The sequence below is a fragment of the Cellulophaga fucicola genome, from assembly GCF_900119145.1.
GTDB lineage: Bacteria > Bacteroidota > Bacteroidia > Flavobacteriales > Flavobacteriaceae > Cellulophaga > Cellulophaga fucicola.
This window is the reverse complement of sequence record NZ_FPIY01000007.1, coordinates 1-107,621: the sequence shown is the minus strand read 5'-3', so window position 1 is coordinate 107,621 and position 107,621 is coordinate 1. Positions and strand designations below refer to the sequence as shown.

Genomic DNA, 107,621 nt, shown 5'->3' with positions numbered 1-107,621 from the left:
GGTGCAACTGGAGATAAAGGAGCAAGAGGTAACAAAGGATTAGATGGAGATAAAGGAGAGACAGGTGATAAAGGAGCAACTGGTGACCAAGGACCTGTTGGTCCACAAGGAGCACCAGGTGACCCAACAACAGATGATCAAACTTTAAGTTTATCTGGTACTGACTTAACCATTTCAGATGGTAATACTATAGATATTAGTAGTATTGATACTGATAACCAAAGCATACGTAATTTAGGTTTCTCTGGAACAACATTAACTGTAGGTATAGAAGATGGTTCTTCACAAACAGTTAGTTTAGCAGCATTAGCAGATAATCAAAGTATACGTAATTTAGGTTTGTCTGGCACAACATTAACTGTAGGTATAGAAGATGGTTCTTCTCAAACAGTTAGTTTAGCTTCATTAGCAAATACAGATGACCAGTTTGATGATGAAGTAGAATTACGTACACCAATTGATGTAGATGAGGGTGGTGAATCTTCACCTACAGCAGAAACTAATGTACAAGAAGTAATACAAGCAATTGCACCTATTACATCTAAAGCAGCACGTATTTTTTATCCTCCATCTATAGAAGTAGATGTAGCGACAAATGGTACTAAAACTGTAGATTTATATGACGAGTATATTAAGCAGTATGGTACGCCAACAGTTGGTAGTGCTGGTGCGCCTTCAGCTTTACCAACATATACTAGAGCAGAATTGTATTATTATGTAACGTATGCAGATCCTACAGTATTTAATACTGGGTCAATGACTATTAATGCAAACGGAGTGTTAACTTATACAGTAACCAATCAACCTACAGACTATAACACGTTAATTAACGTTGTATTTGTAGTAAAGTAAGCTAAAGCGAATAAAAACTTATCCTAGAAATTTGAGATCAATTAAAACATATAAATTTTTATTCGCTGTACTAGTAGCCTTGTTCTGTGCTAACGTAGTTAGTGCTCAATTTTTATTGCAGGCACCAAATAGTACAGACGAAAACAATTATAAATGGTATAATGCAGCAGACACAAGTACTGTTCTAGGTACGGACTTCTTCTATGAGGTGAGTCAGCCCGGAGTATACTTTGCTACATACGATGGTACTTTATGTGGTAAAAACGCAAGTACATATTTTATATTAACTGACTGTAATACTCCAGATAACGAGGTAACATTAGATGTTTCTGCTAATGTACCACCTGGAGCAACCGTGAGTTGGTCACCAGTTTTAACAGGGGATCAAACAGCACCGCAAGTTATAGCAACAAAAGATGTTATAAAATATGTAGCAACATTGCTTAAAGCAGGAAACTCTGTTCAACTACCAAGTTTTAAGGTAGTTTGTATGAGTGAAGCTAGTGATCTAGAAGACGATATTGTTACGTTAGATGAAGACACTTCAATAATTGTAGATGTATTTGCTAACGATAATGGATTGCCAAATCCAGGAACATTAACAGCATCAGACCCAGTAAACGGAACCGTAACAATAGACGATAACGGAACACCAAACATTCCGTCTGATGATATTATTACGTATGTTCCAGATGCAGATTATAATGGTCCAGATTCTTTTACATATACTATATGTAATAGTTATGGAGATTGTAGTACAGCAACAGTAGATGTAACAGTAGTTCCAATTTTAGATACTAATGATGATGTTGTTGCAACTAACGAAGACGAAACAATTGTTATAGATAATTGGGATTTAAATGATAACGATTTACCAACAAACGGTACGTTTACAACAACAGATCCTACAAACGGTACAATAGTAGTAGATACTAATGGTACACCAAACGATCCGTCTGATGATATAATTACATATACACCTAACCCAGGTTATATAGGTCAAGATACCTTTACATACACAATTTGCGATACCCTAAGTAATTGTAGTACATCTACTATTACGGTTATTGTGAATGAAGCTGCAATGACAGATTTAGATGCAGATAACGATGGTATACTAGATAGTTTTGAAGATCTTAATTTAGATGGTGATAACGATCCAGCAACAGATGCAACAGATACAGACAACGATGGTATTCCAGATTATTTAGATATAGATTCAGATGATGATGGTATTCCAGATAACGTAGAAGCACAAACAACGGCGGGTTATATACAACCAAGTGGTTTAGATGAAAACGGTAATGGTTTAGATGATGCTTATGAAACTGATGGTAATTTAGGAATATTCCCTGTAGACACAGATGGCGATAGTTTACCAGATTATTTAGATGAAGATAGTGATAATGATGGTGTTTCTGATGCTATAGAAGCTAACGATACAGATAGTAATGGTATCCCGGATAATACATTTGTTGGATCTGATAAAGATAATGATGGTTTAGACGATGGTTTTGAAGGAGCAACTTCTATTGATGATGATAAGAATGATGAAATAGATGATCCTTTAAATGATTTACCTAACTCGGATGGTGATGCCGAATCTGATTATAGAGATACAGATGATGATGGTGATGGTATACCAACTATAGATGAAGATATAAACCAAGATGGCGATTTTGCTAATGATGATGCAGATGGCGATGGTATTCCAGATTACTTAGATTTCCCAGACTCTGAAGAAGATGGTATAGAAATTTTTAATGTAGTAACACCAAACGGTGATGGTATACATGATGTTCTTAAAATTACAGGACTAGAAAGGTTCCCTAATAATACTATTAGAATTTATAATAGATGGGGTGTTCAGGTATTTGTAACTAAGTCTTACGATACACAAAGCAATTATTTTGATGGTACATCTCACGGTAGAGTTACTGTTAATGCAGATAAGAAACTTCCAGTAGGTACGTATTTCTATGTATTAGATTACACAACGCCAGCAGGAAAAACAAAACAGCTTAGCGGCTATATTTATTTAAACAAATAGCATAATTAAGTTTATGATTATATTAAAAAAACATTTTAGACTACTAGTAGTGTCAATGCTGTTATTTGCATTTGGTACAGTATCAGTATGGTCTCAGCAAGATGCTCAGTATACGCAGTATATGTACAATACCATAAGTATTAACCCTGCTTATGCCGGTTCTCGTGGTAATTTAAGTGTTGGTTTATTACATAGATCGCAATGGGTAGGTTTAGATGGTGCGCCAAAAACGCAAACATTTAATTTTCATACGCCAGTAGGATATAGAGGTGTAGGTGTTGGTTTTTCTGTTGTTAACGATGTTATTGGTCCAACTTCAGAAACATATTTTGATGCCGATTTTTCATACACAATACATACCTCTTTAGAAGGTAAATTATCATTTGGACTAAAAGCAAGTGTTCATTTATTAGATATTAGATTTTCAGAGTTAAACCAAGATACTAGTGGTGGTTTAGATCCTACATTGCAAACAGATGTAGATAATAGGTTTTCACCTAATATAGGTGCGGGAGTTTATTATCACACAGAAAAATTCTATGCAGGTTTGTCTGCTCCAAGAATTTTAGAGACCAAACATTTTGAAGAAGGAGCAAACCCAACTGTAGCAAACGAACAAATGCATTTGTACTTAATGACTGGTTATGTTTTTGATTTAAACGAATCATTAAAATTTAAACCAACCATTTTAACTAAAGCAGTAAAAGGAGCACCATTACAAGTAGATTTATCTGCAAACTTTATGCTTAATGATAAGTTTATTATAGGTGGGGCTTACCGTTGGAGTGCCGCATTTAGTGGTATGTTCGGGTTTCAAGTGTCCGAAGATTTGTTAATTGGTTTGGCTTACGATAAAGAAACAACAGAGTTAGGCAATACTTCTTTTAACGACGGTTCTTTTGAGGTTATGTTGCGATATGACTTTATTAAAACTAAGAAAAACTTAAAATCGCCTAGATTCTTTTAAAACATATAATCTTAATTTTATATACACTGAAAACACTTTTACTTGTAAAGGTGTTTTTTCTTTTTATAGTGCTCAGATATAACATAAAGGTCTTATTTTTGTAAGACTATGATTGAAGAACAGGTAATATTAGTTAACGAGCAAGACCAACAAATTGGCACAATGGCAAAAATGGAAGCACATGAAAAAGCACTTTTACATAGAGCATTTTCTGTTTTTGTAATGAATGATAAAGGAGAAACAATGTTGCAACAACGTGCAGCGGGTAAATATCATTCGCCTTTATTGTGGACAAATACCTGTTGTAGTCATCAAAGAGTAGGTGAGTCTAATATAGAGGCTGGTAAAAGAAGATTACATGAAGAAATGGGGTTTGTTACAGAGCTTACAGAACTGTTTTCTTTTATTTATAAAGCTCCTTTTGATAATGGTTTAACAGAACATGAACTAGATCATGTAATGATTGGTAAGTATAACGAGTTGCCAGCTATAAACAAAGAAGAAGTAGAAGACTGGAAATGGGTAGCTTTAGAGGATATAAAAGCAGACATTACAGATAATCCGCAGAATTATACAGAGTGGTTTAAAATTATTTTTGACCGTTTTCACAACTATACACTACAAAACCAATACTAGTATGAAGGTTAAAGTAAGTAGAAAAGCACATTTTAATGCAGCGCATAGATTGCATAATAAAAGCTGGGATGCAGAAAAAAATAAGGCTGTTTTTGGTTTGTGTAGCAATCCAAATTACCACGGACACAATTATGAGCTTATAGTTAGTGTTGCCGGAGAAATAGATCCAGAGACTGGTTTTGTTATGGATATGAAGGTTTTAAAAGATCTTATTAAAGAAAAAGTAGAGAATGCTTTAGATCATAAAAACTTAAATATAGAAGTGCCAGAATTTAAAGAACTTAACCCTACTGCAGAGAATATTGCTGTTGTAATCTGGAATAAATTAAGATCAGAAATTGATGCTTCAAAAGAATTAGAAATTGTATTGTACGAGACACCACGTAATTATGTTACGTACTCGGGACAATAACACTAAAAATATCAAACTAAAACAACATATATGTATCCGTTAAAATTTAACCCTATTTTAAAAGAAAGACTTTGGGGAGGCACTAAGTTAAGAGATGTTTTACACAAACCTATAGAAACAGATATTACTGGAGAAAGTTGGGAGTTGTCTACTGTAAAAGGAGATGTTTCTGTTGTGTCTAATGGTGATTTAGCTGGTACATCTTTACAAGATTTAATTAATACGCAGACAAACGACCTTTTAGGAAAAAGTGTTGCAGAGCGTTTTGGAAAAGAATTTCCTATTTTAATTAAGTTTATAGATGCCAAACAAGACTTATCTATACAACTGCACCCTAATGACGAGCTTGCAAAAAAAAGACATAACTCTTTTGGTAAAACAGAGATGTGGTATGTTATGGATGCTGACCAAGATGCAGAACTTATTGTAGGCTTTAATAAGGACGTTGCAAAAGAAGAATATGCAGCTAGTATAGAAAACGATACATTATTAGATTTATTAAACTACGAAAAGGTAAAAGAAGGCGATACTTTTTTTATAAATACAGGTAAAATACACGCAATTGGCGCAGGTGTTTTATTAGCTGAAATTCAGCAAACGTCTGATGTTACATACAGAGTTTTTGATTTTAATCGAAAAGATAAAAACGGAAATTTACGAGAGTTGCATACAGAGCAGGCTTTAGATGCTATAGATTATACTAAGAAAGACGATTTTAAAGTAGATTATAATACGCAAGACAATACCGTAAATACAATGGTAGACTGTCCTTATTTTAAGACTAACTTTATAGAGCTTACGCAAAATTTACAACAAGATATTAGTGGTAGAGATTCTTTTACTATTTATATGTGCGTTGGAGGTTCTGCTACTATAAAAAATGAATTTGGAGAAGCAAGTATTGTAAAAGGAGAAACCATTCTTGTTCCTGCTTTATCTAAATCGCTAACTATAGAGTCTAATGGAGCAAAGTTATTAGAGGTAACTATATAACTTTTTGCTGGCTTTAAGTAATTTATTAGAGGTAAGAATCCTCTTTGTATGAGTTAAATATGTATTTTTGCAAAAAAAATAATACAGATGGCAAGCATAAAAGATTTAAAAAAGGATATCAATTTTGTTTTAGGAGATATTATTGAAGCAGTATACTTTTGGGAAGCAACTTCTAAATCAAAAGATTCTAACGAAGGTTCTAAAATTATAGATTCTGCAATTGCTACTTTTGATGATTTAATCGCAAAAGTAAACAAGAAAGATGTAGAAAGTAGAAGTAAGCACTTAGCAGCTGTTCGTAAAGAGTTAGAAACTAAAGCTACAGAATTAATAGCAGACGTTAACAAATTAGGTTAATTTTTACTATTTATACAAAATAAAAACATCCACCATTGGTGGATGTTTTTTTATGTCTATTTGTTAGCAGCTTTTACTTTGCTAATATGTAACTTTAGTTCTTTTCCGTATTTAGAAGTAGATATACTATCTGGTAAAGAATTATAGATAGAGTCTAAATATTTTACATTAACATCTGGTACTTCTGTTAATGCTAAATAAGGAGCTACGTAAGACTCTTTATGGTTTAAAGAATAATTTAGTGCGTATAAATAGCTACGTAAATTATTTTTAGATAATAGTTTATTTAAAGAGTCTATAGCTTGCTCGTTACCTTGTATTCCTGGTAATTGTGCAGTTTGTGCTATTCTTAATGCTTCTGCATTAAATCTAGATGAATTTTTTCTAAATTCTTCAAGCTTTGTTTGTGCATTAGAACCATCAATTTTAGCATTTAGCGCAAAAGTATTCCAAGCGGTGTTTATAGTAATATTTCCTGGTACACCAAAAAATGTAATTCTATCGTTAAACTCAGAATTATCAGACTTGTCTAAGTACAAATAAAATATCTCTGGACTCTCTAATTCGGCAGAAAGGTTAAAATGACCATCACCATCAATTTTTAAAGAATCAACTGTAACTAAAACAGTATCGTTTACCTTTTGTAGGTATAATGTTCCTTTCTTTAAGCCTTTTACATTACCAGAAACAACCATAGTATTTTCTGTTGTAGAATTACAAGCAATAATGCTTAAGCCAAGAAGAAATAAAAGAAAAAATCTATTCATTTTGTATTTTTTTAAGTGCAACAAATATCATTAATTTTTCTTAAAGAATCGTTAAAGCTTTTTGTTTTGTGTATAACTTTTTAATTATAAACTAGAGGCAACCTCCATAAGGTACGCACATAGTAATGCACCTCCGGTACCTACTACATAACCAAAAACAGCTAATAACACACCCACAGATGTTAAAGAAGGATGAAACTCAGCTGCTACAATAGGAGCAGAAGCAGCACCACCAACATTAGCTTGGCTACCCACGGCTAAAAAGAAATAAGGTGCTTTTATAAGTTTTGCTACAACTATTAATAAACCAGCATGTATGGCAATCCAAATAAGGCCTATAATAATTAAACCAGGGTTTTCAAAAACCTTAAGTAAGTCCATTTTCATACCAATAGTAGCTACTAATATGTAGATAAAAACACCGCCTATTTTGCTGGCGCCAGCACCTTCGTAATTTTTAGCTTTAGTAAAAGATAATGATATGCCAACAGCCGTAGCTATAACTACCATCCAGAAAAAGCTAGATCCTAAAAACGATAAAAAGCTTTTTTTATCTGCTACAGCAGCAACATTATCTTTTAAATAAGTACTAATATTTTCTCCTAAAAAGTGAGCTAAACCAACAGCAGTAAAAGCAAAGAAAAGCAACATCATATAATCTTGCGTTGTTGGTGTTCTTGTAATTTTATCTGTAAACGCCGTAACTTTTGCCTTTAAAGTTTCTATAGCAGAAGCATCTGCATTTAACCATTTATCAATTTTAGTTGTTTTACCTACACCATATAGGATTACGGCCATCCAAATATTGGCAACCACAACATCTATAAGTACCATACCACCATATTTTTCTGGGTTATATTGAAAAATTTCTAGCATAGCAGCTTGGTTTGCTCCACCACCTATCCAACTACCAGCAATAGTAGACAATCCTCTCCATATGGCATCAAAATCGTTACCACCAACTGTTTCAGGAGAAAATATAGATACAATAAGTATTGCAATTGGTCCGCCAATAATAATACCAACAGAACCAGTTAAAAACATAATTAATGCTTTAGATCCTAAACTTTTTATAGCCTTTAAATCTATACTTAAAGTCATTAAAACCAATGCGGCAGGTAGCAAATACCTACTAGCCATATAATACAAATTAGATTCGTGTTCTGTAACAACACCAGCTTTGTCTGTGGTTTCCCAAACTTCTGCAATAACACCAGTAGAAGTTAAAATTGCTGGTAATAAATAACAAAGTAAAATACTAGGAACAAATGTGTAGAATTTTTTCCAAAATCCTGTTCCTTTTGCTGAGGTGTAAAATACAAAACCTAGACAAAGGGTTAATAATCCAAAAACAACTTTATCGTCTGTAATTAAAGGTTCTATCATAGAATAGTGATACTAAAATGTGAGTTTCCTCAAATATACTTAAATTAAGATGTTTTGCTTAATAAAATGTGCAACTCCGTTTTCTGTGTTTTTTAAGGTGGTGTGTTTGGCAATTTTTTTAACCTCATCTCGTCCATTACCAACAGCAACTCCACAACCAACATTTGCAAGCATTTCCATATCGTTGTAATTATCGCCAAAAGCAATTACATCTTCTAAAGTTTCGTCTTTTAAAAGTAGTTCTATGGCAGATAGTTTAGATATGGTTTTAGGAGCAACCTCTATAAGTGTATCATTAGATCTATAAAAATGAAGAGTATCTCCTAATAAGTTAGTTAGTTCTGTAAAAATAGCATCTGTAGTTTCTTTAGTACCCATTAGCATTATTTTATGAGCGCCAACGTCTCTCTCTTCCCAGTTGGTTAAAGTTGTTTGCGTGTCTTCAAAAATAGGTTCTGCTTTAGTGTGGTGTATTTCTTTTTGTACACGTTCAGAATCTTGCGGCACATACCATTCATCTTTAAAATACAAGCCTAGTTTTACAGTATGTTGTTCAGCAATTGTGTGTATGGTTTGCAATTCCTTGCTGCCAATATAAGTAGAAAACAATTCTTTGTCATTATCTAAAACCAAAGCACCATTATAACAGATAATAGGCAAGTTTTCTATACCTAATCTTTCTTGTAAATAGCGCATAGATTTTGGCATTCTAGCAGAAACTAAAATTACTTTAAGGTGTTTTTTTATTCTATTTATTTCTGATATAGTAACCTCAGAAACATCATTCTTTGTAGTTAATAAGGTTCCATCTAGATCAGAACACAAAATTTTATACGTCATTTTTATAGTAAACTAAATTATTCTTCTTTCTTTTTTGGCTCTCTTTTAGCTTCTTTTAAGCTTTTCATCAACATCCATTCTATTTGCCCATTGGTACTACGAAATTCGTCAGAAGCCCATTTTTCAATAGCCTTTAACATATCTTCATTTAGCCGTAGTGCAAATGCCTTTTTTTTACTCATTTTTTAGTGTCTAATAAAATCTTCAATTACGTTTAAAAGTTCTTTAGAGATATTAAAGTTTGATGAAGTATATGATTCTTGATTTTCAGTAACTGAATTTACAACTTTTAAAACGTGATTCATTTTAGGGATAATTTTTAAAGTAGCTTTTGGATAAGCATCTTTTAATAATTGTGCATCGTCTGTAGTAACTTGAAGATCTGCATCTCCGTTTAAAATTAAAGCAGGAATTTGTAATTTTTTAATCTCTGAAGCAGGATTTACTTGTGCCCATTGTTTTATAAACTTTTGATAAACAGGCTGAAAAATATTTATTAAAAGCGGGTTAACCTCTTTAATTGTATCTGTAGCCATAAGTTCTGTAAACTGTTCTTTAGCCATTTTACCTAAGCCTGGATTTTGACTAGTTAACTGTTCTACTATTGTTTTATCTATAGTTTTGCCAGCGCCAGCAATAGAAATAAAAGAAGATATTGCATTGTCTTTTCTATTGTTAATAGCTAACATACCAACCAATGAACCTTGACTGTGTCCTATTAAATGGATGCTACTAAAGCGTTTGTCTTCTTTAAAGTTATCTATGGCAACATTTGCATCATCTGTGAAACTAGCAAATGTAATTTTTGTTAATTGATCAAGGTTACTTAATGTGGCAGACCTTTTATCGTAACTATAGAAAGAGAAACCTTTTGCATTTAAGCTGTCTCTTAATGTTTTTATATAACCAATTTGTATCATAGTACCAGCTTGGTTTCCGTTACGATCTGGATTTCCGGAGCCTTGAACAAAAATTATAAGAGGTGTTTTCTTTTTTGCAGCAGGTATGGTTAAAGTTCCAGGTAAACTAATGTCTCCATTTTTTAAATGTAACTCTTCAGTTTTTACTTCTTGAGCAAAAATTAGAGTAGGGAGTAACATACATAGTATGAGAAGTTTTTTCATAATTACCTGTTTTTATCGCGTTCTAAAATTATTTTAAAGTAGCTAGAACCATTTATAGCAACAGAAGATTTTACAATCCACCCCTCTCTTGCATAAGAGTTTAACTGGTCTTCAAAATCACCATCTGAATTTCTTAGCTTGGCTTTTTGTTTTATAATTTTGTATTCTTTCATTTTCTTAGTGATTTAAAGTTCCGGCATTAACAACAGGAGAAGCATCTTTATCTGAGCACAAAACAACCATTAAATTACTTACCATAGCAGCTTTGCGTTCGTCATCTAAATCTACAATGTTTTTTTTACCTAGTTGGTCTATGGCCATTTCTACCATACTAACAGCACCTTCTACAATTTTATGTCTTGCAGCAACAATAGCTGTGGCTTGTTGCCTTTTAAGCATTGCATTAGCAATTTCTTGTGCATAGGCTAAATAACCAATACGAGCTTCTAAGACTTCAATACCAGCCATAGAGAGTCTTTCTTGTACTTCTTTTTCTAAGGCAACACTAACCTCGTTTACACTAGATCTAAGAGTTATATCTTCTGTGTGTCCTTCGTCTGCAAAATTATCATAAGGATACATACTAGCAAGTTTACGTACTGCAGCATCAGTCTGTACGCGAACAAAATTTTTGTAATCATCTACCTCAAAAGCAGCCATAAAAGTATCGGTAACTCGCCATACTAAAATAGTGCTAATCATTATTGGGTTGCCTAATTTATCGTTTACTTTTAATCGTTCACTATCAAAATTACTAGCCCTTAAAGAAATAGATTTTTTAGTATAGAAAGGTAATACCCAGTAAAAACCATTTTCTTTAATTGTGCCTACATATTTGCCAAATAGTAATAAAACTTTAGAACTATTAGGATTTACTAGTACAAATCCAGGAAATAAAGCTACGGCTATAATAATACCTAATACATAAATAGGACTATCTTTAGTAATAAGCATATAAAGACTTATTAAGGTTAAAGCAAGAAATATAATTAAGACTATATAGCCGCTTAGTGGTGTGGTAGTTTTTTCTTTTGACATGATGTTTGATGTATTTATGATATTAAAATGATATCATAAATATATCAATTTTATTTTAATTGCTTTTAAAATCTTTAGTTTTTTTCTTGTTAGGGTTTTTAAATAGACGTTTAAAAAAGCCGTCTTTTTTAGAAGGTTCACAGTCTAGCGAGCTTAAAACAACATCTGTAGGTTTTTTAAATTTAGCTTTTGTGATGTAATCAAAATCCGAATTTTTATTCATTTTTTGTAATAAAAGAGCAAATGCGGGTAGTGCAGCATTGGCACCTTGACCAAGAGCTGTATTTTTAAAGCCTATTTCGTGGTTGTCTAAACCAACCCAAGTAACACTAACTAGTTTAGGTGTTACACCAACAAACCACGCATCTTTATTATTTTGCGTTGTTCCTGTTTTGCCAGCAATATCGTTAGTTAATTTATAAGAGTTTCTTATTCTGGCTGCAGTTCCTGTATTAATAGTAGCTTTCATTAGCTCTATCATAATCATATTAGTTTCTGGTGAAAAAGCAGGTTCTTTAGAAATAATAGGTTTAAAAGATTCTATAATAGAGTCTTTGCTATTGGTTATGTGTTTAATAAGTATTGGCGCGCTGTGTTTACCGCTGTTTACATAGCTGGTGTAAGCTGTAGCTAATTCGCTTATTTTTACTTCTGCAGTACCTAAAGCTAAAGAGGGTAAGTTGGGAAGATCTGCTGTAATTCCCATTTTTTTAGCTTGTTCAATAGTATTAGGTATACCTGCTTTTTCTAATACTTTTACAGCAACTGTGTTTACAGAATTGCTTAGCGCTTCTTTCATAGAATAATTAAGATAGGTTTCATTCTTAGAACCAGTATTAGATGGGCTCCACTGCTTTAGGTTTTTGTACTCTACTTCTTCAGCAGAGAAATATGTACAAGGACCAATACCTTGTTCTATAGCTGTAGTATATACTATAGGTTTAAAAGTAGAGCCAACCTGTCTTTTACTCTGCGATATATGGTCGTACTTATATTGTTTAAAATCAATACCACCAATCCATACTTTTACTTCTCCGTTTTCTGGATCTAAAGCCAATGAGCCAATGTTTAAAAATTTACTATAGTGCTTAATACTATCTATGGTACTAGCTTGTAAAGTGGAATCTTTATCCCAGTTAGACAATGTCATTGTCTTTTTTTTATTTAAAGAATCTAGTATTTGAGCTTCTGCTAAACCCGTTTCCTTTAGTTTTTTATAAGGTAAAGATTGTTTTATAGCTTTATTAATAATGTTTTTGTTTGTTAACCAAGGAGCATTTTTGCCATAACTTTTTTCAAAATTAGATTGTAAACTTTTCATATGCTCCTGCATAGCTTCTTCAGCTAAAACTTGCATTTTATAATCTAGCGTGGTGTATATTTTTAATCCAGAGGTATAAATGTTTAAATCGTTACCAGCATTATTTTTATCTTTTACCCATTTTAAAAGCTGTTTTCTAACTTCTTCTCTAAAATAAGGGGCAACACCATCGTTATAATTAAAATCTCTATATTCTAATTTTAAAGATGTTTTAATTAGGCTGTCTTTTAGTTTTTCATCTATATAATTGTTTGTATACATAGCTTGCATAACTAGGTTTCTTCTCCCTTTACTTTTTTCAGGAAACACTCTTGGGTTATAACCATAGGTTGCTTTTAACATACCTACTAGAGTTGCAGCCTCTGGTATGCTTAAATCTTTAGTGTGTTTATTAAAGAATTTTAAGGATGCACTTTCTATACCAAAAGTATTATCGCCAAAAGAAACCTGATTTAAATAATAAGAAAGAATTTCTTCCTTATTGTAAATGCTTTCTAACTTACGAGCAATAAACATTTCTTTAATTTTAGAAACAGCTAAATTTAATTTACCGCTTTTAGTTCTTGGATAGAGGTTTTTAGCCAGTTGCTGACTAATAGTACTACCACCACCAGAAGATTTATCTCGTAATAAAATGCTTTTAAAAGCAACTCTAAGCATACTTTTATAGTCTATACCACTATGGTCGTAAAAGCGCTCGTCTTCAATGGCTACTAGTGCTTCTGTTAAGTGTTTAGGAAATTCTTCATATGCTATAGGTTGTCTATCTAATAAATAGTACTTGCCTATTAAAACACTATCTGCAGAGTAGACTTCTGATGCTTGTTGGTATTTAAGAGATGTTAACTCTTCTTTACTAGGTAATTTTCCCCAGAGACCAATGTATACACTAGTAATAAATAGTATAATTAGGCAAATAAAACCAAGTAGAGCAATGGCACTATATCTTAAATACGGATTCTTTATTTTCTTTAAAATCAAAATAGTCTGTTTTAGGGTATAAGGATAAGTTAAAAAAATAAAACCAACTAAAAAATAACAATAGTTTAAAATACTATTTTCTATTTTTGTTAAAAAAATAACGAGAATGAAAAACATATGTATACTGCTTTTTTTAGCAGTTCAGGTTTCTTTTGCTAACAATGTATTTTGGGGTAAAACAGGGCATAGAACAGTTGGTGAAGTTGCACAAAAAGAATTAAGCAGAAAAGCTAAAAAGGCAATTAAAGAATTGTTAGATGGCCAAGATTTAGCTTTTGCATCTAACCACGCAGATGATATAAAATCTGACAGAACTTTTAAGGCGTATTCTCCTTGGCATTATGTAAACTTTCCGGCAGATAAAAAATATACAGACATAACACCACCGCCAGAAGGAGATTTAATGGTTGGTATAGAAAAATGTTTATCTGTCTTAAAAGATAAGAACAGTTCTAAAAAAGAGAAATCTTTTCATTTAAAGATGCTAATTCACCTAATTGGAGATATGCACCAGCCATTACACGCAGGCCACGCAGAAGACAAAGGTGGTAACGACATACAAGTACGTTGGTTTAATGACGGAACTAACTTGCACCGTGTTTGGGATTCTGATATGATAAATTCTTATGGTATGAGTTATACTGAATTAGCAGGTGCTTTGCCTAAGCTTGATAAAAAAGAGGTTGCTAAAATACAAGGCGGTACTGTTTATGATTGGATTGAAGAATCTCAGGACCTAGCAGAAGAAGTTTATAAGTCTGCTGAGGTTGGAGAAAAATTAGGTTATAGATACAGTTACCTTTATATGGATACACTGCGTAACCAATTATTAAAAGGAGGTTTGCGTTTGGCTAAAGTTTTAAATGATCTGTATAAATAATTTTAACGATTATATTGAAGCTATGCCTAACTTATTTTGGTTTTTGGCATAATTATTGAAAATTACTTAGTGTAGTTGTGTATGAGGACATTAGTGAGCCAAATCCAAACTTATTAAAGGCAGTATGTAACTCGCAATGAAACTAGGATAACAAAAAAAAGGTCTTTATATACTAAAGACCTTTTTTTTTTTGCTCTAACTTTAAATTAGAAATAGCCCAATTATTTAGGCTACAATAGTTTTAAGTTCGTTTCTATATTCAGATGGATTTTGCCCAGTAAATTTTTTAAACGATTTATTAAAGTGAGAAAAATTATTAAATCCACACTCAAAACAAACCTCTGTAATACTCATTTTTTGCTCTGCCAATAATTTAGACGCGTGTACCAATCTATATTCATTGGTAAACTGAATAAAGGTTTTGTTGGTTATTTTTTTAAAGTACCTACAAAAAGAAGGTACAGTCATATTAACTAAAGACGCAATACTGTCTAATGTAATCTCCTCTCTAAAGTTAGTTTTTACATAATTAAAGATAACGTTAATACGGTCGTTGTCTTTAACTTCAGTTTTCATAGAAAAGCCTTCTGCATTTAATAAGGTGTATTCTTTAGATTTACCAAGTTCGTTAAATATGTTTAGAATTGATATTAAACGTTGAAAATCGGTTTGGTACTCTAATACTTCAATTTTATCTCCAATCTTTAACTTGGTGTTACCGTGAAAAGCAATGCCACCTTTACAGGTTTCTAATAAAGATTTAATATTTCTTAGTTCTGGCAGGTTAAAAAAATTAGCCCCTAAAAAATCGGGTAACATTTGTACAACCGTTTCACTTTTGTTTTTTGTTAGTACATCTGTAAGTCCACAATGAGGTAAATTACCATCTATTAAAATTAAATCGCCATCTGTGTAATAAGATATGTGACTCCCTATTTGTCTTTTTCCAGAGCCACCATTAACATATACCAGTTCTATCTCTGGATGATAATGCCAGGTGTTGTTTTTGTTATTTGTAGCTTCATCAAACTTCTGATATGTAAACGAATGACCAAAGTCTGGTGCAATAGCTTCAAAAATGGGTTTTTGGTTCGACATTATAAATAGATTTAAATACAAAAATAGAACAACTAAATGTTTTTAAAAACATTTTAAGGCTCATTTTGTATGTTAAATTAACATTAAGTGAGTGTTGTTGTAGTATTGTGGTTAATATAGCATATATATTGGAAAATATAGAGGTAAAATTAACCGAATACCCCACATATATTTGCAGTGTAATTATTTACCAATCAAAACAAAAAGAATAATCCTAAAAAAGTAAACCTATGAAAACAATTTTTAAATTCTCGACCCTAGTTCTGTTTTTGTTTGTGTCAACAGCAAGTTTTGCAGATGAATCTTCACTAGAATTAGTGACTAAAAAAGACTCTAAAGATTTAGTCTTCAAATTTGAAGCAAAAAATCTTCAAACAGTAATAAAATTCGAAGATCAATATTCTGGTGTATTTTATTCTGAAGAAATAGTAAATGAAGCAGTTTATTCTAAAAAATTCAATGTTATGAATTTAGAAGATGGGCATTATTTTTTAAACGTAGAAAATATGTTGAAGAAGGTTTCTTATGCAATACATATTAAAAACGGTAGTGTTGTTGTAGATGAAAAAACAGAAGAAGCAAAGCCTATTTTTCAGAAAAAAGGAGACTTAGTATTAATGAGTTTCTTAAATAAAAAGAAAGGTAAAGTTGTTGTTTCAGTTTACGATTTAGAAGGAAATGAAGTATACGAAGAAACTTTTAATAACAAATTAAGAGTAGAGAAAGCCTTTAGGTTTACAAACTTTACAGAAGACGAATTTAGGTTTGTTGTAGAAGTAAACAAGGCTAGATACAATAAATTAGTAAGTTTAGACTAGTTATAATTGAGTATTGTTGATAAAAAGGAGGCTATTTATAGCCTCCTTTTTTTGTTTTCAAAACTGCAAATACCAATACGCCCAATACATTAGGGTAAACTGTAAAGGTATACGTAAAACTAAGATGTAAAAGGGTATGCCAGCCGCTGCTTTTTTGCTAGAGAGCATATAAAAATGGACTAATAAAAAAACAGTAAGCATAGCTATTAGAGCGTAAATAGCATAGTCTTTGGATGAAGTAAAACATAAGCCAAAACCTATAAAAATTTCCATTAAACCGCTAATATATACTAACGATAAGTGTTTTGGTAAATATCTAGGCATAATGCGCATATACATTTTAGGTTTTATAAAATGCATAAAACCAGCAAAAATATAAAGTAAAGCCATTAGGTATAAATGCCAAGGGTAGATCATATTTTTATAAATATTTAGCTAAACGTTCTCTTTTTTTCTCTGGCAAAGCAGTATTGTTAACCGCTAATTTTATGTGTTCTAAATTCTTTTTTTTAGAATATAGAAGTTTGTAAAAGTCTTGTGTGGTAAGTGAGTTGCTAGACTGTTCTATTAAAGTTAGAGAATCTCCGATTTGCACATTGCCTTCTTCTAAAATTTGTACATAAGTCCCAGGACGATTGTGAGCTATAAACTGTCTTAATATTTCTTGGTCTCCAAAGCGTATGCCTAGTTTATAGCAAGGTTCCCTAGGTTGTGATATTTGCACAAGAGCAGAACCAATTTTATAAATATCTCCAATTCTAAGTGTAGCTTCATCTAAACCTTCTACGGTTAAGTTTTCTCCAAACATTCCCCAATCCCATTCTAAGTTAGGATATAATTTTTTCCAATAGTCATACACATCAGCAGAAAATAAATAACAAGCTTTATATATACCACCGTGGTGTTTACGGTCTATTACAGTATCATTTGCAACATCTGTACTTTTTAAATATAAAGGTGTTGTTGTGGGGTATTTGTAAATTCCGGTTACTTCTTCCTTACCGTTCCATAGTATTGTGGTTGGCTTTCCAAGGTTTGTTGCTACTATTTTCATTCTATAAAGATAAAAAACCATTGCATATAAATACAATGGTTTCTATTAAGTAGTTTAGGTTAAGGTGTAACTATAGCTCTTCTTTGTCCATTTTTTTTACCATAAAAAAGCCAATTAATAAAGCCGTACCAGCGGTAATAAAAGTTGTACCTACAGCAACAGCCTCGTCTAGGCCCATATTTATAAATATGTTTCCTAGTAGTATACCTAAGCCAATACCTATAACTAATAAAGAAAAGTTTAGTGTTAGTATTTTCCAAATTGGTGCTGCTTTATCTTGTTTGCCCTTGACAAATATACCTGCGTCTAGACCTTTTTCTATTAAAGCTAAGCGCTCTTTATTGCGTGTAGAAAAGAATAAGTAAAATACGCCAAAGATAGATGCAAATATTAATGCTACAATTAGTACTTCTGGTCCCATAGTTATGTAATTTAAATTGATTAATTTTATTTTGTTCTTATGGTAAGACGATAGTTTTTTATTTATGGTTACAAGTTTATCAAAAAAATATTTTTTAACTACTTTGGTAACCAAACCAATTAATAGGTCGTCTAACCTACAAATGACTAATACAAACGACCAATATTATATAACCAAAATACTTGCCGGTGACGCGCAAGCCTATACATTTCTTGTAAATAAATATAAGGATATGGTTTTTACGTTAGCTGTTAGAATGTTGCGTAATAAAGAAGAAGCAGAAGAGGTTGCACAAGATGCTTTTGTAAAAGCGTATATAAAATTAGACAAGTTTAAAGGAGATGCTAAATTTTCTACTTGGCTATATAAGGTGGTTTATAACACAAGTTTAGATAAACTAAAAAAACTAAAGAAAAATGCTTTGGTTGTACCTATAGAAAATGTAACAGAAAGAAATTTGCATACAATAGATAATGCTTTAGAGCAAATGCAAGACAAAGAGCGTACAGCTGCAATACAAGAATGCATAGCGCTATTAGCAGCAGATGAAAGTGCTTTACTAACCTTGTTTTATTTTGAAGAGCTATCGCTAAAAGAAATAGCCAAAATAACAGCAATACCAGTAAATAATTTAAAGGTTAAATTGTTTAGAAGTAGAAAAAAATTAGCAGCAATAATAGAAACTAAGATCTCTCCAGAAATAATAAATATATATGGATAAGGAACAAAAAAATATAGACGAGTTTATAGGTAAAACCATGCGGTCTTTACCAATAGAGAAAACATCTGTAGATTTTACAGACCTAATTATGTCTAAAGTAGCAGTTGAAAAATCGTCTACTGTAACAACCTATACATCTTTAATATCTAAGCCAGTTTGGGCATTTATTTTTGTTTTATTAGGTGGCTTATGCGTGTATTTATCATTCTTTGGAACAGAGGAAAACCCAAATTGGTTGCCAAATACAAATTATAATGTACTAACATCACTATTTAAAAATATACATTTAAATAATAGTTTACTATATGGTATAGTGGCTTTGGCTGTAATGACTTTGATACAGGTGCCTATTTATAAAAATTATTACAAAAATAAATTTCAGGTATAAATACCTTAAAACTTACTTATTTTTAAGCCATCACTAAAATTTAGTGATGGCTTTTTTTGTTAAAAATGAAACCCTTTAAAAAGACAATCGTTTTTAAGATAGAATATTTACACACATTTATGCAACAAACCACCAACCAAATAATTGAAGGCTGTAAAAAGGGAGATAAAAAATCTCAGGTGCAGTTGTATACAAATTATTGCGATGCAATGTTTGCAATTGCTTGTAGGTATAAAAAAATCCGCATCAAGTAATTGATGCGGATTTTATATTTTAAAGCTTGTAGGAACTTATTACTTTACCATTTCGTAACTTCTTTTAATAAAGTTAGTAAGCTCTTCACCTTTTAATAAGCCTTTAGATAAGCGTGCTAAATCTAAAGATTGGTTTATTAAACGTTGTTTAGTTTCTGGAGCATCTGCATTTAGAATTTCAGAAACCAAAGCGTGGTTTGTGTTAACAATTAGGTTGTACATTTCTGGCATATTACCCATACCAAACATACCACCACCGCCACCGGTTTGTTGCATCTCTTTCATTCTACGCATAAACTCTGGCTCTGTAATTGTAAAAGGAGAAGCAGCACTATCCATAGCTTCTAATTGTACAGTAAAGCTTTTGTTTGTAATTGTTTCTTCTAGTTCTTTTTTAAGAGCTTCTTTTTCTTCTTCAGAAAGTTTAGATATTTGCTCTTCATCTTTCTTAATAAGATTATCTATGTGGTCTGCATCTACTCTTGCAAAAGAAATATTCTCTTTAGAAGTTTCTAATTTTTGCATTAAGTGACTAATAATAGGAGAATCTAGTAATAGAACCTCGTATCCTTTAGCTTTTGCAGCTTCAATATAACTGTGTTGTGCTTCTTTATCAGACGCATATAAAAGAACTAATTTATTATCCTTATCAGTCTGCGTAGCTTTTAATTTTTCCTGTAATTCTTCAAACGTATAGAAAGCACCGTCTACAGTTGGGTATAATGCAAATTTGTCAGCCTTGTCAAAGAATTTATCATCAGAAAGCATTCCGTATTCAATAACAATTTTAATGTCATTCCACTTAGCTTCAAAATCTTCTCTGTTATTCTTGTATAAAGAAGCTAATTTATCAGCTACTTTTTTAGAGATGTAAGATGATATTTTTTTAACAGCACCATCTGCTTGTAAGTAAGATCTAGATACATTTAATGGTATATCTGGAGAATCTATAACACCACGCAACATAGTTAAAAACTCTGGTACAATACCTTCTACATTATCTGTAACAAATACTTGGTTTTGGTACAATTGTATACGGTCTTTTTGTACGTTTAAATCGTTTGTTAACTTAGGGAAATATAAAATACCAGTTAAGTTAAAAGGGTAGTCTACATTAAGGTGTATGTTAAACAAAGGCTCCTCAAACTGCATTGGGTATAACTCTCTGTAAAAACCTTTATAGTCTTCTTCTTTTAAATCTGCAGGAGCTTTTGTCCAAGCAGGGTTAGGGTTATTTATAATATTGTCTACCTCTTGTGTAGGTGCAGGATCTTCTTCCTTAGCATCTTCTGGCTTAGGTAAAGTTTCTGTACGCATACCAAATTTAATTGGTACAGGCATAAATTTGTTGTACTTGTTTAAAAGTTCACTTATTTTACCTTCTTCTAAAAACTCAGTAGAGTCTTCTGCAACGTGTAAAATAATTTCGGTACCACGATCTGTCTTGTCAGCTGCTTCTAATGTAAAATTAGGAGAACCATCACAAGTCCAATGTGCTGCTGGCTCGTCTTTAAAGCTTTTTGTAATAATTTCTACTTTTTCTGCAACCATAAAGGCAGAGTAAAAACCAAGACCAAAATGACCAATAATACCAGAATCTTTAGCAGAATCTTTGTACTTGTCTAAAAATTCTTCAGCACCAGAAAAAGCAACTTGGTTAATGTATTTTTCAACCTCGTCTGCAGTCATACCTAGACCTTGATCTATAATATGTATTTTTTTTCCTTCTTTATCTACTTTTATTTCGATAACTGGATTACCATATTCTACTTTAGCTTCACCTATAGAAGTTAAATGCTTTAATTTTAATGTTGCATCTGTAGCATTAGATATTAATTCGCGTAAAAATATCTCGTGATCACTATAAAGGAACTTCTTTATAAGTGGAAAAATATTCTCTACGGATACATTAATCTTACCTGTCGCCATAATTAAATTGTATTTTTTTTAATCCCTAAGAGGGAAACTGATTATTATTTTTAATTCTGTAATTACTATGGCAAATAAAATACCAATTAAGGTTACTATGACAAACTGGCACACCTTGCGTTAATTATCAGTTTTTTTGGTTATCTTCAATCTATTGCAAATAAAAATTATCATTATTTATATATTGCAACCTTAAATAGGGTTTTGACCTAAAGAAATAAGATTTTAAAGTAGAAAATATGTATAATTCAAAAATAACAGGGTTAGGTCATTATGTGCCAGAAAACGTGGTTACAAACGATGATTTGTCTAAGGTGATGGATACCAATGACGCTTGGATACAAGAACGTACAGGTATTAAAGAAAGAAGACACGTAGTAAAAGGTGATGGCGATACAACTACTACAATGGGCGTTAAAGCTGCCAAAATTGCTATAGAGCGTGCTGGTATAGATAAGGATGATATTGACTTTATTGTTTTTGCTACACTAAGTCCAGATTATTATTTTCCAGGACCAGGGGTTTTAGTACAAAGAGATTTAGGCATAAAAACTGTTGGTGCTTTAGATGTTAGAAACCAGTGTTCTGGTTTTGTTTATGCTATTTCTGTGGCAGACCAATATATAAAAAGCGGAATGTATAAAAATGTTCTAGTAATAGGATCTGAATTACATTCTCACGGATTAGATATGTCTACACGCGGTAGAGGTGTCTCGGTAATTTTTGGTGATGGTGCAGGAGCAGCAATATTAAGTAGGGCAGAAGATACAGATACTGGTATTTTATCTACGCATTTACATTCTGAAGGGCAACACGCAGAAGAATTATCTTTAATTGCTCCAGGTATGGGTAAGCGTTGGGTTACAGATATTATAGAAGAGAACGATCCTAATGACGAGTCTTATTTTCCGTATATGAATGGACAATTTGTATTTAAAAATGCAGTAGTTCGTTTTAGTGAGGTTATTATGGAAGGGTTACAGGCTAATAATTTAGAAGTATCTGATATTGATATGCTAGTACCACACCAGGCAAACCTTAGAATTTCTCAGTTTATACAGAAGAAGTTTAAGTTAAATGATGATCAGGTTTTTAATAATATTATGAAATATGGTAATACAACAGCAGCATCTATACCAATAGCATTAACAGAGGCTTGGGAACAAGGTAAAGTTAAAAAGGGCGACTTAGTCGTTTTAGCAGCCTTTGGTAGTGGCTTTACTTGGGGGAGTGTGGTAATTAAATGGTAACCAGAACCTAACCTTTATAAAAACACAAAGCCCAGAGTTATAAAACTCTGGGCTTCTTTGTCATCGATAGGCTATACTAAACACTAACCATTAACTATAAAAATACAGCGTTATCAATGACCTTATCTTAAATGTCTTTAATAATAACTAGTTAGCTATTAGACGTTTATTTTACAATAAAGTTACATTAGTTAACAAAATTTAACATTAAATTTTCAAAAAATGTCTAAAACCCTTGTTTTTGGTGCTTCGTTGAATCCGAATCGATATAGTTATCTTGCTGTAAAGAAACTATTAGAAAAGAAAATAACAACAGTAGCGTTTGGTAAAAATTTAGGGACTATTTTACAGCTCCAAATTAAAGATAATTTAACGGATTTTCAAAATATAAATACAGTTACTTTGTATTTAAACCCATCTAGGCAGGTAGAATATTACAATTCTATAGTAAAATTACAACCAAAACGAGTAATATTTAATCCCGGAACAGAAAATCCTGAATTTTATAAAATCCTGAAAAAGAATAATATAGAGGTTTTGGAGGCTTGTACTTTAGTTTTATTAGCTACAAATCAATATTAAATTTAAAAATATATTGCGAGTTAAAAAATATTACAAATAATAAATATTTAACTTTTTGTTAAGATTTTTAAAATTGATTTTATTCTTTTTCACGTATCAACCAAAGACCAAAAAAGGTAAGTAAACCGTTAATTGGTAGCAATTCATATCCAACAATATAGCCTCCAAGTTTTTCAGCTGGTATATTAGAAATTAACAAAATAAGAAAAACGGGTAATATTGCAACTAGCCAAGACCATTTGTCCTTTATTTTATGTTTTGTAAAAATACCAAATGCAAATAAGCCAAGTAGAGGTCCGTATGTATAGGTAGCAACAGTAAGTAAGCTGTCTATAACGTTGCGGTCTAGGATGTTTTTAAATATTATAATAACAATAATAAGTAAAACACTCATACCTATATGAGTAAGTTTACGCAGTTTCTTTTGTTCTTTCTCTGGCTTTTTTTCAATTCCTAAGAAATCTACACAAAAAGAAGTTGTTAAAGATGTAAGTGCACTATCTGCACTACTGTATGCTGCAGCTATTAAACCCAGCATAAATGTTATGGCTATTGTAATTCCTAATCCGCTATTTAAGGCAATTTCAGGAAAAAGTAAATCTGTTTTAGGTTCGCCTACGCCTCCAAGAGAAGGTGTAGTAATATTAAATTTATTAGCATAGATAAATAAAAGAGCTCCTAATAATAAAAAGATAAAGTTAACAACTACCAATACTAAGCTAAAAGAAACCATATTTTTCTGTGCATCTTTTAATGTTTTGCAACTTAGGTTTTTTTGCATCATATCTTGGTCTAAGCCTGTCATACAAATAGCAATAAACATACCTCCAAAAAATGATTTTATAAAATGGTTTTTAGCAAGGAAGCTATCGGTATAAAATATCTTGTTGTATTGTTTAAGTTCATCAGATGCTAACAACTCTCCTAAGCCAAGCTCTAACTTATCTGTTATAAAGTAAATAGATAAGCCAACTGAGATAAGCATAAACAATGTTTGTAGTGTATCTGTCCAGACAATAGTTTTTATTCCGCCTTTAAAAGTATAGATCCATATAAGTAATATAGATAGGGTTACAGTAATTTCAAACGGAATGTTTAAGTCGTCAAAAACAAATTGCTGTAACACTAAAGCAACTAAAAACAATCTAAAAGAGGCACCTAACACCCTAGATATAAAGAAAAAGAAAGCTCCTGTTTTGTAACTAACAATACCAAAACGCTCTTTTAAATACTCGTAAATAGAGGTTACGTTAAGTTTATAGTAAATAGGCATTAGTAGGTATGCTATAACAAAGTAACCTACCAAATAACCAAAAACAACTTGCATATAGCTAAACTGTGATCCTTGTACCCAGCCAGGAACAGATATAAATGTAACGCCAGATAAAGACGCCCCAACCATACCAAAAGCTACAATGTACCATGGAGATTGTTTTCCGGCTTTAAAAAAATCTTCGTTCGAATCGTTTTTTCCGGTTAAGTAAGATATTAGTAGTAATACCAAAAAGTAACAACCTATAAGAATTAGGATATGTGTAGATGTCATAATGCGTAAATTACGGGTGCAAAGTACAAAAAGAAAAAATATCATCATAGGTATTAATCCTTCATAAATAACAAGAATATATTGTAAATTTGTATAGAAAAATAATTGAATGGAATTCTCTTCTAAGTTGTTAGAAAATGCAGTGTATGAAATTTCTCAGTTGCCAGGAATTGGCAAGCGAACAGCTTTGCGTTTAGCATTACATTTATTAAAGCAACCCAAAGATCAAACTACCGCATTGTCTACTAGTTTGTTAAAGCTAAGAGAAGAAATTAAGTTTTGTTCTAACTGCCATAATATATCAGACGTTGCCTTGTGCGAAATTTGTGCAAATCCTAAAAGAGATGAGTCTTTGGTTTGTGTGGTAGAAGATATTAGAGATGTAATGGCAATAGAAAACACAGGGCAATACAGAGGGTTATATCACGTTTTAGGAGGTAGAATATCTCCAATGGAAGGTGTAGGTCCGCAGAACTTAACTATAAATTCTTTGGTTAATAAATCAAAAGAAGGTATTATAAAAGAACTTATTTTTGCTTTAAGTTCTACAATGGAAGGTGATACAACTAACTTTTATATTTATAAACAGATAGAAAGTTTAGACTTAAAAACATCTACTATAGCGCGTGGTATAGCAGTTGGTGATGAGCTAGAATATGCAGATGAGGTTACATTGGGTAGGAGTATTTTAAACAGGGTTCCTTTTGAGAATTCTTTAAAATTGTAATGGTTTAAATTAAAATAAATGCACTAAATACAGTTAAATGGTGTTTTAATTGTTATTTTTGTAAAATTAAGTATATAATTTGCTTTTAAAATAGTGATATGTCAAAGTTTGAATTAAAATTACCTCAGATGGGTGAAAGTGTTGCAGAAGCAACATTAACTACTTGGTTAAAGCAGGTAGGAGATACCATTGAGATGGATGAGGCTGTTTTTGAAATTGCCACAGATAAAGTAGATTCTGAAGTACCTTCTGAAGTAGAAGGTGTATTGGTTGAAATGCTTTTTGATGTTGATGATGTAGTACAAGTTGGCCAGACTGTTGCTATAATAGAAGTTTCTGGAGATGCAGGAACTACTGTTGCGACAGATGCTAATAATACTAAGGTTGAAGATAAAGTTGATACAACACCAGAAGTTGCTGCTATAGAGAGCTCTATTGCGGTAGCTAAAGAGACTGTTGCTGCGCCACAAGATTTTAGTGATACAGAAAAATTTTACTCTCCTTTAGTTAAAAACATAGCTAAAGAAGAAGGTATTTCTGTTGCAGAATTAGACGCAATAGTTGGTACAGGTAAAGAAGGCAGAGTAACAAAGAAAGACATATTAGATTATGTAGAAAATAGAACAGCACCTAGTAATAATGGTAGTGTTGCTGCTGCACAAGCGGCTCCAGCATCAGTTGCGCCAAAAGCACAAGCTCCTAAAGCAGCGCCAGTTGTTGCATCAGCAGGAGATGAGGTTGTTCCGTTATCTCGTATGGGTAAGTTAATTGCCCAACATATGACGTCTAGTATATCTACATCTGCGCACGTACAGAGTTTTATAGAAGTAGATGTTACTAATCTTGTAAACTGGAGAAATAAAACTAAAGATGCTTTTCAAAAAAGAGAAGGAGAAAAACTAACGTTTACTCCAATTTTTATGGAAGCTGTAGCATTTGCTATTAAAAAGTTCCCGTTAATCAATATTTCTTTTGATGGCGATTCTGTAATAAAAAAGAAAAATATAAATATAGGTATGGCAGCAGCTTTACCAGACGGTAATTTAATTGTGCCTGTAATTAAAAATGCAGATCAGTTAAACTTAGTTGGTATGGCAAAAGTTGTAAACGATTTGGCAAACAGATCTAGAAACAATGCTTTAAAGCCAGATGATATTCAAGGTGGTACATATACAGTAACAAATGTTGGCACATTTGGTAGTGTGTTTGGTACGCCAATTATTAACCAGCCACAAGTTGCTATTTTAGCATTAGGAGCAATACGTAAAGTACCTTCTGTTATAGAGACACCAGAGGGAGATTTTATAGGTATACGTTCTAAAATGTTCTTATCGCATAGTTATGATCACCGTGTTGTAAATGGTGCTTTAGGTGGTATGTTTATTAAAGCTGTAGCAGATTATCTAGAGGCTTGGGATGTAAATAGAGAGATTTAAAAAGCGTATAATTGCTTTAATAGTATAGAAATGCTCTGTTTTTTACAGAGCATTTTTTTTTATACTTATTTTCCTTTTCGTAAAAGTAGCTATTCATCTATATTTGTGATAAAATAGAAATAAAATGGATTTAAAGTTAACACGACCAATATGTTTTTTCGATTTAGAAACAACAGGAATAAACGTGGCTAAAGATAGAGTGGTAGAGATTTCCATTTTAAAAGTATATCCTAACGGAAATAAAGAAAGCAAAACGTGGTTGGTAAATCCAGAAATGCAAATTCCAGAAGAGGTAATAGCAGTACATGGTATTACAAACGAGAAAGTTGCTAATGAGCCAACTTTTGCAGCATTGTCTAAAGAAATTTATGCAATGATTAAAGATTGCGATTTAGGAGGGTACAATTCAGATAGGTTTGATATTCCACTTCTAGCAGAAGAAATGTTACGTGCAGATGTAGATTTTGATATGAAAAACACAGTTTCTGTAGATGTACAGACTATTTTTCATAAAATGGAGAAAAGAACATTAGAGGCTGCTTATAAATTCTATTGCGATAAAGATTTAACCAATGCACATAGTGCTGCTGCAGATACTAATGCAACATACGAGGTTTTAAAATCTCAGTTAGATCGTTACCCAGAATTAGAAAACGATATTAAAAAATTATCAGAATTTACTACGCGTAGAAAATTTGTAGATTTTGCTGGTTTTATTATAATAGATAAAGATGGCGATGCTGCTTTTTCTTTTGGTAAGCACAAAGGAAAAAAAGTAGATGCTGTTTTAGAAAAAGAACCTGGTTATTTTGGGTGGATTTTAAATGCCGATTTTCCTCTTTACACTAAAAAAGTACTAACGCAAATTAAGCTTAGTAAGTTAAATAATAAGTTAGGTTAAAAAAATGAGATTTTTTTTATTGTTCTTTTTCTTTGTGTTTACTATAACTGCGCAGGAGGTTTTAATAGATGGTACTATTTATGACTCTAAAACTCAAGAGTCAATACCTTATGTAAGTGTCAGCTTTTTAAATACATTAAAAGGGGCATCTACAGATGAAAAGGGTTATTTTTTTATAGACGTTCCATCTGCCTTTTTAGAAAAAAAAGTACACTTGTCTTCTTTGGGGTATAAAGATACTATTGTAGCAGTTAAACAAATTGTTACAGATAAAAAGTTCTATATGGAGCAAGAGTCTTTTGAGTTAGATGAGGTTGTTGTAGCTAAATCTTTAGGAGATTCTTACGTCTTAAACCCTGTTGCTAGTTATGATTTAAAAAGCGGATTTGCATCTTCTTCTACGCCTTGGGTTTTAGCAACGTATTATCCAAACATAGGAGCTCAGAAAAAATACATTAATAAGGTTACGGTGTTTTTTCAGAAAGATGATAGTTTTAAAAGAAAGGCATCTAAATTCAGGATTCGTGTATACAGTGTAAATCCTGAAACAAAAAAGCCAGAAGCAGATTTACTTCGTAAAAGTATAATTTTAGAGGCATTTGCAGAGAACGATTTTGTGTCAATAGACTTATCTGCATTTAATATAAAAATGCCAAGAGAAGGTGTTTATATTGGGTTAGAGTGGTTATTTATACCTTACAATTGGTATGCGCTAAAAGGCAAAGACCCTATTAGTAATGAGTTAACTTTAGAAGATAGGTTTGCACCTACATTTGGAGGTATTTACAATAAAAACCAAAACTTTAAAGTTATGGTTTATGGTATGGGTGAGTGGACAGATTTTAAAGTGAAGTCTAAAGACAATACAAAACATCTAATACCTGCAGTAAGCTTAAAGCTATCAAAAGAAAAGCAATAAAATATATAGTTTGATATGAAAATAATTTGCATTGGTCGTAATTATACAGATCATATTAAAGAATTAGATAACGAGCGTCCAACAGATCCAGTAGTTTTTATTAAGCCAGACTCTGCTGTTTTGCCAAAAGAACAAGATTTTTATATTCCAGAATTTTCTGAAGATATACACTACGAGGTTGAAGTTTTGGTTAAAATAAAGAAGGTTGGTAAGCATATTGATAGAAATTTTGCAGCTAATTATTATGATGAAATTGGGCTGGGAATAGACTTTACGGCACGTGATCTTCAATCTAAATTGAAAGAAAAAGGATTACCTTGGGAGAAAGCTAAAGGTTTTGATGGTGCAGCTGTTATTGGTAAGTGGTTGCCTAAGAGTAAGTTTCAATCTGTAGACAATATTAATTTTTCATTATTAAAAAATGAAGAAATTGTACAAAAAGGGAATACAAACCTAATGTTATGGAAAATAGACGAGCTTATCTCGTATGTTTCTCAATATTTTACGTTAAAAAAAGGAGATATAATATTTACGGGAACACCAGCAGGTGTAGGAAGAGTAGATGTTAATGATTACCTTTGCGGTACGTTGGAAGATGAACAAATGTTTACATTAAATATTAAATAAATGATATAATGATATATAGTCTTGATAAATTAAATGAAATGGCTGAGGGTGATACGGAATTTATCAATTCGGTTGTATCTGTTTTTTTAGAGGAAGTGCCAGAGGATTTAGACTTGCTAGAAAAAGCAATTGAAAGTAAAGATTATGAACCTACATATCAATTGGCACACAAAATTAAGCCAAATGTAGATTTGTTAGGTATGGAGCAAACAAGAGCTGCTGCATTTGAAATAGAAACTCTAGGAAAAGAAAAAGGAGATTTTGTTAAGATTGAAGAGACTTTTAAATTGTTGAAAATAGATGTACAACAAGTAGTTTCAGAATTAAAGAACGATTTTAACCTGTAATGTTTGCAGAAATAATAACCATAGGAGACGAGTTGCTTATTGGGCAAGTTGTAGATACTAACTCAGCTTTTATTGGTAAGGAATTAAATAAAATTGGGGTATCTGTTTATCAAATAACATCTGTACAAGATAATAAACAGCATATCCTTTCTGCTTTAAAAGAAGCAGCGAAAAGAGTAGATGTTGTTTTAATTACTGGTGGTTTAGGACCAACTAAAGACGATATTACTAAACACACTTTATGCGAGTATTTTAATGATACTTTGGTGCAGAATGATGAGGTGTTGCTACACGTAAAAGAGTTATTTAAAAGATACTCAGACAATCCAATATCAGATATAAATAAACAACAAGCACTAGTTTTGTCTAAAGCTACTGTTTTGCATAATATAAAGGGTACGGCTCCAGGAATGTGGATTAAAGATACTAACACAGTCTTTGTTTCTATGCCAGGTGTCCCTTTTGAAATGCGTTACTTAATTACAGAAGAAGTTGTGCCGCGTATAATTAGAGAGTTCAATAGACCTCATATTATACATAAAACATTTGTGACTTATGGTATAGGAGAAAGTGCATTGGCAGAGCTAATAGGGCAATGGGAAGATAAGTTACCTGGTAATTTAAATTTAGCATATTTACCAAGTTTAGGTTCTGTACGTTTGCGTTTGTCTGGTAAAAGTGAGCATAAAGAAGAGTTAGAAGATGTTATAAAAGTAGAGAGTGCTAAATTATTACAAATAATAGGCGATCTAATTTACGGTGAAGAAGGAGAAGATAACTTAGAGGTTGTTGTTGCTAGGCTGTTAACAGAAAAGTCTAAAACATTAGCTACAGCAGAAAGCTTTACGGGAGGTAAAATAGCAGAAATGTTAACATCTAAACCTGGAGCATCTCAATATTTTAAAGGTAGTGTAGTTAGTTATGCTACAGAGGTAAAAATTAATGTATTAAACGTACCAGAGAAAATTATTAAAGAGTATTCTGTAGTTAGTGAGCAAGTGGCAATGGCAATGGCTAAAAATGTTCAAAAACTGCTTAAAACAGATTTTGCAATTTCAACAACTGGAAATGCAGGACCTACAAAGGGTGATTCTGATGCAGATGTTGGTACTGTTTTTATTGGTATAGCAACGCCGACTAAAATTTTTGCAATAAAAGAACAATTAGGAGGGCAGCGAGAAAGAATAGTTAATAGGTCCGTAAATAGGGCTCTTGAGCTATTGTATAAAGAAATTTTAGAGAGTTAATAGGCTTCTTTTTGTCAAGGATTAAAATAAAATGAAAAAATTGACGAAAAGAATTTTGTCTACCCAAAAAAAAGACATAAATTTGCAGCCTGTTTAAAATAACACAAAATCTAGCATAATGTCAAAAGTTTGTGAAATCACTGGGAAGAAAGCAATGTTTGGGAACAACGTGTCTTTCTCTATTAATAAGACAAGAAGAAGGTTTGATGTAAACCTATCTAAGAAACGTTTTTACATTCCAGAGGAAGATCGTTGGATTACTTTGAAAGTATCTACAAGAGCTCTTAAGAGTATCAATAAAAAAGGAATCTCTGAAGTATTAAAAGAGGCTAAAGCACAAGGGATAATTAAATAATCTCTTCTAAAAAGAATTAAGATGGCAAAGAAAGGTAACAGAATACAAGTTATTTTAGAGTGTACAGAGCACAAAGAGTCAGGGCAACCAGGTACTTCTAGGTACATTACCACTAAAAATAAGAAGAACACTCCAGATAGAATTGAGTTAAAGAAATTTAACCCAATTTTAAAGAAGATGACTGTTCATAAAGAAATAAAATAATTTATATTTCCTTTAGTAAGGAAATTGTTAAACTAACAAGTTATGGCAAAGAAAACAGTAGCAAGTTTACAGACCAGCTCAAAGAGATTAACTAAAGCCATTAAGATGGTAAAATCTCCTAAATCAGGAGCTTACACATTTGTGGAATCAGTTATGGCTCCAGAATTAGTAAGCGAGTGGTTAGCTAAAAAATAATATCAATATATAGTATTGATTATAAAAGCTACTTTCATTAGAAAGTGGCTTTTTTTATTTTTATATCTTTGGTAAAATTACAGGATAAAAAATGAGTTTATTTAAAAATATTTTTTCTTCTAAAAAGAAGGAAACCCTAGATAAAGGGCTAGAGAAAAGTAAAACAAGCTTTTTTTCTAAATTAAGTAAAGCTGTAGCTGGTAAAGCAAAGGTAGACGAGGATGTGCTAGATAACTTGGAAGAGATTTTAGTAACTTCTGATGTTGGTGTAGAAACAACCTTAAAAATTATTAATCGTATAGAAGCTCGTGTTTCTAAAGATAAGTATTTAGGTACGGACGAACTTAATGTTATTTTACGTGAGGAAATAGCCGGACTTTTATCTGAAACCAATACTGGTAACGCTACAGAATTTACAATTCCTAAAGGTGTAAAGCCTTATGTAATTATGGTTGTTGGTGTTAATGGTGTAGGTAAAACTACAACTATTGGTAAAATGGCTTATCAGTTTAAAAAAGAAGGATTAAAAGTTGTTTTAGGTGCTGCTGATACTTTTAGAGCAGCTGCAATAGATCAATTGCAAGTTTGGGCAGATCGTGTGGATATACCTATTGTAAAGCAAAAAATGGGTAGTGATCCTGCTTCTGTTGCTTTTGATACGTTGAGTTCTGCGGTTACTCAAGGTGCAGATGTTGTAATTATAGATACAGCAGGTCGTTTGCATAATAAAATAAATTTAATGAACGAGCTTACCAAGGTAAAGCGAGTTATGCATAAAGTAGTAGAAAACACACCACACGAAGTAATGTTGGTGCTAGATGGTTCTACTGGTCAAAATGCTTTTGAGCAGGCTAAAGAATTTACAAAGGCTACTGAGGTAACATCTTTAGCGGTTACTAAATTAGATGGTACAGCAAAAGGAGGGGTTGTAATTGGTATATCAGATCAATTTAAGATCCCTGTAAAATATATAGGAGTAGGAGAGGGTATTGAGGACTTGCAAGTTTTTAATAAGTTTGAGTTTGTAGATTCTTTCTTCAATTTAAAAAAGTAATATAAAAACCTCCATTAGGAGGTTTTTTTGGTTTTAAGCTATTTGGTTATGAAAAAAATATTTTTAGTTACATTGATGTTGCTTGGTTTTGCTTGTAAAAATAAAGAAGCAACACCTAAAGAAGAAGTTGTATTGTGGACGCCTTATAATGATTCTTTAGATGTTGAAAAGAATAAAACGCATAAAAACTCTAGAATGCGTTACAAACTTTTGCAATCTAAAGTAATAGATAAAAATGAAATTTTTCTTCCTTTATATCCAGAGGTTCAAAAATTATCAGAAAAAGAATATGTAGCATTAAAGCCTCTTATTTTAGAGCAAAATATTTATGCATTACGTAAGCAATTAGATGAAGGTGTATTAACTTATGAGAAATTGGTTCTTTTTTATTTGTACAGAATTTATAAGTATGAGTTAGATAATACCACAACCTTAAATACAGTAATAGCTTTAAATAAAGATGTGGTTAAGCAAGCTCGTAAATTAGATGAGCTTAAAAATAGGGGTAATGAGCCTGCTGGTAAACACCCCATATATGGTATGCCTATATTGTTAAAAGACAATATTAACACTAAAAATATGGTAACCACTGCTGGTGCAATAGCATTAAAAAATAACAGTACAGATGATGCTTTTATAGTAAAGCAACTAAAGGAAAATGGCGCCTTAATTTTAGGAAAAGTTAATTTAAGTGAATGGGCTTATTTTTTATGTACTGGTTGTCCTGTTGGGTATAGTGCGGTAGGCGGACAAACATTAAACCCTTACGGTAGAACAGTTTTTGAAACAGGAGGATCTAGTGCCGGTAGTGGTACAGCTATTGCAGCAAATTATGCGGTAGCTGCTGTAGGTACAGAAACATCGGGTTCTATATTGTCTCCTTCTAGTCAAAACTCGGTAGTTGGCTTAAAACCAACAATTGGTTTGTTAAGTAGAACGGGTATTGTACCAATTTCTAGTACATTAGATACTCCTGGTCCAATGGCTAAAAACGTAGTTGATGCTGCTATTTTGTTAGATGCAATGAAGGGTGAAGATGCTGCAGATAACAAATCTGTAGAAAAACAATTAGGAATACTTTCTGCACCTTTAACAGATAATAACTTAAAAGGAAAGCGTTTTGGGGTGATTAAAAATTTGTTAGAGACAGATTCTATTTACAAAACAACAATAGATAAATTAAGAGAGCATGGAGGTGTTATTGTAGAAATTACACCTCCAGAAGTTTCAATGAGTGGTTTTTTAAGTTTTTTAAATATTGATATGAAGCACGATTTGCCAACCTACATAAAAAATCAAACTAAAAATAAACTGACAATAAACGATATAAAATCTGCAGTAGCGTTTAATGATAAAGACTCTGTTACAAGAATACCTTATGGGCAAGCCTTATTTAGAGGAATTTTAGCAGATACCACTACAGTTGAAGAATTGGCTGTCATTGTTAATAATTTAGAACAAAACGGAAGGCGTTATTTTAATGAGGCTATGGATGCTCATAATTTAAATGCAATTTTATCTATTAATAATTACCACGCTGGTTATGCCGCAGTAGCTAAATATCCTGCAATTACAGTACCAATGGGATATAAAAAAACAGGAGAGCCAATTAGTTTAACTTTTATAGCTAAACAATTTAAAGAGGCAGAATTGTTGCGTTATGCAGCGGGTTTTGAGTCTGTTTTTAAAGCAAGGCAAATACCAAAAAATTACAACTAGTTAATTAAGTTATTTATTTTCTCCCAAAGTAGGTTGTCAAAACTAGACGGACCAAGTAATTCATCATTAGCAGCATCACCTAAACGTACAACAACTAAGTTTTTGCTAGGTGAAATGTATAGTTTTTGGTCATCCTTGCCTAAGGCGGCTATTAAATCGTTTGGTGCATTAGGTATTAGTTTTCCAGTGTAATTAAGTTCAGAAGCAGGTAGTTTATATGATGCTTTTCCGTTTAGCCACCAAAAATAACCATATGCATAATTTAAGTTTTGAGACGTGCTTGTCATTTCGTTAAAATATGTTTCTGATTCTAACACCGGAATTCCATCCCAATTTCCTTTATTTAGATTTAAAATTCCATACCTGGCCATACTTCTGGCGTTGCTGTAATACAATTTAAAATAACCAAAAGGTACCCAAGAGCCTTGCATACCAATTACATTTTTTAGTTTATCATTAAAATAAGTATTAAAATTTTGCTGTGTGGCTCCTTCTATAATACTATGCATAATAGTGTATGCTCCATTATGGTAGTACCAAAATGTTCCTGGTGAATTTTTAAAAGAGAAACACTCTGGGTCTGTACAGCTGTTGTTAGTTACAGTATAATCTAAACCAGTAGTCATAGTTAAATGGTTTTTAACTGTAATGCTTTGTTCTTGAACAGTGGTTAAAGAAGACCAATCTGTGCCCAAATAATTGCTAGATGGCAAATTGATATCTAAAAAACCTTCGTCAATAGCAATTCCGGCAGTAAAAGATACTAATGTTTTTGCAGCAGAATTCCAGGGTAAATTAGAGGTCGCATTAGCATTATTACCATACCATTCAACTACAATTTTTCCGTTTTCAAGTATTAAAAAAGCTTTTGTTTTGTTGGCTTCAACAAAACTTAAAAGTGGTTGTAAAGCATCTTCATTCCAGTCTAAATCTTCAACTGTATTAGTTTTCCATTGATCAGAGTTTATTGGCGGAAAATACATTTCATCAGAATCTGTATCGTTTATGCTATTTTCTTTATCTGTAGAACAGCTGCAAATTATACAAAGTACTAATGTTAAAAAAGAGTATCTGTAACTTTTCATCTTGTATATTTTTAAGTTTAGATAATATTATAGGTTAATGGTTTAACGTAAAACTCATAAAATTAGTTCTATATAGGTGTCATTCCTTAAGCAAGTTGTATTTTTGCAGCCAATTTTAAAAGATTATGCGCACAAAATCACTTAAAACAAATAAAATTAATGTAGTTACTTTAGGTTGCTCTAAAAATGTGTACGATTCAGAAGTACTTATGGGGCAGTTAAAAGCTAATGGCAAAGATGTAGCTCATGAAGAAGAGGGTAATATCGTTGTTATAAACACATGCGGTTTTATTGCTAATGCAAAAGAGGAAAGTATAAATACTATTTTAGATTTTGTACAGAAGAAAGAAGCTGGTGAGGTAGATAAAGTTTTTGTTACAGGATGTTTAAGTGAACGCTATAAGCCAGACTTGCTAAAAGAAATTCCTAATGTAGATGAGTATTTTGGTACTAGTCAGCTACCTAGTTTGTTAAAAGCTTTAGAGGCAGATTATAAGCATGAGTTAATAGGTGAGCGTTTAACTACAACTCCTAAGAACTATGCATATTTAAAAATTGCAGAAGGTTGTGATAGACCTTGTTCTTTTTGTGCAATACCATTAATGCGTGGTAAGCATAAAAGTACACCAATTGAAGACTTAGTTACTGAGGCAGAAAAATTAGCCGCAAAAGGTGTAAAAGAACTTATACTTATAGCGCAAGATTTAACGTATTACGGATTAGATTTATACAAGAAAAGAAATTTAGCTGAGCTTCTAGAAGCTTTAGTAAAAGTAGAGGGTATAGAGTGGATACGTTTGCATTATGCTTTTCCTACTGGTTTTCCTATGGATGTTTTAGATCTTATGAATAAGGAGCCTAAGATCTGTAATTATTTAGATATTCCATTACAGCATATTTCAGATTCTATTCTAAAAAGTATGCGTCGTGGTACTACACAAGCAAAAACAACTAAGTTGTTGCAAGACTTTAGATCTGTGGTTCCTGGAATGACAATTAGAACAACTTTAATTGTTGGTTACCCTGGAGAAACAGAAGAAGATTTTGAAACTCTAAAACAATGGGTTACAGATATGCGTTTTGAGCGTTTGGGTTGTTTTACATATAGTCATGAAGAAAATACGCATGCATACAATTTAGAAGATAATGTTCCTGAAGAGGTAAAGCAAGATAGGGCTAACCAGATTATGGAGATACAGTCTCAGATTTCTTGGGAGTTGAACCAGGAAAAAATAGGTGAGACTTTTAAATGTATTATAGATAGAAAAGATGGAAACTACTTTGTGGGTAGAACTGAGTTTGATTCGCCAGACGTTGATAATGAAGTTTTAATAGATGCTACTAAGCACTATTTAAAGCAGGGTGAATATACAAACATTAAAATAACACAAGCTGAAGATTTTGACCTATACGGTGAGCCTGTTTAATTGTTTGTTTTAAGAAATAAAAAAAAGCCCTAGAATATATATTCTAGGGCTTTTTACTTTTAAAATTTATCCTTTTTCTTCTGGGGATAAGTATTTGTATATTAAACCAGCTAAAACAGCACCAACTACAGGGGCAATCCAAAATAACCATAATTGCGGTATAGCCCAATCCGTTTGTGCAAATAAAGCCTGACTAGTACTACGTGCAGGGTTTACAGAGGTGTTGGTTACGGGTATGCTTATTAGGTGAATTAATGTAAGTCCAAGGCCTATTGCTAAGCCAGCCATTCCTTTTGGAGCTTTAGAGTGTGTTGCTCCTAGTATAATAATTAAGAACATAAAAGTCATTACAACTTCTGTAATTAAAGCAGATACCATACTGTAACCATCAGGAGAATGTTCTCCGTAGCCATTAGCAGCAAAGCTACCTATGTTAAAGCCTTCTTTGCCGCTTACAATAGCGTATAAAATTGCTGCTCCAGCAATGCCGCCCATAACTTGGGCAATAATATAAGGAAGTAAATCTTTTTTATCAAACCTACCTCCAATCCATAATCCAATTGATACTGCTGGGTTTAAATGGCAGCCGGAAATGTGTCCTATTGCGTAAGCCATTGTAATTACTGTAAGTCCAAAGGCCAGTGCCACACCCATGAAGCCAATTCCTAATTCTGGATAACCTGCTGCTAATACAGCGCTACCACAACCACCAAGGACTAGCCAAAGTGTACCAATAAATTCTGCTACTAATTTTTTCATTTTACTATTTGTTAATGGTTAAAAAGTGTTTATTACCATAACAGGTTGTAAGAAAGTATGTTGTAAAGTATGGGGGATTCCCAAGTTACAAAAAAAATAATTAGGAGTTGTATTGGCTTTTATTCAGGTTTTTTACTTAACATTTTATAAGAGAACCAACCAATTATAGCCATTATAACGCCCATAATAACCCACAACCAAAGCTTGTTTTCAAAAAGAGGTTCTTGTATTTGTGTTTCTTTTTTAGCAATATAAACAGGATTGCCCAAAGAAAGGTTTTTTATATCCTTAGGCATTTTTATATTTAGTTGAGCAATATCATAACTAGGACCATATGCATCTTTATTACCATATGTTAAATAATATGTAGCTGGTTCTGTAAACCTTGCGGTTAGTAAGTACTTGTAACCTTTAGCAGTTATATTTTTTATTTTTAAAGGCTGATTGTCAAAATTTAAAATAGTAATGCGTATCTTTTTAGAGAAGGTATTGTCAAAAGCAAATGTATTATTTTCTATAGAGGATAATGTGCCAACGCTTAGTGTATTGTAGTCATACAAATACCCTTTTTGTGTTTTTACACTGTCTAAAAGCTCTTCAATTTTTATAGGTCTGTAATAATCAAAATTATCATTAATATTTATGGTTACTTGGTGTGTAGGGGCTTTTTTAGTTAAACTTATATTGATAATTGTTTTTTTACTTTTTTTATCTTCAACAACAGTATAAGATTTTAATTTTCTGTTGGTAATATTTTCTGTAGCTTTTTGTTGAAGCTCTAATGTTGCTCTGTTTAAAATAGGTTCTTCATCACTTTTAATTCCTACTCTAAAATATGTGTATTCTGCTGCTGGAAAAGTGATATCTGTAAAACTGTAATTTGTTTGATCGTTCTTAATAGCTACAATTCTATAATCTTTATAAATTGTAAACCAATCTTTTTGGTCGTGACTTCCTTGTACCAATGTTTTCCAATCAAAATTAGTGTTTTCAAAATCTAATTTTATATGGTTAATAGGATCCTTAGAAGGTACTTTTAGTGTAAAGTAGTAATTGCCATCTTTAGTACTAGCGTTTAATAATTTGTAGTCTACCGTTTTAGTTTTTAATTCTGGAGATGTGTAATTAAAAATATAAGGGGCTTCAATAGTATCTTTTTTAGGAGTTATACCGTAAATGCGAATATCACTTAAATGATCTTGAGTATTAGCAAAAACAGTGTCTGGTAATACAATATTATGCCAAGTATCAGTAATATTTTTAAGTTCTATTTTTGCATCATAGCTTTGCATTTGACCATAGAAAGTTGTCGATATTAAAAGAAAAAAGAATATAGATTTACTCAGTTTTTGTCTCATCAAAAATTTTGTTTTTGTACTTGTTGTATAAAAATGAAACTCCCATAATTAATAGTCCTAGGATAACAAGGACAAGAGTCTTGCGTATTGTGTCTAAAGATGCTAAATCTAAGAAGAACAACTTAAGAATGGTAATTCCAAATAGAATTATACCGCCAATACGTATGTATTTTGTCTTTTTCCAGATGCCTTTAGCAACTAAGAAGAAAGAATATAGTCCCCATAAGATTGAAAGTCCTAAGCCGTAAGTTTGTTCGGTGCCTAATAAATCCATCCAATTAATTAGTTCGCTACTAAGAATCCATAATGCCGTAATGTTTAGTATTATAGAAAATAAAATTTTAAACTTAGGGAGCATAAAATTCTGTTTGTTATAGCTGTAAATACTATAAATTATAGCTGCTATAAAAGCATATAATATATACCTAATTCCTAAATGAAATATACCAGTATTGTAATAGTCAGAAGGGTTTAGATGGCTATATCTAAGTTCGCTTAATGTAAATAAACCAATGGTTAAAGAAATAAGTAACGCAATAGTATTAAGTGTAATATTTGCAAACCCAAGGGCTTTGTTTTTTATCTTTTTAATATTGATGACACTTAAAATCCCTAAGAAAAATAGTGTGTATATTATTAGCCAAATTATTTTAAAATCAGTTAAATCATAATTAACAGGGTTAGAGTATACGTCTGTTTTACTAATAATGATTTTAGATTTTGTTAAGAGAATTTCAAAATAGTTAACTATCTCAAGAAACAAGCCTACGTAAGTAAGTAATATAAGTAAAATAGGAGCTACAAAAGATAATATGCTTTTTTTGTTGGTATTATGTTTTTGGTTTGTTCTATATATAAAATATACTGAAGCTATGCATATAATTGTACTTAATAAATTGATGTTAAATATAGGGGTTAAAAAATCATCTGCACTATCTATGTAGTAGCTATAATTTATTACATAAGCCTCCCAATCTTGTATTAGACTTAATATTGATAAAGCTAATAGTGGATAAGATAATTTCTTTAATATTGAAGCGTCTTTGGTAGTGCCAATCCAGAATAATAATGCCGCGATAGCAACCCATAATAATGTTACATAATTCCCATCTAATTGTATAGGTACTGCTATGGTGATAAAAACAAATACCATTCCCAATACAAAGTACAGCAGGTTGTTGTTTGCTAGTTTTTGTTTGTAAAGAATTGTACCAGCAATAAAATGTAATAGGGCATTAAGTACTGTAAATAAACCCGTATATCCTCTATAGTCATCGTTTAATTCTAGTAAGAAGAAACCTATGCCAAAGAATAGAAAAGAATTTAGTAATAGTATAAGGATAGAGCTTGGGTTAAAGGCTTCTTTCTTTTTAATTTTGTTTACAATAAAGGTGGTGTAGAATAATAAGAAGAAAACAAATAAGAATGTAAATGCTTCAGTTAAATAATCTCCTCTGTCTCCACCTAGAATCCAAGATGTATATATAATCCATGTAAATCCAAATGCGGAATAAAATAAGCCTTTCCAGTCTTTTTTAAACGATAATACTAAAATGCCAATGTTAATTATTGTCATATATGTAAACAAAATGCCAACTTGTCCAGAACCATTACTAAGTAAAAAAGGAACAGCGTATGCGCCAACCAAGCCAATATGTGCAATTGCTTGTTTGTTGTAATTTATAGCTGTAATAACAGTAAATACGGTTAGTAAAGCCATTATTGCAAAAGCTGGTATTTGTGGAAAAATGTCATAAAAACTATGAGCGGCAAATGTTATAAAGTAAAGTATAGCTATGGAACCACTGACTAGAACGGCACTATAACTTGTATATTTTTCTTTTAACTTAATACCAAAACCAAGTAAACCTAAGCCAGTTAAATAACCTAAGATTATTCTAGTTAAAGGGCTAATTAAGTTGTTTTCTATAGAGTATTTTGCACCAATAGCAACACCAAATATTAGAATAAGAATACCAATTTTATTTAATAGATTTTCACCAATAAATTTCTCAATATTAGATTTCCCTTTTGGTTTAATAATTTTTTTAACTTCAGGCTTTATGTCTCTTATAGGCTGAGGTTTTGGAGCTATAATAGGTTCCTTTACAGTCTCTTTTATAACCTCTTTAATAGGTTCTTCTATTACCTTTTCGGCTTTAACCTCTGGCTTAGCAATGGGTTCGGTTGCTAAAGGAGTTTGTTTAGGAATGCCTTCTTTTTTAAGACGTTCAATTTCTTTATGCAATATCATTAACTCTTTTGCAAAATGTTCTTGTTTGCTAAGAAGATTTTCAAATTGCTTGGTTAAATTGTTTAAATATTCCTGATCGTTTGCCATAAGTTAGGTTCCTAAGTGCGTATTGCATTGCAATACTTGTGCAATATAGTTATGTATCTATAATTGTAAGCACCCTGTATACAGTGAATTTTTTAGGGCTTAACCTGTTAAATTCTATTTTTAGGGTTTTTGGTTATTTATAGTAACAATTTTACAAGCTAAATATTGTTAAATAAGCAACTTAGTTTTGTTTTTTCTTTAAGTTGTAATTGTAAAATTCTCTTCCTAATTGTGCTAAAAACGGAATTCCTATTTCGTCATATTCGTATGTGTTGTCATTAAAAACACCATTTTTGTTTACGAGAATAGTTGCGGTAAGCATAAATTGTATGTTGTTTTCAGTGTCTTCAATATACGCGCAGTCTGTAAGCGTACCATAAGCATAGCCAACTTTATTGTATATTTTAATAGTACTTGGTATAGGTTTCTTAGTGTCTCCATACATAAAGAATTTTACATAACTATCGTGGTAATCGCCTTTAGGATAACCAGCATCTTTAGGAAGTATACTCATTGTACTTTTTAAAAAGGACAATTGCTCATCAGACAAATTAAACTGCTGAGTTTTGGTAAATGATTCTGGGAAAATTACACGCTGCAAAACCTGTTGCTGATCGTTAATAGGGTAGTTGTTTTTTAAACTGAAGTCAAAAGGTTCTTTCTGTAGAGAGTCTTCTTCAATATAACTAATTCCTTTTTTTAGTTTATCAATCTCTAAAGGGGTTATGGGACTATTAATTATAGCTTTAGTGTTGTAGGTTGTGCTATCATTTAAATAAATAACCAGGGGTTTGGTTGTAACATTGTCTGGATCTTCTGTAGATAACCTATGCGATATTCTAACGTCTTTTAACCCTTTTTCTGTTAGTTTTTTATTGATATAATCTTGACCAAGAAACTCAAATAACCTGTTGTAAGCATCATTATCACTTACAGCAAATATTTTAGTAATTTCTTTAGCAAACGTTGTCTTTAGAGTATCACCTTCTATAAAAAAAGAAGAATCCTTAGTTAAAGAATCGTTCTCGTTTAGTTTTTCTAATGTAAGAACGGCAATGGGTAGTTTAACGCTGCTAGCTGGGTAAAAATAATTTTTAGAATTTACGTTAACATCGTAATTATTAAAGATGTAAATACCTTGCTTTTTGTTAACCTCAGTATATCTTACCTGTACCTCGTACTTTGTTATGCTGTCTACAACCTTTTTAATTTTAGGGTTGGCAGATTCAATAGCGTATTTTATAGGATGGTCTGGTGTTTTTACTTTTTCTTTACAAGATATAAGTAAAATTATGATGAATACAGGTGTAAAAAAATGTTTCATTATTCTGTGTATAATTCCCCTCTATGTGGTTTTAAAGCATCCCTAACAGTAATCATTTCAGCTTCGTTTACAACAAGGTAAGCAATACTATGCATATCTGTTAAAACGGTAAAACCAGTAATGTTAAGTTGTAAATTTTCTGCTGTTATAAATTCTTTTAAGTGTATTTCATGGTGTTCTGCTGTTTTTTCTGCAGCAGGACCTCTAAAATCCCATATTAACTTTATTTTTTTAGACATTTAGCTAATGTAATTAGGTGTTAAAAAAGTAAAATTACCATTTCTTTATTAATAAGATCAATTCTATTGGTACTAAATAATCACTTTTTCTAGTGTAACAAAAGGGCTTTTAAGTGTTAAATAGTAAATTTTATTTTTTTTTGAGGTTAAAAGTGTTAATCATTTTACAATATATCTTGTATCGCAACATCAAATTGTTATTTTTGCTAGATGCACCAATTTATGCAACATACAAATAAGTTAATTTTCTTGTTAGGAATACTTTATGGAACACTAACACTGAGCTCTTGTCAAGGTATTTTTGTTAGTGATAAAGAAAAGGAAGTAGTAGCTAGAGTAGGCGAAAATTTTCTGTATAAAGAAGACTTAGTAGATCTAGTAGGTAAAAATTTAACAAAGGAAGATAGTACAACATTAGTAACCAATTATATTAATAATTGGGCATCTAAACAATTGCTAATGTCTAAGTCTAAAGTAAACTTGTCTGAAGAGCAATTGGCAGAGTTTGATAGGCTTGTGGCAAACTACAAAACAGATTTATACACAGGGGCTTATAAAGAAGCTTTGGTGCAAAAAGAGCAAGACACCGTTATTAGTAAAGAAGAACTAGAAGCTTTTTACCAAAGAGAAAAAGAAAACTTTAAGCTTAATGAAAAATTACTACGTGTACGTTACGTAGAACTTCCTCCTCAGTTTTTAAATAAGGCGGCAGTAATAGATAAGTTAAAGGGTTTTTCTGAAAAAGACCGTATATATTTAGACTCTATAAACGTACAATTTAGAAAAGTAAACTTTAACGATTCTATTTGGGTAGAGGCGTCAAGACTAATAAATGAGATACCGCCGCTAACAAGTGAAAATGAACAGTTGTACTTAAAAAAATCACAATTTTTTGAAATGCAAGATTCATTAGGGGTATATTTGACCAAGGTAGTAGATATGTTAGATAAAAACGAAGCTGCTCCTTTACAATACATTACGCCAACTATTAAACGCGTTTTGCTAAACCGTAGAAGGTTAGAATATTTAAGAAAATTAGAAGTAGATATTATAGATGAAGCTATTAAAAATAAGGAATTTGAGATATATGAAAAACAAGAGTAATACAATACTGTTTTTATTAGCATTGTTATTGGTTGTGCCGTGTACAGTTAATGCTATGCAAGATGAAGAATTAGAGCAAGAAGAGGTTGTGCAGGTTGTACAAGACACTATAAAATCTAATTTTAAAAGAATAAAGTTAGATGGTGTTTCTGCTGTAGTTGGTGATTATGTAATATTAGATTCTGATATAGAAAAGACACTTATAGACTTACGTAGTCAAGGTGTTTCTGAAGAAGAAGTTTCTAGATGTGGTTTGTTAGGCAAACTAATGGAAGATCGTTTGTATGCACACCAAGCAGTACAAGATAGTTTGTTGGTTTCTGATGATGAGGTAAACTCTGCTAGTGAAAGACAAATACAGGGGCTAGTGGCGCAAATAGGATCTATGGATAAACTGCTTAAGTTTTATAAGAAAGATTCTCAGGAATCTTTAAGAGAAGATCTTTTTAAAATTAATAAGCTAAAAATGTTATCTGAAAAAATGCAACAAAGCATTATTTCGGAATTAGAAATAACACCAGAAGAGGTAAGACAGTTTTATAAAGAAATACCAAAAGACGAAAGACCCGTTTTTGGAGCACAGTTAGAGATTGCGCAAATTGTAAAACAACCAGAAGCTAGTGAAGAAGAAAAGCAAAAAGTAATAGATAAGTTAAATAAAATTAGAGAAGATGTTTTAGAAGGCGGTTCTAGCTTTAGAATTAAAGCTATTATTTCTTCTGAAGATGAAGGATCTAGGTCTAATGGTGGTTTTTATCCAGGTATATCTAAAGAATCTGGATATGTAAAAGAATTTAAAGATGTTACTTTTAGTTTAAAAGAGGGTGAAGTTTCTGAGCCTTTTGAAACTCAGTTTGGTTATCATATTATTTACTTAGAAAAAATTAAAGGTCAGGAAAGAGACGTTAGACACATTCTTATGTCGCCTAAAGTTTCTGATGAAAGATTAGAAGAAGCAAGAAAAGAGTTAGAAGAAATAAGACAAAAAATTATAGACGGGGAATTTACGTTCGCAGAAGCAGCACTTAATTTTTCTGATCAGAAAGAAACAAAATTTGAAGGAGGGCAATTAAGAAACCCACAAGATTTTAGCTCTAAATTTGAGCTTACTAAAATGCAGCCAGAGTTGTATAACCAAGTAAGAAATATTAAAGACGACGAAATTTCTATGCCTATTTTAGAGGCTGAAGAAAGAGGCGGAGGTAAGAAGTACAAAATAATGAAGATTACCAATAGGTATGATGAGCACGTGGCAGATTTTGCACAAGACTATGTAAAAATTAAAGAATTAGCACTAACTCAAAAACGTATAGATGCTATTCAAAAATGGATGAAAAAGCATATTGAAGATACTTATGTAAGTATAAACAAGGGTAATGAAGATTGTGAGTTTTCTAACAACTGGTTTAAAAAATAGTAGAACTATATGTCAGACGTAACTGCTATTAAAAATCTAGTAAGCAAACACCAAGCGTTAAAGCAAGAAATAGCTAAAGTAATTGTTGGTCAAGATGTGGTAATAGATCAGATATTATTATCGATCTACACAGGTGGTCACTCCTTATTAATAGGAGTTCCGGGATTGGCAAAAACCCTAATGGTTAATACAATTGCACAAACACTAGGGTTAGATTTTAAAAGAATACAGTTTACGCCAGATTTAATGCCTAGTGATATTTTAGGTAGCGAAATATTAGATCAGAATAGAAATTTTAAGTTTATAAAAGGGCCCATATTTTCTAATATTATTTTAGCAGATGAAATAAACAGAACTCCACCAAAAACGCAAGCAGCATTATTAGAAGCAATGCAAGAGAGGTCTGTAACTATAGCGGGGCATAACTATAAATTAGAATTACCTTATTTTGTATTGGCTACTCAAAACCCAATAGAACAAGAAGGTACATATCCATTGCCAGAAGCTCAATTAGATAGGTTTATGTTTGCAATAGAATTGCAGTACCCATCTATAGCAGAAGAAATAGAGGTTGTAAAACGTACAACATCAGACAATAAAGCAACTATTAATGCACTATTTAGTGCAGAAGAAATTGTAGCGGTACAACATTTAGTACGCAGAATACCTGTTCCAGATAATGTTGTAGAGTACGCTGTAAAGTTGGTGAATAGTACAAGACCAAATTTAGATACTGCACAAGACTATGTAAAGCAATATATAGATTGGGGTGCAGGTCCAAGAGCTTCACAAAACTTAATTTTGGCAGCTAAAGCAAATGCAGCTATACGTGGTAAATTTTCACCAGATATAGAAGATGTGCAAGCAGTAGCTATTGGTATATTAAGACACAGAATAATAAAAAACTACAAAGCAGAAGCAGAAGGTATATCTGAAGAGCAAATTATAAGTAAATTACTTTAGTACGAAAATAAATTTCAAACGTTTTCGTGATCAATTTGATAAAAATTTAAGTAAAAAATGAGGTATTCATTTTTAGATATGCTTTTTTTTGTTTTTTTATCAAAATAACAGTAATCGTTACTTAATTCTTTCGTTTACCCTTTAGATTTTATTAATTTTGTGGAATTGCAATAAATTAAACTCAAAACTAAAAGGAATGGCATTTGACATTGATATGATAAAGGGGGTTTATGCCCGTATGGCTGAACGAGTAGATAAAGCTCGTGAAATAGTAGGAAAGCCACTTACACTTTCAGAAAAAATATTATATTCTCACTTATGGGATGGTAATCCTAATACCGAATTTAAAAGAGGTAAGGATTATGTAGATTTTGCTCCAGATCGTATTGCTTGTCAAGATGCAACAGCACAAATGGCATTATTACAGTTTATGCAAGCTGGTAAGCCTAAAGTTGCCGTTCCAACAACAGTTCACTGTGATCACTTAATTCAAGCAAAAAACGGAGCAACTCCAGATTTAAAAGTAGCTAATTCTACAAGTGCAGAGGTATTTAACTTTTTAGAGTCTGTTTCTAATAAATATGGTATTGGTTTCTGGAAACCAGGAGCAGGTATTATTCACCAAGTAGTTTTAGAAAATTATGCATTCCCAGGTGGAATGATGATTGGTACCGATTCTCATACAGTTAACGCTGGTGGTTTAGGTATGGTTGCTATTGGTGTTGGTGGTGCAGATGCTGTAGATGTTATGGCAGGTATGGCTTGGGAGCTTAAATTCCCTAAACTAATAGGTGTTAAATTAACAGGTAATATTTCTGGGTGGACTTCTGCTAAGGATGTTATTTTAAAAGTTGCTGGTATCTTAACTGTAAAAGGTGGTACAGGTGCAATTGTAGAATATTTTGGAGAAGGTGCTAAAAACCTTTCTTGTACTGGTAAAGGTACTATTTGTAATATGGGTGCAGAAGTAGGTGCTACTACGTCTACATTTGGTTATGATGAGTCTATGGAGCGTTATTTACGTGCTACAGATCGTAATGATGTTGCAGATGCTGCTAACCAAGTAAAAGAACACTTAACTGCAGATGCAGAGGTGTATGCTAATCCAGAACAATATTTTGATGAAGTTATAGAAATTAATTTAGATGAATTAAGACCTCATTTAAACGGGCCTTTTACTCCAGATTTAGCTACACCAGTAGGTCAATTAGGAGAAAAAGCTAAAGCTAATGACTGGCCATTAAAAGTAGATTGGGGATTAATTGGATCTTGTACCAACTCATCTTACGAAGATTTAACTAGAGCTGCGTCTATAGCTAAACAAGCTGTTGATAAAAAAATTAAACCAAAATCAGATTTTGGTATCAATCCAGGTTCAGAACAAATTCGTTTTACTGCAGAGAGAGACGGTATTTTAGAGATTTTTGAAAACCTTGGAGCTACAATATTTACAAATGCCTGTGGTCCTTGTATAGGTCAATGGGATAGAAGTGATGCAAAAGGTGATGAGAAAAACACAATTGTACACTCGTTTAACCGTAACTTCTCTAAAAGAGCAGATGGTAACCCTAATACTCACGCATTTGTTGGTTCACCAGAGATGGTTGCTGCAATAGCAATATCTGGTCGTTTAGATTTTGATCCAATGAACGATACGTTAATTAACGAAGATGGTGAAGAAGTTAAATTAGATATGCCATTAGGTATAGAGTTGCCTCCACAAGGTTTTGCTGTTGAAGATGCAGGTTTCTTAGCTCCAGACGAAGACGGTTCTGGTGTAGAGGTAAAGGTTGCTTTAGATTCTGAAAGATTACAACTGTTAGAGCCATTTACTCCAATAAAAGACGAAAGTTTAATGGGAGCTAAATTATTAATTAAGGCTTTTGGCAAATGTACAACAGACCACATTTCTATGGCTGGTCCTTGGTTACGTTTCCGTGGTCATTTAGATAATATTTCTAACAACTGTTTAATTGGTGCAGTTAACGCTTTTGGTAAAAAGACCAACTTTGTTAAAAATCAATTAACGGGTGAATTTGCTGGTGTACCAGATACTGCACGTGCATACAAAGCTGCAGGTATAAGATCTATTGTTGTTGGTGATCATAACTATGGAGAAGGTTCTTCTCGTGAACATGCAGCTATGGAGCCAAGACATTTAGGTGTTGCGGCAGTAATAGTAAAATCTTTTGCTCGTATTCATGAAACAAACCTTAAAAAACAAGGTATGTTAGGATTAACGTTTGCTAACGAAGCAGATTACGATCTTGTGCAAGAAGACGATACATTTAACTTTATAGATATTGCAGATTTTGCACCAGAAAAACAATTAACTTTAGAGTTAGTTCATGCAGATGGTAGTAAAGATGTAATTAAGCTAAACCATACATATAACCAACCTCAAATAGAGTGGTATAGAGAAGGTTCTGCCTTAAATGTTATTAAAAAAGAAAACGTAGCATAAGTCAATTTTCTTTCTGATAAAAAAACTCCCGAAGTAATTCGGGAGTTTTTCTTTTTATATGAATTTATCTTACTACTTTAGGGCTAATTATATATTAAAAATGAAAAAGAAAACAATTTTGACCCTTTTATTAATGCTTGTAATAGCAGCATTTTTTTGGACGCCTCTTGGGCATATGGGTAAAATATTTTTAAACAAAATGGTGGCAACATCTCCCTCTGTAATTGCAAAGGAAGAACAGCAAAAAGTAACAGATTACGACTGGGTTTTAAAGGATGAAAATCATACTTTATTTAACTTCTCAAAATCTAAAGGAAAAGTTATTTTTATTAATAACTGGGCTTCTTGGAAAGTTCATTGTGAAGCAGAATTACAATCTATTCAGAAATTTTATAATGATTATAAAGAGAAGGTAGATTTTTACATTATTACCAATGAAGAAAAAGAGGTTGTAGATGAGTTCATGGCATTAAAGAAATTTAATTTTCCTGTGACTTATTTAATTATTGATGCTAAACACGCTGTAAATACAGAAAAAGTGCCTTCTAGTTATATTATAGATAAGAATGGAAATATAGTTATATACGAAAAAGGAATATCTAACTGGGATAATGATAATGTTTACGAAATTGTAGATCAACTTATAGCAGAATAAGAATGACATTTAATAGAAAAAAAATATTAAATTTAATTTTCTATATGCTAATTGCGGCTGTATTGTTTACCCCTTTGGGTTTTAAAGTAAAAGTATATGTAAACAGAATTTTTTCTGGTAGCGCTTCTTCAGTTACTATAGAAAAGCAAATTGCTTTGCAGAGTTATAATTGGAATTTGGTAGATGGGTCTGGTAGTAATTTCAACTTAAAAGAGTATAAAGGAAAAGTAATTCTTGTAAATTTTTGGGCTACTTGGTGTCCGCCTTGTGTGGCAGAAATGCCAAGTCTACAAAAGCTATATGCAGATTATAAAGATAAGGTTGTGTTTGTATTAGTAGCAGAAGATAAAATAGCTAAAGTGAACACATATTTAAAGGAAAATGAATTTAATTTTAAGGTGTATTATAGTAAGTCTAACGCGCCAAAAGAATTGGTTTCTAAAGTAATACCTACAACCTACATATTAAATAAAGAGGGTAAAATTGTAGTTAATGAAACGGGATCTAAAGATTGGAATAGTGCTAAAACAAGAGATTTAATAGAAAACTTGTTAAAAGAATAAATAATAATCTTACTCATAAAAAAAAGCGCTTTGTCTAAAGCGCTTTTTTTGTGACCACGACTGGAGTCGAACCAGCACGTTCATAAGAACACTACCCCCTCAAGGTAGCACGTCTACCAATTCCGCCACGTGGCCATAGGTAAAATTATACCAGCTACAAATATAAGTATGTGCTATAGATATATAAACTTTTTAATTTGATATTTTATTGAATATGCAAGCGGAATAGGTGTGTTAAGAATAGCATTTTTACTCAATAGGCCTTATTTTTGATATAATTGAAAACACATTTTTTATGAGTAAAAAAATATCAATTTTTTGGTTTAGAAGAGATTTAAGGTTAGAAGATAATACAGCATTATCTGTAGCTCTTTCTTCGGGTAAACCTGTGCTTCCTGTTTTTATTTTTGATGAAAATATTCTGAATGAATTAGATAGGGATGATGCTAGAGTAGCATTTATTCATCAGACTATGTCAAATATAAATACTGCTTTAAAAAAGTTTAATAGCGGTGTACTTTGTATGCATACTACGCCAGAGAAAGCGTGGAAAGAATTGATGAATAAGTACGATATAGAAAATGTTTTTTACAATAAAGATTATGAACCATACGCCAAGGAAAGAGACGAGAAAATTACAGCTCTTTTAGAAGGGAATAGTATAGACGTAAAATCGTTTAAGGACAGTGTTATATTTGAAGAAAATGATGTTTTAAAAAATGATGGAGGAGCTTATACAGTATATACGCCTTATAAAAATAAATGGTTATCTCTTTTTAAGCCAGAGTTAATAGAAGAGCAAAAATGCGATTTTACTAAAAACTTATTAGAGTTTTCGTCCGATTTTTTATCGCTAAAAGATTTAGGTTTTACAGCTTCTGATATAGAAGTTATGCCCTATAATTTAAAGCATTTAGATATCTATGCAGATAAGAGAGATTTTCCGTCAGATGATATAACTACATATCTTGGTCCACATTTGCGTTTTGGAACTGTAAGTGTACGTAAACTAATACGCGGGTTAAATGGTTTAGAAAGTGTTTTTTTAAGTGAATTGGTGTGGAGAGAATTTTTTACTCAGATTTTATATCATTATCCAAAAGTAGTTACTCAAAACTTTAGAGCTAAATACGATGGTATTAAGTGGCGTAACAACCAAGAAGATTTTGAGAAATGGTGTAATGGTACAACGGGATATCCAATGGTAGATGCAGGAATGCGACAATTAAACCAAACTGGGTATATGCACAACAGAGTGCGTATGATAACTGCAGGCTTTTTATGTAAACACTTGCTAATAGATTGGCAGTGGGGAGAGGCTTATTTTGCTAAAAAATTATTAGACTACGAGTTGGCTTCTAATAATGGTAATTGGCAATGGGCTGCAGGTACAGGTTGTGATGCTGCACCGTATTTTAGAATTTTTAATCCTATAACACAGCTTAAGAAGTTTGATAAAGATTTTAAGTACGTTAGAAAATGGATTCCAGAATTTGATGGTTTTGACTACCCAGATCCTATGGTAGATCATAAGACAGCCAGAGAAAGAGCTTTAAAAGTATATAAAGAAGGAATTGAAAACTAATTGCTTAATTGTTTCTTCTTATTAAAATAACGAAACAATTCAATATTCATAAAAATAAGTATTAAGCCGTAAAAGGAATCTTCAATAGGTATAGTACCTATTCTAAAACCTATGTTTTCTGTGTTGTTATACCATACAATAGGAGATTCTAAAAAACTACCAGTAAGGATGCCATTACTAGCTAGAAAAAATGGAATTATCAATAGATAAGTTAGGTAATGGTAGCTTAAATTTATTTTTTTATAACTTAAGTAAGAAAGAAAAACTGTGCCTAAAACAGCAGTGGTAAATGTGTATAGTTTGTTGTAAAAGAGTATAGCTACAAGTATAAATACAACAGTTAGTATAAATGTAATGTATTTTTCAATTTTTTGTAATGGGTTGTTTTTTACTAAATATAAAAGAGCAAAATACGTAAATACGCAAGCATACGGTATTGCTATAAAAAATAGAATCTCTTCTATAGGTAGCTCGCCAATAAAAAGTCCGCTAAGGTAATCTTTGTTAAATCCCCAAACTCCAGTTGCAGTAAACCAATAATCCCAAATTATAAAAAATAAGGCTACGGGTATAGTAGCTTTAAAAAAAGAACCCCATTTTTTGTAAAAAGAATGTTTTTTGTAAAAGCTAGCAATAAACGGAACGCTTATGCATGCAAGATCTATAAGTAGGTAGTAGTAGGGTTTCATTACGGTTTGTATTGAGTATGGTACTTTTTAGGAACAAACAACATTCCAAAACATTCTCCATGTGCCTTACCTAAATGTTTATGATGTACTTTGTGTGCTTTACGCAATCCAATTAAATATTTGTTTTTAGTCTTTTTAAACCATTTAAATCGTTGGTGAATTAAAACATCGTGTATTAAAAAATAAGCCATACCGTAAAATAAAATACCTAATCCAATAAAAAACATAAAGTTTAATTCTGGGTGTATTCCAAAATAAAATAAAGCAATACTAGGTATCGCAAATATTACAAAGAACAGATCATTTTTTTCAAAAGGATGTGGATATTTAGGTTGATGGTGATCTGCGTGTAAAATCCATAGAAATCCGTGCATTACATACTTGTGCGTTAACCAAGTTATAACTTCCATAACAGCAAACGTTACTATTGTAATTAGTATAAAAAGTGCTATTTTCATTAGTTGGGACTTATATTATTAATGTTTTGTAAAATTGTTTTTTTGTAGCTCTCAGGTATATCCGCAGTAGCTATATTGTCTTTTATAAACTTTTTGTCGGCAGCAATTCTAGTATTATAACCCAGAAAATCTGGTATGTTAGTTTGTACTAAAAAGCGCACATATTTAGCTTCTATATCTTTTGGGTATTCCTCAATGTAATCTTCTAGTGATTTTTTACCTTCATTAAAATACGCTAGTTTTTTAAAAGGCCATATAGTGTATTCTGCTTTTTTCATTATACATGAAGCTATATATGGTTTTACCCTAGAACAGCTAGTATCTTTAGTGCTATCTATAAATTTTTTTAAATCCTCTTTTGTTTTTATGGTATGAAACTGATCTCTAACTTTTTCTAAATTTGTGCAATCTGTAGATAGATTGAATATGAGAACTAAAAGTGAGAATACTAATTTCATTAAACAAGTTTAAGGTAAATTTAATTTAACTATAAAGTTACACGTTTTACCTTAAATAATGTTGAATTTGAATCTGATATACGCTTTAGTTAGAATTAAAAATTTTAAAGGATTAGATATACGTATTCTACTATTCATAATACTAGTTGTATCTGCTCTCTTTAGCTTTTTAAGTAGCTTAGAGTAGTACTTATAAGCTACAAAAACGCCTAACCTACTTTCTAGAGGTAATTGTACAATTCCTTTATAAGCTTCAGCAAAATCATTTTCTATATCTTCTAAAATACTTTCTTTAGCACTTTTAGTTAAAGTGTTGGTTTCTAGTTCTGGAAAATAAGATCTTCCTAAGTCATTAATATCATCTTTAAAATCTCTTAAAAAATTTACCTTCTGAAAAGCAGAACCTAGGTACTGAGCAGATTCTTTTAAATGGTTAAATTTTTCATTGTCGTTATTTACAAAAACACGTAAACACATAAGGCCTACTACATCTGCAGAGCCATAGATGTAATCATTATACTCTTCTTTTGTGTTGTATTCTGTTTTGTCTAAATCGTGACGCATACTTGTTAAAAAAGCATCTACGTATTGGTGCAAGTCGTATTTTAATACAATTTCCTGAAAAGAATTTATAATAGGGTTTAAACTAATTTTTCTTTGAAGTGATTTTCTATACTCTTCTTCAAACTCGTTTAATAGTGTTTCTTGTTCATAGTCATGAAAAGAATCTACAATCTCGTCTGCATATCTAACAAAACCATATATAGCATATATTGCTGGCCTAATAGAAGGTGCAAAAAGTTTAATACCTAAAGAGAAAGATGTGCTATAGGTTTTAGTAATTAACTTACTACAGTTAACACTTGAAGAATCAAACAGAGCTTTCATAATTTACTGTGTTTTAAAATTAGTTCACTTACTACTTTACCAGATATTAATGATGGTGGTACACCAGGTCCTGGAACAGTTAATTGTCCGCAGAAATATAAATTATCTACTTTTTTACTTTTTAATTTAGGTCTTAGTATATGGGTTTGTAGCAATGTGTTTGCCATACCATAAGCATTACCTTTATAAGAGTTATAATCATCCTTAAAGTTATCTACACAATAAGATTCTTTAAAAAGTATAGCATCTTTTATTTTTTGATCCGTAATTATTTCTACTCTTTCTATGATTTGATTAAAGTAGTGCTCTCTTAATTCTTCTGTATCTTCTATGTCTGGTGCAATTGGTACTAAAAACACGGCAGATTCTTTATTTTCAGGAGCACAAGTTTTATCTGTTTTGCTAGGGAAACTTGCGTAAAATAATGGTTTGTTAGGCCATTCTTTGGTGTCGTATATTGTTTTTGCGTGTTCTTCAAAATCAGTGTCAAAAAATAAAGTATGGTGATTTACATTTTCTATTTTTTTATCAAACCCAACAAAGAATAATAGGGCAGAAGGAGCAAATATTTTTTTATCCCAGTATTTTTCTGAATATTGTCTGTATTGCTGTGGTAGTAAGGTTTCAGTATGGTGGTAGTCTGCGCCACTTAAAAGAATATCGCACTCTAAATATCCACTTTTACTATCTACACCTTTAACAACTCCATCTTGTATATCAATTTTTAACACAGGACTATCTGTTATGGTTTTAACACCTAAACTTTGGGCTAGTGTTTGCATACCTTCTACAACTTTGTACATACCCCCTTGCGGATGCCATGTACCTAATTTAAGATCTGCATAATTCATAAAGTTATAGAATGATGGTGTGTTGCTAGGTTTTGCACCTAAAAATAATACAGGGAACTCTAAAACTTTACGTAGTTTATTGTTTTTTACATAACCAGAAACTTGATTTTTTATGGTTAGAATAAATTCGTATAATTTGGTTACTGTTTTTCTATTTATAATTTCAAGAATAGTTTCACCAGGGTTGTATACTAAATTTTTTATGGCAATATCATAGTTAATTTTTGCTTTATTAATAAAGCGCTCTAACTGTTTGCCACTACCTGCTTCAATTTTTTCAAAAGTATCTCTGGTTTCGTTAAAATCTTCAGAAATAGAAATAGAATCATTTTTATCAAAATATATTTGATAAGCAGGGTTTAGTTGGTCTAGGTGATAATAATCACTTGTTTTTTTGTTGAAGTCTCCAAAGAATTTATCAAACACATCTGGCATCCAATAAAATGAAGGACCAATATCAAAAACAAAACCGTTGGTTTTTAATTGTCTTGCTCTACCGCCCGTAGTTGTGTTTTTTTCTAGTATGGTAACGTCGTAACCTGCTTTGGCTAAGTAGCAACTAGCAGATAGTGAAGAAAACCCCGAACCAATAATTATAATCTTTTTCATAAAGTATTAACACGTATCTTCCGTAAGATACTATATGTTTTTTAAATAATGTTAAAAAACCGGTGATTTTTACATCACCGGCACAACAACCAAATTAACCCAACCAACAGGTTAATCTAATATAATTCTAATGAGTATCTGGCATTAGTACTCTGTCTATAATATGTACAACACCGTTACTTGCAGCAACATCTGCGGCTGTAACTTGTGCGTCATTACCAGTGGCGTCGGTAATAAAAACCCCGCCAGTTAAATTAATTGTAATGTTTTGTTCTAATGCTGTTGCAACAACTTGGCCATCTGTTAAGTCTGTAGACATAACAGCAGCTCCAGAAACAACATGGTATTTAAGAATGTTTTCTAATAATGTTTTTTCTTCTTCAGTGTCAAAATCTGCTAGGCTTGTGTAATCATCACCTAAATCATTTAATAACGCAGCAAAAGCATCATTTGTTGGTGCAAAAACAGTAAATGGTCCTTCAGTTCCTAGTAATTCTACTAAGCCAGCATCAGCTTGTTGTAAAGCTGTTACTAATAAAGATAAATCATCTGTAGCAATAGCAAGTTCTACAATATTAGGTTGTAAAGCATCTACAATTTCTTGAGGTAATAATACTTTATCTATGATATGTACAACACCATTTTTAGCCATAACATCTGCAGTTGTTACTTCTGCGTCTGTATCGGTAGCATCTTGTATAAAAACACCTCCTGTTAAGTTAACAGTTACATCTTCTCCTTGTGCAGTAGTTATCATTTGGTCGTTAGATAAATCTGTAGAGTAAGCTGCGGAACCAGCTATTACATGGTATTTTAAAATTGTAGCTAACATTTCTTTTTCATCTTCAGTGTCAAAGTCAGCAAGCTCATTATAATCATCTCCTAATTCATCTAATAAAGCAGCAAAGGCATCATTTGTAGGTGCAAAAACTGTAAAAGGTCCGTCTGTTCCTAATAAGTCTACTAATCCAGCATCCGCTTGTTGTAGAGCTCCAACTAATAAAGATAAATCATTTGTTGCTATAGCTAATTCAACTATATTGGGTTGTTGAGAAGCTATAAAATCTACAGCGGCTTGTGGTAATAAAACTTTATCAATAACGTGTGCAATACCGTTAGATGCCATAATATCTACAATAGAAATAGTTGCGTTAACATCAGAAGCATCTGATAGAACAAATGTGCCATCTTTATCTACAACTTCTATAGAATTGCCTGCTAAAGCAGTACCAACTTCACCAGCAGCTAAATCTGTAGATAAAACCTTTGCAGGTATAACATGGTAAAGTAAAATGTTTTTAAGTAACTCTAATTCTCCTTCAGTATCAAAATCTTCTAAAGAATTATAATCATCTCCTAGCATATCTAATAATGCAACAAAAGCAGCATCTGTAGGAGCAAAAACTGTAAAAGGACCGTCAGAACTAAGCGTGTCTGCTAAACCAGCTTTTATAACAGCAGCTTCTAAAACAGTAAGAGCATCGCTAGCAACAACTACATCTACAAGTGTTCCTAGGTTTATTGCATCTATGACTGTTTGTGGTAGTAATACTTTGTTAATTACATGTACAATACCATTTGTTGCTTCTACATCTGCAGAAACAACTTGTGCATCTACCTCAGATGCATCTGTAATAAATACACCATTGTTAAGGTTAATAGTAATTTCTTCTCCTTGTAGCGTAGTAACTACTTGGCCGTCTGTTAAGTCACTAGAAGCTACAGCAGCACCTTCAATAACGTGGTATTTTAAAATTGTTGCAAGTAAAGCTTTTTCTTCTTCAGTATCAAAATCTGCAAGAGAAGAATAGCCTTCCAAACTATTAAATAAAGCAGTAAATGCATCGTTAGTAGGAGCAAAAACTGTAAAAGGTCCTGTACCACTTAAAGCAGTAATAAGATCAGAGTTTGGACTCTCATCAGATTTAGCTAAAGCAGCAACTAAAGAACTAAGAGCATCTGTGCCAGAAGCTGTTTCTACAATATTTAATTGTGCTTGTTCTGGAGCAGTAGCGTCATCATCGTCATTACAAGATGTAAAGGCGAATACGAACAAAATTAAAGCGGATAAATAAATTTTCATTTTCATAATGTCTAACTTTTATAGGTTCATTGTTGGACAAATGTATTAAAATATTTTAAATTGTCTAGGAGAATTTAAAAAAAATTAGACAAAAATAACTTCTAGCCTAATTTTTATACTACTTTTGTTATTATAAAAATTATTAGAAATGGGCAGTTATTCAATGTCGCAAGTAGCTACACTTACTGGTATTAATGCACATACATTAAGAAAATGGGAGAGTAGGTATAGCTTTATAGAGCCAGAACGTACAGACACTAATATTAGATTTTATACAGATGAGTTGTTAAGGAAGCTGCTTAATGTAAGTATTTTGCAACGTAATGGGTTTAAGATATCTAAAATAGATAAGATGTCTAATGAAGAGTTACATTCTAATGTAACAGAAGTGTTGCTAAAACCTATAGAGGGAGATGAACTAACAGCGCTTATGTTGGGTTTGCTAGAGATGAATGAGCGCGAGTTTATAAAAATTATAGATGCTCAAATATTAAGTAAAGGGTTGTTAAATGCAATTAAAGATTTAATTTATCCTTTTTTAAATCAGATTGGTGTTTTGTGGGGTATTGATAAAGTGATGCCAGCGCAAGAACATTTTATATCCAATTTAATTAGACAAAAAGTAATTGCAGCAATTAATGCATTGCCTTTGCCAGATAAAAATGCACCTAAAATTATTTTATTTTTACCTGAAAATGAACACCATGAAATTGGACTTTTGTTAGCGCAGTATATAGCAAAAGATTTAGGGTGGAATGTATTTTATTTGGGACAGCACGTGCCTATTAGTAATATAGAATCTGTGCAGAGTATAGTAAAGCCTAATCTGTTATTGACAATGTTTGTAACTACTGTGCCAGATAGAATAAAGGAAAAAATAGAGGCTATATTAAGTCAGACTACTGTAGATCTTCTTGTTTCTGGTAACCCTGTAAATTTAGAAACTAAATATTTTGAGGATAGAACAATTTATGTTTCTAATCCTGGTGAGTTAATAGATATATTACGAGACAGAATATCGTAATTTACGATATAAAGCAAAAAAATCCGAAAACATAATGTTTTCGGTTTTTTTTTGCTTTTTTCTCAGGAATAAACCATTTATGGTACTATTTTAAACACTGCTAATACTATGCAAACTATAGTAATAGTAATTTTATTGAAGAAAATATTTTAAATCAAACTTTAATAAACAACCTATTACAATGAAAGACTCAAAAAACAAAAAAAAACCAATGTCTAGTTCTAAAATTTCTAGAAGAGGTTTTATCACAAAAACAGCCTTAGCAACAGGAGCCGTAACTATATTACCAAGACATATTTTTGGTAGAGGATTTGTTGCGCCAAGTGACAGGGTAAACATAGGTTTTATTGGATTAGGAAAACAGAGTAGAGGTTTGGCTAGTAATTTTGTAGGAGCTACAAACTCACAAATTATTGCAGCTTGTGATGTGTGGTCTACAAAAAACGAATGGTTTAAAGGAGCTGTAAATAAAATTTACGCAGATAAAAGAAGTCAAAATAGTTACAATGGTGTTACAACATACACAGATTATAATGAGTTGTTAGACCGTAAAGATATAGATGCTGTAGTTATTGCTACACCAGATCATTGGCATGCAATACAAGCTATAGATGCAATGAAAGCGGGTAAGGATGTATACTGTGAAAAACCTTTAACGCATAATATTAATGAAGGTATAGATTTAGTTAAAACGGCAAAAAAGACAAGCAAAATATTACAAACTGGTAGTATGCAGCGTTCTGGAAAAAACTTTAGAAAAGCCTGTGAACTTGTAAGAAACGGATATTTAGGAGACATAAAACAGGTTCTTGTTAACGTTGGGGATCCTGCAGTGCCATATAACTTAAAAGCAGAAACTTTACCAACCGAGGTAAATTGGAACAAGTGGTGCGGACCAGCGCCTTTACTAGAGTACAACCATAGATTGGCACCTTCTAGAAACGATGTAGATTTTTGGCCAGACTGGAGACTTTATGAAGAAGTTGGTGGAGGTATACTTTGCGATTGGGGAGCACATATGTTTGATATTGTACAATGGGCTTTAGGTATGGATAGGTCTGGACCTGTAAAGTATGTTATGCCAGCAGATAAAAATGCTGTTAGAGGTTTAAAAATGTATTATGATAATGGTGTAGAAATGATACATGAAGATTTTGGAAGAGGATGGGGAGTTCGTTTTATAGGGACTGAAGGTACAATGGATATTAGTCGTGGCTATTTTGAAACAACACCTGAAAATCTAATAAAAGCCGAGTTAACAGCGTCAGACACTAAGTTGTATGACACAGAAGGAAACCACTACCAAGATTGGATATCATCTATAAAAAATAGAACACAACCTATTTGCGATGTAGAAACAGGTCACCGTTCTGCAACTGTTTGTAATATTGCCAATATTGCTTATAATTTAGGAAGAGATTTAAACTGGGATCCTGTAAAAGAAAAGTTTTTAAATGATAGTGAGGCAAATAAAATGCGTGGTAGAAAAGAACGTAAATTCTAAAAAATAAAAATAAATTGAGTTTAAATATTCACCTGCTCCTTTCTAAAAGAAGCAGGTGTTTTTTCTGTGTGCTTTTTAAAGGATCTAGAAAAGTATGAAACGTTTTCAAAACCCACCTTTTGCGCTACTTCTTCTAAAGAATCGTTTGTAGTTAGTAGTAATAATTGTGCACGTTCTATTCTTTTAGATTGTATGTATTTATTAGGTCTTAATCCGTAAGTCTGTAGAAACAATTTAGAAAAATAATCTGGACTGTAATGACATTTACTTGCAAGCTCTTCTATAGTAATTGGTAAGTGTAGGTTTTTGTTTATGTAATTTAGTATTTGGTTTAAATTAGAGTTAGACGAGTTTACCTCTTTTTGCAATTTATTATTTGTAATAAACTTAGAGAGCAAAATGGTTAATATGCCTTGTGTCTCTATAAATTCTTTGGTAGTTAAGTTTTCATTTTGTTTAATAAAATCTAGCAATGTAGGTCTATTATCGTACGTTTTTGGATCACTATTTTTAATTTCTCTATGTGCATTTAAGTGCACTAACCTTTCAAAATAATACAAACATTTTTCGTCTGCTTTAACTTCGTATTCAAAACCTTTAAAATTATATACAGACAAGCCATTATTAATTTCTTCTAAAAAACTAATATAAAATTGCTCGTGGTAATCCTCGCATAAATATCTAGCATAAGTAAAACTAGGAATTAAGTATATATAGCCTGGTTTTAAAATGTAAACACTATCATTATGGTACACTTTTGCAGACCCTTTAGTAATGTAATACATTCTAGTAAACGGACTAATAACATTATCAAAGTTCCAAGATGTTCCCAGTTTAGCGTAGCCTGTATTAAGCAATGTTAAACGCAGAGATTGCAAAATTTCTATCATAATTAGCTTGTAATTATTTAAAATGTCTGATTAGGTGTTTTTTATTAAATAGACATCTACTTACACTAATAGCCATAACTAGCACTAAAATATAACTTTTTTATGGATTTTATAACTAGATAAAAACTCAACATAACGGAAAAGTACATTTTATAGACTGATTTGATCAGTAATATAGCATCTAGTTATTTTATTTTTGAGAAGTTATATAATCATCAATTTTTATGTTAAAAAATAAGATACTGTTAATTCTAGTAAGTGTTATTTTATTATTGTGTTCTTGTGGCGGTCCAGATCTACCAGAATTGATTGCTGTAGAATATAATAATTTGCCAGAAAAAGTAGATTTTAATCAACATGTAAAACCTATATTGTCTGATAAATGCTATTTGTGCCACGGTCCAGATAAGGGAAACATAAAAGGAGGTCTACAATTGCATGATCCCACTTTAGCATATGGAGAGTTAACAGAAACTCCAGGGAAATTTGCTATAACACCAGGAAACTTAAATAAAAGTGAATTTTTTCATAGGATTATGTCTAATGATCCAGATTTAATTATGCCTGCGCCTAGCTCGCATTTAACTCTTACAGATTATGAAAAGGCTGTTTTAATAAAATGGATTGAAGACGGAGCGGAATATAAAGATCATTGGGCTTTTATTAAACCAGAAAAACCAAGTATACCAAAAATTAAAGATGCTAAATTAGCAGCAAATGCTATAGATAATTTTGTGCTAGCAAAATTAGAAGAGGTCAATCTTAAAGCTTCTAAAAAGGCAGAAAAAGAAGTATTACTACGTAGAGCGTCTTTTGATTTAACTGGGTTACCACCAACACCAGAAGAACTACAAGAATTTGTAAATGATACCTCTGTTAATGCATTTGAAAAGCAATTAGACAGGTTATTAGCTTCTCCGCATTTTGGAGAGCAAATGACATTAGACTGGATGGATGTTTCTAGGTATGCAGATACTCACGGGTACAGTAATGATAAATACAGAGATACATCTCCTTGGAGAGATTGGGTTATTAAGTCTTTTAATAAAAATATGCCGTACAACGAATTTTTAACTTGGCAATTGGCAGGAGATTTATTTGATAATGCCACACGAGAACAAAAATTGGCAACAACTTTTAATCGCTTACATCCGCAAAATTTAGAAGGTGGTATTATAGATGAGGAATTTAGATCTGAATATGTAGCCGATAGAACAGCTACAGTAAGTCAAGGAATGTTAGGACTGTCTTATGCTTGTGCTAAATGCCATGATCATAAGTACGACCCTATTTCTCAGAAAAACTATTTTGAAATGTACAGTTTTTTTAATAATGTAGATGAGACAGGCTTAATACCTTGGGATTTAGCAACACCTGTACCAGCTATGATGCTGCCTACTAAAGAGCAAGAAGGAGTTATTGCTTATTTAGATGAAATAGTAAGAATTAGCGAAGAAAAATTAACAAAAGCAATTACTACAGAAAGTCAGAAAGCAGAACAATGGTTAGCTAATGGTTCTTATAAAAATATCACTAAAAATACTAAGCCAGACGGTTTAATTGCAGCTTTTAATTTTGATGATCAAAAGCTTGTAAATACAATTGGAGGCAATGGTAGTAATAATGTTCAAATGCGGCAACAGTTTGTAAAAAATGAAAAGACTATTTATAAAGAAGGTGCATCGGGTAAAGGATTGGCTATGAACGGAGATACTTGGCTAGATTTAGATAAAATTGGAATTTTTAAAAGGAATCAGCCTTTTAGTATTTCTATACAAGTTTTTATTCCTGAAGAAATTAATGATGGTGTAATTTTTCATAAAATGAATAGCTCTGAACTGCATAGTTTTAGAGGTTATCATTTAAAAATAAAAGAAAACAAAATTGAAGCTTTATTAGCACATGTATATCCAGATAATGCAATTGTCATTGAATCTTTAAATGATATACCCAAAGAAAAATGGGTGCAGTTAACAATGACCTATGATGGTTCTAGTAAAGCTAAAGGAATAAATATTTATCAAGATGGAGAAAAGTTAAAAACGAAGATGAAGTTTGATAATCTTTATAAAGACATTGTTTTTAATGGATTACAGCTTTATGGAAAAGAGAGTCCAAAGCTTGAGCCAGGCCTAAGAGTTGGAGCTATTTGGAGAGATAAGGGTATTGGCGGTGCTGTAGTGGATAATTTATTGGTCTTTGATAAAGAAATCTCTCCTGTAGAAGTTTTGCAAATTAGCAAATCAGATAAATTAAAAGAGCTTCAAGAGAAACCATATCCTAGCTTAAGCGCTAAAGAAAAGCAAGAGTTAACCAAGTATTTTTTAAGTACAAAATCTCAGGAATATGTGTCGGTCTTAAAAGATGTAGAGCATAAAAGAGAAGCTTTGGTAGATAGTACCGAAGTGGTAAAACAAATTATGGTAATGAAAGAGCGTAAAACCCCTAGACAAACTTATATTCTAGATCGTGGTAATTATGACTCTCCTACAGATTCTGTTTTTCCTAATGTACCTGAAGATATTTTTCCTTGGAAAGATGCATGGCCTAAAAATAGATTAGGTTTGGCTAAATGGATTACAGATAAAGACAACCCATTAACAGCAAGAGTTACGGTAAATAGATATTGGCAAAACCTTTTTGGAAATGGTCTTGTGGTTAGCTCAGAAGATTTTGGTAATCAAGGTAATTTACCAACGCACCCTAAATTATTAGACTGGTTGGCTATTCGTTTTGTAGAATCTGGATGGGATGTAAAAGCATTATTTAAAACAATGATGATGTCTAATACATATCAGCAAAGTTCTGTAATATCTGAAGAACTTTTAGCAGTAGATGTAGAAAACAGGTGGTTGTCTCGTGGTCCATCAACAAGGCTTTCTGGAGAAATGCTCAGAGATAATGCATTGTATGCTTCTGGACTATTAAATAAAAAAATAGGAGGAGAAAGTGTAAGACCATACCAGCCAGAAGGTTTATGGGAAGTAAATGGAGATACCTATGAACAAGATGGCGTAGAAGGGTTATACAGAAGAAGTATGTACACCATTTGGAAACGAACAATTCCTAATCCAACAATAGCAACTTTTGATGCGCCAACAAGAGATTTATGTTCTTCTCGAAGACAGAAAACAAATACACCTTTACAAGCATTAGTAATTCTAAACGACCCCACATATATTGAAGCTTCAAGAGTTATAGGTAAGCTTATGTCTGAAGAAAAAGATGTGGACTCTGGAATTAATTTGGCATTTGTAAAATTAGCCGGCAGAAATGCAACAGAAAAAGAACTAAGCTTACTGCGAAAATTACAAAAAGACGAATACAAAAAATTTAATGACAATTTACCTAAAACCTTAGGTTGGTTAAATACGGGTGCTTTTAAATTAAAAGAAACAGATAATAAAGCATTAATAGCAGCAAATGCAGTAGTCGCAAGTACTATTATGAATGCCGATGCTACTATTACTAAAAGATAAATTGTTAACCTTAAAAGAATAAAACTATGTGCAACAATCACCATAAAAAATTAAGGTCTAATAATAAAGATTTACATGAAATTGAAAAGCAAGTAGACCGAAGAGATTTTTTAAAAAAGACATCTTTAGGACTAGGAGCTTTGGCACTAGGTAGTTTATTAGGGGCAGATAAAATGTTTGCTTCTATAAATAAAAATAGTACGCCAGAAGAAATATTAAATACTTATAATAAGAATAGGTTAGGTTTACCACATCACCTACCTAAGGCAAAACGTATTATTTACTTGTTTCAGAGTGGTGGACCCTCACAAATGGATTTGTTTGATTACAAGCCAAAACTATCAGATATGTTTGGTAAAGAGTTACCAGATTCTGTAATGAGTGGTCAACGTTTAACGGGTATGAGTGGTAATCAAAGTACATTGCCAATAGCACCATCTGTATTTAATTTTAAACAATACGGAGAATCTAGAGCATGGGTTAGTGATGCTATGCCTTATTTGTCTGAAGTAGTAGACGATTTGTGTTTTATAAAAGGAATGCAAACAGACCAGATTAACCATACACCTGCAATTACTTTTATGCAAACAGGTAATCAATTACCAGGTAGACCATCTATAGGGTCTTGGTTAAGTTATGGTTTGGGTTCAGATAATGAAAACCTTCCTACATTTATAACTTTGGTTTCTAAAAACGGAAAGGGACAACCGTTAAAGTCTAGTTTATGGGGCAATGGTTTTTTACCAACAGAGCACCAGGGTGTACAGTTTAGGTCTGGTAAAGATCCTGTATTGTATTTAAGTGATCCAGAAAATTATGATGGTAACGACCGTAGACATATGTTAGATTATTTGGGCGATTTAAATAATTTACAACATGATGCCTATGGTGACCCTGAAATACAAGCAAGAATGTCGCAGTATGAAATGGCATTTAAAATGCAAACCTCAGTTCCAGAAGTTTCAGATTTATCAGACGAGTCAGATAGTACTTTTGAAATGTATGGCAAAGATAGTAGAGATCCAGGGACTTATGCTGCAAATTGTTTAATGGCAAGGAAACTTTTAGAAAAAGGAGTAAAGTTTGTGCAATTGTATCACCAAGGATGGGACCAGCATAACTATTGTCCAGGAGGAGTAAAAAGTCAATCTAAAAAAACAGATCAGCCTACAGCAGCCTTAATTAAAGATTTAAAGCAACGTGGTATGCTAGATGATACTTTGGTTGTTTGGGGTGGAGAGTTTGGACGTACAGTATACTCTCAAGGGCAGTTAACTAAAGAAAATTATGGTAGAGATCATCATCCAAAGGCATTTACAATGTGGATGGCAGGAGCAGGTGTAAAACCTGGTTTTTCATACGGAGAAACAGATGATTTTAGTTACAATGTTGTAAAAGATCCTGTGCATGTGCATGACTTTCACGCAACACTTTTACACTTATTTGGTGTAGATCATGAGCGTTTAACATTTAAACATCAAGGTAGGCGCTATCGTTTAACAGATGTACATGGTAATGTTGTAAAAGACCTATTAACCTAAAACCCAATCAAATGTCTTCTAGAAGAAATTTTATAAAAAATACAGCCATAGCTAGTGCGGTAGTTGCAGCTACGCCAACTATGGGTTTTTCAATTCTTAAAAAAAGTAAACCAGACCAACCCATTTTAGGTCATGGAGATTATACCTATAAAGTTAATAATGATTGGGCACAAATTAGTGCTATAAACAATCCTTTACTTAACTGCCATGAAATGGAAATGGATAGTAAGGGAAGACTAATAATGATTGGTGATCACACAAAAAATAATATTATAATTTTTGATAAATCTGGTAAAGTTTTAGATGCCTGGGGAACCGCTTACCCTGGTGGTCACGGACTTACTATATCTAATGAGGGTGGTGAAGATTTTTTGTTTTTAGCAGATTCTGGTTGGTATTTAAATAAGACAGGAAAATGGATTAAGCACAATGGTAGAATTACTAAAACTACCATAGATGGTAAGGTTCTTTTTGATATTGGCCATCCGCAAACTATAGGAGTCTATGAGCCAGGAGAAAATTTTTGTCCAACCGAAATAGCTATTGGTCCTAACGGAGATATTTATGTGGCAGATGGTTATGGGCAAGATTACATTTTACAATACAATTACAAAGGTGAATTTATTAGACGTTGGGGCGGACATAATAATGCCAATAAAGATCACAACTTACAAAATGCCCATGGTGTTGCTATAGATTACAGAGATAAAAACAACCCAATGGTAGTGTGTACCTCTAGAAACGAGCAGTCTTTTAAGTGGTTTACGTTAGATGGTAAATACATTAAAAAATTAAAATTACCTAATATGCAGGTTTGTAGACCTGTTTTTGATGACGCTAATTTGTATGCAGGTGTGTGTTGGTCTCAACCAAAAGAAGGAAAAACAAATTGGAAAGACCATACAGGTTTTGTAACTATTTTAGAAGAAGATAAAGTAGTTTCTAACCCAGGAGGTACAGCACCAGAATATAAAAATGGAGCGCTTCAAAAATCGTATCAACTAGAGAATAAACCCATATTGCACGGTCATGATGTATGTGTAGACGAAGATAAAAATCTATATATATGCCAATGGAATGCTAATAAAACGGCTCCAATAAAATTAGAGCGCGTTTAAATTTAAAAGAAAAGTATGGAAAATAGTGTCCCAGATTTTGTATTGTTTTTAGGTAGGTTTCATCCGCTAGTTGTGCATTTGCCAATAGGTTTTTTAGTATTTGCATTTCTACTTGAAATTTTTAGTAGAATTAAAAAAAATCCTGTTTTAACAACGGCTATACCTTTAGCCTTGTTTTTAGGAGGTGTAAGTGCATTAGTAGCTTGTATTTTAGGCTATATGTTATCATTAAGTGGTGATTATGATGATAATGCTTTGGATTCTCATTTTTGGTTTGGAATAGCAACAACTGTACTAGCTTTTGTAGCTTGGTTAATTAGGATTGAAAAAATAAAGCTATCAAACTATAAAAAAATACAGCCCAATATAGCAGCACTTACGTTGCTTGTTATTGTTATAAGTGTAACAGGGCATTATGGAGGTAATCTTACCCATGGTAGCGATTATTTGGTTAAGTACTTACCATTTAATACAGAAGAAAAAACAGAATTAGCCGCAGTCACCAATTTAGAAGAAGCAGAGGTTTACGGGCATTTGGTGGCTCCAATTTTAGAAAATAAATGTATTAGCTGTCATAACGATAGTAAAAAGAAGGGTGGATTATCTATGATAGATAGTGTATCTATGCATAGTGGCGGAAAAAGTGGTGCTATTTTAGTACCAGGTAGTGCTAATGAATCTGAACTGGTAAAAAGAGTTTTATTAGACCCGCACAATGAAGATTTTATGCCTCCAGAAGGAAAAACGCCTTTAACTGAGGAGGAAATAGCTATTATTACTTATTGGATAAATAGTTCTAATGCAGACTTTAAAACTAAAGTAGCTAATGTAGAAATTCCAGAAAATATAACTACAATAGCGAGTACAATGTTAGGTCTTGGTGCTAATAACAATACAGTAGCATTGCCAACAGTTGCTAAAGTTAGTAATGAGTTAATTGCTAGTATAGAGAAAGAAGGTTTTAAGTTAAAAGAATTGGTATTTGAGTCTAACTTGTTTGAAGTGGTATTGGCGCCAAATACAGTAGTAGAAGGTAAAGAAAATCAGCTTAAGGCTAAATTAGAAAAACTATTGCCAATAAAAGAAAACATAATATGGTTGTCTATAGAAAATAATAAGTTAACAGATGAAAATGTACAAATTGTGAGTCAATTTACAAACATTCAAAAATTGAAGCTTAGTGAAAATCCAATATCAGATAATGCTATTCAGCATCTTTTAAAATTAAAAAATATGACTAGCGTTAATTTATTTGGAACTAAAATTACTTCTAAAAGTTTAGAGGTCTTTTCTAAAATGGAAAACTTAAAATATGCTTACGTTTGGCAAACTAATATAGAACAAAAAGATTTAGAGGGGTATAATAAAACAAATACGCCTAAAATAATATTAGGAATGTAATACAAAGCTATTTAACCTACTATGAAAAATAAAATTTTACTAAATGCCTGTCTGGTTTTGTTATTGGCAGGTTGTGCTTCTAAAAAAATAACAAAAGAAATTTCTAAAGACTCCCAAAAGTATACAGCAAATTGGGAGTCTTTGCAGCAATATAAGGTGCCAGAATGGTATAAAGATTTAAAATTTGGAATCTATTTTCATTGGGGGCCTTATTCTGTACCTGCCTATAAAAATGAGTGGTATTCTAAGTGGATGTATGAGGAAGGACATCCAATTAACGAGTATCATAAAAAAGCATATGGCAGCTTAGATACTTTTGGATATAAAGATTTTATACCCATGTTTACAGCAGAAAAATTTAATGCAGATGCTTGGGCAGATTTATTTGTAAAAGCAGGAGCACAATTTGCAGGACCAATAGCAGAACATGCAGATGGTTTTGCTATGTGGGATAGTAAATTAACAACATGGGACGCAAAAGACAAGGGACCTAAAATAGATGTTGTTGGTGCTATGGAAAAAGCGGTAAAAGCACGTGGTTTAAAGTTTATTACCACTTACCATAGACATTGGTTATATGCTTGGTACCCAACATGGAGCAAAACTACAGATGCTGCTAACCCAGATTATAAGGGGTTATATGGACCTATAGTTCCAGAAGGCACTTTTGTTATGGCAGATACACCAACAAATCCATTGCCAAATAAAGAATTTAATGAAGAGTGGTTAAATAGACTTACAGAATTAACTACTAAATATGATCCAGATATTGTTTGGTTTGATAATAAAATGGACATTATTGATGAAGACTATAGAAAGCAATTTTTAGCAAATTTTTACAATCAAGGTTTAAAAAACAATAAAGAGGTTGTAGTAACCTATAAATTTCAAGATTTAGCAGTAGGTTCTGCTGTATTAGATTTAGAGCGCTCAAGAATGAGCGATAAAAAAGATTTTACATGGTTAACAGATGATTCAATAGACTGGAGATCTTGGAGTCATATTCAAAATCCTAAATATAAATCTACCAATAGACTTGTAGATTTTTTAGTAGATGTAGTGAGTAAAAATGGGGCTGTTTTATTAAACATTACACCAACAGCAGAAGGTGAAATTCCTGCTGAGGTTAAAAAACGTTTACTACAAATGGGAGATTGGTTAAAAGTAAACGGAGAAGCAATTTACGGTACAAGAACTTGGGATATTTTTGGTGAAGGCCCAGCAGAAGTTGTAGAAGGACATTTAAGTGAGCATAAAAATAAAGACAACACAGAAAAAGATATTCGTTTTACAACAAAAGATAATGTTCTTTATGCTATAGTTTTAGATTGGCCTAAGGATAAGGTGTTTATAAAATCATTATCCAACAAAAAGCATCAAATTAAAAAAATAGAGATGTTAGGTAATAAAGAAAAGGTTACTTGGCAACAAACAACAAATGGTTTACGAATAGAACCATCAAAAACAAAAGTTGGTAATTATGCTTTTACCTATAAAATAGAGTTTGAATAAATAAAAAAATAAGTTAAAATTAAAACCACCAATAATACCTACTAAGGATTGTTGGTGGTTTTTTGTTTAATTACCAAATTGAAAAAATAGTATGTTATTTTTTTTTAATTTAACATTCTTAGCCTTGTTATATTACGTAAATAATAGAAAATCAGCTTGTTTGTTGGTTTCAGGGCGTTTTAGTTAACATTTTTTTATGATTTTATACATATGTTTTACTTAAAAAAACATTTGTTACTACCCTTAAAGCAAATAAAATCAACATTTGTGTAACTAAACTTAAAAAACGATTATGGAAATGAAATTTAATTTACTTGTTAAGTCTAGACATAAAGCTTTTTTAACGATTCTATTTTTTGTTATAGGCTTTGGTTTGGTTCAGGCACAAACAAAAACCGTAAAAGGTAATGTTAGTGGAGAAGGCGAGCCACTTTTAGGGGTAAGTGTTGTTGTAAAAGGTACAACAGTAGGAGTAGTTACAGATTTTGATGGAAACTACACAATACAAGCAGCGCCAAATAGTGTATTAATATTTAGTTATATAGGCTATGTGGCAAAAGAAATTACCGTAGGCTCTAAAACTACTATTGATGTAACTATGGAAGAAGATATAGAAGCATTAAAAGAAGTGGTTCTTATTGGATACGGTGTACAAAAGAAGAGAGAAGTAACAGGAGCAGTAGCTCAAGTACGTGCAGAGGATATTGAAAAAATATCTACTGCAGATGTTGGTAGTGCGCTGCAAGGGCAAATTGCAGGTGTAAACGTAACTTCTAGTAGTGGTCAGCCAGGATCAGATGCAGTAATACTTATACGTGGTATTAACTCTGTTTTTGGTAGTAACTCGCCACTTTATGTTGTAGATGGTATACCACAAGATGGTAACCCACAATTAAGTATTGCAGAGATAGAAACTATAGATGTACTTAAAGATGCTGCATCTGCCGCAATTTATGGTACAAGAGGTTCTGCTGGTGTAATTTTAATTACCACTAAATCTGGTAAAGTTGGTAAAATGGATATTGGTATTACTAGCTATATGGGTGTACAAGACATTATATCTAGTGTTCCTTTAATGAATTTTGAAGATTCTATGTATAGTCAGTTTGTAAGGTTAAATAATATTAACGGTACTTTTCCAAACAACTCATTTACAACTTTAGAGCAAAATCCTAATGATTTTACTAATAAAACTAACCTTATGGATATTCTTCAGGAAGATATGGCTTTAATACAAAACCATAACCTGAATATTTCTGGAGGTAAAGAGGGATTAAGATTTAATGTATCTGTTAACTATTTTGATCAACAAGGATCTTTAATTAATTCTGGTTTAGAAAGATTAAATGTAAGGGCAAATACAACGTACAAAAAAGGAAAATGGACATTTACTACAGGTATAGGCCTTAGAACAGATGAGCAAGAATATACACCTTGGCAAGTATTACTAGATGGTTATAGATACAAACCTTATCAGCAAATAATAGATCCAAACTCACCAACTATAGACGATAGTGCAGGTGATGCAAATAGTAACGATGCTGTAAATTTAAGTTTTTTAACAGCTAAACTAAAGCAATCTGATGTTAGAAAAGGTGATAATTTTGATGCACGTATGCAAATAGATCGTCAAGTTCTTCCAAGTTTTAAATTAACTACACGTGCTTCTTTAAGTAGAACAAATAATACACGTGTAAGAATAAATCCTTTATTTACTGCGTATTCAGTAGAAGGAGATTTAATACCACAACAAGTTAGATCTGGAGTTTACAATCAAAGTGATAGATCTACTAGTGCAACTATAGATGGTATTGCAACTTTTGATAAAACATTTGGAGATCACCACGTAACTTTAGTAGGCGCGGTAAGTGCAGAAAAATATACATACGATTCTTTCTTTGCACAGAAGTTCGATCTTTTTAATAATGAAATAACCAACTTAAATGGCGCAACCTTAGATGCTAATGTTGGTACAGGTAATGGTTACGGACAAGACAGAACAAATACTTTAATAGGTATGTTAAGTCGTGTACAGTACGATTATAAAGGAAAATACTTAGTAAGTGCCAGTCTTAGACGTGATGGTACAAGTCGTTTTTCTGAAGAAAATAGATGGATCTATGCACCTTCTGCATCTGCAGCTTGGATTGCTTCTGATGAAGAAGGTTGGGATAAAGTATTTGGAAAAACGTTTAACTTCTTTAAAATGAGGTTTAGTTATGGTACAACAGGTAACCAAAGTATTTTAGATTATAGTACAGCACCAACTATTGGTTTAGGACATGATTATGTTTTTGGTACAGGATCAGACCAAGTATTGGTTTTAGGAGCTATACAAGAAGCGTTTAAAAACCCTAAGGCAAAATGGGAAAAGAAAATTGAAAAGAACTTTGGTATGGAGTTCGGTTTTTTTAACAACAAGCTTACGGTAACTAGTGAAGTTTACGATGGTTCTAGAACTAATATGTTATTCCCAGTTATTTTACCGCCAACAGTTGGTGGTGGTAACAACTCTAGTGTAATATTAAACGTTGGTGATATGCGTAACTATGGTACGGAGTGGAGTGCTAATTATAAGCATAGAGGTAAGTTTAGCTGGAATGTTTCTGCTAACTATTCTAAAAACGAAAACAGAATTACTAGAATGAGTGATTCTAATAAATTTTCATTTTTAGGTGGTAGTCAAGTAGCACCAGGTTTACCAGGAGAAGATTTAGTTACTGCTCTTAGAGAAGGGTATGAGGCTGGTGCATTCTTTTTAGTAGAAACAGACGGACTTGTAACAACGCAAGAACAGTTAGATGAGTATAGATTATTAGACCCTACAGCAAACCTTGGAGATCTTAGATATGTAGACCAACCAACAGTAGATACTAATAACGATGGTGTTGCAGACACAGGAGATGGTGAAATTACTTTAGATGATAGAGTTTATAAAGGTAGTGGAGCTCCAGAATATGAGTTGGGTTTAAACTTTAATGCAAATTATAAGAACCTAGATTTTTCTATGAACTGGTATGCTGCAATAGGAGGAGAAATTATAAATGGTAGTAAAGCTTATGCTTATAAGCAAGGTACACACCAAGACTTGGTTCACCAATGGACACTTTCAAATCCAACTTCAACTGTGCCTTCAGACAGAGGTAGAGATCATTTTAATTATAGAGGTTATACAGATTATTGGTTGCAAGACGGAAGTTTTGGTAGACTAAGAAACGTAACTCTAGGGTACACTTTACCTAAAAAATTAAATGAGAAGCTTAATATTAATAAATTAAGATTTTACATAGCAGCAGATAACCTATTAACCATTACAGGTTACGACGGTTTTGATCCAGAAATTGGAAATGACGGTTTAAGTACTCGTGGTATAGATGCAGGTGTATATCCAATAAGTACACAATATAGAGCTGGTATTGAATTTAAATTTTAATAAAAAAAGAACTAGAAATGAAAAAATTAATATTTAACAAAATAGCTGTTGTTTTACTGTGTGTTATGTGCAGTACAGCATGTTCAGATGATTATTTGGAAGAAACTAATCCTAACGAGCTTTCAACAGGTAGTTTCTGGAAAAATAACGTAGATCTTAACGGAGGTTTAACTTCTGTATATAACGCTTTTAAAAATACAAGTGTTTTTAATGTATTATCAGACAACCATAGAGCAGATATGAGCTGGCCTGGTTTTGGTAGACCAAACACGCAAAATGCATTTTACCTGCAAACATTTAATGATGCAGAAAATGATATTAGAAATAAATGGTCTGCAACTTATACTGTTATTTTTAGGTCTAACCAAGTTATATCAAACGGAGAAAGATTAATAGCAACTTATAAAGACCAAGATAAAATAGATTTTGCAACTCAAATTATTGCTCAAGCTAAATTTTTTAGAGGAATATCTTACAGTTATCTATACAATATGTATAACCAAGGTAGTGTGCCAATTTTTGATTTTGTTCCAGAAGCAGAAAGCGATTTTTACCAACCATTAAGTCCTGCAAATGAGGTAAAAGCTTTTTACTTAGCAGACTTAGAATTTGCATACGAAAATTTACCTCCATCATGGGACGGAAATGCAAACGTTGGCCGTGTAACAGGCGCAGCCGCAGCCGCAGAATTAGGCAGAAGCTATTTGTATGAAGAAGATTATACAACTGCAGCAGTATATTTTAATGATATTATTACTAACGGAGAATATGGTAGGTCTTTGGTAGAAAACATAGACGATAATTTTTCAGAGGCAGGTGAATTTAATTCTGAGTCTATTTTAGAAGTTAGTTATTCTGTAAACTTTAAATCAGAATTAAATCCTTACGATAGTCAAAATGTATCTAATACTTTAGGTAGAATATTTGCACCTGCTAATTTAGGAGGTTATAGAGCTTCTATGCCAAGTACATGGTTGCAAATGGCTTACAAAAGTGAAGAATTGGATTTAAGTGATCCTAGAAACTTTGTGGCTTGTGAAGATGGTGAAGAAGGTTGCGATCCTGTAACTTTAATGAGACCAAGATCTTACTCACTACGTGCATCGTATTCTATTGCGGTAGTAGACGATAAAGACACTCCTTATTACGGAGGTTTATCTACTGCAGATGCAAGTCCGTTTAACAATAAAGAAACAGCTTATTTTAGAAAATACACAAACTGGGCAACTGTAGCAACAGAGAGTGATATAGTACCAAATACACGATCTGGTGTTAATATTAGATTAGTACGTTTAGCAGATGTTTACTTAATGTTGGCAGAATGCTTAATTAAAGGTGGTACAGATGATGGTGGTGTAGAACAGGCAATGGCTTTGGTAAATGAAGTAAGACATCGTTCTGCTTTAAAACTTATAGGTCTTAATGGTACTGGTAGCTATCCAGCAGCAGATCATGATGATGTGGCTTATGACGCAAACAGTTTAATGGAGCATTTAATGTATATAGAAAGACCATTAGAATTGGCAGAAGAAGGGCATGCAATTCGTTTTCTAGATTTAAGACGTTGGGGAGTTTTAAAAGAACGTTTTCAAGATTTAAGTCAAAGAAGATATTGGGCAGAAGATTTCCCTTTTACAGATAAAGAAGGTAAGTCTGTAACAAGATGGGCTTCTATTTTAAGAGAAGGAGAAAGCCCCCTAGCAAATGGTTTTACGTTTGTAGATTATGCGCAAGCTGCTGTAAATTATAACGAAAGTATTCATGGATACTACCCTATACCAAATAGCGAAGTTACAGCTAATCCAAATTTGAATAACTAAAAAAAAGATATTATGAATAATAGATTAATTTTAATAGCATTAGTTATATCGCTTATTACAGCATGTAATAGTGATGATTATGATGCTCCTAATTCGTTCTCAGATGTATCTTGGTATACAAGCGGATTTAGAGAAGAAATAGTTAGTGTAAGTGTAAATGACTTTGCGTCATTTTCAGACTTATCTCAAGGAGAAATATCACATAAATGGACAATAGAAGAGGGAAGTCATTTTTTAAAAGGCCCAATTACTCGTAAAGATTCTATTTTTGATGAGTTTATTATTAAGCCAGAATCTTTAGAGAGTGCAGATAAAACAGTACACGTTTTATTTACAAAAGGAGGCTTAAAAAAAGTAAACCTTTATAACGAGTTTAAAGAATACGTAGAGTTTAAAGGAGCAGATGGTTTTGTTTTTCCGGCTAAGGAAGTAGGTAATAAATGGGTTATAGATACTACTTTTGTAGTAGATGTTTATGATGCTATTATGCCGCAAATACTAATTCGTCAAAACGGAATAGTTGTTCCTCATGAATCGGAAAGTGATGTAATTACTGTAGAAGCTGGGTCAGAATTAGAGTTTGTAGATGTAACAACTATAGGGCGTCCAAATACATGGTCATGGCAAGTTGCAGGTATTACAAGCACAGATTCTCTTGCGGTTATACAATTAAACAAATTAGGAGAATTTAAGGCTGTATTAAACCTTAGTAGACAGGGAGAAACAATACCTGCAGGTTATGAAAAGTATAATATAGCTGCAACTATTAAAGTTGTGCCATCATCCTTACCTTTTGAGGTAGCTAGCGATATATCAGAATTAGAAGATCAAACAATACAAATACCTTACAATGGAGAGTTTGCACCTTTTACGGATCAAAAATCTCATTTTACTGTAAATGTAAATGGTTCTCCTTTTGCAATTTCATCAGTAGGATTAAATTCTTCTAATGCTACTATTTTAGAAATTAAGCTCCAGGATCAAATTTACAGATCAGATAATATTACTGTTTCTTATGATGGTAATGGAACGCTAGAGTCATCAGACACTCGTATTCCTGGTGCTTTTACAGATTTGCCTGTTCAAATGTATCAGCATGAGGCTGTACGTTTCGATATAGAAGATGGTGGTGCTAATTGGAGTATTAAAGATGATAATTTACCAACAACAACCGTTGCTCCATCAACAGAACAAGCAGCAAGTGGTATATATAGTATGAAAGTAGATGCGGCTGCTGCAGGTGCATGGTCTGGATTTCAAAATATAGTAGATCAATACACATTAACAGCAGGTGTAACTTATCAATTAGAGTATAAAATATACAAACAAGCTGGAGCAGCAATAAATATGAATGGTCCATGGATACAAAAGGGAGGAGAAACTATTTTTCAATTTTGGAATAATGTGATAGCTTCAGCTGCAGAAGATACTTGGGTAACGGTAAGTCCTGATCAAAGATTTACAGCATCTGCAACCGCTAGTGATTATGAAATTTATATAAGACATAATGGTATGGGTGTTGTTTATTTTGATGATATTAGAGTTATGGAAGTAGATGAAAGACCATAAAAATTAAAAGAATAAGAATATTAAGGCTTCACTATTAATGTGAAGCCTTTTTTTATAAAAAAAAGGGCGTTGTCTATTTTTTGTACAGTTTTTTTTTGTGTAAAAATCACAATCATTCTACAACTTTGAGCCAAACTAATTAATTTATTATGATGAAATTTAATGTAGCAATACTGTTCTTATTTTTTTACGCTGTCTCTTGTAGCAATAACGATTCAACAAACAAATTGGAAGAAAAAGAAGAGATAGTAGAAACTCCAGATACCCCAACAGAAGAACCAGAAGTAACATGGAAAACAATTCCGGTGCCTCCAAATGCAGGAGAAGGTAATGTTTGGGAATTTCAAGATATGTCAGACAGTTTTGACTATGAGGCAGAAGCAGCTAACAAAGGAGCAGAGTTTAATGCAAAATGGACAGACTTTTATCACAACCAATGGTCTGGTCCAGGATTAACAGAATGGAAAAGAGACCACTCTTTAGTAAAAGATGGTTATTTACAAATGGTAGCAAGTAGAGTGCCAAATTCTAATAAAATTCATTTAGGATGTATTACATCTAAAGAGCAAGTAATATACCCTGTGTATATAGAGGCAAATGTAAAAATAGCAAATACTACTTTGGCATCAGATGTTTGGCTTTTAAGTTCAGATGATACTCAAGAAATAGATATTGTAGAGGCTTATGGAGCAAGTTATTCTGAGTTAGCAGAAGCAGACCAAACCTGGTATGCAGAGCGTATTCACTTAAGTCATCATATGTTTATTAGAGATCCTTTTCAAGATTACCAACCAACAGATTCTGGTAGTTGGTATAAAGATGAGGTTGGCACATTGTGGAGAGAAGAATTTCATAGAGTAGGTGTTTACTGGAGGGATCCTTTTCATTTAGAATATTATATTAATGGTAAATTGGTAAGAACAACTTCTGGTGAAGATATGATAGATCCTAATGATTTTGCAGAGGGTAAAGGTTTAAGTAAGCCTATGGATATTATTATTAATGCAGAAGACCAAACTTGGAGATCAGACAAAAATATAACTCCTTCAGATGCAGAATTGGCTAATGAAGAGAATAATACATTTAAAGTAGATTGGATTAGAATTTTTAAACCGGTTAAAGCAGATTAAGTGTATTAATCATATGTTTTATTCATAAAATCATATGTTATTCTTCATTCCGTAAAAAAATGTAACTTTTGTAAAGCGCTTTAATTAGCGCTTTTTATTTTATCAAACTAAAACCACCAATAATGCTTAAAAAGGTATTTTGTTTTTCTCTACTTATTGTTGTTGCAATTTCTTGTAAAGAAAAAGTAGAAACTAGCACAGAAATTAAAAAGCCAAATATTATTTATATCATGGCAGATGATCATACATCACAGGCTTTTGGTATATATGGTAGCAGGTTGGCAAGTTTAAACCCTACTCCAAATCTTGATAAAATTGCAAACGAGGGTATAATTTTTGACAATTGCTTTGTTACAAATTCTATTTGTACACCAAGTAGAGCAACTATGATTACAGGGCAATACAGTCAGGCAAACGGCGTGTTAGATTTAGAAGGTCACGTACCGCCAGAAAGACAATATTTGCCGCAAGAAATGAAAAAACTGGGGTATGAGGCTGCTGTAGTTGGCAAATGGCATTTAGAAGATGAACCTGCTGTTTTTGATTATTATGCGGTATTGCCAGGACAAGGTAAATACCATAACCCTGAATTTATAGTACAAGGAGAGCAAGAATGGCCTAAAAATAGAATACAAACAAAAGGGCATTCTAGTGATAATATTACAGATTTAACTATTGCTTGGTTAAAAGATAAACGTAATAAAGACAAACCATTCTTTTTAATGCACCATTACAAGGCACCTCATGACGATTTTGAGTATGCACCGCGCTATAAAGATTATTTAGAAAATACATACATACCAGAACCTGCAAGTTTGTATGAAAATGGAAATAATGGTTCTATTGCAACAAGAGGTGCTAATGACTCTTTACTACGCGTTATTGGCTCATCAGTATCTAAAAGAAATATAGTAAGAGGTATGGGAATGAGAATCTGGTCTAATGAATTTACAAAAATTTCTAACCCAGAGTTTAATGTTTCTAATGCTATTTCTTTAGATATAAGTGATAAAGAATATACGCATAAAACATATCAAGAGTATTTAAAAAGATATTTACGTTGCGTAAAAGGTGTAGATGATAACGTTGCAAGACTAGTAAAGTTTTTAAAGGAAGAAGGCTTGTATGATAATACTATAATTGTGTATACAGGTGATCAAGGTTTTATGCTAGGAGAACATGATTATATAGATAAAAGATGGATGTATGATGAGTCTATGCGTATGCCATTTTTTGTGCGTTACCCAGAAAAAATAAAAGCAGGTACTAGAACAGATGCTATAATTAACAATGCAGATTTTGCACCTACTTTAATAGATTTAGCAGGTGGTAAAGCTCCAAAACAAATGCAGGGACATAGTTTTAAAACAATATTAGAAACAGGTAAAGAACCAAAAGATTGGCAACAGTCTACCTACTACAGGTATTGGATGCATATGGCACATGCGCATGCAAATCCAGCGCATTTTGGTATTAGAACAAAACAATACAAATTAATATTTTTTTATGGTAAATATTGGGTAGATACCAAAGACCCTAATGCCACATGGAACAAAAAAAGTTGGGGTAATAAGTTTGAGATGGATACGCCAGTTGCTTGGGAGTTTTATGATTTATCTAAAGATCCTAAAGAAATGAATAATGCCTACAATGACCCTGCGTATAAAGATATAATTAAGGAACTTAAACAACAGTTAAAAGAAAAGCGTAAAAGCTTAAACGAAGAAGATGGTAGTAAGTTTCCGCACATACAAAAAGTGATAGACGAGCATTGGAACGATTAAATTTATAAGTAAATAAAAACAGTGTTATGCAAAATAGACAAAGGCTTTTAGTTGTTATTCTGTTGTTTATTTTTTCAACAGCAACTAGTCAACTTAAAAAAGAAAACTACAAGTCTAACATTGTTTTTAAAATTCCTAAATGGGAGGTTCTAGACATTATATTTACTACAAACCAAAAAGTAGCATCGCCTTATAAAACTAATTTTTACGCTGTTTTTACCCATAGTAATGGTACAGCACAACAAGTACCAGGTTTTTATAATGGTAATAAAGAATGGGTAATACGGTTCTCTAGTTCTTTAGAGGGTAAATGGAGTTTTACAATTCAAGGAGACGTAAAAAAAATAAATAATAAAAAAGGTAGTGTAGTTGTGTCTTCTGCTGTTGTTGATAATCATGGAGGACTAGTGATACAACAAAATGATCCTCAAAATTTTTATTATGAAGATGGTACACCTTATTTTTTATTGGCTTTTGAGTGTGACTGGCTTTATGCTTTAGATTACCACGACAAAAAAGGATTGCCAAAAACAGAGCATCTTTTAAACCTTTTAAACCAAAACGGATTTAATCAGGTAGTGATGAACGTTTTTTCTTATGATGTTAGCTGGACCAAAGATTCTAAATTAGAGCAACATCCAGAACATGAATTTGGTGGTCCAAAAGATATTTTTCCTTTTCTAGGGAATAATGACAATCCAAATTACTCAGCTCTAAATCCAGAATTTTTCAAAAAATTAGATCGTACAATTAGTTTAATGCATAACAAACGCATAGCATCTCATTTAATGATTTATGTTTGGAACAAACTAGTAGCTTGGCCAGGGATGAACACTAATGCAGACAATATGTATTTTGATTATGTGGTAAAAAGATACCAGGCTTTTCCTAATATAGTATGGGATATTTCTAAAGAGGCGTTGTATTATGGTAGAGCAGATGAAGATTATATTCACGGAAGAATAGAAAGGTTAAAAGCAAACGATAAATACAATAGGTTGGTTTCTGTACATGATTATAAATATTGTTCTAATTTTCCTGATAAAGTAGATTTTATTTCTTCTCAAAATTGGTCTCATAATATTTATAATAAAATGTTAGAAGCCAAAACAAAATTTAAAAACAAGCCCATATTTAATATAGAGCACGGTGGTTATGAAGAGTCTCCGTATACCGTTTTTACAGGAGATTATACCAATGCAGAAACCTGTTTACGCCGTAACTATATGTGTTTGTTTTCGGGTGTGTATACAACTTATTATTGGCAGGGTACTTCTTGGAATGTAATAATTTATAACCCTTTTGAGCAACCTAAAGAATTTAATAAGCCAAAGTTTGCATACTTTAATCATATGCAAAAACTGTTTAGCAAGTTTCAGTTTCATAAAATGAAACCAACTCCGTGGCATAATGGTAGTGGCTATAACTTAACAGATGATAAAGGCACAGTTCTACTATACATACACAAAGAAAACTACGGAATAGATGCTGCATTTTTAAAAAAGAAAGAAGAAAACCGAACTATGCAGTGGTTTAATACAATAACAGGAGAGTTTACAAAAGAGGTTGCAATAGAAAAACAAGGAAAGTTTAAGTCTCCTTGGGCAGAAACAGCAGATGCAATTCTTATTTCTAGGCTTAAATAGTAGTAAAAACAAGGAATTAGACATTTGGTCTACTATAAAAAACATACGTTTTAATGCTTTTAAAAGTATAATTGGAATTTCGCTTTAGATAATTAGAACAACCTATTAAGATCTATTGATATGAAAAGTGGAAAATATATAGTACTGAGCTTTTTTATTCTTTCATTAACTATTCTGTCTTGTGCAGATAAAAAGGAAAAGAAAGAAGAAGTAACTCAAGAAGTAAAGCCAGTTTACGAAGCAAATTGGGAATCTATCAAAAAAAATTATAAAGATCCAACTTGGTTTAATAAAAAAAAATTCGGAATTTTTATTCATTGGGGAGCCTATAGTGTTCCTGAATATTCATCAGAATGGTATCCACGTAAAATGTATATGGACACTGCTACTTTTTCTGCGCAGTTAAAGCCAGAAAAAAAAGGGCCATCAGATGTATATACGCATCATAAAGCAAATTGGGGAGATCAAAAAGAGTTTGGTTATAAAGACTTTATACCAATGTTTAAAGGTGAAAAGTTTGACGCAAACGAATGGATAGATTTATTTAAGAAATCAGGAGCAAAATATGTAATTCCTGTTGCAGAACATCATGATGGTTTTGCAATGTACAAGTCTAATATTACTCGTTGGAACTCTGTAGATATGGGACCTAAAAGAGATATTCTAGGAGAGTTATTTAAAGCAGGAAGGCAAAAGGGTATGATTATGGGTGCGTCTTCTCATTTTGCTTTTAATTGGTCATTCTTCAATAAAAAAGATCATTTTGATACTACAGACCCGGCATATGCAGATTTGTACTCAACTAAAGGTAAAAATTTAAACGAGCCAGTTTCTAAAGAATTTAAAGAATTATGGTGGGCAAGAACTAAAGATATTATAGACAATTACCAACCAGATATTATGTGGTTCGATTTTTATTTAGATATTCCAGATTTTGCAGACCAAAGACCAAAATTAGCAGCTTACTACTACAATAAAGGTCTAGAGTGGGGTAAAGAAGTTGTGCTGCAAGACAAAAACTTTTCACATGAAGCTTTTCCAGAGGGTACAGTTATTTATGATTTAGAACGTGGTAAGTTACCAGGTATACGTAAGTTGCCTTGGCAAACAGATACATCAATAGGAAAAAACTCTTGGAGTTATGTATCTAATTGGCAGTCTAAAACAGCCAACCAAATTGTAGATGATTTGGTAGATATAGTAAGTAAAAATGGAAATCTATTATTAAATGTAGGTCCAAAATCAGACGGAACAATACCAGAAGATCAAAAAGAAATTTTACTCCAAATAGGAGACTGGTTGGCAATTAATGGCGAAGCAATTTATGATACTACCTATTGGAAAACGTTTGGAGAAGGACCAACAGAGGTTAAAAAAGGTCACCACTCTGAGGGTAATAATAAAGATCTATCTTCTAAAGATATTAGGTTTACAACCAAAGAAAATAAATTATATGCTATTGTGTTAGATTGGCCTAAAGATGGTGTTGTAACTATAGAATCTTTAGCTAAAGGAGCAACATATGCAAAAGATATTAATATTACCAGTGCAAAAGTATTGGGTAGTACAGAAGAGATTAAATGGAGTCAAGATAATAAAGGTTTAATGGTTACAATGCCTAAAGAAAAACCAAGCGACTTTGCATATGTTATTGAGTTAGAAATGTAGTTAAATTGTTTAATGTTATTAAGGGCCAAGATTTTATTAGTTTAAAATTTTGGCTTTTTTATTTTAAAGTGATGTCTGTTATGAACGTATTTTTTTCAAAAAAAGCACCCGTTTTTATTATAATATTAACCGCTTTAATTTTTTTTGGGTGCAAAGCTACTAAGGTTAAAAAAAACACAAGCTCGTCTACTGCTAATTTGTTTGATGATAACTTGTCTAATTGGGAAGTTTGGATGGGAGCCGTACATACTTCTGTAGATTTAGATGTAGAAAAGTTTACAGATGTAAAAACAGGAAAGCCCTTAGGTTTAAACAAAGATATTAAAAATGTTTTTTCAGTTATAAAAGAAGGTAATACGCCTGTATTAAAAATAACAGGAGAAATTTACGGTGGCTTAACAACTAAAAAAGAATACGGAAACTACCACTTATCTGTACAGTTTAAATGGGGACAAAAAAAATGGGAGCCACGCTTACGTACCAAAAGAGATAGCGGAATTTTATACCACGCAAAGGGGCCACACGGAGCTTTTTGGAATGTTTGGATGTCTAGCTTAGAGTTTCAAGTACAAGAAGGAGATTGTGGAGATTTTATTGCTCTAACAGATGTTTTTGGAGATGTTCCCGCAGAAAAAAAGTATGCTAAAAACGGAAAGGCATTTTTTGTATATAATCCTAATGCAGAATTGGTTCCTTTAAAATGGGGCGCAGAATTTGAGTCTGGTCAGGCAAGTAAATTTGGAATGTTTGAGAAGCCAAACGGAGAATGGAATACATTAGAAATTTATTGTTTGGGGCCAGAAAGTATACACCTTGTAAACGGTAAAGTTGTAAACAGGGTAAAAAATGCCCGTTATTTAAAAAATGGTATTGTTACACCAGTAACTAAAGGAAAAATACAAATACAGTCTGAAGCTGCTGAGGTATATTATAAAAATTTAAGTATTACGCCAATTACTTCTTTCCCTAAAAAGTATGTAAATAAGTAGTATTTATAATGTAATTCATCATCCGTTCTATATTCTAAAACATACGTTATCTGCTTGCAAAGGCTATTAAATTAATTTTGAAAGTGTTGTTTATAACAACAAGTATCCCTTTTTGTAATTATAATACCCCTTTTTAAGTATGATAAAATTTAAATTAACAATAGTAGCTCTTAGTATAACTGCACTTGGTTATAGTCAATCATCAAAAGAACAAAAAAATAACAGTAAGCCATATAAAGAGAGTTGGGAGTCATTAGAAAAAGTAAATGCAGCTCCAAATTGGTTTCAAGATGCAAAATTTGGAATCTATGCGCATTGGGGACCAGTTTCTTCTGCTTTTGAAGGTACAGACCCAACTAAATATTATGCAGGTTGGCACGGAATGAAAATGTATGAAGATGGAAAAAAAGTACCAACTAAAAACGGCAAGCCAACAACAAACTATGTCCACCATAAAAAAAAGTATGGTAACCCAGCTAAATACGGTTATAAGCATATAATAGAACAGTTTTCTCCAACAGCTTTTAATGCAAAAGAATGGGCAGACTTGTTTGCTAAATCTGGAGCAAAGTTTGCAGGACCCGTAGCTATGCATCATGATAATTTTGCTATGTGGAACAGTAAGGTTACACGTTGGAACTCTATAAATTATGGAGACATAGATCCATCAGCAGAACTAAAAAAAGAAATAGAGGCAAAGGGGCTAAAATTTATGGCTTCTTTTCATCATGCATTTACTTGGAAATATTTTGCACCTGCGCATAAACACGGTGGCATAAGCCCTAAAGATTATGACTTATATACAAATCCGCATTCATTAGAATCTAATACTCCAGATGAAGATTTTTATAATGATTGGTGGCTTAAAATTAAAGAATATATAGATGTGTACCAACCAGATTTAATTTGGTTTGACTGGTGGTTAGAGAATATGACTGAAGAAAGTAGGCAACAATTTTTAGCCTATTACTACAACAAAGGAATAGAATGGAACAAAGAAGTAGTGGTGTCTTATAAAGAAACTACTTTTCCAGAAACTACAGCTGTTAAAGACTATGAGCGTGGAAGACCTAATCAGCCAAAATCGGCTTCATGGTTAACTGACACCTCTCCTGGGGCTTGGTTTTACAGACCAAACGCAAAATTTAAAACTCCAAACGAGCTTGTAGATATACTTGTAGATATTGTGTCTAAAAATGGATTAATGCTTTTAAACGTACCGCCAAATCCTGATGGTTCTATACCAAATGAAATGAAAAATTTATTGTTAGATATGGGGAGTTGGTTAGCTGTAAATGGAGATGCAATTTACGGTACAAGACCTTGGACAATTTTTGGAGAAGGACCAACACGTTTACCAGAAGGCGGGCATAAAGTTGAAAAATTTAAAATAGAATATACAAACGCGGATATTAGGTTTACTAAAAAATCTGATAATGAATTCTACATTATAGTAATGGATACTCCTGAAAAAGAAGTTATTGTAAAATCTTTATCTACTTCTATAGGGGTTTTAAATTCTAAAATAGAAAACATAACACTATTGGGTAGTAATGAAAAAATTAATTGGAAAAGAGATCAGAGAGGACTTGTAATAGAAGCTCCTAGGACATTCCCAACTAAGTATGCGCACGCATTTAAGGTTATTTTAGAAGGATACAAAGAAAATAATATTGGAGGGGCCATAGACGCTCATGCGGATTAGTATACTTATCAAAAACACATTTAATTAAAATAAATATTTATATGAAAAACGTTTTACAATTTTTTGTAATACTGCTATTAATAGGCAATGGTTTAAAAGCACAAAACCCTTTGGTAACAGATATATTTACAGCAGACCCAACTGCTCGTGTTTTTAATGGTAAGTTGTATGTTTATCCGTCTCATGACATTGTACCAGAAGAAGGTATAGAAGCTCCAAAATTTTGTATGCCAGATTATCATATGTATTCTTTAGAAGGCGGTAATACTTGGAAAGACTATGGTGTTGTTTTAGATCAAAATAGCGTGCCTTGGGGTAAAAAAAACTCATACGGAATGTGGGCACCAGATTGTATTAAAAAAGGAGATACATATTACTATTATTACCCTGCGGAACCAGTAGATAAGTCTTCTTTTAGACGTATAGGAGTTGGTACTTCTAAAAGCCCTACAGGGCCATTTAAATGGGAAAAAAACTATATAAAAAATGTAGAAGGTATAGATCCAGGATTGTTGTTAGATGACAATGGTAAAGCCTATTTATATTTTGGAGGAGGAGAAAAATTATTTGTAGCACCTTTAAAAGGTAATATGAAAGAAGTAGCTTCAAAACCCATAAAAATTGAAGGTTTGCCAGCAGGCTACAAAGAAGGTTCTTTTCCTATAAAAGCAAACGGTATGTATTACTTAACCTTTGCGCATGTATTTGCAAATGAAGGATACACTATTGCATACGCTACAAGTAACAATCCTTTAGGGCCTTTTACGTATAGAGGTAAAATAATGGACAACCTAGGCAATGGTACTAATCATCATTCTGTTGTAAAATACAAAGGAAAATGGATATTATTTTACCATTGGTGGGAAATTAGCGGTTACAACAAATTAAGATCTATGCGTGCAGATTATATGACATTTAAAGAAGATGGAACCATAGCCCGTGTAAAACCAACATTAAGAGGCATAGGCGCACCAACCATAGGAGAAAAAATACAAATAGATAGGTATAACGATATTAGTGGAGCAAAAACTAGTTTTGTAGGTGGTAATGAGCCTATTGGGTGGATGGTTACAGATACCAAAATGATGAGTAACGTAAGGTTTAATAATGTAGATTTTGCAAATGGTTCTGCTAAAAAAATGGTTGCACGTATTGCAAGCGGACAAAGAATAGGTTCTATGGAGGTACATTTAGGCAATCCTAAAGGAGATTTAATTGCAGAGTTTCCTATAAAATATACTGGTGGATGGAATACTTGGCAAACCATAGAAACAGATCTTTTAAAAGAAGTTTCTGGGATGCAAAATATTGTAGTTGTTTTTAAGTCTGTTTGGGGAGCAGATAAAATTGTAAACCTAAATTGGCTAATGTTAAAATAAGAAAGTATGTTAAAGAAAATTGTTTTTATAGTAAGTATTGTTCTTACAATACAAGTTTCCGCGCAAAAGCAACCAAATGTAATTGTTGTTTTAGCAGATGATATTGGTGTGGGCGATATTTCTTATTACAGACAAATGAACAGCAATAATGTAGTTTTAAAAACTCCCGCTATAGATAATTTAGCTAAAAGCGGAATGACTTTTACAGATGCACATTCACCTGCTGCGTTATGTGCGCCATCTAGATATGCAGTAATGACAGGTAATAATTGCTACCGTAGTTATGCTCCTTGGGGAGTGTGGGGATCATATCAACCATCACCCATTAAGTCAGACCAATTAACACTTGGTAAGCTTATGAAAAATGCAGGATACCAAACAGCTTTTTTTGGCAAATGGGGTTTTGGAATGGATTTTTTAAAAAAAGGAAGCGCTACAGAAATATACAGATCACCTAGAAAAAGAGTAGAATTAGATGTAGATGTAAACAAAATAGTAGGTAAAGGACCTTTAGATAATGGTTTTGATTACAGTTTAACTTTTCCTGCAGGTATACAAAACGTGCCATATGTTGTATATGAAAACGAAGAGTGGATGCCTTTAGAAAAAAACTCAGAAATTGGTTATATTTCACAAGAGAATATGACAAAAATAGGGGTTACTCTAGATAAAGATGAAGGCTTAGGAGATACAAATTGGGATCCGCACAATATGGGGCCATTACTTGTAAATAAAGCTGTAGATTATATTGCTAACGCAGATACAGACAAACCTTTTTTTATGTATTACTGTTCCTTGGCTGTGCACTTACCACACACACCAACCAAAAAACTTAATGGAGAAAAAATTGCAGGTGAAACGCCATCTAAACATTTAGATATGGTAAAAGAGTTAGATGTGCAAATGGCAATGCTTGTAGCTGCATTAAAAAAGAAAGGTGTTTATGATAATACCGTAATTGTATTTACATCAGACAATGGAGGTTTATTAAAAAAGAAAAGTATAAAAGCGGGACATAAATCTAATGATATTTATAGAGGCGGAAAAAACCAAGCTTATGAAGGCGGACATAGAGTACCTTTTATTGTCTGGTGGCCGGGAAAAATTAAGTCTGGTAGTACATCTAAAATACCAGTTTTAAGTATTGATATTCTTAGTACACTTGCAGCAATTACAAATCAGGAAATTGAAGAAAACCAAGCAAAAGATTCTGCTAATTTATTGCCTATTTTTCTAGGAGAGAATAAAAATACAGAAGTACATTCTTATTTGGTAACACAGTCTGGTACGGGTAAAGAAGCAATAATTATTAAAGACGGTTGGAAATTAATTATAGCTTTTGATAAAAAAGATAAGACTGATAGTACTAGAAAACCTGTTGCATTATTTAACCTAAATACCAATATTACGGAGAATGAAAAACAAAACTTGATAGATGCTCCTAAATATGCATCTAAAGTAAAAAGCCTTTTTACAACCTATAATAACTACAGAGATACAGGAGAAAAAACTAAAATTTAGAATATATATTCATAAAAAAGCCCAAACAATTTATACTCTTGTTTGGGCTTTTTTTAAGATGTTATTTTTTATTTGGATTTTTGTAATTCCTTATTATTTGTAGTTATACGTTCTTTTTGTTTTTTACTTAAACTTTGTTTTAAATACACCTCTGGTCTATGATAAACGTGGTGTTTTTTCATTTCAGGATCGTTAATTGCCTGACTTAAATCACAATCGAAACGCACTAAAATAGCGTGATTTTTATCCCATGTAGTGGCATTTGTAAAATGAGATAATCCCCAAGTAATACCAACACCATTTTTAGTATTTGTAAAAGCGTCTGGTACATAAGGACCAGCTGCGGCAGGCATCATCTCTACTAAAGAAGCAATCTCAAAATTAACTCCGTCTTTTGCAAATTGCACCGTATTATGCTCATTACCGTCTCTAATAGTTAATGCTGCAATACCATCTTTAAAAGGAAACATAGTAGTTTCATGACCAGATGTTAACACAGGGTTTAGTTTACTTTTTGTAAAGGGGCCAAAAGGGGAGTCTGCTGTGGCTAAACCTTGCATTCTTATTAAATTTGGATCACCATCAAAATCTGATTTATAATACAAGTATATTTTGTCTTTATAAACCAAAGGATAAGGGTCATGAATAGAGAATTGATCCCAAGTATCTTTTGGGCCGTTGGGAATTATAATTTTGTTAGTTGCTGTCCAAGGTCCATTTGGAGAATCTGCATGAGACATTAGTACAGGGCAATCATCTCCTCGTAAACCACTAGCTTCACTAAAACCTTGATAATACATATAGTATTTTCCTTTCCATTTTAAAATATCTGCAGTGCTCACAGATCTATGACCTAATGCTGGTTCTGGAGGTCTAGGTATAGCAACACCTTGTTCTTTCCAATTAAAACCATCTACACTGGTAGCATACCAAATTTCAGACAAATCCCAATCTGCAGAAGGTATAGTTTCTGTAGCTTGTTTGGCTCCTTTAGGAGGTGTTTCGGTTTTTCTGTGTGTATAATAAACATAGTATTTTCCGTTTTCAAAAATAATTTTAGATGGATCTCTACGGCTAACTGTACCGTCATCATTACTATAATCTAAACCTTCTACTTTGGTATATTTAAACTGAGTATACAGTTCATTATCCTCTGGTCTTGGCGCTAAGTAATTATCGTAATTACGTTGCATAGCAGTGCTTAACGGTTGTTTGGGTTTTTCCTTAGGTAATATAAAAGGAAAATTTTGCGCACATACAGTATTAGCCGTTAAAAAAAGGCAACTCATTATTAATGTTATTTTTAGTCTTTTCATATTATTTAGTGTCTACTAATTTCCAAGTTCTTACCCAGTTGTAGGTAGTAGTTCTTTCTTCTTTAGAACCGTTCATTCCGCCATCTTCAGGAACCGGATTCCAGTCATACGTTTCTACAACCATTCTTAAATACATATCTATATTAAAATCTGCCGCAGGCTTTACTTTGGAGACAAAATTGCCATCTATAAAAAATAAAATTTCATCTTTAGATTTCCACCACACTCCGTATACATGAAAATCATCATATGTTTTACTATTAAGACTGCCTTTAGATTTTACAGAGCCTTTTTCAAAGTCACAACCTTCCGGTATGTTTCTACTGTGTGTGTTAGAGTTCATAGATTCATCAAAATGTTTCATCCATTCTGCTTTGTTTACAATTTGCCCCACAGTTTCTTGTATGTCTAGTTCTGTAACCCTTTTATCACAACCTTTAAGTTCTCTAGATTCATTTATCAACCAAAAAGTAGAAGACATAAAGGTTTTGTTGGCTTTCATTTTACATTCGTAAAACCCGTATTTCATTGCGTTTACAGAGCCTACATAACCACCACCGTGCGTAAATGTTTTTCCGTTTTTAATAATTGGTTTGTCTAATAGAGTAGTTGTAATTTGTAAACTACCATCTTTAACCTTAATATTATCGGCTAAAAATAATCCTGGAGCACGGCCAATCCATCCTTGACCAGATATTTGCCATTTACTCTCATTTACTTTCTTGCCTTTAAATTCATCAGACATGTTTTTTACTAGCTTCCATTTTTTATGGGTAGGCTTTGGGTCTTGTCCATCTTTAAAAAACGGAGCTTTTTGAGCAAAAGATTGCCCAACACAAATAAAAATTAGTAGTAATGTGATTTTTTTAGTTACACGTAAAATAGATTTCATTTTAGTTAGTTTAAGGTTTTATATTTGGTTTAAGTACTTGTTTTTTTGAATATATTATAGATAGTTCTGTAGGGGCATTAAGTCCTATGTTAGTTGTCTTTAATAGTTTGTTTTTTTCGGTTTAAAAAAATAGAATTGCTATTAAAATGTAGAACATCATTTAAAACAACAGCAGGTCTTTTATCATCTAAAACAGTATGTAAATAAAAGTTGTTTATAAACAAACCATTAATATGTCTGGCATAAATACCAGAAGCAGGTAATGTGCCAACTAGACTAAATTCTGGCCACCAATTGCCTAAGGTTTCTAAAGTATACTCTTTAATATCTGTTCTATTAGCGTCTATTTTATTTCCACCGCCAGAAACTGTCATTTGTATATTGTTTAACTGTATGTCTGTAATGTAATTTTTAGGCATACCAGTTAAAAAAATAGCAGAGTTTTTATCTAAATCTTTATTATCTATAATAAAATTATTGAAAGAGAAAGAATGCATAGCCTTCATAGGAAGCATTTTCACAGGAGTATCTGTACCAGCTCTTTGTTGGCAGAAAGTCATAAAAATAGGTCTAGGAACGTTTTTCATGACAATGTTAGAAAAAATCATGTTTTTCATTTCACCACCCTCATTCATTTGTATTTTTAGTCCGGAATCTTGTATGTCATGAAACGTACAATTGCTTACAGTAACGGACTCAAAATCTCCTCTAGAAGCTAACCCAATGCGCATAGCGGCCCATTTGCTGGTAAATACGCAATTGTTAATTACAATGTCTTTACAAGGTTTATCTGGCCTAGATGTTTGCAAGCAAATAGAGTCGTCACTAGTATTAAAAGAAGAATTAGAAACACGTACGTTGGTACAACCATCAAAATCTAAACCATCTCCGTTGTGGTTAACTCTACTTGTAATTTTAATACCGTCTACAACAATTTCATTACAATATAACCAAGCAGAAGTCCAAGAAGCAGAGTTTATAAGAGTTACATCTTTAATTTTAATATTATTACAATTAAGAAAGCGTAACATCATTGGTCTACCGCCTTTTTCTTTTGTAAAATTGTTAGGAAAACCGTTGCCATTAATTGTTCCATTACCTTCTATAGAAAAAGAGTTTATTCCATCAGCAAAAATTAAACACCTGTCCATATGAGGTTCATTCTTATAAGTATTTTTGTGGGTATCTGTTGTATAGTCTTTGTAATCTGGACTGCCTAAAAGTACAGCACCATTTTGCAGATAAAGTGTTACATTATCTTTTAAATATATAGTGCCAATAAGTACTGTTTTACCAGCAGGAATTAAAACTTTTTCGCCACCTTGTTTGGAGCATAAATCAATAGCTTTTTGTACAGCTTTTGTATCTAAGGTTGTGCCATTGGCTTTTGCGCCATAATCCATAACATTATACTCGTTAGCACATACAGATAAACAAAAACCAATATAAAGAAGCAGGAAAAGGTGTTTCATTTTTTATTTTATTTTTCTGAAATAAAAGTATCAAATCAGAAGAGAAATAAGGGGAAGAGACTATTAGAATACTACCATAAATGGTTTTGTTTGTTTTAAAATAGTTTTAAATAGGTAATATTGTAAATTGTCTAGTTGTTTATTTGTTGTAATAGTAAAAACATATGTGTTGTTAAAGAATAATTAACTTGTGTAGATTTGAAAAAACATAACCTTACTCTTTATGAAAACTAACATTTTACTATTAGTTTCTATATTAATTATTTCTACAGGATATAGTCAGAATAAGAAAAATTTGGATGATTTTTTTGAAAAAATTAAGTCAGAGAGAGTAGACTCAGATTCGTTAATTATATGGAATAACTTTGGGCCAGGAATGTCTGGTTATAACGAGGAGTTTTGGACACACTCAACAGATACCAATACAATGTTTATGGGGCCAGATATGCACGTAAGTTACGGAACTTGGGATGCAGGTAAATCGTGGCATACGATTAAAGATTTTGATGGTAATGGTTTAGATATGGAACGTGTACATGATATTGTTTTCTCTAGGCAAAATCCAGACTTTGGTGTTGCAATAGAGCGTGCAGGAGGCGTTTATGTATCTAATGACAGAGGTAAAAGTTGGAAAATAATTTATACTATTCCGCGAACAAGTGGTAAACACGTTAGTAATGCACATACAAAAATTGCTATAAACCCTAAAGATGATACTGAATGGCTAATTGGAGCAGGCGACTTTTGGAATGTAAAAGAAAACCATAGAAGTTTAAAAAATCCGCACGGAAAAATTAGTTCAAGATCAAGTTATGGCTATGTTTTAAAGACCAAAGACAGAGGAAAATCTTGGATTAAAATAGCAACAAGTATTAATGAAAATTTAGATGTAGCCAGAATTGTTTATCATCCTAAAAACACAAAGAATATTTTTATTACCACCAATTATGGAGTTTATATAACTAATGACAGTGGTGCTAACTGGCATTTAAGTGACAAAGGACTACCAAACAACTTACCAAGAGACCTAACATCTTATTACAATGCAAAAACAGGTGAGTTTATATTGTACTTGGTAACACAAACAGAATATAAAAAAGACGGAAAATCTGTAACCTCTAAAGGTGGTGTGTATAAAAGTATAGACAATGGTGCGTCTTGGATTAATTGTACAGGTAATTTAGACATTAACTTAAATAAAATACAATTTTCTGCAGAAATAGACAGGTATTATAAAACAATTGGTTTTTGGTTTGGTATCACAAAAAATGAGGCTAAGTCTAAATTTACAGTTTTGCCTAATAGAATTTTACCTGTGTTTAATAGGTTGGTTGTTAATCCTTTAAATAAAAATGAAATTTATGTTTCTTTTAATAAAAAGCATGATAAATCTTTTGGGGCAGGAGACCTTTGGAAAACTGAAGACGGTGGAAAAACTTGGTTTGCTTGTGCAAGACAAGGAACTTACTGGTTGTCAAAAAAAGATACAGCATATTGGCAAAGTAGAAACAACCCTATGGGTGCAAATGTAACATTTGCACACCTGCAAAGATATATGAATAACCATGCAGAAATTTCGGGTAACCGTATGTTAGCAATTAATAATAAAGGAGATGTTTTTATAGGGATAGATCAACAAACTTTAAAATCTACAGATAACGGCAAAACTTGGTGTCAGATTGATGATAATGAGACATCTAAAGGAAGTAATAAATGGATTGGGCGTGGAGATAGTAATTTACCAGGAAGGTTTATGCTGTTGGAAACAGGAATTCCCGACAGAAGATTACTGGCAAGTGGCGAGCACGGATTATGGCAAACAACAAGTTTGGATAAATGGCCTAATAAACAGGCAGTTGCTGTAGAGCAAATAGATGGTCAAGTTCATGACCACAATGGTATGCACGGTCAACATTCTACTTCTACAATGGCTGTACATCCAAATAATCCAAATATTATTTATTCATTAGGTTGGAGACAAGAGCATAGAGGGAAAATAAGAAGAACAAATGATGGAGGTAAAACTTGGAAAAATATAGCCACAATTTTTGATGCAGATAACAATTCATGGGAGGGCTTGGCAATGCAATACTCCTTAATTATAGATCCTGTTACTCCAGAGAATATGTATTTCTGTGCTATTAAAAAACCTATTTCAGAAGTAGGTAGTAAAGCACCAAAGCTTACCAAGGGTGGTTATGGATTTTACCGTTCTTTAGATGGCGGCTATACTTGGGAGTTAAGTAATAATGGGTTTCATAAAAATGTAAGTGTACGCAGAATTAAAATGGATTCTAAAAACTCTAATATTTTGTATGCTGCTTGTAATGATGATGATGGAGGGTTATATAAATCAACAAACAAAGGAAGTAATTGGGAAAAAATTAAAATACCATCCCAAATAAAAGCGGTAAATAATGTTTTTATAGATCGTAATAGTCATAACATATACATAGCAACCGGAAGACGTTCTGGAACTTATGAAGAAGGCGGTGTTTGGATGTCAAAAAATAATGGAAAAAGTTGGAATAAAATTTTTAATGCTCCTTTTGTTTGGCAAGTAGAGACTTCTCCTTTAGATGAAAATATTATTGTAATTAGTGTGGCCGGACAAGCAAATAATTTAATTGATAATTTTAAAAACCCAGGAATTTATTTGTCCGAGGACGGCGCTATTAGTTGGAAAAAAATAAACAAAGGCTTAGGGCAACCTAATAAAATGGTAGATGTTAAGCCAGACCCTTATAATGAAAATGTTCTTTGGAGTGCAGGTTGGGGTTCAGGTTGGTTTATTACATACTTAAATAACAGTAAAGAACCTTGGTTAAAAAAATAGAATGAAGAAGCCAAATACAATTAAAACCCTTTCTTTATCATACAAGCCATTTAGGTCATAATGCAATAGATTTTCTAAATCCGTACAATGGGAATAAATTGGCAGTAACACCAATAGTAAATTGAGATGGAAATAAATACAACAGAACAAAACCAAATGTAACTGTTGATAATGGTATTTATAAGAGACCTCTGTAAAATAACGGAAAATGGTATACACAACTATATTAAATAATTTTAACTGAGGAGTCTCTAATATTTAATCTTCCGTTTAAAACAATAGTTTGTGGTACAAATAACCCTTTGGTGTTTATTTGTTCTAATAATAGTTTTGCTGCAGTTTGTCCAATATCATTAGTAGGCTGCTCCACAGACGTTAATGTTGGTGTGGTATGTTTGGCAAGATTAGATTCTGTAAAGCCAACAATTGCTATGTCTTTAGGAATAGAATATCCATTTTTTTTAAAAACACTAATTGCGCCAACAGCAGAAGAATCATTAGCCGCAAAAATAGCCCTTGGAACCTCACTCTTATCAATCATTTCTTGGGCAACACGCTCGCCATCTTCCATTTTAAATCCGCAAGGAACAACTTTACCAACCGTAAGTTTATATTTTTTATGAGCATCTGTAAAACCTCTTAATCTGTTTTTAGTTAGCGTTAGGTTTTTGTCACCTTCTAAATGTGTAATGTTTTTATAACCCTGTACTATTAAGTGTTCTGTTGCAAACATTGCCCATTTATAATCATCAAATAAAACTTTAGAGGCTTTAATTTGATCTACGGTACGGTTAAAGAATACAATAGGGATATTTTGCTTTATTAAATCGTTGTAATAAGCATTGTTTTTACTCTCTGATGTTAATGAAATTATTAAACCATCAACCATATTATTAACTAATGTCTCTACATTTTTCTTTTCAACTTCCCAAGAATGGTTAGACTGCATAATTAATGCCTGACACCCTTCTTTTAACAATACTTCCTGAGCTCCTAACATTACTTCAGGAAAAAAATTATTACTAAACTCTGGCACTATAATGCCTATGGTAAAGGATCGTTGCTGACTTAATTTTTTTGCAATAGGGTTTGGTTTGTACCCAAGCTCTTTGGCTGTTTTTAGTATTTTTTCTTTTGTTTCTTCTTTAATATCATACTTGTTATTAAAGGCTCTAGAAACTGTAGATATAGATACGTTTAACTTTTTAGCAACATCTTTTATTGTAATATGCTTCATACAGTAATATTAACACAAATAAAAGTTTTCGGCAAATTCGGAAACGTTTCCGAAAAAAATAATGCTTACGAGAGCGCTTCCGAAGGTCATAAAATAACATTAGTGAATTTTGTAGTAATATTTATCATAAATTAACATTCAACTTTATAATAATTTATGGGAATTATAGACATATCGGTCATTTTTATATTTGTCTTATTAATTTTTATCTGCGGAATGAGTTTTTCTAAAACAGGTAAAAATATGAAATCTTATTTTTCTGCAGGAGGTGCATTACCTTGGTGGATGAGTGGCTTGTCTTTATTTATGAGTTTTTTTTCTGCTGGTACATTTGTAGTTTGGGGAGCTATTGCATACAGTAGTGGTTGGGTAGCAATTTCTATACAATGGACAATGTGTATTGCAGGTATAATTATAGGTTTTGTAATAGCACCAAAATGGCAAAAAACAAAAGCTATTACTACGGCTCAGTTTATTACAGATAGGTTGGGTTATAAAACCCAGCGTACATATACTTATTTGTTTTTACTAATTTCAATCTTTACAATGGGTGCTTTTTTATACCCTGTTGCTAAAATTGTAGAGGTATCTACGGGGATACCAATAACAGCAAGTATTATAGGTTTAGGTATTTTAATTTTAGTGTACACAACTGTAGGTGGTTTATGGGCAGTTATAGTTACAGATGTTTTACAGTTTGTTGTGTTAACAGCAGTTGTACTAATTGTTGTACCTCTTTCTTTTAATAAAATAGGAGGTGTAGATGCCTTTATATCTAAAGCTCCAGACACTTTTTTTCAGTTTGTTAATACAGAGTATTCTCCGTTGTTTTTAGTAGCATTTGGATTGTATAATTTGTTTTTTATTGCGGGCAACTGGGCGTATGTTCAGCGTTATACCAGTGTAGCAACACCTAAAGATGCAAAAAAAGTAGGTTGGTTATTTGGTGTTTTATATGCTATTAGTCCGTTAATTTGGATGTTACCACCAATGATTTACCGTGTGTTAAATCCAGATTTAAATGGTTTAGAAAACGAAGGTGCCTATTTATTAATGTGTAAAGAAGTGTTGCCAGTAGGTATGTTAGGGCTAATGTTGGGAGGTATGATTTTTGCCACGTCTAGCTCTGTAAATACCACATTAAACATATCTGCAGGAGTATTAACTAATGATATTTATAAGCATTTTAGACCCAATACACCAGAACATAAATTAGTAAAAATTGGTAAATTAGCTACAATTATACTAGGGCTTATTACTATTCTTATAGCCTTACTTGTTCCTTACTTTGGCGGTATTGTAGAAGTCGTAATGTCTTTAGCTGCCTTAACAGGAGGAGCAATGTTTTTGCCGCCTATTTGGGCTTTATTCTCTAAAAAACAAACAGGGTTTACTATTCTATCGGTTACACTAATATCACTTTTTATAAATACATTTTTTAAGTTTTTAGTACCACTACTATTTAATTTAAAATTAGATAGAGCATCAGAAATGTTACTTGGTGTGGCAGTACCAATAGTGTTATTAACTATTTATGAAGTTTACTACACATTAAAACCGGTAGAAAACCCAAAATATAAAGAGTATAAGGCTTTAATAGAGTTAAAAGCTACTGCAGAAAAAGAAAACACAGGCACTCAAAATAAAAAAGGAGCACGTGTAATAGGAATAGGGATTGCTTTAACAGGCTTAATTATATTAATCTTATCATTTTTAGCTGAAACTGGTGCCTATTTTGTTGGTATTATGGGACTATTAGTTGGTATTCTTGGAAGCATAATTGTTTATAAAAATCTTAAATAGTAGTATTAGTTATGTTAGTAGAAGATTATAGTCCGCAAAAAAGAGACAATAAAACTATTAAGCTAAATACAGGTTTTGTTATTGTTGGTGGCGGTTTAGCAGGTGTATGTGCAGCAATAACAGCAGCTAGACAAGGAACTAAAACAGTATTGGTACAAGATAGACCAGTTTTAGGTGGTAATGCCTCGTCAGAAGTTAGACTGTGGATTTTAGGTGCAACTTCTCATATGGGCAATAACAACAGATGGGCAAGAGAAGGAGGAGTTATAGATGAAATTCTTGTTGAAAATTTATATAGAAATAAAGAGGGGAATGCTGTTATTTTTGATACCATTTTACTAGAAAAAGTATTGGTTGAAGAAAATATTACACTTTTACTAAATACCAGTATTTATGATATTAAAAAGTCAAACGAAAAAACAATTGATAATGTAATAGGGTTTTGCAGTCAAAATTCAATTACATATAAAATTAGTGCTCCTTTATTTTGTGATGCTTCTGGTGACGGTATTGTAGCTTTTAAAGCAGGTGCACCATTTAGAATGGGTGCAGAAACCAAAGAAGAATTTGGAGAATTATTTGCGCCAGATACTTCTTATGGTGAGTTGTTAGGGCACTCAATGTACTTTTATAGTAAACAAGAAAATTCGCCTGTAACGTATAGACCACCAGCTTTTGCATTAAAAGATATTACTGAAATTCCTAGATATAAAGCAATTGGTAAAGATGATAAAGGTTGCCGTTTTTGGTGGTTTGAGTATGGTGGAAGAAAAGACACTATTTACGATACAGAAGAAATAAAATATGAGCTTTGGAAAGTAATCTATGGTGTCTGGGATTTTATTAAAAACTCGGGTGAGTTTGATGGTGTAGAAAACCATACGCTAGAATGGGTTGGTACTGTACCTGGCAAAAGAGAAAGTCGTCGTTTCCAAGGTATGTATATGCTAAAACAACAAGATGTAATAGAGCAAAAAACGTTTTACGACGCTATTGCTTTTGGTGGTTGGGCAATAGATTTACACCCTGCAGATGGTATTTACAGTAAATTATCTGGTTGTACACAATGGCACTCTAAGGGTATTTATCAAATACCTTATCGTTCTTTTATTGGTCATGAAATTGAGAATCTTTTTTTTGCAGGCAGAATAATTAGTGCTAGTCACGTTGCTTTTGGCTCTATACGTGTTATGGCAACAACTGGTTTTTGTGCACAAGCAGTGGGTATGGCAGCGCATATGTGTACTACCAATGCTATACTTCCTAAACATATTTTAGAAGGGAATTACTTAAAAACACTACAGAATAAGTTAAATATAATTGGGCAAAGTATTCCAGATATTCCAATAGCAAGGGATAGTAATTTAGTAAGCTCTGCAAAGGTAACGGCATCATCTACATTAGAACTAAACACTATTTTATTTGACGGAGAATGGATGAGCTTAAAAACAGCAGCAGCACAGTTATTACCGTTACAGGCAAATACAGCATACGAGTTTGTTGTAGAAGCTAATGCAGAAGAAGATACAGTTTTAAAAGTGCAGCTTCGTTCATCAGAAAATACAAAAAACTACACACCAGATTTAATTTTAGAAACGTATAAATTTCAACTTAAAAAAGGGCAACAAAAAGTAACAATTTCTTTTAAATCTACTTTTAAAATAGATAAATATGCATTTGTAACTTTTATAAAGAATAATAAGGTAAGTCTTAAGAATAGTAATAAAAGATTCACGGGTATACTATCTGTTTTTAATGGTACAAATAAAGCAGTTTCTAATACAGGTAAGCAAACACCACCATTAGATTTAGGTGTAGATACTTTTGAGTTTTGGATACCTCAGCGTAGACCAGAGGGTAAAAATATAGCAATGACTATTTCCCCAGCTATTAAGGCTTTTAATGTAGAAAATAGCAGTAATGGTTACGTTAGGCCTTGGGGAGGTGCAAATGCTTGGGTTGCTAGTTTAAAAGATAACAAACCTACAATAAATATTAATTGGGGTAAAGAGGTAGAGGTTAAAGAAATTAAGCTCTTTTTTGATACAGATTATGATCACCCAATGGAGTCTACATTAATGGGACACCCAGAAGATGTAATCCCTTTTTGTGTGCGTAATTACAGAATTAAAGATCAAAGTGGTAAAGTGTTGGTAGAGAAGAAAGATAACTATCAAACCATAAATTCTATACACTTTAAAACTCCTATAAAAATAACAGAATTAGTAATAGAAGTAATGCATCCGTCTATAGATGTACCAGCTTCAATATTCGAAATTTTATGTATGTAATTATGAAAAATAAGCTGTTTATCATTGTGTTGTTGTTTGTGTCTTTTGGGTTTTCTCAAGAAAAAATGAAGAACAACAAATCAGAACAAATGATGAATTTAAATGGCAACTGGAAATTCAATGCTATTTATGGTGAAGGCTCTAATTACAATAACATAAAAGCCAGCAGTAGGGATGTTGTTGTAGATAATCTAGATATTAATCAAATAAAAGTAAAAGGAGAATGGACAACCACTAATGTAGAAGAAAGAGGCTCTGGTTTTTATAAGGATAACTACTTAAAACATTTTTTTAAGGATAAAACAGATAAGTCTAGTGTAATATACATTCCAAACTTACCAACATCTGGTTATTATGAAGCATTTGTACGTTTTCCGTTTGCTATTAACTTAAATACTAAAGTTAACATACAACACGCTAATGGTATAGATACTCAATATTTTAATCAGCGTAATCGCTGTGATGAGTGGTTAAGCCTAGGTATTTTTACTTTTGAAAAAGACAAAGAAAACGGATTAGAAATTACCTCAGATGTATATGGCGTATCAGTCTCTGCAGACGCTGTACTTTTTAGACCCGTATCTAAAGAGAAAATAATTAGCTCAGAGAAAGAAAAGAAAACTGTTTTTTTAAACAATTTTGATGATACAGATTGGTACAATTTAAAAGTGCCAGGACATTACGGAATGATTAATGATTTTTCTAATTACACAGGAAAAGCTTGGTACAGAAAAACATTTACAACTCCTGATAAATGGACACTAGATAAGAACGAAAAAATTAGACTAAAGTTTGATGGTGTTTACCATATAGCAAAAGTGTACCTAAACGGTAAATTTATAGGAGAACACCAAGGAGGCTTTACTCCGTTTGAGATAGATATTACTAAAAACGTAGAGCTAAACAAACCTAATGTTTTAGCTGTAGAAACAAATAACAATGCAATAGTTGGTGCTACCTGGAACTGGGGTGGTATTATTAGAGATGTTACTTTGGTAAAAAATAATGATGTACGTATTACACACAATTATATACATGCAGACCCAGATTTAGACAAAGGAACTGCAAGCTTGGAGCTAAAAATTAGAATTGAAAATAGTGGTTCTACGGATAGAGTTTTAGATCTAAAAACCAATATTTATAGAGAAAAACAACTACAAGAAATAACCAAAAAAGTAACTGTTAAAGCAAACTCTACTAAAGAACTAGTTTTAAAAAGTTCTTTAAAGGCTAAAGATGTTAAACTATGGCATTTTGATAGGCCTTACTTGTACAAAATGCAACATACTCTTTTGGATAATGGTACAGAAGTACACACTGTAAATGATAGGTTTGGTATTAGAAAAATAGAGCTAACAGACAAAAACTTATTTCTAAACGGCGAAGCTGTACGCTTAGCTGGTTATAATAGAGTTAGTGATCATAGATATTGGGGATCATCAGAACCACAAGAAATTATTAATAAGGATGTAGATTTAATGAAGAATGCGGGTGCAAATTTTATGCGAATTATGCACGGAACGCAAAATAGAAAACTAATAGAGCGTTGCGACGAAAAAGGAATTTTATTGTTTGAAGAAGTAAACGTAAGAGATTTAGATAATTCAGAATTTACATCCCCCAATTATCCATTGGTAAAGTCTTGGGTTAAGGAAATGGTAGAGAGAGATAGCAATAGCCCAAGTATAATAGGGTGGAGTGTAGGTAATGAACTCACAGGTCATAATGCTTATGCTACCATGATGATGAATTATGTGAGAGAGTTAGATGCGCACAGATTGGTTACTTGTGTTAGTAATACTGGATTTAGAGAAGAAGCAACTCCGGCAACCGATCCTAATACTAATACAGATATAATTATGCACAACCATTACTCTTTTCAAGGTACTGCACAAAGTGTTTTATCTGCCATAAGAAATAAGTGGCCTAATAAGTCTATTTTTATATCAGAATACGGAGTAGATAGGTTAAAATCTACTTCTTTAGATGAAGACTTACCTAAAGCATCTGACTTAAATGATAATTTAAGAGGTAAAAATGAATTTGTAATTGGTGCTTCATTATGGACGTATAACGATTACAGAAGCGGGTACATTGGTACTAGTGAAGAAGAAAATAGAACTTGGGGAATTGTAAATGCTTGGCGACAAAAGCGAAGATTCTACACAAGAATGCAGAAAGAAAATAGCCCGGTTAAAGATATTAAAGTAACTTTTAATAAAACTAAGGCCGCTATAGTTATACCAATAAAGGAAAGAAATAACTACCCTAGTTTTACAATGGTAGATTATAAGTTGGTATGGAATTTAAAAGATGCTAACGGAACAGTTATAAGTAGCGAGACTAAAAAGTTACCTGTGTTGCAACCAGAAGATGCTGTTTGGGAAGGACAAATAAAACTATCTAAAAGTATAGACAAAGCTGTGGTTATGAACATTGCTTTGGTAAGTAGTAATGGTTATACCCGCTTTGAAAAAACGATAGCCTTGCAAAAACCAGAAAAACCAACTATAACATCTGTAGTTGCAGGTAAAAATGAAACAAGAGTATATTTTAATGAAGTGGTTGCTGCAGAAGAATATTTTATTAGTTATACAAATAGTAAAGGAGAAACTGTAAAAACAGAACCTACAATTGCTAATTTTATTGAAGTTAAAGATTTACAATTGCCTGCTATAAAAGCAAATCTAATAGCTGTAAATAGTTTAGGAGAGAGTTTGCCACAGAGCGTAGAGTTAAAAAATAATCAGCAAAAATTACCTCCTGTAATTTGGCAAACTTTTATTAGAGATAATTATATAATAGTAGGGTATTCTGGTGAGTTAAATGATGAGTCTTATACTGTACGTTACGGTACTAGTAAGGATAAATTACTTAATATAATTACAACATATACTAGAGGTATGATGACTATACCAATTATGAAGTTAGATACCTATTTTCTTCAAATTAAAAGAAAAGATAAAAATGGAGATAGTAATTGGTCTCCGGTAATAACTGTGAAAAAGAATTAATTATGAAAAACATAATAGTAGCAGTTTTTTTAATCTTGACAATTACATCTTGTAAAGAAAAAAAGGAACAAAAAGAACAAGAAAAAGTTGTAGAAAAAATAGAAAATTTTAAAATTGAATTTGGCAAAGTATCAAAAAAATCAATTTTTAAAGAAGAAAGCAAAAGTGTTTGGGGTGGTACCTTAACCAAAGGCGAAGATGGTTTATACCACATGTTTTACTCTAGATGGCCAAAAAATATTGGATGGGAATGGGTAAACTATTCAGAAATTGCGCATGCTGCGGCTACTAGTCCATTTGGACCATTCACTTTTCAAGAGGTGTCATTGGGTGATAGGGGAAAAGAATATTGGGATGGAGCTACAACACACAACCCTACCATCCTTAAAATTAAAGGCAAGTACTATTTATATTATATGGGTAACACTGGAAATAAAGAAATTGTAAGTGCCCCCGGAAACCCTAAATTAAATTGGGAACATAGAAATAACCAAAGAATAGGTGTTGCCGTTGCCGATAGTCCTAACGGACCTTGGAAAAGATTTGACACACCTGTTTTAGATATTGCTCATGGTAATGATAAGGCACATGACGCCTTGATGACCTCCAATCCGTCTGTATGTGAAATGCCAGATGGCAAAATACTAATGGTATACAAGGCAGTAGGGAAAGCATTTAAATTACCAGCTGGTGGTCCTGTAGTACACTTGGTAGCTATAGGAGATACACCAACCGGACCTTTTACAAAATATCCTGATCCTATTTTTGTTTTTAAAGGAGAGCGTTTTCCGGCAGAAGATCCTTATATCTGGTACCAAGATGGTAAATACAGAGCTATTGTAAAAAGATTTAAAACAGTAGATAAAAAAAGAGTTTTTTCTTTAGTACATTATGATTCTGAAGACGGAATAAAATGGGAGCAAGGCAAGTATTTTGAAATATCTGACAGGACAGTTACTTGGGAAGATGGTACAGAAACAAAATTTGATCATCTAGAACGTCCCCAAGTATATCTAGAGAACGGAGAGCCCTTAGCTTTGTTATGTGCTGCAGATACTATAGATGTGAATAATGTGAGACACTCCTTCAATATTCAAATTCCATTACAGATTACCAAAGAAAAATAAAGTATGAATAAGAAGCTCTTTTTACTGTTATCTATTCCTATTTTATGGGGCACTTCCTGTAAAAAAGTAAGCCCCTTAAACGATTATAATTCCTATGAGAAGAATAAATCTTTAGATGGTACTTGGCAATTTTTAGCATCAAATACTATAGCAGAAACAGCAGTGTTGTCGCAAATAGACCAGCAATGGGATACCATTACCGTGCCTGGCAATTGGGATACTAGAGAAAAACACGGCACTTATGTAGGTAAAGGGTATTATAAAAAAAGCTTCACACTTCCTGAAAATTGGAGAGACAAGCACATTAGATTAAAATTTGGAGCCGTTTATCAAACGGCAAAGGTTTGGTTAAATGGTGAGTTTTTAGGAACAAACGTAGGAGGCTATTTGCCTTTTGATTTTGATATAACCCCTTATATACATAAAACAGGAACAAACAATTTGGTGGTAATGGCAGATAATACCATTAAACGCGGTGCTTGGTGGGCTTGGGGCGGTATAAGTAGAGCCGTGGTTTTAGAGGCTTATGAACCTGTGCGCTTGGTATACCAGCATATTAGTTCGGTACCCGAATTTGAGAATGAAGTGGTGAATTTTTGCATCACGTATAAAATAGAAAACAATGGAAAATCGCCAATGAATGTTGCTGTAAAATCAACAATTAAAGGCAAAGAAATGTTGCCTGAAACTTCATTATCCATAGACGCAGGGAAAGTAGAAGAAGTAGTAGTAAGGTTTAAAAGAAAGCTCTCAGACTTTGATTTGTGGCATTTTGATACGCCAAACTTATATCAATTAGCTACAGATGTAGCAGTAGATGGTATGTTGCAGGATCAAACTGTTGATAATTTCGGGATTAGAAAATTTGAAGTTAGAGGGGAACAGTTTTATTTAAATAATAGTGCTGTACGTATGAACGGTGTCAATCGTGTACACGATCATCCGGTCTATGGCAATACAGAACCAGATCAGTTAATAGCACAAGATATCTTAGATATAAAGTCTTTGGGGTGTAATTTTTCAAGACTAATGCATGCCCCTTTATCTGAAAATCTATTAGATTTTTGTGATAAAAACGGATTCTTATTAGTGGAAGAAATTCCCGTTTGGGGAGATGAAGACCCTAATTCTTTTCCAGATAATCCTTTAACCAAACAATGGATGAAAACAATGATTGAGAGAGATTTTAACCATCCTTCTGTAGTTGCTTGGAGTGTAGGGAATGAATTGAGAAATCCTGGGGATGATTGGGATGATAAGGCCTTAACCAAAGGGCAGTATGGTTACGTAGATGCTATGTTAGATTATGTGGCAATATTAGATAGTACACGGCTAAAAACTTATGTGAGTATAACCACGTATAGAAAAGGGGAAATAGGAACGGAGCCTTATGAGAAGGTAGATTTTATATCGATGAATAGCTACGGAAATGCACCTGTATTGGCAGAAAAAACACATGAGAAATTCCCAGGAAAACCCATTTTTATTTCTGAAATAGGAATAGGTCAAATAGGTCCTGCACCAGAAGGTGCTTTGAGCGATGAATTGGTAGGCTATTTAAATGAATTGAAAAAGTACCCTTGGGTAACAGGCGTTTCTATTTGGAGCTATAATGATTACAGAAGTAATTATAAAGGTACACCCGCTTCGGGTTTTAGAGAATGGGGCATAGTTGATGAACATCGAAATAAAAAGAAAGCCTACCATCAATTAAAAGAAATTTACAAAGAGTGGGAATAATTTAAAATAGTAAAATTCACATCAAACAACATATAAACTATGAAGTTTTCACATAACTTGAAGATAAGTACTCTTTTACTGGTAGTGCTCTCGGCAATATCTTGTACTCAGAAAGAAGCTAAGGTTGTAGACAATGTCATAATCGATACTTTACAGGTTTTTCCTTTTAAAATGCCTATTGAAAAGCCAAATATTCCGCTTAGTGCTTCTTCAGAACGAATGTTTAATTACCCAACACCAAGAGTTCAAGACAATGAACTTTTCTCGCAATTTAAGTATACGCGTTTAAATGGTTTTGATTATAATAATGGTGATGGTACTATTTCTAGAAGAGATCCTTCTAGACCAATCTTGGTAAATGATACTTATTATGTTTGGTACACTAAAAGGCATACAGTAGTACCTCCTATTGGTTGGAATCGTGCGGCAGAGGCTACCGATGTAATACCTTCTACCGATTGGGATTTATGTGATATTTGGTATGCTACTAGTAAAGACGGAGTTACTTGGGAAGAAAAAGGGGTGGCTATTTCACGTCCTGAAAAGCCAAAGTCAGGATGGCGTTCTGTGGCTACGCCCGATATTCTTGTTTGGAAGAATAAATACTATCTGTACTACCAAGCTTTTGATGAACCGAGTGGGTTAAGAGGAGATTTGTGTCCTGTATCTATTTCCTATGCTGATTCGCCCAATGGCCCTTGGACCCATGGCGGAGATAAAGTAATTCCGTTTGGTAAAGAAGGAGAATGGGACCATAAAGCTACGCATGATCCACAGCCTCTGGTACATGACGGAAAAATTTATGTGTATTACAAAGCAGCATATAACAAATGGCCCGATAATAGAAGTAACTATGCTGTAGGGCATGGTTTGGCAATAGCAGAAGATCCTTTAGGGCCTTATAAAAAGCATTCTTTAAATCCAGTGATGCAATCAGGTCATGAGACCACATACTGGCCCTATAAAGGTGGTGTAGCTACCTTAGCTATTAAGGATGGTAACGAGCGTGAAACCATACAATATGCTGAGGATGGCGTAAATTTTAAAATGGCATCGAGTGTTTC

The 107,621-nt window shown here is 32.4% G+C and carries 90 protein-coding genes and 1 tRNA gene; 59 read left to right on the top strand and 32 right to left on the bottom strand.

Going from position 1 to position 107,621, the window contains the following annotated elements:
• From BT107_RS17575 to BT107_RS16445, 7 genes are all read left to right on the top strand, one after another.
• Positions 1-852: collagen-like triple helix repeat-containing protein (locus tag BT107_RS17575; protein WP_072304932.1), on the top strand; the 852-nt coding region annotated here is incomplete at its 5' end.
• A 31-nt stretch (positions 853-883) separates the two neighbouring features.
• Positions 884-2,902, top strand: coding sequence for a T9SS type B sorting domain-containing protein (locus BT107_RS16470; protein WP_072304931.1), 2,019 nt, complete (start codon positions 884-886; stop codon positions 2,900-2,902).
• Between the two features lie 13 nt (positions 2,903-2,915).
• Positions 2,916-3,869: a PorP/SprF family type IX secretion system membrane protein gene (locus BT107_RS16465; RefSeq protein WP_072304930.1), complete on the top strand. Its 954-nt coding sequence runs from the start codon at positions 2,916-2,918 to the stop codon at positions 3,867-3,869.
• Between the two features lie 108 nt (positions 3,870-3,977).
• Positions 3,978-4,505: an isopentenyl-diphosphate Delta-isomerase gene (gene idi / locus BT107_RS16460; protein WP_072304929.1), complete on the top strand. Its 528-nt coding sequence runs from the start codon at positions 3,978-3,980 to the stop codon at positions 4,503-4,505.
• A gap of 1 nt (position 4,506) precedes the next feature.
• The gene (locus tag BT107_RS16455; RefSeq protein ID WP_072304928.1) at positions 4,507-4,917 is read left to right on the top strand and encodes a 6-pyruvoyl trahydropterin synthase family protein; all 411 of its coding nucleotides are present in this window, start codon (positions 4,507-4,509) and stop codon (positions 4,915-4,917) included.
• 30 nt (positions 4,918-4,947) lie between these two features.
• Complete coding sequence (locus tag BT107_RS16450) at positions 4,948-5,910, top strand: type I phosphomannose isomerase catalytic subunit (protein ID WP_072304927.1); 963 nt, start codon at positions 4,948-4,950, stop codon at positions 5,908-5,910.
• Between the two features lie 87 nt (positions 5,911-5,997).
• Positions 5,998-6,267 (top strand): hypothetical protein, encoded by a 270-nt coding sequence (locus BT107_RS16445; protein WP_072304926.1) that lies wholly within the window; start codon positions 5,998-6,000, stop codon positions 6,265-6,267.
• 56 nt (positions 6,268-6,323) lie between these two features.
• On the opposite strand, the gene BT107_RS16440 is transcribed toward BT107_RS16445, so the two are convergent.
• The 8 genes from BT107_RS16440 to BT107_RS16405 all read right to left on the bottom strand — a co-directional run bounded on the left by BT107_RS16440 (position 6,324) and on the right by BT107_RS16405 (position 13,724).
• The gene (locus BT107_RS16440) at positions 6,324-7,034 is read right to left on the bottom strand and encodes a DUF4369 domain-containing protein (protein ID WP_072304925.1); all 711 of its coding nucleotides are present in this window, start codon (positions 7,032-7,034) and stop codon (positions 6,324-6,326) included.
• Positions 7,035-7,118: 84 nt separating this feature from the next.
• Positions 7,119-8,420, bottom strand: coding sequence for a DUF819 family protein (locus BT107_RS16435; protein ID WP_072304924.1), 1,302 nt, complete (start codon positions 8,418-8,420; stop codon positions 7,119-7,121).
• A 39-nt stretch (positions 8,421-8,459) separates the two neighbouring features.
• The gene (locus BT107_RS16430) at positions 8,460-9,260 is read right to left on the bottom strand and encodes a Cof-type HAD-IIB family hydrolase (RefSeq protein WP_072304923.1); all 801 of its coding nucleotides are present in this window, start codon (positions 9,258-9,260) and stop codon (positions 8,460-8,462) included.
• 17 nt (positions 9,261-9,277) lie between these two features.
• A complete protein-coding gene (locus BT107_RS16425) occupies positions 9,278-9,442 on the bottom strand; it encodes a type II toxin-antitoxin system antitoxin (RefSeq protein ID WP_072304922.1) in 165 nt (54 codons plus the stop codon).
• 3 nt (positions 9,443-9,445) lie between these two features.
• Complete coding sequence (locus tag BT107_RS16420) at positions 9,446-10,384, bottom strand: alpha/beta hydrolase (RefSeq protein ID WP_072304921.1); 939 nt, start codon at positions 10,382-10,384, stop codon at positions 9,446-9,448.
• A gap of 2 nt (positions 10,385-10,386) precedes the next feature.
• Entirely contained in the window at positions 10,387-10,557 is a 171-nt protein-coding gene (locus BT107_RS16415) for a DUF4177 domain-containing protein (RefSeq protein WP_072304920.1), read from the bottom strand.
• 4 nt (positions 10,558-10,561) lie between these two features.
• Positions 10,562-11,422, bottom strand: coding sequence for an SPFH domain-containing protein (locus tag BT107_RS16410; protein ID WP_072304919.1), 861 nt, complete (start codon positions 11,420-11,422; stop codon positions 10,562-10,564).
• A 55-nt stretch (positions 11,423-11,477) separates the two neighbouring features.
• Entirely contained in the window at positions 11,478-13,724 is a 2,247-nt protein-coding gene (locus BT107_RS16405; RefSeq protein WP_072304941.1) for a transglycosylase domain-containing protein, read from the bottom strand.
• 106 nt (positions 13,725-13,830) lie between these two features.
• Between BT107_RS16405 and BT107_RS16400 the strand changes: the two genes are divergently transcribed.
• Complete coding sequence (locus BT107_RS16400) at positions 13,831-14,604, top strand: S1/P1 nuclease (RefSeq protein ID WP_072304918.1); 774 nt, start codon at positions 13,831-13,833, stop codon at positions 14,602-14,604.
• 225 nt (positions 14,605-14,829) lie between these two features.
• On the opposite strand, the gene BT107_RS16395 is transcribed toward BT107_RS16400, so the two are convergent.
• Positions 14,830-15,702 (bottom strand): AraC family transcriptional regulator, encoded by an 873-nt coding sequence (locus BT107_RS16395; RefSeq protein WP_072304917.1) that lies wholly within the window; start codon positions 15,700-15,702, stop codon positions 14,830-14,832.
• A 230-nt stretch (positions 15,703-15,932) separates the two neighbouring features.
• On the opposite strand from BT107_RS16395, the gene BT107_RS16390 reads away from it, so the two are divergent.
• Positions 15,933-16,520, top strand: coding sequence for a hypothetical protein (locus BT107_RS16390; RefSeq protein ID WP_139254335.1), 588 nt, complete (start codon positions 15,933-15,935; stop codon positions 16,518-16,520).
• A 57-nt stretch (positions 16,521-16,577) separates the two neighbouring features.
• Here the strand turns inward: BT107_RS16390 and BT107_RS17695 are convergent, their stop codons facing one another.
• The 3 genes from BT107_RS17695 to BT107_RS16375 form a co-directional block, all read right to left on the bottom strand.
• Positions 16,578-16,937, bottom strand: coding sequence for a DoxX family protein (locus BT107_RS17695; RefSeq protein ID WP_072304915.1), 360 nt, complete (start codon positions 16,935-16,937; stop codon positions 16,578-16,580).
• Positions 16,938-16,941: 4 nt separating this feature from the next.
• Complete coding sequence (locus tag BT107_RS16380; RefSeq protein WP_072304914.1) at positions 16,942-17,574, bottom strand: MOSC domain-containing protein; 633 nt, start codon at positions 17,572-17,574, stop codon at positions 16,942-16,944.
• Positions 17,575-17,644: 70 nt separating this feature from the next.
• A complete protein-coding gene (locus tag BT107_RS16375) occupies positions 17,645-17,995 on the bottom strand; it encodes a DUF6249 domain-containing protein (protein ID WP_072304913.1) in 351 nt (116 codons plus the stop codon).
• A gap of 142 nt (positions 17,996-18,137) precedes the next feature.
• Between BT107_RS16375 and BT107_RS16370 the strand changes: the two genes are divergently transcribed.
• The 3 genes from BT107_RS16370 (at position 18,138) to BT107_RS16360 (ending at position 19,358) form a co-directional block, all read left to right on the top strand.
• Positions 18,138-18,716 carry an RNA polymerase sigma factor gene (locus BT107_RS16370; RefSeq protein WP_072304940.1) on the top strand — a complete coding sequence of 193 codons (579 nt, stop codon included), beginning with the start codon at positions 18,138-18,140 and terminating at the stop codon, positions 18,714-18,716.
• A complete protein-coding gene (locus BT107_RS16365; protein ID WP_072304912.1) occupies positions 18,709-19,104 on the top strand; it encodes a hypothetical protein in 396 nt (131 codons plus the stop codon). The genes BT107_RS16370 and BT107_RS16365 overlap by 8 nt, the downstream gene beginning before the upstream one ends.
• A gap of 65 nt (positions 19,105-19,169) precedes the next feature.
• Positions 19,170-19,358: a hypothetical protein gene (locus BT107_RS16360; protein WP_072304911.1), complete on the top strand. Its 189-nt coding sequence runs from the start codon at positions 19,170-19,172 to the stop codon at positions 19,356-19,358.
• Between the two features lie 39 nt (positions 19,359-19,397).
• Here the strand turns inward: BT107_RS16360 and htpG are convergent, their stop codons facing one another.
• Positions 19,398-21,287, bottom strand: a complete 1,890-nt coding sequence (gene htpG / locus BT107_RS16355) for a molecular chaperone HtpG (protein WP_072304910.1) — start codon at positions 21,285-21,287, stop codon at positions 19,398-19,400.
• Between the two features lie 239 nt (positions 21,288-21,526).
• Here htpG and BT107_RS16350 point away from each other — a divergent pair, with 239 nt between their 5' ends.
• The gene (locus BT107_RS16350) at positions 21,527-22,537 is read left to right on the top strand and encodes a 3-oxoacyl-ACP synthase III family protein (protein ID WP_072304909.1); all 1,011 of its coding nucleotides are present in this window, start codon (positions 21,527-21,529) and stop codon (positions 22,535-22,537) included.
• Positions 22,538-22,759: 222 nt separating this feature from the next.
• Entirely contained in the window at positions 22,760-23,119 is a 360-nt protein-coding gene (locus tag BT107_RS16345) for a CoA-binding protein (RefSeq protein WP_072304908.1), read from the top strand.
• Positions 23,120-23,198: 79 nt separating this feature from the next.
• Here the strand turns inward: BT107_RS16345 and BT107_RS16340 are convergent, their stop codons facing one another.
• On the bottom strand, positions 23,199-24,665 hold the full coding sequence (locus BT107_RS16340; protein WP_072304907.1) for a sodium:solute symporter: 1,467 nt from the start codon (positions 24,663-24,665) through the stop codon (positions 23,199-23,201).
• Positions 24,666-24,774: 109 nt separating this feature from the next.
• On the opposite strand from BT107_RS16340, the gene recR reads away from it, so the two are divergent.
• From recR to BT107_RS16280, 12 genes are all read left to right on the top strand, one after another.
• A complete protein-coding gene (gene recR, locus BT107_RS16335; RefSeq protein ID WP_072304906.1) occupies positions 24,775-25,392 on the top strand; it encodes a recombination mediator RecR in 618 nt (205 codons plus the stop codon).
• Positions 25,393-25,490: 98 nt separating this feature from the next.
• Complete coding sequence (locus BT107_RS16330) at positions 25,491-26,828, top strand: dihydrolipoamide acetyltransferase family protein (protein ID WP_072304905.1); 1,338 nt, start codon at positions 25,491-25,493, stop codon at positions 26,826-26,828.
• A gap of 124 nt (positions 26,829-26,952) precedes the next feature.
• Positions 26,953-27,729 (top strand): 3'-5' exonuclease, encoded by a 777-nt coding sequence (locus tag BT107_RS16325; RefSeq protein ID WP_072304904.1) that lies wholly within the window; start codon positions 26,953-26,955, stop codon positions 27,727-27,729.
• A 4-nt stretch (positions 27,730-27,733) separates the two neighbouring features.
• Entirely contained in the window at positions 27,734-28,648 is a 915-nt protein-coding gene (locus BT107_RS16320) for a carboxypeptidase-like regulatory domain-containing protein (RefSeq protein ID WP_072304903.1), read from the top strand.
• Between the two features lie 15 nt (positions 28,649-28,663).
• Entirely contained in the window at positions 28,664-29,275 is a 612-nt protein-coding gene (locus tag BT107_RS16315) for a fumarylacetoacetate hydrolase family protein (RefSeq protein WP_072304902.1), read from the top strand.
• 8 nt (positions 29,276-29,283) lie between these two features.
• The gene (locus BT107_RS16310) at positions 29,284-29,622 is read left to right on the top strand and encodes an Hpt domain-containing protein (protein WP_072304901.1); all 339 of its coding nucleotides are present in this window, start codon (positions 29,284-29,286) and stop codon (positions 29,620-29,622) included.
• Positions 29,622-30,869: a competence/damage-inducible protein A gene (locus BT107_RS16305; protein ID WP_072304900.1), complete on the top strand. Its 1,248-nt coding sequence runs from the start codon at positions 29,622-29,624 to the stop codon at positions 30,867-30,869. The genes BT107_RS16310 and BT107_RS16305 overlap by 1 nt, the downstream gene beginning before the upstream one ends.
• Positions 30,870-30,987: 118 nt before the next feature.
• Positions 30,988-31,224, top strand: coding sequence for a 50S ribosomal protein L28 (gene rpmB / locus BT107_RS16300; protein ID WP_013620064.1), 237 nt, complete (start codon positions 30,988-30,990; stop codon positions 31,222-31,224).
• A 21-nt stretch (positions 31,225-31,245) separates the two neighbouring features.
• Positions 31,246-31,428, top strand: coding sequence for a 50S ribosomal protein L33 (rpmG, locus tag BT107_RS16295; RefSeq protein ID WP_024481505.1), 183 nt, complete (start codon positions 31,246-31,248; stop codon positions 31,426-31,428).
• Between the two features lie 42 nt (positions 31,429-31,470).
• Positions 31,471-31,623 carry a DUF4295 domain-containing protein gene (locus BT107_RS16290; protein ID WP_072304899.1) on the top strand — a complete coding sequence of 51 codons (153 nt, stop codon included), beginning with the start codon at positions 31,471-31,473 and terminating at the stop codon, positions 31,621-31,623.
• 91 nt (positions 31,624-31,714) lie between these two features.
• Positions 31,715-32,677, top strand: coding sequence for a signal recognition particle-docking protein FtsY (gene ftsY, locus BT107_RS16285; protein ID WP_072304898.1), 963 nt, complete (start codon positions 31,715-31,717; stop codon positions 32,675-32,677).
• Positions 32,678-32,725: 48 nt separating this feature from the next.
• Complete coding sequence (locus tag BT107_RS16280) at positions 32,726-34,396, top strand: amidase family protein (protein ID WP_072304897.1); 1,671 nt, start codon at positions 32,726-32,728, stop codon at positions 34,394-34,396.
• Here the strand turns inward: BT107_RS16280 and BT107_RS16275 are convergent.
• Positions 34,393-35,481, bottom strand: coding sequence for a serine hydrolase domain-containing protein (locus BT107_RS16275; protein ID WP_072304896.1), 1,089 nt, complete (start codon positions 35,479-35,481; stop codon positions 34,393-34,395). The genes BT107_RS16280 and BT107_RS16275 overlap by 4 nt on opposite strands.
• Before the next feature lie 125 nt (positions 35,482-35,606).
• On the opposite strand from BT107_RS16275, the gene rimO reads away from it, so the two are divergent.
• Entirely contained in the window at positions 35,607-36,908 is a 1,302-nt protein-coding gene (gene rimO / locus BT107_RS16270; protein WP_072304895.1) for a 30S ribosomal protein S12 methylthiotransferase RimO, read from the top strand.
• Between the two features lie 66 nt (positions 36,909-36,974).
• Here rimO and aqpZ read toward each other — a convergent pair whose 3' ends face one another.
• The 5 genes from aqpZ to BT107_RS16245 form a co-directional block, all read right to left on the bottom strand.
• A complete protein-coding gene (gene aqpZ / locus BT107_RS16265; RefSeq protein WP_072304894.1) occupies positions 36,975-37,667 on the bottom strand; it encodes an aquaporin Z in 693 nt (230 codons plus the stop codon).
• 119 nt (positions 37,668-37,786) lie between these two features.
• Positions 37,787-39,025, bottom strand: coding sequence for a DUF3999 family protein (locus BT107_RS16260; RefSeq protein ID WP_072304893.1), 1,239 nt, complete (start codon positions 39,023-39,025; stop codon positions 37,787-37,789).
• Positions 39,006-41,366 (bottom strand): DUF2339 domain-containing protein, encoded by a 2,361-nt coding sequence (locus BT107_RS16255; RefSeq protein WP_072304892.1) that lies wholly within the window; start codon positions 41,364-41,366, stop codon positions 39,006-39,008. The genes BT107_RS16260 and BT107_RS16255 overlap by 20 nt, the downstream gene beginning before the upstream one ends.
• A 181-nt stretch (positions 41,367-41,547) precedes the next feature.
• Complete coding sequence (locus tag BT107_RS16250) at positions 41,548-42,690, bottom strand: serine hydrolase (RefSeq protein WP_072304891.1); 1,143 nt, start codon at positions 42,688-42,690, stop codon at positions 41,548-41,550.
• Positions 42,690-42,929 carry a hypothetical protein gene (locus BT107_RS16245; protein ID WP_072304890.1) on the bottom strand — a complete coding sequence of 80 codons (240 nt, stop codon included), beginning with the start codon at positions 42,927-42,929 and terminating at the stop codon, positions 42,690-42,692. The genes BT107_RS16250 and BT107_RS16245 overlap by 1 nt, the downstream gene beginning before the upstream one ends.
• A 222-nt stretch (positions 42,930-43,151) precedes the next feature.
• Between BT107_RS16245 and BT107_RS16240 the strand changes: the two genes are divergently transcribed.
• The 6 genes from BT107_RS16240 (at position 43,152) to BT107_RS16215 (ending at position 50,095) form a co-directional block, all read left to right on the top strand.
• Positions 43,152-44,033: a peptidylprolyl isomerase gene (locus BT107_RS16240; protein WP_072304939.1), complete on the top strand. Its 882-nt coding sequence runs from the start codon at positions 43,152-43,154 to the stop codon at positions 44,031-44,033.
• Positions 44,017-45,450 (top strand): peptidylprolyl isomerase, encoded by a 1,434-nt coding sequence (locus BT107_RS16235; RefSeq protein ID WP_072304889.1) that lies wholly within the window; start codon positions 44,017-44,019, stop codon positions 45,448-45,450. Before BT107_RS16240 ends, BT107_RS16235 begins: the two co-directional genes overlap by 17 nt.
• 9 nt (positions 45,451-45,459) lie before the next feature.
• Entirely contained in the window at positions 45,460-46,413 is a 954-nt protein-coding gene (locus BT107_RS16230; protein ID WP_072304888.1) for an AAA family ATPase, read from the top strand.
• Positions 46,414-46,609: 196 nt separating this feature from the next.
• Complete coding sequence (locus tag BT107_RS16225; protein ID WP_072304887.1) at positions 46,610-48,877, top strand: aconitate hydratase; 2,268 nt, start codon at positions 46,610-46,612, stop codon at positions 48,875-48,877.
• 100 nt (positions 48,878-48,977) lie between these two features.
• Positions 48,978-49,532: a TlpA family protein disulfide reductase gene (locus BT107_RS16220; RefSeq protein ID WP_072304886.1), complete on the top strand. Its 555-nt coding sequence runs from the start codon at positions 48,978-48,980 to the stop codon at positions 49,530-49,532.
• Positions 49,533-49,534: 2 nt separating this feature from the next.
• Complete coding sequence (locus tag BT107_RS16215; RefSeq protein WP_072304885.1) at positions 49,535-50,095, top strand: TlpA family protein disulfide reductase; 561 nt, start codon at positions 49,535-49,537, stop codon at positions 50,093-50,095.
• 51 nt (positions 50,096-50,146) lie between these two features.
• Here the strand turns inward: BT107_RS16215 and BT107_RS16210 are convergent.
• A tRNA-Leu gene (locus tag BT107_RS16210) sits at positions 50,147-50,230 on the bottom strand.
• 160 nt (positions 50,231-50,390) lie between these two features.
• Here BT107_RS16210 and BT107_RS16205 point away from each other — a divergent pair.
• A complete protein-coding gene (locus tag BT107_RS16205) occupies positions 50,391-51,680 on the top strand; it encodes a cryptochrome/photolyase family protein (protein WP_072304884.1) in 1,290 nt (429 codons plus the stop codon).
• Here BT107_RS16205 and BT107_RS16200 read toward each other — a convergent pair.
• The 6 genes from BT107_RS16200 to BT107_RS16175 form a co-directional block, all read right to left on the bottom strand.
• Positions 51,677-52,369, bottom strand: coding sequence for a lycopene cyclase domain-containing protein (locus BT107_RS16200; RefSeq protein ID WP_072304883.1), 693 nt, complete (start codon positions 52,367-52,369; stop codon positions 51,677-51,679). The two genes, BT107_RS16205 and BT107_RS16200, sit on opposite strands and share 4 nt — an antisense overlap.
• A complete protein-coding gene (locus BT107_RS16195; RefSeq protein WP_072304882.1) occupies positions 52,369-52,827 on the bottom strand; it encodes a sterol desaturase family protein in 459 nt (152 codons plus the stop codon). Before BT107_RS16195 ends, BT107_RS16200 begins: the two co-directional genes overlap by 1 nt.
• On the bottom strand, positions 52,827-53,285 hold the full coding sequence (locus BT107_RS16190) for a hypothetical protein (protein WP_072304881.1): 459 nt from the start codon (positions 53,283-53,285) through the stop codon (positions 52,827-52,829). The genes BT107_RS16195 and BT107_RS16190 overlap by 1 nt, the downstream gene beginning before the upstream one ends.
• A gap of 51 nt (positions 53,286-53,336) precedes the next feature.
• Entirely contained in the window at positions 53,337-54,173 is an 837-nt protein-coding gene (locus BT107_RS16185) for a phytoene/squalene synthase family protein (RefSeq protein WP_072304880.1), read from the bottom strand.
• On the bottom strand, positions 54,170-55,633 hold the full coding sequence (locus BT107_RS16180) for a phytoene desaturase family protein (protein ID WP_072304879.1): 1,464 nt from the start codon (positions 55,631-55,633) through the stop codon (positions 54,170-54,172). The genes BT107_RS16185 and BT107_RS16180 overlap by 4 nt, the downstream gene beginning before the upstream one ends.
• Before the next feature lie 127 nt (positions 55,634-55,760).
• On the bottom strand, positions 55,761-57,722 hold the full coding sequence (locus BT107_RS16175; RefSeq protein WP_072304878.1) for a fasciclin domain-containing protein: 1,962 nt from the start codon (positions 57,720-57,722) through the stop codon (positions 55,761-55,763).
• A gap of 142 nt (positions 57,723-57,864) precedes the next feature.
• On the opposite strand from BT107_RS16175, the gene BT107_RS16170 reads away from it, so the two are divergent.
• On the top strand, positions 57,865-58,740 hold the full coding sequence (locus BT107_RS16170) for a MerR family transcriptional regulator (protein ID WP_072304877.1): 876 nt from the start codon (positions 57,865-57,867) through the stop codon (positions 58,738-58,740).
• Positions 58,741-58,921: 181 nt separating this feature from the next.
• Positions 58,922-60,244 (top strand): Gfo/Idh/MocA family protein, encoded by a 1,323-nt coding sequence (locus BT107_RS16165; protein WP_084639259.1) that lies wholly within the window; start codon positions 58,922-58,924, stop codon positions 60,242-60,244.
• A gap of 20 nt (positions 60,245-60,264) precedes the next feature.
• On the opposite strand, the gene BT107_RS16160 is transcribed toward BT107_RS16165, so the two are convergent.
• Positions 60,265-61,134, bottom strand: a complete 870-nt coding sequence (locus tag BT107_RS16160) for a helix-turn-helix domain-containing protein (RefSeq protein WP_072304876.1) — start codon at positions 61,132-61,134, stop codon at positions 60,265-60,267.
• Positions 61,135-61,358: 224 nt separating this feature from the next.
• Here BT107_RS16160 and BT107_RS16155 point away from each other — a divergent pair, with 224 nt between their 5' ends.
• The 16 genes from BT107_RS16155 (at position 61,359) to BT107_RS16080 (ending at position 88,829) form a co-directional block, all read left to right on the top strand.
• A complete protein-coding gene (locus tag BT107_RS16155; RefSeq protein WP_072304875.1) occupies positions 61,359-64,613 on the top strand; it encodes a PSD1 and planctomycete cytochrome C domain-containing protein in 3,255 nt (1,084 codons plus the stop codon).
• A 26-nt stretch (positions 64,614-64,639) separates the two neighbouring features.
• Positions 64,640-66,154: a DUF1501 domain-containing protein gene (locus tag BT107_RS16150; protein WP_072304874.1), complete on the top strand. Its 1,515-nt coding sequence runs from the start codon at positions 64,640-64,642 to the stop codon at positions 66,152-66,154.
• Between the two features lie 11 nt (positions 66,155-66,165).
• Complete coding sequence (locus tag BT107_RS16145) at positions 66,166-67,272, top strand: twin-arginine translocation signal domain-containing protein (protein WP_170854754.1); 1,107 nt, start codon at positions 66,166-66,168, stop codon at positions 67,270-67,272.
• Between the two features lie 15 nt (positions 67,273-67,287).
• A complete protein-coding gene (locus tag BT107_RS16140) occupies positions 67,288-68,673 on the top strand; it encodes a DUF2231 domain-containing protein (RefSeq protein WP_072304873.1) in 1,386 nt (461 codons plus the stop codon).
• Between the two features lie 21 nt (positions 68,674-68,694).
• Entirely contained in the window at positions 68,695-70,185 is a 1,491-nt protein-coding gene (locus BT107_RS16135; RefSeq protein ID WP_072304872.1) for an alpha-L-fucosidase, read from the top strand.
• A 292-nt stretch (positions 70,186-70,477) separates the two neighbouring features.
• Positions 70,478-73,618 carry a SusC/RagA family TonB-linked outer membrane protein gene (locus tag BT107_RS16130; RefSeq protein ID WP_084639258.1) on the top strand — a complete coding sequence of 1,047 codons (3,141 nt, stop codon included), beginning with the start codon at positions 70,478-70,480 and terminating at the stop codon, positions 73,616-73,618.
• Positions 73,619-73,635: 17 nt separating this feature from the next.
• A complete protein-coding gene (locus BT107_RS16125) occupies positions 73,636-75,438 on the top strand; it encodes a RagB/SusD family nutrient uptake outer membrane protein (RefSeq protein WP_072304871.1) in 1,803 nt (600 codons plus the stop codon).
• A gap of 12 nt (positions 75,439-75,450) precedes the next feature.
• The gene (locus BT107_RS16120; RefSeq protein ID WP_072304870.1) at positions 75,451-77,007 is read left to right on the top strand and encodes a hypothetical protein; all 1,557 of its coding nucleotides are present in this window, start codon (positions 75,451-75,453) and stop codon (positions 77,005-77,007) included.
• Positions 77,008-77,156: 149 nt separating this feature from the next.
• Complete coding sequence (locus BT107_RS16115; protein WP_072304869.1) at positions 77,157-78,137, top strand: LamG domain-containing protein; 981 nt, start codon at positions 77,157-77,159, stop codon at positions 78,135-78,137.
• A 122-nt stretch (positions 78,138-78,259) separates the two neighbouring features.
• Positions 78,260-79,921 (top strand): sulfatase family protein, encoded by a 1,662-nt coding sequence (locus BT107_RS16110; RefSeq protein ID WP_072304868.1) that lies wholly within the window; start codon positions 78,260-78,262, stop codon positions 79,919-79,921.
• A gap of 26 nt (positions 79,922-79,947) precedes the next feature.
• Positions 79,948-81,567: a DUF5060 domain-containing protein gene (locus tag BT107_RS16105; protein WP_072304867.1), complete on the top strand. Its 1,620-nt coding sequence runs from the start codon at positions 79,948-79,950 to the stop codon at positions 81,565-81,567.
• A gap of 120 nt (positions 81,568-81,687) precedes the next feature.
• Positions 81,688-83,235 carry an alpha-L-fucosidase gene (locus BT107_RS16100; protein WP_072304866.1) on the top strand — a complete coding sequence of 516 codons (1,548 nt, stop codon included), beginning with the start codon at positions 81,688-81,690 and terminating at the stop codon, positions 83,233-83,235.
• A gap of 80 nt (positions 83,236-83,315) precedes the next feature.
• Positions 83,316-84,224 carry a 3-keto-disaccharide hydrolase gene (locus BT107_RS16095; RefSeq protein ID WP_072304935.1) on the top strand — a complete coding sequence of 303 codons (909 nt, stop codon included), beginning with the start codon at positions 83,316-83,318 and terminating at the stop codon, positions 84,222-84,224.
• Positions 84,225-84,363: 139 nt separating this feature from the next.
• Positions 84,364-85,929: an alpha-L-fucosidase gene (locus BT107_RS16090; protein ID WP_072304865.1), complete on the top strand. Its 1,566-nt coding sequence runs from the start codon at positions 84,364-84,366 to the stop codon at positions 85,927-85,929.
• Positions 85,930-85,970: 41 nt separating this feature from the next.
• Positions 85,971-87,308 carry a family 43 glycosylhydrolase gene (locus tag BT107_RS16085; protein ID WP_072304864.1) on the top strand — a complete coding sequence of 446 codons (1,338 nt, stop codon included), beginning with the start codon at positions 85,971-85,973 and terminating at the stop codon, positions 87,306-87,308.
• Between the two features lie 6 nt (positions 87,309-87,314).
• Positions 87,315-88,829 carry a sulfatase family protein gene (locus tag BT107_RS16080; protein ID WP_072304863.1) on the top strand — a complete coding sequence of 505 codons (1,515 nt, stop codon included), beginning with the start codon at positions 87,315-87,317 and terminating at the stop codon, positions 88,827-88,829.
• Between the two features lie 68 nt (positions 88,830-88,897).
• On the opposite strand, the gene BT107_RS16075 is transcribed toward BT107_RS16080, so the two are convergent.
• From BT107_RS16075 to BT107_RS16065, 3 genes are all read right to left on the bottom strand, one after another.
• Entirely contained in the window at positions 88,898-90,145 is a 1,248-nt protein-coding gene (locus tag BT107_RS16075; protein WP_072304862.1) for a glycoside hydrolase family 117 protein, read from the bottom strand.
• Position 90,146: 1 nt separating this feature from the next.
• Entirely contained in the window at positions 90,147-91,037 is an 891-nt protein-coding gene (locus BT107_RS16070; protein WP_072304861.1) for a family 16 glycosylhydrolase, read from the bottom strand.
• Positions 91,038-91,126: 89 nt separating this feature from the next.
• Entirely contained in the window at positions 91,127-92,509 is a 1,383-nt protein-coding gene (locus BT107_RS16065) for a glycoside hydrolase family 28 protein (protein ID WP_072304860.1), read from the bottom strand.
• A 223-nt stretch (positions 92,510-92,732) separates the two neighbouring features.
• Between BT107_RS16065 and BT107_RS16060 the strand changes: the two genes are divergently transcribed.
• Positions 92,733-95,345: a VPS10 domain-containing protein gene (locus BT107_RS16060; protein ID WP_072304859.1), complete on the top strand. Its 2,613-nt coding sequence runs from the start codon at positions 92,733-92,735 to the stop codon at positions 95,343-95,345.
• A 226-nt stretch (positions 95,346-95,571) separates the two neighbouring features.
• Here BT107_RS16060 and BT107_RS16055 read toward each other — a convergent pair whose 3' ends face one another.
• A complete protein-coding gene (locus tag BT107_RS16055; RefSeq protein WP_072304858.1) occupies positions 95,572-96,582 on the bottom strand; it encodes a LacI family DNA-binding transcriptional regulator in 1,011 nt (336 codons plus the stop codon).
• 243 nt (positions 96,583-96,825) lie between these two features.
• On the opposite strand from BT107_RS16055, the gene BT107_RS16050 reads away from it, so the two are divergent.
• The 6 genes from BT107_RS16050 to BT107_RS16025 form a co-directional block, all read left to right on the top strand.
• Positions 96,826-98,385: a sodium:solute symporter family protein gene (locus tag BT107_RS16050; protein WP_244543137.1), complete on the top strand. Its 1,560-nt coding sequence runs from the start codon at positions 96,826-96,828 to the stop codon at positions 98,383-98,385.
• 11 nt (positions 98,386-98,396) lie between these two features.
• Positions 98,397-100,676 carry an FAD-dependent oxidoreductase gene (locus tag BT107_RS16045; RefSeq protein WP_072304856.1) on the top strand — a complete coding sequence of 760 codons (2,280 nt, stop codon included), beginning with the start codon at positions 98,397-98,399 and terminating at the stop codon, positions 100,674-100,676.
• 2 nt (positions 100,677-100,678) lie between these two features.
• Positions 100,679-103,690, top strand: a complete 3,012-nt coding sequence (locus tag BT107_RS16040; RefSeq protein WP_170854753.1) for a glycoside hydrolase family 2 TIM barrel-domain containing protein — start codon at positions 100,679-100,681, stop codon at positions 103,688-103,690.
• A 2-nt stretch (positions 103,691-103,692) separates the two neighbouring features.
• On the top strand, positions 103,693-104,817 hold the full coding sequence (locus tag BT107_RS16035) for a glycoside hydrolase family protein (protein ID WP_072304855.1): 1,125 nt from the start codon (positions 103,693-103,695) through the stop codon (positions 104,815-104,817).
• A gap of 3 nt (positions 104,818-104,820) precedes the next feature.
• Entirely contained in the window at positions 104,821-106,557 is a 1,737-nt protein-coding gene (locus tag BT107_RS16030; RefSeq protein WP_072304854.1) for a glycoside hydrolase family 2 protein, read from the top strand.
• Positions 106,558-106,596: 39 nt separating this feature from the next.
• On the top strand, positions 106,597-107,621 hold a 1,025-nt coding region (locus BT107_RS16025; RefSeq protein WP_072304933.1), incomplete at its 3' end, for a glycoside hydrolase family 117 protein.

Coding starts and splice junctions, on each gene's coding strand:
- BT107_RS16465 (WP_072304930.1), top strand. CDS start 2,916: ATGATTATATTAAAAAAACATTTTAGACTACTAGTAGTGTCAATGCTG.
- idi (WP_072304929.1), top strand. CDS start 3,978: ATGATTGAAGAACAGGTAATATTAGTTAACGAGCAAGACCAACAAATT.
- BT107_RS16455 (WP_072304928.1), top strand. CDS start 4,507: ATGAAGGTTAAAGTAAGTAGAAAAGCACATTTTAATGCAGCGCATAGA.
- BT107_RS16450 (WP_072304927.1), top strand. CDS start 4,948: ATGTATCCGTTAAAATTTAACCCTATTTTAAAAGAAAGACTTTGGGGA.
- BT107_RS16445 (WP_072304926.1), top strand. CDS start 5,998: ATGGCAAGCATAAAAGATTTAAAAAAGGATATCAATTTTGTTTTAGGA.
- BT107_RS16440 (WP_072304925.1), bottom strand. CDS start 7,034: ATGAATAGATTTTTTCTTTTATTTCTTCTTGGCTTAAGCATTATTGCT.
- BT107_RS16435 (WP_072304924.1), bottom strand. CDS start 8,420: ATGATAGAACCTTTAATTACAGACGATAAAGTTGTTTTTGGATTATTA.
- BT107_RS16430 (WP_072304923.1), bottom strand. CDS start 9,260: ATGACGTATAAAATTTTGTGTTCTGATCTAGATGGAACCTTATTAACT.
- BT107_RS16425 (WP_072304922.1), bottom strand. CDS start 9,442: ATGAGTAAAAAAAAGGCATTTGCACTACGGCTAAATGAAGATATGTTA.
- BT107_RS16420 (WP_072304921.1), bottom strand. CDS start 10,384: ATGAAAAAACTTCTCATACTATGTATGTTACTCCCTACTCTAATTTTT.
- BT107_RS16415 (WP_072304920.1), bottom strand. CDS start 10,557: ATGAAAGAATACAAAATTATAAAACAAAAAGCCAAGCTAAGAAATTCA.
- BT107_RS16410 (WP_072304919.1), bottom strand. CDS start 11,422: ATGTCAAAAGAAAAAACTACCACACCACTAAGCGGCTATATAGTCTTA.
- BT107_RS16400 (WP_072304918.1), top strand. CDS start 13,831: ATGAAAAACATATGTATACTGCTTTTTTTAGCAGTTCAGGTTTCTTTT.
- BT107_RS16395 (WP_072304917.1), bottom strand. CDS start 15,702: ATGTCGAACCAAAAACCCATTTTTGAAGCTATTGCACCAGACTTTGGT.
- BT107_RS16390 (WP_139254335.1), top strand. CDS start 15,933: ATGAAAACAATTTTTAAATTCTCGACCCTAGTTCTGTTTTTGTTTGTG.
- BT107_RS17695 (WP_072304915.1), bottom strand. CDS start 16,937: ATGATCTACCCTTGGCATTTATACCTAATGGCTTTACTTTATATTTTT.
- BT107_RS16380 (WP_072304914.1), bottom strand. CDS start 17,574: ATGAAAATAGTAGCAACAAACCTTGGAAAGCCAACCACAATACTATGG.
- BT107_RS16375 (WP_072304913.1), bottom strand. CDS start 17,995: ATGGGACCAGAAGTACTAATTGTAGCATTAATATTTGCATCTATCTTT.
- BT107_RS16370 (WP_072304940.1), top strand. CDS start 18,138: ATGACTAATACAAACGACCAATATTATATAACCAAAATACTTGCCGGT.
- BT107_RS16365 (WP_072304912.1), top strand. CDS start 18,709: ATGGATAAGGAACAAAAAAATATAGACGAGTTTATAGGTAAAACCATG.
- BT107_RS16360 (WP_072304911.1), top strand. CDS start 19,170: ATGAAACCCTTTAAAAAGACAATCGTTTTTAAGATAGAATATTTACAC.
- htpG (WP_072304910.1), bottom strand. CDS start 21,287: ATGGCGACAGGTAAGATTAATGTATCCGTAGAGAATATTTTTCCACTT.
- BT107_RS16350 (WP_072304909.1), top strand. CDS start 21,527: ATGTATAATTCAAAAATAACAGGGTTAGGTCATTATGTGCCAGAAAAC.
- BT107_RS16345 (WP_072304908.1), top strand. CDS start 22,760: ATGTCTAAAACCCTTGTTTTTGGTGCTTCGTTGAATCCGAATCGATAT.
- BT107_RS16340 (WP_072304907.1), bottom strand. CDS start 24,665: ATGACATCTACACATATCCTAATTCTTATAGGTTGTTACTTTTTGGTA.
- recR (WP_072304906.1), top strand. CDS start 24,775: ATGGAATTCTCTTCTAAGTTGTTAGAAAATGCAGTGTATGAAATTTCT.
- BT107_RS16330 (WP_072304905.1), top strand. CDS start 25,491: ATGTCAAAGTTTGAATTAAAATTACCTCAGATGGGTGAAAGTGTTGCA.
- BT107_RS16325 (WP_072304904.1), top strand. CDS start 26,953: ATGGATTTAAAGTTAACACGACCAATATGTTTTTTCGATTTAGAAACA.
- BT107_RS16320 (WP_072304903.1), top strand. CDS start 27,734: ATGAGATTTTTTTTATTGTTCTTTTTCTTTGTGTTTACTATAACTGCG.
- BT107_RS16315 (WP_072304902.1), top strand. CDS start 28,664: ATGAAAATAATTTGCATTGGTCGTAATTATACAGATCATATTAAAGAA.
- BT107_RS16310 (WP_072304901.1), top strand. CDS start 29,284: ATGATATATAGTCTTGATAAATTAAATGAAATGGCTGAGGGTGATACG.
- BT107_RS16305 (WP_072304900.1), top strand. CDS start 29,622: ATGTTTGCAGAAATAATAACCATAGGAGACGAGTTGCTTATTGGGCAA.
- rpmB (WP_013620064.1), top strand. CDS start 30,988: ATGTCAAAAGTTTGTGAAATCACTGGGAAGAAAGCAATGTTTGGGAAC.
- rpmG (WP_024481505.1), top strand. CDS start 31,246: ATGGCAAAGAAAGGTAACAGAATACAAGTTATTTTAGAGTGTACAGAG.
- BT107_RS16290 (WP_072304899.1), top strand. CDS start 31,471: ATGGCAAAGAAAACAGTAGCAAGTTTACAGACCAGCTCAAAGAGATTA.
- ftsY (WP_072304898.1), top strand. CDS start 31,715: ATGAGTTTATTTAAAAATATTTTTTCTTCTAAAAAGAAGGAAACCCTA.
- BT107_RS16280 (WP_072304897.1), top strand. CDS start 32,726: ATGAAAAAAATATTTTTAGTTACATTGATGTTGCTTGGTTTTGCTTGT.
- BT107_RS16275 (WP_072304896.1), bottom strand. CDS start 35,481: ATGAAAAGTTACAGATACTCTTTTTTAACATTAGTACTTTGTATAATT.
- rimO (WP_072304895.1), top strand. CDS start 35,607: ATGCGCACAAAATCACTTAAAACAAATAAAATTAATGTAGTTACTTTA.
- aqpZ (WP_072304894.1), bottom strand. CDS start 37,667: ATGAAAAAATTAGTAGCAGAATTTATTGGTACACTTTGGCTAGTCCTT.
- BT107_RS16260 (WP_072304893.1), bottom strand. CDS start 39,025: ATGAGACAAAAACTGAGTAAATCTATATTCTTTTTTCTTTTAATATCG.
- BT107_RS16255 (WP_072304892.1), bottom strand. CDS start 41,366: ATGGCAAACGATCAGGAATATTTAAACAATTTAACCAAGCAATTTGAA.
- BT107_RS16250 (WP_072304891.1), bottom strand. CDS start 42,690: ATGAAACATTTTTTTACACCTGTATTCATCATAATTTTACTTATATCT.
- BT107_RS16245 (WP_072304890.1), bottom strand. CDS start 42,929: ATGTCTAAAAAAATAAAGTTAATATGGGATTTTAGAGGTCCTGCTGCA.
- BT107_RS16240 (WP_072304939.1), top strand. CDS start 43,152: ATGCAACATACAAATAAGTTAATTTTCTTGTTAGGAATACTTTATGGA.
- BT107_RS16235 (WP_072304889.1), top strand. CDS start 44,017: ATGAAAAACAAGAGTAATACAATACTGTTTTTATTAGCATTGTTATTG.
- BT107_RS16230 (WP_072304888.1), top strand. CDS start 45,460: ATGTCAGACGTAACTGCTATTAAAAATCTAGTAAGCAAACACCAAGCG.
- BT107_RS16225 (WP_072304887.1), top strand. CDS start 46,610: ATGGCATTTGACATTGATATGATAAAGGGGGTTTATGCCCGTATGGCT.
- BT107_RS16220 (WP_072304886.1), top strand. CDS start 48,978: ATGAAAAAGAAAACAATTTTGACCCTTTTATTAATGCTTGTAATAGCA.
- BT107_RS16215 (WP_072304885.1), top strand. CDS start 49,535: ATGACATTTAATAGAAAAAAAATATTAAATTTAATTTTCTATATGCTA.
- BT107_RS16205 (WP_072304884.1), top strand. CDS start 50,391: ATGAGTAAAAAAATATCAATTTTTTGGTTTAGAAGAGATTTAAGGTTA.
- BT107_RS16200 (WP_072304883.1), bottom strand. CDS start 52,369: ATGAAACCCTACTACTACCTACTTATAGATCTTGCATGCATAAGCGTT.
- BT107_RS16195 (WP_072304882.1), bottom strand. CDS start 52,827: ATGAAAATAGCACTTTTTATACTAATTACAATAGTAACGTTTGCTGTT.
- BT107_RS16190 (WP_072304881.1), bottom strand. CDS start 53,285: ATGAAATTAGTATTCTCACTTTTAGTTCTCATATTCAATCTATCTACA.
- BT107_RS16185 (WP_072304880.1), bottom strand. CDS start 54,173: ATGAAAGCTCTGTTTGATTCTTCAAGTGTTAACTGTAGTAAGTTAATT.
- BT107_RS16180 (WP_072304879.1), bottom strand. CDS start 55,633: ATGAAAAAGATTATAATTATTGGTTCGGGGTTTTCTTCACTATCTGCT.
- BT107_RS16175 (WP_072304878.1), bottom strand. CDS start 57,722: ATGAAAATGAAAATTTATTTATCCGCTTTAATTTTGTTCGTATTCGCC.
- BT107_RS16170 (WP_072304877.1), top strand. CDS start 57,865: ATGGGCAGTTATTCAATGTCGCAAGTAGCTACACTTACTGGTATTAAT.
- BT107_RS16165 (WP_084639259.1), top strand. CDS start 58,922: ATGAAAGACTCAAAAAACAAAAAAAAACCAATGTCTAGTTCTAAAATT.
- BT107_RS16160 (WP_072304876.1), bottom strand. CDS start 61,134: ATGATAGAAATTTTGCAATCTCTGCGTTTAACATTGCTTAATACAGGC.
- BT107_RS16155 (WP_072304875.1), top strand. CDS start 61,359: ATGTTAAAAAATAAGATACTGTTAATTCTAGTAAGTGTTATTTTATTA.
- BT107_RS16150 (WP_072304874.1), top strand. CDS start 64,640: ATGTGCAACAATCACCATAAAAAATTAAGGTCTAATAATAAAGATTTA.
- BT107_RS16145 (WP_170854754.1), top strand. CDS start 66,166: ATGTCTTCTAGAAGAAATTTTATAAAAAATACAGCCATAGCTAGTGCG.
- BT107_RS16140 (WP_072304873.1), top strand. CDS start 67,288: ATGGAAAATAGTGTCCCAGATTTTGTATTGTTTTTAGGTAGGTTTCAT.
- BT107_RS16135 (WP_072304872.1), top strand. CDS start 68,695: ATGAAAAATAAAATTTTACTAAATGCCTGTCTGGTTTTGTTATTGGCA.
- BT107_RS16130 (WP_084639258.1), top strand. CDS start 70,478: ATGGAAATGAAATTTAATTTACTTGTTAAGTCTAGACATAAAGCTTTT.
- BT107_RS16125 (WP_072304871.1), top strand. CDS start 73,636: ATGAAAAAATTAATATTTAACAAAATAGCTGTTGTTTTACTGTGTGTT.
- BT107_RS16120 (WP_072304870.1), top strand. CDS start 75,451: ATGAATAATAGATTAATTTTAATAGCATTAGTTATATCGCTTATTACA.
- BT107_RS16115 (WP_072304869.1), top strand. CDS start 77,157: ATGATGAAATTTAATGTAGCAATACTGTTCTTATTTTTTTACGCTGTC.
- BT107_RS16110 (WP_072304868.1), top strand. CDS start 78,260: ATGCTTAAAAAGGTATTTTGTTTTTCTCTACTTATTGTTGTTGCAATT.
- BT107_RS16105 (WP_072304867.1), top strand. CDS start 79,948: ATGCAAAATAGACAAAGGCTTTTAGTTGTTATTCTGTTGTTTATTTTT.
- BT107_RS16100 (WP_072304866.1), top strand. CDS start 81,688: ATGAAAAGTGGAAAATATATAGTACTGAGCTTTTTTATTCTTTCATTA.
- BT107_RS16095 (WP_072304935.1), top strand. CDS start 83,316: ATGAACGTATTTTTTTCAAAAAAAGCACCCGTTTTTATTATAATATTA.
- BT107_RS16090 (WP_072304865.1), top strand. CDS start 84,364: ATGATAAAATTTAAATTAACAATAGTAGCTCTTAGTATAACTGCACTT.
- BT107_RS16085 (WP_072304864.1), top strand. CDS start 85,971: ATGAAAAACGTTTTACAATTTTTTGTAATACTGCTATTAATAGGCAAT.
- BT107_RS16080 (WP_072304863.1), top strand. CDS start 87,315: ATGTTAAAGAAAATTGTTTTTATAGTAAGTATTGTTCTTACAATACAA.
- BT107_RS16075 (WP_072304862.1), bottom strand. CDS start 90,145: ATGAAAAGACTAAAAATAACATTAATAATGAGTTGCCTTTTTTTAACG.
- BT107_RS16070 (WP_072304861.1), bottom strand. CDS start 91,037: ATGAAATCTATTTTACGTGTAACTAAAAAAATCACATTACTACTAATT.
- BT107_RS16065 (WP_072304860.1), bottom strand. CDS start 92,509: ATGAAACACCTTTTCCTGCTTCTTTATATTGGTTTTTGTTTATCTGTA.
- BT107_RS16060 (WP_072304859.1), top strand. CDS start 92,733: ATGAAAACTAACATTTTACTATTAGTTTCTATATTAATTATTTCTACA.
- BT107_RS16055 (WP_072304858.1), bottom strand. CDS start 96,582: ATGAAGCATATTACAATAAAAGATGTTGCTAAAAAGTTAAACGTATCT.
- BT107_RS16050 (WP_244543137.1), top strand. CDS start 96,826: ATGAAATCTTATTTTTCTGCAGGAGGTGCATTACCTTGGTGGATGAGT.
- BT107_RS16045 (WP_072304856.1), top strand. CDS start 98,397: ATGTTAGTAGAAGATTATAGTCCGCAAAAAAGAGACAATAAAACTATT.
- BT107_RS16040 (WP_170854753.1), top strand. CDS start 100,679: ATGAAAAATAAGCTGTTTATCATTGTGTTGTTGTTTGTGTCTTTTGGG.
- BT107_RS16035 (WP_072304855.1), top strand. CDS start 103,693: ATGAAAAACATAATAGTAGCAGTTTTTTTAATCTTGACAATTACATCT.
- BT107_RS16030 (WP_072304854.1), top strand. CDS start 104,821: ATGAATAAGAAGCTCTTTTTACTGTTATCTATTCCTATTTTATGGGGC.